This is a genomic window from Jeotgalicoccus saudimassiliensis, assembly GCF_000756715.1.
Classification (GTDB): domain Bacteria; phylum Bacillota; class Bacilli; order Staphylococcales; family Salinicoccaceae; genus Jeotgalicoccus; species Jeotgalicoccus saudimassiliensis.
Genome location: NZ_CCSE01000001.1, coordinates 1,270,001 through 1,384,381, shown reverse-complemented (window position 1 = coordinate 1,384,381; position 114,381 = coordinate 1,270,001). Strand labels below are relative to the sequence as shown.

General features: G+C 42.7%; 130 protein-coding genes (1 of these 130 running past the window's edge). 96 read left to right on the top strand and 34 right to left on the bottom strand.

Annotated elements, in window-relative coordinates; all coding sequences use genetic code 11:
• The 3 genes from RZ44_RS06835 to RZ44_RS06825 form a co-directional block, all read left to right on the top strand.
• Window positions 1–468: the 3' portion of a cation diffusion facilitator family transporter gene (locus RZ44_RS06835; RefSeq protein ID WP_035811627.1), read on the top strand. 450 nt of this gene lie to the left of the window's left edge; the window shows 468 of its 918 coding nt (coding positions 451–918); the start codon falls outside the window, past its left edge; it ends in the stop codon at window positions 466–468.
• 79 nt (window positions 469–547) lie between these two features.
• Complete coding sequence (locus tag RZ44_RS06830; RefSeq protein ID WP_035809802.1) at window positions 548–925, top strand: RidA family protein; 378 nt, start codon at window positions 548–550, stop codon at window positions 923–925.
• Between the two features lie 24 nt (window positions 926–949).
• Window positions 950–2,056: an alanine racemase gene (locus RZ44_RS06825; protein ID WP_035809801.1), complete on the top strand. Its 1,107-nt coding sequence runs from the start codon at window positions 950–952 to the stop codon at window positions 2,054–2,056.
• Between the two features lie 51 nt (window positions 2,057–2,107).
• Here the strand turns inward: RZ44_RS06825 and RZ44_RS06820 are convergent, their stop codons facing one another.
• From RZ44_RS06820 to RZ44_RS06810, 3 genes are all read right to left on the bottom strand, one after another.
• On the bottom strand, window positions 2,108–3,736 hold the full coding sequence (locus tag RZ44_RS06820; RefSeq protein ID WP_035809800.1) for a BCCT family transporter: 1,629 nt from the start codon (window positions 3,734–3,736) through the stop codon (window positions 2,108–2,110).
• A gap of 229 nt (window positions 3,737–3,965) precedes the next feature.
• Window positions 3,966–5,234: an amidohydrolase gene (locus RZ44_RS06815; protein ID WP_035809798.1), complete on the bottom strand. Its 1,269-nt coding sequence runs from the start codon at window positions 5,232–5,234 to the stop codon at window positions 3,966–3,968.
• 23 nt (window positions 5,235–5,257) lie between these two features.
• The gene (locus RZ44_RS06810) at window positions 5,258–6,793 is read right to left on the bottom strand and encodes an AbgT family transporter (RefSeq protein WP_035809797.1); all 1,536 of its coding nucleotides are present in this window, start codon (window positions 6,791–6,793) and stop codon (window positions 5,258–5,260) included.
• 209 nt (window positions 6,794–7,002) lie between these two features.
• Here RZ44_RS06810 and RZ44_RS06805 point away from each other — a divergent pair, with 209 nt between their 5' ends.
• From RZ44_RS06805 to RZ44_RS06765, 9 genes are all read left to right on the top strand, one after another.
• A complete protein-coding gene (locus tag RZ44_RS06805; protein ID WP_035809796.1) occupies window positions 7,003–7,872 on the top strand; it encodes a DegV family protein in 870 nt (289 codons plus the stop codon).
• A 69-nt stretch (window positions 7,873–7,941) separates the two neighbouring features.
• Window positions 7,942–8,715 (top strand): DNA alkylation repair protein, encoded by a 774-nt coding sequence (locus tag RZ44_RS06800; protein WP_035809795.1) that lies wholly within the window; start codon window positions 7,942–7,944, stop codon window positions 8,713–8,715.
• Window positions 8,716–8,844: 129 nt separating this feature from the next.
• The gene (locus tag RZ44_RS06795) at window positions 8,845–9,417 is read left to right on the top strand and encodes a PepSY domain-containing protein (RefSeq protein WP_035809794.1); all 573 of its coding nucleotides are present in this window, start codon (window positions 8,845–8,847) and stop codon (window positions 9,415–9,417) included.
• 104 nt (window positions 9,418–9,521) lie between these two features.
• The gene (locus RZ44_RS06790) at window positions 9,522–10,196 is read left to right on the top strand and encodes a response regulator transcription factor (RefSeq protein WP_035809793.1); all 675 of its coding nucleotides are present in this window, start codon (window positions 9,522–9,524) and stop codon (window positions 10,194–10,196) included.
• A gap of 3 nt (window positions 10,197–10,199) precedes the next feature.
• Window positions 10,200–11,573 (top strand): sensor histidine kinase, encoded by a 1,374-nt coding sequence (locus RZ44_RS06785; protein WP_035809791.1) that lies wholly within the window; start codon window positions 10,200–10,202, stop codon window positions 11,571–11,573.
• Window positions 11,557–12,285: a PepSY domain-containing protein gene (locus RZ44_RS06780; RefSeq protein ID WP_035809790.1), complete on the top strand. Its 729-nt coding sequence runs from the start codon at window positions 11,557–11,559 to the stop codon at window positions 12,283–12,285. Before RZ44_RS06785 ends, RZ44_RS06780 begins: the two co-directional genes overlap by 17 nt.
• A gap of 71 nt (window positions 12,286–12,356) precedes the next feature.
• Window positions 12,357–12,791, top strand: coding sequence for a MarR family winged helix-turn-helix transcriptional regulator (locus RZ44_RS06775; protein WP_035809789.1), 435 nt, complete (start codon window positions 12,357–12,359; stop codon window positions 12,789–12,791).
• A gap of 106 nt (window positions 12,792–12,897) precedes the next feature.
• The gene (locus RZ44_RS06770; protein ID WP_035811625.1) at window positions 12,898–13,413 is read left to right on the top strand and encodes a GNAT family N-acetyltransferase; all 516 of its coding nucleotides are present in this window, start codon (window positions 12,898–12,900) and stop codon (window positions 13,411–13,413) included.
• Window positions 13,414–13,434: 21 nt separating this feature from the next.
• A complete protein-coding gene (locus tag RZ44_RS06765) occupies window positions 13,435–14,634 on the top strand; it encodes an MFS transporter (RefSeq protein ID WP_035809788.1) in 1,200 nt (399 codons plus the stop codon).
• Window positions 14,635–14,660: 26 nt separating this feature from the next.
• Here RZ44_RS06765 and RZ44_RS06760 read toward each other — a convergent pair whose 3' ends face one another.
• On the bottom strand, window positions 14,661–16,088 hold the full coding sequence (locus RZ44_RS06760; RefSeq protein WP_035809787.1) for an aldehyde dehydrogenase family protein: 1,428 nt from the start codon (window positions 16,086–16,088) through the stop codon (window positions 14,661–14,663).
• Between the two features lie 102 nt (window positions 16,089–16,190).
• Entirely contained in the window at window positions 16,191–16,538 is a 348-nt protein-coding gene (locus RZ44_RS06755) for a hypothetical protein (RefSeq protein ID WP_081962368.1), read from the bottom strand.
• A gap of 194 nt (window positions 16,539–16,732) precedes the next feature.
• Between RZ44_RS06755 and RZ44_RS06750 the strand changes: the two genes are divergently transcribed.
• Window positions 16,733–17,746: a PTS sugar transporter subunit IIC gene (locus tag RZ44_RS06750; RefSeq protein WP_035811623.1), complete on the top strand. Its 1,014-nt coding sequence runs from the start codon at window positions 16,733–16,735 to the stop codon at window positions 17,744–17,746.
• 199 nt (window positions 17,747–17,945) lie between these two features.
• Window positions 17,946–19,454, top strand: a complete 1,509-nt coding sequence (locus RZ44_RS06745) for an SLC13 family permease (RefSeq protein WP_035809784.1) — start codon at window positions 17,946–17,948, stop codon at window positions 19,452–19,454.
• A gap of 55 nt (window positions 19,455–19,509) precedes the next feature.
• Here the strand turns inward: RZ44_RS06745 and RZ44_RS06740 are convergent, their stop codons facing one another.
• A complete protein-coding gene (locus RZ44_RS06740; RefSeq protein WP_035809783.1) occupies window positions 19,510–20,499 on the bottom strand; it encodes a YeiH family protein in 990 nt (329 codons plus the stop codon).
• A 169-nt stretch (window positions 20,500–20,668) separates the two neighbouring features.
• Between RZ44_RS06740 and RZ44_RS06735 the strand changes: the two genes are divergently transcribed.
• The 3 genes from RZ44_RS06735 to RZ44_RS06725 are packed head-to-tail and all read left to right on the top strand — an operon-like array spanning window position 20,669 to window position 24,410.
• On the top strand, window positions 20,669–21,667 hold the full coding sequence (locus RZ44_RS06735; protein ID WP_035809781.1) for a TAXI family TRAP transporter solute-binding subunit: 999 nt from the start codon (window positions 20,669–20,671) through the stop codon (window positions 21,665–21,667).
• Between the two features lie 4 nt (window positions 21,668–21,671).
• Complete coding sequence (locus tag RZ44_RS06730) at window positions 21,672–22,187, top strand: DUF1850 domain-containing protein (protein WP_035809779.1); 516 nt, start codon at window positions 21,672–21,674, stop codon at window positions 22,185–22,187.
• 3 nt (window positions 22,188–22,190) lie between these two features.
• Window positions 22,191–24,410: a TRAP transporter permease gene (locus tag RZ44_RS06725; protein ID WP_035809778.1), complete on the top strand. Its 2,220-nt coding sequence runs from the start codon at window positions 22,191–22,193 to the stop codon at window positions 24,408–24,410.
• A 57-nt stretch (window positions 24,411–24,467) separates the two neighbouring features.
• Here RZ44_RS06725 and putP read toward each other — a convergent pair whose 3' ends face one another.
• On the bottom strand, window positions 24,468–26,036 hold the full coding sequence (gene putP / locus RZ44_RS06720; protein WP_035809776.1) for a sodium/proline symporter PutP: 1,569 nt from the start codon (window positions 26,034–26,036) through the stop codon (window positions 24,468–24,470).
• A gap of 223 nt (window positions 26,037–26,259) precedes the next feature.
• Window positions 26,260–26,700 (bottom strand): YtoQ family protein, encoded by a 441-nt coding sequence (locus tag RZ44_RS06715; protein ID WP_035809775.1) that lies wholly within the window; start codon window positions 26,698–26,700, stop codon window positions 26,260–26,262.
• Between the two features lie 103 nt (window positions 26,701–26,803).
• On the opposite strand from RZ44_RS06715, the gene RZ44_RS06710 reads away from it, so the two are divergent.
• The 3 genes from RZ44_RS06710 to RZ44_RS06700 all read left to right on the top strand — a co-directional run bounded on the left by RZ44_RS06710 (window position 26,804) and on the right by RZ44_RS06700 (window position 29,493).
• Entirely contained in the window at window positions 26,804–27,472 is a 669-nt protein-coding gene (locus tag RZ44_RS06710) for an HAD family hydrolase (RefSeq protein ID WP_035809774.1), read from the top strand.
• An 11-nt stretch (window positions 27,473–27,483) separates the two neighbouring features.
• A complete protein-coding gene (locus tag RZ44_RS06705; protein WP_035809773.1) occupies window positions 27,484–27,816 on the top strand; it encodes a hypothetical protein in 333 nt (110 codons plus the stop codon).
• A gap of 171 nt (window positions 27,817–27,987) precedes the next feature.
• Window positions 27,988–29,493, top strand: coding sequence for a malate:quinone oxidoreductase (locus RZ44_RS06700; protein WP_035809771.1), 1,506 nt, complete (start codon window positions 27,988–27,990; stop codon window positions 29,491–29,493).
• 50 nt (window positions 29,494–29,543) lie between these two features.
• Here RZ44_RS06700 and RZ44_RS06695 read toward each other — a convergent pair whose 3' ends face one another.
• Window positions 29,544–30,635 (bottom strand): PLP-dependent transferase, encoded by a 1,092-nt coding sequence (locus RZ44_RS06695; protein WP_035809769.1) that lies wholly within the window; start codon window positions 30,633–30,635, stop codon window positions 29,544–29,546.
• Between the two features lie 194 nt (window positions 30,636–30,829).
• Between RZ44_RS06695 and RZ44_RS06690 the strand changes: the two genes are divergently transcribed.
• Together RZ44_RS06690 and guaC are read left to right on the top strand one after the other, a co-directional pair.
• Entirely contained in the window at window positions 30,830–31,693 is an 864-nt protein-coding gene (locus tag RZ44_RS06690; RefSeq protein ID WP_035809768.1) for a hypothetical protein, read from the top strand.
• 135 nt (window positions 31,694–31,828) lie between these two features.
• Window positions 31,829–32,812 carry a GMP reductase gene (gene guaC, locus RZ44_RS06685; RefSeq protein WP_035809766.1) on the top strand — a complete coding sequence of 328 codons (984 nt, stop codon included), beginning with the start codon at window positions 31,829–31,831 and terminating at the stop codon, window positions 32,810–32,812.
• 226 nt (window positions 32,813–33,038) lie between these two features.
• On the opposite strand, the gene RZ44_RS06680 is transcribed toward guaC, so the two are convergent.
• Window positions 33,039–33,890, bottom strand: a complete 852-nt coding sequence (locus tag RZ44_RS06680) for a prephenate dehydrogenase (protein WP_035809765.1) — start codon at window positions 33,888–33,890, stop codon at window positions 33,039–33,041.
• A gap of 420 nt (window positions 33,891–34,310) precedes the next feature.
• On the opposite strand from RZ44_RS06680, the gene aroF reads away from it, so the two are divergent.
• Both aroF and RZ44_RS06670 read left to right on the top strand, forming a co-directional pair.
• On the top strand, window positions 34,311–35,345 hold the full coding sequence (aroF, locus tag RZ44_RS06675) for a 3-deoxy-7-phosphoheptulonate synthase (RefSeq protein ID WP_035809763.1): 1,035 nt from the start codon (window positions 34,311–34,313) through the stop codon (window positions 35,343–35,345).
• A 19-nt stretch (window positions 35,346–35,364) separates the two neighbouring features.
• Window positions 35,365–35,655: a chorismate mutase gene (locus RZ44_RS06670; RefSeq protein WP_035809762.1), complete on the top strand. Its 291-nt coding sequence runs from the start codon at window positions 35,365–35,367 to the stop codon at window positions 35,653–35,655.
• Window positions 35,656–35,678: 23 nt separating this feature from the next.
• On the opposite strand, the gene RZ44_RS06665 is transcribed toward RZ44_RS06670, so the two are convergent.
• The gene (locus tag RZ44_RS06665) at window positions 35,679–36,602 is read right to left on the bottom strand and encodes a homoserine O-succinyltransferase (RefSeq protein WP_035809761.1); all 924 of its coding nucleotides are present in this window, start codon (window positions 36,600–36,602) and stop codon (window positions 35,679–35,681) included.
• Window positions 36,603–36,725: 123 nt separating this feature from the next.
• Here RZ44_RS06665 and RZ44_RS06660 point away from each other — a divergent pair, with 123 nt between their 5' ends.
• From RZ44_RS06660 to RZ44_RS06655, 3 genes are all read left to right on the top strand, one after another.
• On the top strand, window positions 36,726–38,042 hold the full coding sequence (locus RZ44_RS06660; RefSeq protein ID WP_035811621.1) for a Na+/H+ antiporter family protein: 1,317 nt from the start codon (window positions 36,726–36,728) through the stop codon (window positions 38,040–38,042).
• Window positions 38,043–38,261: 219 nt separating this feature from the next.
• Window positions 38,262–38,438 carry a hypothetical protein gene (locus RZ44_RS11305; protein WP_171816117.1) on the top strand — a complete coding sequence of 59 codons (177 nt, stop codon included), beginning with the start codon at window positions 38,262–38,264 and terminating at the stop codon, window positions 38,436–38,438.
• Between the two features lie 79 nt (window positions 38,439–38,517).
• The gene (locus RZ44_RS06655) at window positions 38,518–39,306 is read left to right on the top strand and encodes an N-acetylglucosaminidase (protein WP_052108865.1); all 789 of its coding nucleotides are present in this window, start codon (window positions 38,518–38,520) and stop codon (window positions 39,304–39,306) included.
• Window positions 39,307–39,374: 68 nt separating this feature from the next.
• Here the strand turns inward: RZ44_RS06655 and fdhD are convergent, their stop codons facing one another.
• Window positions 39,375–40,178, bottom strand: a complete 804-nt coding sequence (gene fdhD, locus RZ44_RS06650; RefSeq protein WP_035809760.1) for a formate dehydrogenase accessory sulfurtransferase FdhD — start codon at window positions 40,176–40,178, stop codon at window positions 39,375–39,377.
• Between the two features lie 116 nt (window positions 40,179–40,294).
• On the opposite strand from fdhD, the gene RZ44_RS06645 reads away from it, so the two are divergent.
• The 4 genes from RZ44_RS06645 (at window position 40,295) to RZ44_RS06630 (ending at window position 46,704) form a co-directional block, all read left to right on the top strand.
• Entirely contained in the window at window positions 40,295–41,311 is a 1,017-nt protein-coding gene (locus RZ44_RS06645; protein ID WP_081962367.1) for an L-lactate MFS transporter, read from the top strand.
• 91 nt (window positions 41,312–41,402) lie between these two features.
• Entirely contained in the window at window positions 41,403–43,760 is a 2,358-nt protein-coding gene (locus tag RZ44_RS06640; protein ID WP_035809759.1) for an FdhF/YdeP family oxidoreductase, read from the top strand.
• Between the two features lie 117 nt (window positions 43,761–43,877).
• Window positions 43,878–45,224 (top strand): sodium-dependent transporter, encoded by a 1,347-nt coding sequence (locus RZ44_RS06635; protein ID WP_035809758.1) that lies wholly within the window; start codon window positions 43,878–43,880, stop codon window positions 45,222–45,224.
• Between the two features lie 142 nt (window positions 45,225–45,366).
• Window positions 45,367–46,704, top strand: a complete 1,338-nt coding sequence (locus RZ44_RS06630; protein WP_035809757.1) for a glutamine synthetase family protein — start codon at window positions 45,367–45,369, stop codon at window positions 46,702–46,704.
• A 38-nt stretch (window positions 46,705–46,742) separates the two neighbouring features.
• Here RZ44_RS06630 and RZ44_RS06625 read toward each other — a convergent pair whose 3' ends face one another.
• Window positions 46,743–48,407: a Na/Pi cotransporter family protein gene (locus RZ44_RS06625; protein WP_035809754.1), complete on the bottom strand. Its 1,665-nt coding sequence runs from the start codon at window positions 48,405–48,407 to the stop codon at window positions 46,743–46,745.
• A 228-nt stretch (window positions 48,408–48,635) separates the two neighbouring features.
• Between RZ44_RS06625 and RZ44_RS06620 the strand changes: the two genes are divergently transcribed.
• Complete coding sequence (locus tag RZ44_RS06620) at window positions 48,636–49,748, top strand: HAD family hydrolase (RefSeq protein ID WP_035809752.1); 1,113 nt, start codon at window positions 48,636–48,638, stop codon at window positions 49,746–49,748.
• Window positions 49,749–49,810: 62 nt separating this feature from the next.
• Here the strand turns inward: RZ44_RS06620 and serA are convergent, their stop codons facing one another.
• The 4 genes from serA to RZ44_RS06600 all read right to left on the bottom strand — a co-directional run bounded on the left by serA (window position 49,811) and on the right by RZ44_RS06600 (window position 53,972).
• Window positions 49,811–51,406, bottom strand: coding sequence for a phosphoglycerate dehydrogenase (gene serA, locus RZ44_RS06615; RefSeq protein WP_035809750.1), 1,596 nt, complete (start codon window positions 51,404–51,406; stop codon window positions 49,811–49,813).
• A complete protein-coding gene (locus RZ44_RS06610; protein WP_035809747.1) occupies window positions 51,393–52,541 on the bottom strand; it encodes a pyridoxal-phosphate-dependent aminotransferase family protein in 1,149 nt (382 codons plus the stop codon). Before RZ44_RS06610 ends, serA begins: the two co-directional genes overlap by 14 nt.
• Before the next feature lie 59 nt (window positions 52,542–52,600).
• Window positions 52,601–53,653 (bottom strand): AAA family ATPase, encoded by a 1,053-nt coding sequence (locus RZ44_RS06605; protein ID WP_035809743.1) that lies wholly within the window; start codon window positions 53,651–53,653, stop codon window positions 52,601–52,603.
• 70 nt (window positions 53,654–53,723) lie between these two features.
• On the bottom strand, window positions 53,724–53,972 hold the full coding sequence (locus tag RZ44_RS06600) for a hypothetical protein (protein WP_035809740.1): 249 nt from the start codon (window positions 53,970–53,972) through the stop codon (window positions 53,724–53,726).
• 65 nt (window positions 53,973–54,037) lie between these two features.
• On the opposite strand from RZ44_RS06600, the gene RZ44_RS06595 reads away from it, so the two are divergent.
• Entirely contained in the window at window positions 54,038–55,291 is a 1,254-nt protein-coding gene (locus RZ44_RS06595; RefSeq protein WP_035809738.1) for a lipid II:glycine glycyltransferase FemX, read from the top strand.
• Window positions 55,292–55,335: 44 nt separating this feature from the next.
• Here the strand turns inward: RZ44_RS06595 and RZ44_RS06590 are convergent, their stop codons facing one another.
• The 4 genes from RZ44_RS06590 to RZ44_RS11300 are packed head-to-tail and all read right to left on the bottom strand — an operon-like array spanning window position 55,336 to window position 57,279.
• Entirely contained in the window at window positions 55,336–55,611 is a 276-nt protein-coding gene (locus tag RZ44_RS06590; RefSeq protein ID WP_035809734.1) for a hypothetical protein, read from the bottom strand.
• A 12-nt stretch (window positions 55,612–55,623) separates the two neighbouring features.
• Entirely contained in the window at window positions 55,624–55,941 is a 318-nt protein-coding gene (mspA, locus tag RZ44_RS06585; protein WP_035809731.1) for a membrane stabilizing protein MspA, read from the bottom strand.
• A complete protein-coding gene (locus tag RZ44_RS06580; protein WP_035809729.1) occupies window positions 55,938–57,092 on the bottom strand; it encodes an MFS transporter in 1,155 nt (384 codons plus the stop codon). Before RZ44_RS06580 ends, mspA begins: the two co-directional genes overlap by 4 nt.
• Window positions 57,093–57,111: 19 nt before the next feature.
• Entirely contained in the window at window positions 57,112–57,279 is a 168-nt protein-coding gene (locus RZ44_RS11300) for an SE1832 family protein (RefSeq protein WP_171816116.1), read from the bottom strand.
• 217 nt (window positions 57,280–57,496) lie between these two features.
• On the opposite strand from RZ44_RS11300, the gene RZ44_RS06575 reads away from it, so the two are divergent.
• The 39 genes from RZ44_RS06575 (at window position 57,497) to RZ44_RS06385 (ending at window position 79,382) form a co-directional block, all read left to right on the top strand.
• Window positions 57,497–58,135 (top strand): YczE/YyaS/YitT family protein, encoded by a 639-nt coding sequence (locus RZ44_RS06575; RefSeq protein ID WP_035809727.1) that lies wholly within the window; start codon window positions 57,497–57,499, stop codon window positions 58,133–58,135.
• Between the two features lie 23 nt (window positions 58,136–58,158).
• Window positions 58,159–59,490 carry an NCS2 family permease gene (locus tag RZ44_RS06570; protein ID WP_035809725.1) on the top strand — a complete coding sequence of 444 codons (1,332 nt, stop codon included), beginning with the start codon at window positions 58,159–58,161 and terminating at the stop codon, window positions 59,488–59,490.
• A 295-nt stretch (window positions 59,491–59,785) separates the two neighbouring features.
• Window positions 59,786–60,094: a 30S ribosomal protein S10 gene (gene rpsJ, locus RZ44_RS06565; RefSeq protein ID WP_026859110.1), complete on the top strand. Its 309-nt coding sequence runs from the start codon at window positions 59,786–59,788 to the stop codon at window positions 60,092–60,094.
• Window positions 60,095–60,116: 22 nt separating this feature from the next.
• Window positions 60,117–60,779, top strand: coding sequence for a 50S ribosomal protein L3 (gene rplC, locus RZ44_RS06560; protein WP_035809723.1), 663 nt, complete (start codon window positions 60,117–60,119; stop codon window positions 60,777–60,779).
• A 21-nt stretch (window positions 60,780–60,800) separates the two neighbouring features.
• Window positions 60,801–61,421 (top strand): 50S ribosomal protein L4, encoded by a 621-nt coding sequence (gene rplD, locus RZ44_RS06555; protein ID WP_035809720.1) that lies wholly within the window; start codon window positions 60,801–60,803, stop codon window positions 61,419–61,421.
• Window positions 61,421–61,693, top strand: a complete 273-nt coding sequence (gene rplW, locus RZ44_RS06550) for a 50S ribosomal protein L23 (protein WP_035809717.1) — start codon at window positions 61,421–61,423, stop codon at window positions 61,691–61,693. The genes rplD and rplW overlap by 1 nt, the downstream gene beginning before the upstream one ends.
• Window positions 61,694–61,730: 37 nt before the next feature.
• Window positions 61,731–62,561, top strand: coding sequence for a 50S ribosomal protein L2 (gene rplB, locus RZ44_RS06545; protein WP_035809713.1), 831 nt, complete (start codon window positions 61,731–61,733; stop codon window positions 62,559–62,561).
• A gap of 54 nt (window positions 62,562–62,615) precedes the next feature.
• Window positions 62,616–62,891, top strand: coding sequence for a 30S ribosomal protein S19 (gene rpsS, locus RZ44_RS06540; protein ID WP_035809711.1), 276 nt, complete (start codon window positions 62,616–62,618; stop codon window positions 62,889–62,891).
• 35 nt (window positions 62,892–62,926) lie between these two features.
• Window positions 62,927–63,304, top strand: a complete 378-nt coding sequence (gene rplV, locus RZ44_RS06535; protein ID WP_035809708.1) for a 50S ribosomal protein L22 — start codon at window positions 62,927–62,929, stop codon at window positions 63,302–63,304.
• A gap of 21 nt (window positions 63,305–63,325) precedes the next feature.
• On the top strand, window positions 63,326–63,967 hold the full coding sequence (gene rpsC, locus RZ44_RS06530) for a 30S ribosomal protein S3 (protein ID WP_035809706.1): 642 nt from the start codon (window positions 63,326–63,328) through the stop codon (window positions 63,965–63,967).
• A gap of 17 nt (window positions 63,968–63,984) precedes the next feature.
• Window positions 63,985–64,419 carry a 50S ribosomal protein L16 gene (gene rplP, locus RZ44_RS06525; RefSeq protein ID WP_035809703.1) on the top strand — a complete coding sequence of 145 codons (435 nt, stop codon included), beginning with the start codon at window positions 63,985–63,987 and terminating at the stop codon, window positions 64,417–64,419.
• Window positions 64,409–64,618: a 50S ribosomal protein L29 gene (gene rpmC, locus RZ44_RS06520; RefSeq protein WP_035809699.1), complete on the top strand. Its 210-nt coding sequence runs from the start codon at window positions 64,409–64,411 to the stop codon at window positions 64,616–64,618. Before rplP ends, rpmC begins: the two co-directional genes overlap by 11 nt.
• Window positions 64,619–64,636: 18 nt before the next feature.
• Window positions 64,637–64,900: a 30S ribosomal protein S17 gene (gene rpsQ, locus RZ44_RS06515; protein WP_141638993.1), complete on the top strand. Its 264-nt coding sequence runs from the start codon at window positions 64,637–64,639 to the stop codon at window positions 64,898–64,900.
• A gap of 30 nt (window positions 64,901–64,930) precedes the next feature.
• Entirely contained in the window at window positions 64,931–65,299 is a 369-nt protein-coding gene (rplN, locus tag RZ44_RS06510; RefSeq protein WP_035809694.1) for a 50S ribosomal protein L14, read from the top strand.
• 27 nt (window positions 65,300–65,326) lie between these two features.
• Window positions 65,327–65,635, top strand: coding sequence for a 50S ribosomal protein L24 (rplX, locus tag RZ44_RS06505; protein WP_035809691.1), 309 nt, complete (start codon window positions 65,327–65,329; stop codon window positions 65,633–65,635).
• Window positions 65,636–65,661: 26 nt separating this feature from the next.
• Window positions 65,662–66,201, top strand: coding sequence for a 50S ribosomal protein L5 (gene rplE / locus RZ44_RS06500; protein ID WP_035809689.1), 540 nt, complete (start codon window positions 65,662–65,664; stop codon window positions 66,199–66,201).
• A gap of 19 nt (window positions 66,202–66,220) precedes the next feature.
• Window positions 66,221–66,406 (top strand): type Z 30S ribosomal protein S14, encoded by a 186-nt coding sequence (locus RZ44_RS06495; RefSeq protein ID WP_026859096.1) that lies wholly within the window; start codon window positions 66,221–66,223, stop codon window positions 66,404–66,406.
• 29 nt (window positions 66,407–66,435) lie between these two features.
• The gene (rpsH, locus tag RZ44_RS06490; protein ID WP_035809686.1) at window positions 66,436–66,834 is read left to right on the top strand and encodes a 30S ribosomal protein S8; all 399 of its coding nucleotides are present in this window, start codon (window positions 66,436–66,438) and stop codon (window positions 66,832–66,834) included.
• Between the two features lie 26 nt (window positions 66,835–66,860).
• Complete coding sequence (rplF, locus tag RZ44_RS06485) at window positions 66,861–67,397, top strand: 50S ribosomal protein L6 (protein ID WP_035809683.1); 537 nt, start codon at window positions 66,861–66,863, stop codon at window positions 67,395–67,397.
• Window positions 67,398–67,421: 24 nt separating this feature from the next.
• Entirely contained in the window at window positions 67,422–67,784 is a 363-nt protein-coding gene (rplR, locus tag RZ44_RS06480; RefSeq protein WP_035809680.1) for a 50S ribosomal protein L18, read from the top strand.
• A gap of 21 nt (window positions 67,785–67,805) precedes the next feature.
• Window positions 67,806–68,309: a 30S ribosomal protein S5 gene (gene rpsE, locus RZ44_RS06475; RefSeq protein WP_035809677.1), complete on the top strand. Its 504-nt coding sequence runs from the start codon at window positions 67,806–67,808 to the stop codon at window positions 68,307–68,309.
• 14 nt (window positions 68,310–68,323) lie between these two features.
• Window positions 68,324–68,503, top strand: coding sequence for a 50S ribosomal protein L30 (gene rpmD, locus RZ44_RS06470; RefSeq protein ID WP_035809676.1), 180 nt, complete (start codon window positions 68,324–68,326; stop codon window positions 68,501–68,503).
• A 27-nt stretch (window positions 68,504–68,530) separates the two neighbouring features.
• Entirely contained in the window at window positions 68,531–68,971 is a 441-nt protein-coding gene (gene rplO / locus RZ44_RS06465) for a 50S ribosomal protein L15 (RefSeq protein WP_035809674.1), read from the top strand.
• Window positions 68,971–70,272, top strand: coding sequence for a preprotein translocase subunit SecY (gene secY, locus RZ44_RS06460; protein WP_035809672.1), 1,302 nt, complete (start codon window positions 68,971–68,973; stop codon window positions 70,270–70,272). Before rplO ends, secY begins: the two co-directional genes overlap by 1 nt.
• 18 nt (window positions 70,273–70,290) lie before the next feature.
• On the top strand, window positions 70,291–70,938 hold the full coding sequence (locus RZ44_RS06455; RefSeq protein ID WP_035809669.1) for an adenylate kinase: 648 nt from the start codon (window positions 70,291–70,293) through the stop codon (window positions 70,936–70,938).
• 139 nt (window positions 70,939–71,077) lie between these two features.
• The gene (gene infA, locus RZ44_RS06450) at window positions 71,078–71,296 is read left to right on the top strand and encodes a translation initiation factor IF-1 (protein WP_017547668.1); all 219 of its coding nucleotides are present in this window, start codon (window positions 71,078–71,080) and stop codon (window positions 71,294–71,296) included.
• A 30-nt stretch (window positions 71,297–71,326) separates the two neighbouring features.
• The gene (rpmJ, locus tag RZ44_RS06445) at window positions 71,327–71,440 is read left to right on the top strand and encodes a 50S ribosomal protein L36 (RefSeq protein ID WP_003156543.1); all 114 of its coding nucleotides are present in this window, start codon (window positions 71,327–71,329) and stop codon (window positions 71,438–71,440) included.
• 24 nt (window positions 71,441–71,464) lie between these two features.
• The gene (gene rpsM / locus RZ44_RS06440; RefSeq protein WP_035809666.1) at window positions 71,465–71,830 is read left to right on the top strand and encodes a 30S ribosomal protein S13; all 366 of its coding nucleotides are present in this window, start codon (window positions 71,465–71,467) and stop codon (window positions 71,828–71,830) included.
• A 29-nt stretch (window positions 71,831–71,859) separates the two neighbouring features.
• Complete coding sequence (gene rpsK, locus RZ44_RS06435) at window positions 71,860–72,249, top strand: 30S ribosomal protein S11 (RefSeq protein ID WP_035809663.1); 390 nt, start codon at window positions 71,860–71,862, stop codon at window positions 72,247–72,249.
• An 80-nt stretch (window positions 72,250–72,329) separates the two neighbouring features.
• Window positions 72,330–73,274: a DNA-directed RNA polymerase subunit alpha gene (locus RZ44_RS06430; protein ID WP_035809660.1), complete on the top strand. Its 945-nt coding sequence runs from the start codon at window positions 72,330–72,332 to the stop codon at window positions 73,272–73,274.
• Window positions 73,275–73,292: 18 nt separating this feature from the next.
• Window positions 73,293–73,691, top strand: coding sequence for a 50S ribosomal protein L17 (gene rplQ / locus RZ44_RS06425; protein WP_035809658.1), 399 nt, complete (start codon window positions 73,293–73,295; stop codon window positions 73,689–73,691).
• A 147-nt stretch (window positions 73,692–73,838) separates the two neighbouring features.
• Window positions 73,839–74,627 carry an energy-coupling factor transporter ATPase gene (locus RZ44_RS06420; RefSeq protein ID WP_035809654.1) on the top strand — a complete coding sequence of 263 codons (789 nt, stop codon included), beginning with the start codon at window positions 73,839–73,841 and terminating at the stop codon, window positions 74,625–74,627.
• Window positions 74,624–75,484, top strand: a complete 861-nt coding sequence (locus tag RZ44_RS06415) for an energy-coupling factor transporter ATPase (protein ID WP_035809652.1) — start codon at window positions 74,624–74,626, stop codon at window positions 75,482–75,484. Before RZ44_RS06420 ends, RZ44_RS06415 begins: the two co-directional genes overlap by 4 nt.
• Complete coding sequence (locus tag RZ44_RS06410; protein WP_035809650.1) at window positions 75,477–76,274, top strand: energy-coupling factor transporter transmembrane component T family protein; 798 nt, start codon at window positions 75,477–75,479, stop codon at window positions 76,272–76,274. The genes RZ44_RS06415 and RZ44_RS06410 overlap by 8 nt, the downstream gene beginning before the upstream one ends.
• Window positions 76,275–76,279: 5 nt before the next feature.
• Window positions 76,280–77,014 (top strand): tRNA pseudouridine(38-40) synthase TruA, encoded by a 735-nt coding sequence (truA, locus tag RZ44_RS06405; protein WP_052108862.1) that lies wholly within the window; start codon window positions 76,280–76,282, stop codon window positions 77,012–77,014.
• A gap of 178 nt (window positions 77,015–77,192) precedes the next feature.
• The gene (gene rplM, locus RZ44_RS06400) at window positions 77,193–77,630 is read left to right on the top strand and encodes a 50S ribosomal protein L13 (RefSeq protein WP_035809649.1); all 438 of its coding nucleotides are present in this window, start codon (window positions 77,193–77,195) and stop codon (window positions 77,628–77,630) included.
• 19 nt (window positions 77,631–77,649) lie between these two features.
• Window positions 77,650–78,042, top strand: a complete 393-nt coding sequence (gene rpsI / locus RZ44_RS06395) for a 30S ribosomal protein S9 (protein ID WP_035809646.1) — start codon at window positions 77,650–77,652, stop codon at window positions 78,040–78,042.
• A 115-nt stretch (window positions 78,043–78,157) separates the two neighbouring features.
• Window positions 78,158–78,709: an NADPH-dependent FMN reductase gene (locus RZ44_RS06390; protein WP_035809643.1), complete on the top strand. Its 552-nt coding sequence runs from the start codon at window positions 78,158–78,160 to the stop codon at window positions 78,707–78,709.
• A 124-nt stretch (window positions 78,710–78,833) separates the two neighbouring features.
• A complete protein-coding gene (locus RZ44_RS06385) occupies window positions 78,834–79,382 on the top strand; it encodes a DUF4352 domain-containing protein (protein ID WP_171816115.1) in 549 nt (182 codons plus the stop codon).
• A 34-nt stretch (window positions 79,383–79,416) separates the two neighbouring features.
• Here the strand turns inward: RZ44_RS06385 and RZ44_RS06380 are convergent, their stop codons facing one another.
• Window positions 79,417–79,800, bottom strand: a complete 384-nt coding sequence (locus RZ44_RS06380; RefSeq protein ID WP_035809640.1) for a VOC family protein — start codon at window positions 79,798–79,800, stop codon at window positions 79,417–79,419.
• A 136-nt stretch (window positions 79,801–79,936) separates the two neighbouring features.
• Here RZ44_RS06380 and RZ44_RS06375 point away from each other — a divergent pair, with 136 nt between their 5' ends.
• The 3 genes from RZ44_RS06375 to RZ44_RS06365 all read left to right on the top strand — a co-directional run bounded on the left by RZ44_RS06375 (window position 79,937) and on the right by RZ44_RS06365 (window position 82,498).
• Window positions 79,937–80,617 carry a YjjG family noncanonical pyrimidine nucleotidase gene (locus RZ44_RS06375; protein WP_035809637.1) on the top strand — a complete coding sequence of 227 codons (681 nt, stop codon included), beginning with the start codon at window positions 79,937–79,939 and terminating at the stop codon, window positions 80,615–80,617.
• 66 nt (window positions 80,618–80,683) lie between these two features.
• Complete coding sequence (locus RZ44_RS06370) at window positions 80,684–81,400, top strand: 3-ketoacyl-ACP reductase (protein WP_035809635.1); 717 nt, start codon at window positions 80,684–80,686, stop codon at window positions 81,398–81,400.
• A gap of 126 nt (window positions 81,401–81,526) precedes the next feature.
• The gene (locus tag RZ44_RS06365; RefSeq protein WP_035809634.1) at window positions 81,527–82,498 is read left to right on the top strand and encodes a hypothetical protein; all 972 of its coding nucleotides are present in this window, start codon (window positions 81,527–81,529) and stop codon (window positions 82,496–82,498) included.
• 44 nt (window positions 82,499–82,542) lie between these two features.
• Here RZ44_RS06365 and RZ44_RS06360 read toward each other — a convergent pair whose 3' ends face one another.
• Window positions 82,543–83,052 carry a YfiT family bacillithiol transferase gene (locus RZ44_RS06360; protein ID WP_035809632.1) on the bottom strand — a complete coding sequence of 170 codons (510 nt, stop codon included), beginning with the start codon at window positions 83,050–83,052 and terminating at the stop codon, window positions 82,543–82,545.
• 170 nt (window positions 83,053–83,222) lie between these two features.
• Window positions 83,223–84,593, bottom strand: coding sequence for a uracil/xanthine transporter (locus RZ44_RS06355; RefSeq protein WP_035809630.1), 1,371 nt, complete (start codon window positions 84,591–84,593; stop codon window positions 83,223–83,225).
• 224 nt (window positions 84,594–84,817) lie between these two features.
• Between RZ44_RS06355 and RZ44_RS06350 the strand changes: the two genes are divergently transcribed.
• Both RZ44_RS06350 and RZ44_RS06345 read left to right on the top strand, forming a co-directional pair.
• Window positions 84,818–85,261, top strand: coding sequence for a YaiI/YqxD family protein (locus RZ44_RS06350; protein WP_035809629.1), 444 nt, complete (start codon window positions 84,818–84,820; stop codon window positions 85,259–85,261).
• A 15-nt stretch (window positions 85,262–85,276) separates the two neighbouring features.
• Complete coding sequence (locus RZ44_RS06345) at window positions 85,277–86,200, top strand: AEC family transporter (RefSeq protein ID WP_035809627.1); 924 nt, start codon at window positions 85,277–85,279, stop codon at window positions 86,198–86,200.
• A 131-nt stretch (window positions 86,201–86,331) separates the two neighbouring features.
• On the opposite strand, the gene RZ44_RS06340 is transcribed toward RZ44_RS06345, so the two are convergent.
• Together RZ44_RS06340 and RZ44_RS06335 are read right to left on the bottom strand one after the other, a co-directional pair.
• Complete coding sequence (locus RZ44_RS06340; RefSeq protein WP_035809626.1) at window positions 86,332–86,709, bottom strand: thiol-disulfide oxidoreductase DCC family protein; 378 nt, start codon at window positions 86,707–86,709, stop codon at window positions 86,332–86,334.
• A gap of 622 nt (window positions 86,710–87,331) precedes the next feature.
• Window positions 87,332–87,712, bottom strand: a complete 381-nt coding sequence (locus RZ44_RS06335; protein WP_035809625.1) for a RidA family protein — start codon at window positions 87,710–87,712, stop codon at window positions 87,332–87,334.
• A 232-nt stretch (window positions 87,713–87,944) separates the two neighbouring features.
• Between RZ44_RS06335 and RZ44_RS06330 the strand changes: the two genes are divergently transcribed.
• The 5 genes from RZ44_RS06330 (at window position 87,945) to RZ44_RS06310 (ending at window position 93,081) form a co-directional block, all read left to right on the top strand.
• Window positions 87,945–89,594 carry a PucR family transcriptional regulator gene (locus tag RZ44_RS06330; RefSeq protein ID WP_035809624.1) on the top strand — a complete coding sequence of 550 codons (1,650 nt, stop codon included), beginning with the start codon at window positions 87,945–87,947 and terminating at the stop codon, window positions 89,592–89,594.
• Between the two features lie 151 nt (window positions 89,595–89,745).
• Window positions 89,746–91,143 (top strand): NCS1 family transporter, encoded by a 1,398-nt coding sequence (locus RZ44_RS06325; RefSeq protein ID WP_035809622.1) that lies wholly within the window; start codon window positions 89,746–89,748, stop codon window positions 91,141–91,143.
• Between the two features lie 91 nt (window positions 91,144–91,234).
• Window positions 91,235–92,170 carry a CorA family divalent cation transporter gene (locus tag RZ44_RS06320; protein WP_052108859.1) on the top strand — a complete coding sequence of 312 codons (936 nt, stop codon included), beginning with the start codon at window positions 91,235–91,237 and terminating at the stop codon, window positions 92,168–92,170.
• Entirely contained in the window at window positions 92,171–92,545 is a 375-nt protein-coding gene (locus RZ44_RS06315) for an iron chaperone (RefSeq protein WP_035809620.1), read from the top strand.
• Window positions 92,546–92,571: 26 nt separating this feature from the next.
• Complete coding sequence (locus RZ44_RS06310) at window positions 92,572–93,081, top strand: hypothetical protein (RefSeq protein ID WP_035809618.1); 510 nt, start codon at window positions 92,572–92,574, stop codon at window positions 93,079–93,081.
• A gap of 700 nt (window positions 93,082–93,781) precedes the next feature.
• On the opposite strand, the gene RZ44_RS06305 is transcribed toward RZ44_RS06310, so the two are convergent.
• A complete protein-coding gene (locus tag RZ44_RS06305; protein ID WP_052108858.1) occupies window positions 93,782–95,230 on the bottom strand; it encodes a YhgE/Pip domain-containing protein in 1,449 nt (482 codons plus the stop codon).
• 221 nt (window positions 95,231–95,451) lie between these two features.
• Between RZ44_RS06305 and RZ44_RS06300 the strand changes: the two genes are divergently transcribed.
• On the top strand, window positions 95,452–95,733 hold the full coding sequence (locus tag RZ44_RS06300) for a DUF3219 family protein (protein ID WP_081962364.1): 282 nt from the start codon (window positions 95,452–95,454) through the stop codon (window positions 95,731–95,733).
• 3 nt (window positions 95,734–95,736) lie between these two features.
• A complete protein-coding gene (locus RZ44_RS06295; RefSeq protein ID WP_035809617.1) occupies window positions 95,737–96,705 on the top strand; it encodes an MsnO8 family LLM class oxidoreductase in 969 nt (322 codons plus the stop codon).
• A 48-nt stretch (window positions 96,706–96,753) separates the two neighbouring features.
• Here RZ44_RS06295 and RZ44_RS06290 read toward each other — a convergent pair whose 3' ends face one another.
• Entirely contained in the window at window positions 96,754–97,932 is a 1,179-nt protein-coding gene (locus tag RZ44_RS06290; protein WP_035809616.1) for an MFS transporter, read from the bottom strand.
• A gap of 205 nt (window positions 97,933–98,137) precedes the next feature.
• On the opposite strand from RZ44_RS06290, the gene RZ44_RS06285 reads away from it, so the two are divergent.
• The 4 genes from RZ44_RS06285 to RZ44_RS06270 all read left to right on the top strand — a co-directional run bounded on the left by RZ44_RS06285 (window position 98,138) and on the right by RZ44_RS06270 (window position 100,624).
• Window positions 98,138–98,731: a ribonuclease H1 domain-containing protein gene (locus tag RZ44_RS06285; protein ID WP_035809613.1), complete on the top strand. Its 594-nt coding sequence runs from the start codon at window positions 98,138–98,140 to the stop codon at window positions 98,729–98,731.
• Window positions 98,732–98,748: 17 nt separating this feature from the next.
• Window positions 98,749–99,156 (top strand): hypothetical protein, encoded by a 408-nt coding sequence (locus RZ44_RS06280; protein ID WP_035809611.1) that lies wholly within the window; start codon window positions 98,749–98,751, stop codon window positions 99,154–99,156.
• Window positions 99,157–99,178: 22 nt separating this feature from the next.
• Window positions 99,179–99,958 (top strand): Cof-type HAD-IIB family hydrolase, encoded by a 780-nt coding sequence (locus RZ44_RS06275; RefSeq protein WP_035809607.1) that lies wholly within the window; start codon window positions 99,179–99,181, stop codon window positions 99,956–99,958.
• 201 nt (window positions 99,959–100,159) lie between these two features.
• Complete coding sequence (locus RZ44_RS06270) at window positions 100,160–100,624, top strand: Dps family protein (RefSeq protein WP_035809601.1); 465 nt, start codon at window positions 100,160–100,162, stop codon at window positions 100,622–100,624.
• Between the two features lie 350 nt (window positions 100,625–100,974).
• On the opposite strand, the gene RZ44_RS06265 is transcribed toward RZ44_RS06270, so the two are convergent.
• The 6 genes from RZ44_RS06265 to RZ44_RS06240 form a co-directional block, all read right to left on the bottom strand.
• Window positions 100,975–101,634 carry a metal-dependent transcriptional regulator gene (locus RZ44_RS06265; protein ID WP_035809599.1) on the bottom strand — a complete coding sequence of 220 codons (660 nt, stop codon included), beginning with the start codon at window positions 101,632–101,634 and terminating at the stop codon, window positions 100,975–100,977.
• Between the two features lie 61 nt (window positions 101,635–101,695).
• The gene (locus RZ44_RS06260; protein WP_035809597.1) at window positions 101,696–102,565 is read right to left on the bottom strand and encodes a metal ABC transporter permease; all 870 of its coding nucleotides are present in this window, start codon (window positions 102,563–102,565) and stop codon (window positions 101,696–101,698) included.
• Window positions 102,562–103,437, bottom strand: a complete 876-nt coding sequence (locus tag RZ44_RS06255; RefSeq protein WP_035809595.1) for a metal ABC transporter permease — start codon at window positions 103,435–103,437, stop codon at window positions 102,562–102,564. Before RZ44_RS06255 ends, RZ44_RS06260 begins: the two co-directional genes overlap by 4 nt.
• Window positions 103,425–104,159, bottom strand: a complete 735-nt coding sequence (locus RZ44_RS06250; protein WP_035809592.1) for a metal ABC transporter ATP-binding protein — start codon at window positions 104,157–104,159, stop codon at window positions 103,425–103,427. Before RZ44_RS06250 ends, RZ44_RS06255 begins: the two co-directional genes overlap by 13 nt.
• Before the next feature lie 12 nt (window positions 104,160–104,171).
• A complete protein-coding gene (locus tag RZ44_RS06245) occupies window positions 104,172–105,086 on the bottom strand; it encodes a metal ABC transporter solute-binding protein, Zn/Mn family (RefSeq protein ID WP_035809590.1) in 915 nt (304 codons plus the stop codon).
• A gap of 134 nt (window positions 105,087–105,220) precedes the next feature.
• Entirely contained in the window at window positions 105,221–105,940 is a 720-nt protein-coding gene (locus RZ44_RS06240) for an SDR family NAD(P)-dependent oxidoreductase (RefSeq protein WP_035809588.1), read from the bottom strand.
• Between the two features lie 113 nt (window positions 105,941–106,053).
• Here RZ44_RS06240 and RZ44_RS06235 point away from each other — a divergent pair, with 113 nt between their 5' ends.
• The 8 genes from RZ44_RS06235 to RZ44_RS06200 all read left to right on the top strand — a co-directional run bounded on the left by RZ44_RS06235 (window position 106,054) and on the right by RZ44_RS06200 (window position 113,972).
• The gene (locus RZ44_RS06235) at window positions 106,054–106,374 is read left to right on the top strand and encodes a hypothetical protein (RefSeq protein WP_035809587.1); all 321 of its coding nucleotides are present in this window, start codon (window positions 106,054–106,056) and stop codon (window positions 106,372–106,374) included.
• Window positions 106,375–106,390: 16 nt separating this feature from the next.
• Window positions 106,391–107,692 (top strand): pyrimidine-nucleoside phosphorylase, encoded by a 1,302-nt coding sequence (locus tag RZ44_RS06230; protein WP_035809584.1) that lies wholly within the window; start codon window positions 106,391–106,393, stop codon window positions 107,690–107,692.
• A gap of 16 nt (window positions 107,693–107,708) precedes the next feature.
• Window positions 107,709–108,857: a UTP--glucose-1-phosphate uridylyltransferase gene (locus RZ44_RS06225; protein WP_035809582.1), complete on the top strand. Its 1,149-nt coding sequence runs from the start codon at window positions 107,709–107,711 to the stop codon at window positions 108,855–108,857.
• Window positions 108,857–109,567, top strand: coding sequence for a PAQR family membrane homeostasis protein TrhA (gene trhA / locus RZ44_RS06220; protein ID WP_035809580.1), 711 nt, complete (start codon window positions 108,857–108,859; stop codon window positions 109,565–109,567). Before RZ44_RS06225 ends, trhA begins: the two co-directional genes overlap by 1 nt.
• 68 nt (window positions 109,568–109,635) lie before the next feature.
• Entirely contained in the window at window positions 109,636–110,436 is an 801-nt protein-coding gene (proC, locus tag RZ44_RS06215) for a pyrroline-5-carboxylate reductase (RefSeq protein WP_035809578.1), read from the top strand.
• Window positions 110,437–110,508: 72 nt separating this feature from the next.
• Complete coding sequence (locus RZ44_RS06210) at window positions 110,509–112,059, top strand: amidohydrolase (RefSeq protein ID WP_035809575.1); 1,551 nt, start codon at window positions 110,509–110,511, stop codon at window positions 112,057–112,059.
• Between the two features lie 90 nt (window positions 112,060–112,149).
• Entirely contained in the window at window positions 112,150–113,199 is a 1,050-nt protein-coding gene (locus RZ44_RS06205) for an Mrp/NBP35 family ATP-binding protein (protein ID WP_035809572.1), read from the top strand.
• On the top strand, window positions 113,196–113,972 hold the full coding sequence (locus RZ44_RS06200; RefSeq protein WP_035809570.1) for a KinB-signaling pathway activation protein: 777 nt from the start codon (window positions 113,196–113,198) through the stop codon (window positions 113,970–113,972). Before RZ44_RS06205 ends, RZ44_RS06200 begins: the two co-directional genes overlap by 4 nt.
• The last annotated feature ends 409 nt before the right edge of the window (window positions 113,973–114,381 follow it).

Here is a 114,381-nt window from a genome sequence, read left to right as displayed (position 1 = left end):
TTAAATATGAAAGGTGCGCTGCTGCATGTTCTCGGTGATCTGCTGGGTTCAGTCGCCGCAATTATCGCTGCGTTATCCATTATGATTGTCGGCTGGGGATTTATGGACCCGCTCGCGAGCGTCATCGTTGCTGTACTGATTGCAATCAGCGGTTTCAGAATAACCCGGCAGTCATTGAATATACTGATGGAAGGTGTTCCGGAAAATATTGATGTGGATACTGTGCTCAGCAAAATTAACGGACTGGATGGTATTGAAGACGCTCACCATCTTCATGTCTGGAGTATTTCAAGCGGGATGAATGCACTGAGTGTTCATGTAGTCGTAAATGGTACTTTAAATGTCCATGAAACACAGAGAATTATTCAGAGTATAGAAGCAGAGATGAAAGAGGAACATATTGATCATGTTACTGTTCAGGTGGAATGCAAACATCATAACCACGATGATGATATTCTCTGCAGCTGACTGTTGAATGCCCCGGACAGCAATGTCCGGGGCATTTTTGGTATTATGAATTTAAGACAAAAATAAAGGAGATGGTGTTGTGGAAGAAGTGCATACTAAATATTCACGTAACAGCAAAGGACATTATGTACCCGGGATGATACATAACGATACTCTCTATATTTCCGGACAGTTATCTTTGGATTTTGAGACCGGTAAAATAGTTAAAGGCGGTATCGCTGAAGAAACAAAACGAGCACTATCCAATATGGAACTGGTATTAAACGAAGCAGGTCTGACTAAAGAAGATGTGATAATGGTCAGATTATACACGTCTGACGTCGATAACTGGGATGTTATTAACGATGAATACAGCAAATATTTCGGAACTCACAAACCTGCACGAGCAGTCGTGCCGACAAAAGAACTGCACTACGGCTGTCTGGTTGAAATCGAAGCTGTTGCAGCTGTAAAATAATCATAGTTATAAGGGGACAGAATAATGAACTACAAAGAAATAGATACACCAGCATTACTAATTGATGAAACTGTACTGAATAAAAACATTAAATATATGAGTAATTACGCAAAAGAACAAAATGTTAAGCTGCGTCCGCACACGAAAACACATAAAATGCCTCATCTGGCGATGGAACAGGTACGAAATGGTGCTGAAGGTATTACTGTCGCTAAAGTCGGAGAAGCGGAAATCATGGCAATTTACGGACTGGACGATATTTTCATCGCCAATCAGATTGTCGGAAAACAAAAACTTGAAAGAATTAAAAAACTTGCTGAACAGATTAATATTTCATTTGGTGTAGACAGCGTTCATCACATAGAAGAAATTGATGAAGTATTTCAAGGCGCTGATAAAAAAGCTCAGGTACTTATTGAAATCGAAGTAGGAGAAGAACGCTCGGGTATTATCGAAGAGGTCGACTATAAGCTATTGTTAAACAGCATCCGCGCTTCTAAAAACGTTGAACTGAAAGGAATTTTCTCACACGACGGGCATACGTACAAAGCGGTCGACAAAGATGACTGCCTTGATTTATTTATGACGGCAACGACACGCACACTGCATTTCGCAAATGTTGCGAGAGACATGGACTTCGAAGTTGAAACAATCAGTATCGGTTCCACACCGCCGTTTATGTTCGGTTTCGATATTCCTGAAGGCATCACAGAAATCCGTCCGGGAACATATATTCTAATGGACGGCTCACAGTCGAACGCAATTGATTCATATGCGCACTCAGCAGCGAGCGTCCTGACGACGGTGATCAGCAAGCCTACAGCAGAACGTGTAATTACGGATGTCGGTGCCAAAGGGCTGACAGCGCAGTCAAGAAGCAAAGGTTTGACAACGACAGAAGGCTTTGGGAAAATAAAAGAATTTGAGGGTGTTCATATTCACGGTGTATTTGATGAACACGCAATTATTTACAATCGGGAATTCAGCAATAATGTAAATATTGGTGATAAAATAAGTATTATTCCAAATCATATTTGTCCCGTATCTAATCTTTACCATAAAGCGTATATTGTTAACGACGGGGAAGTCGTTAAAGAAATTGAAATTGCCGCTCAGGGCAAACTTCAATAAATACAAAAATGTCCCGGTGATTTAATCACCGGGACATTTTTGTTTAGAGAATTAAATCCCTTTCGGTTTATCCTCATCAGCATATGCTTCAAGGTCTTCCTGATACTCTTCAAGAGTGCTTTCTTTGTAGTTCTTCATACGCTCCCGGTCAGGAGTGATTGAAAGACCTAAATATTTACGTTCATTGTTTGCATCTTTATAAAATGCAATCATCATTGCTATAATGATGAAACTGAATGGCAGCGCAGCGATAATCGCAGCGGACTGTAAGGCGTTTAACCCTGTTTCCCCGCCTGCTGCAAGAAGTGTGAATGCAATTGCAGACAGTGAAATTCCCCATGTAATTTTCGTTTTACCTGACGGTGTTAAATTACCGTGAGACGACTGCATACCGAGTACAAAAGTTGCCGAGTCGGCAGATGTAATAAAGAATATACTGACTATTAATATAGCGAGAATTGACATAATTGCACCCATCGGCAGCTGATCAAAGACTGCAAACAGCTGTACTTCTGTCGCCATATTAAATATTTCCGGCTTGTCCATTGCAGTGGAAATACCTGTAATACCGAACACACTGAACCAGATAATTCCGATTACAGTCGGTACAAGTAATACTGCAATTATAAATTCACGGATTGTACGGCCTTTAGAAACACGGGCAATAAATATTCCGACGAACGGGCTCCAGCTCATCCACCAGCCCCAGTAATAAATCGTCCATGAACTCAGCCATTCTTCTTTTTGCGGATTCAGCGGTGCAACATCAAAGCTGTTAAAGACGATAGAGCTTAAGTAGCCGCCTGTACCTGTAGTCATCAAATTTAAGATGAGCATAGTCGGGCCGACTATAATAATGACAGCAAACAGAATTGCAGCCAAGACCATGTTTATGTTACTTAAATACTGGATACCTTTGCTCAGACCGCTCCATGCACTGTACAGGAACAGAACTGTTACAACGGCAATGATAATTCCCTGAGTTACCAGACTCACAGGAATATCAAATAAGTAGTTCAATCCGCCGTTAATCTGCATTGCACCGATACCAAGAGATACTGCAACCCCGATAACCGTTGCGAATACTGCAAGTACGTCAACAAGAATTCCAAGCCAGCCGTCGACAAGATTTCCAAATAACGGACGAAGTGACTTGGATAAAAGACCAACTTCACCTTTTCTGAAACTTGAGTATGCAAGGGATAAACCTACGATACCGTATATTGCCCATGCATGAATACCATAGTGCAGAAATGTTGATTCCATAGCTTCAGTCAGAGCCGCTGTAGTACCCGCGTCAGCTGTCGGCGGTGACATAAAGTGAGCCATAGGCTCCCCAGCACCGTAGAACACAAGACCGATACCCATCCCGGCACTGAACAGCATTGTGATCCATGATACAGTGTTAAATTCCGGAACATCGTCCGGCTGTCCGAGTTTCAGTTTACCAATGGGACTGAATACCAGGAAGATACAGAAGAGTACGATAGCGGTGACCAGTATCATATAGTACCATCCGAAATATTCTGTTACCCATCCGGATATACTGCTGGAGATATCACCAAATTGATCTGGAAATATAGCTCCTATAATAACGAGTATTCCTATAGCTAATGCAGCGAATATGAAAACATAAGAAATTTTATTTGACTTCTCAGACGATGTCGAATGATTTGTCATTACATCACTCCTTTTAAATTTTTGACACAACGGATAAATGATAACAATCTATGTGCAGGACTTCAACCTGGGAAATTGCACAACGAACTGCTGTGCAGACAGATAATACTTTATACATAGCCGTATAAAGAAGATTTAAACAAAAAAAGTTCCCCCTAAAACAGTTTGCTTTTTTTAAGTTTCTGCTTTAGGGAGAGCTTATCAAATGATTTTACCTTTTTGTATTCGATTATTTATTAGTGAGAAGCACAGCAGAATTGAATAAAGTCTGTACTGCCGGCATCATGCTGTCTTCATTAACATCAAATGCCTCATTGTGATGTCCTGCAGCAAGATCTGTCCCGAAAACACAATATGTTGCCTGACCGCCCTGCTCCTGTACGCGATTAATGAAAAATGTAGCATCTTCACTGCCGCTCGGCTTGTTTTCTTCCAGCTGTGTAACGAGCTGTTCACTTTCGGCTGATTCGACAAGTACAGTTGCAAGTTCAGTTGAACCTTCAGCGCTCTTTCCTTCACCGACTGTTTCAATATGATAATCGACTTGAAACATACCGGCAGCGCCTTTAATAATCGATTCGGCATACTGTTTCATATAATCATTCAGCTCGCTGGTCGTGCCTCTTGTTTCAATTTTTAAAGATGCGCGGTCTGCGATAACGTTGCGTCCGCTTCCTGCGTGAAGTTCACCGACGTTAATACGTGTGGCCCCGCCGGAATGGCGCGGAATTGCATTTAAATTAATCACCGCGTTTGCTGCCGCGAGCATCGCGTTTTTACCCTCTTCAGGCTGACCGCCGGCATGCGACGATATGCCTTTAAATGTGACATCGAGCTTAGTCGTCGCAAGGAAACCGTTGTTGGAACCGAGAAAATGATTGAACGGTACGCCTGTGCCGATATGCGACGCAATAAAGTAATCAGCATCGTCGACCGCACCTGCTTCAACCATTGAACGTGCTCCGCGGGTACCTTCTTCTGCTGGCTGGAAAAGAATTTTAACAGTCCCTTTTAACTTTTCTTTATTTTCCATCAGAAGTGAGGCAAGACCAAGACCAATAGATGTGTGAACATCATGGCCGCATGCATGCATCTCGTTATTCACTGAACGGAAGCCCTGCTGCAGCGGAAAATGATCCGGAGACTCTGATTCATAGATAGGCAGTGCATCCATATCAACGCGGTAAACGACGGTCGGACCGTCAATACCGGTTCTTAACGTAGCGGCAATACCTGTATAGCCTTCTGAGACTTTATCCAAATATTTCAGTACCGCACCGTTGTTCTTTGCCCATTCGTAATGTGCTGCTGTTTCTTCCGGTGACGGTTTGCCCATAGTGAAATCAGGATGCATCACTTCCAGGCCGATTTTAATATCGTAGCCGAGTTTTTCGAGAGTATCTGCAACTATCGTTGATGTGCGCATTTCAAGAAAACCAAGTTCGGGATGCTGATGAAAGTCTCTGCGCCAGTTTATCAGCTGTGAATGTAATGACACTTTAAATCATCTCCATGGTGAATTTACTGAACTCTGTCTTCCAGGAATACTGAAGCTCCAGGTCCAAGCGGTAATCCTGTGAAGTAGAATATTCCGAGAAGAATAATCCATGCCAGCAGGAATACTAATGAGTACGGCAGCATGATTGACATGTACGTACCAATACTTGCATTTTTATCGTAACGTTTCATGAATGCAAGAATAATAACCATATACGGGAACAACGGTGTAACAATATTAATTGATGAGTCGGCGATACGGTAAGCAGCCTGTGTAAAGGCCGGATCATATCCGAGCTGCATAAACATCGGTACGAAAATCGGTGCTTCAATTGCCCATTTTGCCGAACCGGATGTAATCAGGAAGTTAAGGGCTGCTGTGAACAATACGTAGCCGATAATAAGGCCGAGACCTGTAAATTCAACTGATTCAAGGAATTCGGCACCATTTACCGCGAGCCATGTTCCAAGGTTAGTCCAGTTAAAGTACGCGATAAACTGTGCAATTGCGAATACGAGTACGATATAACCGGCCATATCTTTAATAGATTCAGTCATATAATGAGTCGCATCTTTTGTCGTCTTGATTTTCCCTGTTGTAATACCGAATGCGAGACCAATTAATACAAAGAAAATAAGTATAATCGGTACGATACCGTCGATAAACGGTGACGGTATAATACCGCCGTCTTCATTTGCAAGCGGGCTGTCCGGCATAAGAATAACTCCGACGATAACAACCCAGTACAATGCACCGGTAATAATTGCAGCGATAAGCCCTTTTTTCGCATTTGGCAGTTCTTCTGCATCATCTTCTTCAAGACTCTCGCCTTTATATTTACCAAGGCGGGGTTCGATAAAGCGTGAAGTAATCAGTCCACCGATAATTGTCAGCATAAATGTCGATACAATGTTGAAGTACCAGTTATCTACCGGCGTAATAACAATCGTATCGTCAATTAAACGTGCTGCTTCTGTAGAGATACCAGATAAGAGTACATCAGTTCCGGCAATAAACAGGTTGGCAGTAAACCCTGCACCTGCACCGGCGAAACCTGCAGCAAGACCGGCAAGCGGATGTCTGCCGAGCTTGTAGAATACGAGAGCACCAAGCGGCGGGATAATTACCGCAGCAGCGTCCGATGCAAGGTTACCCAAAATACCGACGAACACTACTGTATATGTAACGAGAAATGGCGGCGATTTTAAAATGGTCTTACGGATGGCATAGTCGAGAAGTCCGACTTTTTCGGCCAGTCCAATACCGAGCATCATCGACAGAACGAGTCCGAGCGGAGCAAATCCTGTGAAGTTATCGAGCATGGATGTCAGTATAAACTGCAGACCTGCACCTGAAAGTAAACTGTTAATCGGTAATGTTTCCCCGTTACCCGGGTGTATAACCGAAGCGTCAAACAGGCTGGCAATCCATGAAATTACAATGATTAAAAATGCAAGCCCGAGAAATAATGCGAATGGATCCGGAAGCTTGTTTCCGACACGTTCTACAGCGTCCAGAAACCTTTGAAAAAAACTTTTCTTCCCTGTTTTATCTGTCAATGAAAACCCTCCCAAAAATAATTTCTTTATTTACCCTGTTATCCGTATATATGTAATAACAGATACAAAGAGTTTACATAAATTTCAGTTAATTGTCTATAATCGATTTCTTCATATAAATGACCAAATGATTTTAATATACTTATAGAAGCATTTTTATTATACTTAACTGTATATAAAGAAAAACGGCAAACAGTAGGAGGCAGGACATGAAGATTGCATATATCGTTGACAGTACTGCGAGCTTGTCAGATGAACTGGCAGGACGTTCAGATGTATTTCAGGTGCATTTATCTGTAACGTTCAAAGACGGATCGGTATTTAAAGATACAACGGATGACGCACAGCTTAAATCATTTTATCAGCGTCTCGCAACGGAAAAAGACATTCCGAAATCATCGCAGCCGCAGGTTGGCGAATATTATGAAGTGGTCGAAGACATCATTTCCAGAGGGTTCGATACGATTATTGCCCTGCATATCGGAAAAGGTATCAGTGGAACATATCAGAGTGCCGATATGGTGCTTAATGAATATAAAGAAGACGGCAAAATAGACTATTCACTTATAGATACGAACGGTACTTCGTTCATAATAGAACACCTTCTTGAACAGACAATTGAGCAGATTGAAAAAGGTGTGCCGGTTCCGGATACTGTCAGCAGGATTGAAAAGCTTGTTGAAGATACTCAGATCTATCTGGTGGTGGACGATTTAAATTACCTTGTTAAAGGCGGCAGACTGGGAGCGGGCAGTGCGTTTATCGGCAGCCTGTTCAAAATTAAACCGGTCGTTTACTTCGCTGATGACGGCAATGTGAAACCTTTTGACAAAGTGCGTACGAACAGCCGTGTCATTAAGTTATGGGAAAAGCTGATTGAAGAAGCGATGGACAAATTCAACGGGAAAATTAAAATTGCTATTGCCCACGGTGATATTGCCGAAGAAGCATATCAGATTAAAAAAAGATTTGAAAATATGTACCCCGGCATCAGCTGCCGCGTCGGTTATTTAACGCCTGCACTTGGCGTACACGGTGGTCCCGGAAGCAAGGGCCTCGGCATTTTGCCATATATATAAGCATTAACTTAAGCGGAGCTCCTATACAGATAGGAGCTCTTTTTTATACTAAAAAAATGAGGTGGAAATATGAACAGGAAGAAGTTGAGAAAGGACTACTTCGATAAAGAGCTGGCAAAGCGTTATGCTTCGGACATCAGTGAAGTATATCCAGATTTTGACAGTGAAAGCTTTATCGATGATGCAGCAATTGAAATCGAAGGCAGGCGTATGTCTGAACGTATCGCCGTATTTGCAGGGAAGCTTAAACAATATTTACCGGATGACTATGTTGAGGCGACTGCGATTCTGACTGCCGTGCTTGGTCAGGAAAATGAACAATTTTATTTTCCTTTTGAAAAAACACATTACTACAGAGCGATTGCAAAGTTTATAGAAGTATATGGACGTGAGGATTTTGAACAGTCGATGAAAGCGATAGAAGAAGTAACGAAACGGGATACTGCGGAGTTCGCCATCCGTCCGTTTATAGAAAATGATTACGATAAAGTGGAAAAGGTTTTTAAAAGATGGGGACAGAGTGATAATGCACATTTAAGAAGACTTGTAACAGAAGGAACGAGACCGCGGCTGCCGTGGGCAAAAAAGCTGGATTTTTTAAGAAACGATGTCTGTGAGAACTTCAGACTGCTGCAGCCTTTTCTTAATGATCCGTCGAGATATGTGGAAAAGTCAGTCGCAAACCATCTGAATGATATATCGAAGTACTATCCAGAAGAAGTCGTTTCATTTTTAAATGAGAATATTAATGAAACATCTTTGTTTATCGTAAAAAGAGCGCTCAGAACACTTAAGAAACAAGAACACAGCGATGCGCTTGAACTGCTTGAAACGTTAAAATAATATATTTCATTTTTTAATCATCCTTTAACTATTGATTAACTGTCCATTAGTCCGGTGTGGATATACTTTAAGTAACAAATAAAACAAACCGCACAAATCGGGCGGCAATATAAATGGAGGATGACTGAAATGAAATTAAGCAAAAACATTTTATTCGGCGGTGTACTGGCATCAGCGTTAGTATTGGGTGCATGTGGAGCGAACGCAAGTGCAGATGATATGGAATGGGAAACTGAAGCAGCAGCCGGGAGCGGAGACACTGACCCGGTAGACAATATTGCACTCAAAGATGCATTTAAAGATAATAAGTCTGCTGAAGCAATCGAAATTGCTCATGAGAACTTCGATGGTATTTTAGAAGGTATCAGCTACGAAGAAGACGACGGTGTATATTACTACGAAGTTAAGTTCGAAAACAGTACAAATGAATACGAAGTGAAGCTGAACGCAGATGATCTGACTGTTATTGACGAAGAAAATGATAACGAAAACGATGAACGCGGATTCAAGCGTCTTGAAGCAGCGCAGAATGACAAAATCATTTCTCTGACCGCAGCGAAAGAAGCGGCAGAGGCAGCTGCTGAAGGCGAAGCAGATGAATGGGATTATGATGTAGATGATTTTAAATACGAATTTGAAATCGGCGAATTCGAAGTAACAATCAATGCGAAAACAGGTGATGTAACTGAGATTGATGACTAGTGACAGACGCCCCCGAGGGGCGTTGTTTTTATCATGCTTAAAAACAGTTTAAAGTGTACTGCATGATATAATTACAATAACAACTTATATTGTGAGGCGATATCATGGAGAAAATACTGATCGTCGAAGACGATGAAAAAATTGCACGTGTGATTCAGCTTGAACTGGAATTTGAAGAATATGAAACAGATATTGCGTATACAGGCAAAGAGGCACTTGAGAAATATGAGACCGGCGGCTATTCACTGATTCTGCTGGATGTGATGATTCCTGAACTGAACGGACTGGAAGTGCTCAGGAGAATCAGACAGAAAGACGCCGGCATTAAAATAATTATGCTGACAGCAAGAGATGCTGTGATGGACAAAGTCAGCGGACTCGACTCAGGTGCCAATGATTACATGACGAAGCCGTTTGAAGTTGAAGAGCTGCTCGCAAGAATCCGCGTGCACCTGAAATCTGCTGAAAAAAGCGAAGTGAAATCGGAAGTGATAGAACACCGCCACCTCGAAATCAGACCGCTTGCAAGGGAAGTTTACAGTAACGGTGAAGCGGTGTACTTAACACAAAAAGAATACGATGTGCTTCTTTATCTTATCAATAACAAAAATCAGGCGCTGTCCCGCGATCAGATTATTGATGCAGTGTGGGGATATGACTATTTCGGCGATACGAATACGGTGGATGTCTACGTGCGCTATATACGTAAGAAACTGGATACAGACAAACCATCACTAATCTCCAGTGTTCGCGGCATTGGTTATATTATTAAGGATTAAATTATGAAACTTGGAACAAAAATACAGCTGTACACGACAGTAATGATTGCCATTGCTGTTATGCTGACCAATTGTTTAATTTACTTTGCCTATAAACATTATTCGCTGGAAGCGGAAGCGGGACAGCTTGAAAACCGCGGCAACAATATAATTACAGAAATTCAAAAAGCAACAGAGAGCGGTATCAGCGGTGAAACCGTGCTCCAGTATTTTTCGCTGTCGGACGGTTATATAACGATGATAGGTGAAGATGAAAACCATATCGTCAGAATCGCGACTGATGAAAGCTATCTCGAATTATCGAAGCCTTACCGGACATCGAAGTTTACGGATAATGTCACACTGAACGATGAACATTTTGTTATGGTGTCCCTGCCTGTTATTTGGCAGGACGGCAATGTCCACAGTCTTCAGATTTACGAGAATGTGAACTTCCTGTACGAGACATACAATTTATTAAAATGGATATTAATCATTTCAACTCTCGTGCTTCTGACTCTTGTGTTTGTGCTGAATCAGATCATTACAAATCTGATTACCAGCCCGATTAAGAGTCTTGTGGAGAGAATGAATGATAAAGAAAACATACGGCGCTACAAAACACTGCCTGACAATAAATCAGATGCGTATGAGCTGAAAATGCTCACGGGTGCATACAACGATATGATGCTGACGTTAAAAGTGCACGATGATAACCAGCAGGCATTTATTATGAATGCCTCCCATGAATTAAAAACGCCTCTGACGGTAATCAGTTCATATGCACGGATGCTGGAGCGCTTCGGTAAAACGCGTGAAGATCTGCTGGATGAAGGAATAACGGCGATATCAGAAGAAACGACACGGATGAAATATCTGACAGAACAGTTTCTCAGTTTTACGAAAGTAACGCATAGCGATACAGGCGGGGAAATGGAGTACATTCCTGTCGTGAAGCTGATTGAGAGTGTTGTATATCGTCTTGAAAAAGTATTTAAGCGGAATATTAATATCGATGCATCCGGTCGGAATCCGCACATTTATGTGCATCCTCCGGCATTTGAGCAGCTGCTGCGTATTTTTCTCGACAACGCCCACAAGTACAGCAGCGATGATATAGATGTGGCAGTGGATGAAACGGCTCACGCGGTCCTGATTAAAATTACGGATTACGGTATTGGAATACCGGAAGAGGATTTAGGAGATATATTCACCCGCTTTTATCGTGTGGATAAAGCCCGTACGAGAAAAACGGGCGGTTCCGGTCTCGGTTTATCAATAGCAAAACAGCTGGCGGACAATAACGATATTAAAATATCTGTCAGCAGTAAAGTGGATGAAGGAACGACATTCACATTAATAATTAAAAAGGAGGCTGACAATGGCGAAGCGGAGTAAGTTTCTGATCGCGCTCGCAGGACTCATCGCCGGAATAGTTGTCGGTGTATCATGGGTCACGTTCAATCAGCAGGATTATATATCAGAAGATGAAGCACGTGCTGTCGTAACAGAACGTTACGGCGGTTCTGTGGAATCAGTATCACTCTCGGATGATGATCGTTATTTCATTATCAATTTAAAAGGGAAATCAGCGACGCACAGCATTACTGTAGATCGTGAAGATTCCAGTGTCGACGGTATAAAAACTGTCGCAGAGCATAAAGAAACCAAAAAACCTGCTGATGATACAAAAGAAGATGAGCAGGCTGAAAAAGAGAAAAAAGCAGCAGCCGAACAGGAGAAAAAGAAGCAGGAAGAACAGCAGGCTGAACAAGATAAAGAACCCGAAAAACCGGAGGGAAATACGAAGCTGACAGTTGAAGATGCTGTAGAAATCGCTGCATCTGAAGTCGGGGGAGTGAATGTTTACTCGACATGGAGCGGCAACGGCGAGACGCGTGAATATTATATACTGCAGCTTGTGAACGGTGAAGATGAAGGAGCACTGATTGATATTAACGGTATAACCGGACAGGTCAACAAAGTCATCTGGCTGGAAATCGATGACGACTATTCAAACATTGAGCAGCTGGTCTACGAAGCGACAACATATGCAAGTATGTATGACGGGAGATACATCGAATACGACGATGATTACTTCGAAGACTAGGCGGATACATTGACACTGTACGATATACGTTATATAATTTTATGGATTTCAAGCCCCTGAGGAGTAATATCATGACGAGAATGGAAGAAAGTCTGAAAGCATTTGTCGGTATTAAAAGAACAAATGATATTTTGGAAAAAGTAGTAAAGAACGATGCACAGCAGTATGGACTGAATATTAGCGAGTTTGCAGTTATGGAGCTTTTGTTTAACAAAGGCCCCCAGCCGATTAACCGCATTCAGGAACGGATATTGATTGCAAATTCAAGTACGACTTATATACTGGATAAATTACAGCAGAAAGGCTATATTATCCGGAAACGTGATGAGAATGACAGACGCAGTATGAAAGCAGCATTGACCGAAGAAGGAGAAAGTCTGATTGCAAAGATTTTCCCGCCTCACAGCGAACTTCTTGCCGGGTTGTTTACCGCATTAAGTGACGAAGAGCTGAGTGCTTTCAGGGAAATGCTTAAAAAAATTAGCGCGAGTGCGCACAACAGCTAACAAAAAATATGGGGTTTATTAAGCAGTGCACAGATGTGTACTGCTTTTTTTATATTTCAAACTGTTCTATAGTAAGAATAATATTAAAAAGAAAGAAAGTGTAATTATGCTGGAGCGATTGGAAAAGAGCGATTTTGAACAGCTGTATGCGTTGATAGACGAATCATTTCCACCGGCGGAAATAAGAAATTTTAAAGGTCAGCAGAAGCTGCTTGATGAGCCGGGGTATAATGTATATGTACTGCAGAAAAATGGTGAAATACTGGCATTCATAGCAGAGTGGGAAAATGAGAAATACCGCTTTGTCGAGCATCTTGCAGTTAATGATAAATACCGTTCCCGGGGTCTCGGTTCAAAAATACTGAAAGAATACAATGCAAGGAGCAGTAAACCTGTAGTACTGGAAGTGGAACCGCCGGAAGATGACATACAGGTACGCCGTGTAAAATTTTATGAAAGAAATGGATATCATCTGTCCGGCTTCAGCTATCCGCAGCCGGTTATTAACGAAGGACATGAACAGGTGCAGCTCGTATTAATGACTTATCCAAAACTATTGGATAACAGCATTCTCAAAGAGGTAAAAGCATGGCTGGATCAGACTGTATATAAATCTGATTAAGATTTTAACTGGGGGATGGAAATGGATTTTATAGAACGGGGAACTAAAAGTTACAGACAGACAGCACTTGCTTTTTTCGCCGCAGGATTTAATACATTTGCGATTCTTTATGTAGTGCAGCCGATCTTACCTGACTTAACTGCCTTTTACGGAGTGACACCGACTGCTGCGAGTTTATCGCTGTCGGTGACGACCTTCACGCTCGCAGTCAGCATGCTGGTGTTCGGTTCAATTTCAGAAGCGGTCGGAAGGAAAAATATAATGCTCGTATCGATGCTGTCGGCGTCGATACTTTGTATACTTACTGCATTCAGTCCGACTTACGGTACACTGATTGCAATGCGGGCACTGCAGGGTGTAGCACTTGCCGGTTTGCCGTCCATTGCGATGGCGTATCTCGGTGAAGAGATTCATCCGAGGAGCCTTCCCGGAGCGATGGGACTGTATATAAGTGGAAATGCACTCGGAGCAGTATTCGGACGTGTGTTTTCAGGGGTGGCTGCCGGATTGTGGGGATGGCAGAACGGACTCATCGGGGTCGGTATTGTCAGTCTGATTGCAACGCTTATTTTCTGGTACGCATTATCGCCGTCGAGGCATTTCGTAAAACAGGATTTTAATGTTAAAGAACTGCTGAAGTCACTGACGGAACATTTGAAAAATCCACTCTTAATTATATTGTTTGTCATGGGCTTCCTGCTGCTCGGGACGAACGTCTCTTTATACAACTATGTGTCATTCGTACTGATAGAAGATTATAATATCAGCCAGACGATTGTCAGCTGGGTATATCTTATATTTCTCGTCGGTGTATTGAGTTCGATGTTTTCAGGCAGTCTCGTGTACAGATATGGTAAGGTAACAATGCTTTATGCAGGTATTATTACAGGGATATCAGGACTTATTATCGTACTGCTGCCGTCGGTATGGATGATTGTCGCAGGGCTTGTTCTGTTTACATTCGGTTTCTTTATCGCGCATTCACTGACGAGCGGGTGGGTGGGCAATATTGCACACAGCAATAAAGCACAGGCCTCATCACTGTACCTGTTTTTCTATTACACGGGTTCAAGTGTCGGCGGTACGCTGGCAGGAGTGTTCTGGATGCAGGGCGGATGGATTGGTGTGTCCATGTTAAATATCGGATTCCTCGTATTATGTTTAACATTGTTTATGATGTTCTTATATTTACTGAAGAGAAGAATATGGCATTTCAAATAAAAAAACGCCCCGAAGGGCGTTTTATTTTATGCGAAATATCCTTTAATTGATTTTACTTCGAGAAATTCTTCGAGTCCGTAGTCTCCCCATTCGCGGCCGATACCTGATTGTTTATAACCGCCGAACGGCAGCGTGTTTGGACCACCGCAGTCGTTAATAATAATCGTACCTGCTTCGATTGAACGTGCCACGTGCTGAAGTTTTTCCTTATCTTTACCGACTACGTAACCTGCAAGGCCGTAAACAGTATCATTGGCAATGCGGATGGCATCTTCAAGATCTTCATAAGTGATAACGCTCATCACAGGACCAAAAATTTCTTCCCGGGCAATTGTCATGCTGTTGTCCACATCGGTAAAGATGGTCGGTTTGACGAAGTAGCCTGTGTCAAGACCGTCCGGTTTTCCGGTGCCCCCGTGATACAGTGTTGCGCCTTCTGCCTGCCCTTGTTCTATATAGCTCTGTACTCTGTCGAATTGTGTTTTGCTGATCAGCGGACCGACTTCGATACCGTCTTCCCTCGGGTTGCCGACTTTCACTTTGCTGATTGCTTCTTTCAGTTTTTGAATGAATTCATCTTTTAGTTCCGCGGGAATCAGCGTGCGTGTACCGGCAGTACACACCTGACCTGTATTTCTGACAACTCTGTTTACAGCAGAGGCAGCAGCCTCATCGAGGTCTGCATCATCGAGTACGATAAATGGCGATTTACCGCCAAGTTCAAGTGCAACTTTTTTAAAGTCTGCTGCTGATTTTTCCATAATGCTTTGACCGGCACGGCCAGACCCTGTAAATGACATCATGCGGACATCCGGGTGTTCGCTTAACGGTACACCGACATTTTCACCGTCGCCGTTAACGAGGTTGAAGTATCCTTTCGGCACACCTGCTGCTTCGAAAATCTCTGCCAGAATACATGCCGTTACCGGTGTTTCTTCGCTTGGTTTTAATACGACCGGAGACCCCGCAGCGAATGCAGCTGAAATTTTCAGTGCTGTCTGGTTTGTCGGGAAGTTCCACGGTGTAATTAACCCTGCAACACCGATACTCTCTTTGACAATCAGCGCATCATCGCGCTGTTCTTCAAATTCAAATGAATCCAAAGTTTCTGCGGCAGTTCGGAAGTGGTTTAATCCCGCTGTATAATGTGCATTTTCCGATACGGACAGCGGAGAACCCAGTTCATTTGTAATAGTATCAATCAAATCATCTTTACGTTTCTCATATTCATCTGCAATGCGTTCGAGCATTTCTTTCCGCTCCTTAACAGGAGTCCGTCGGAAGTCCAGATAGACATTATGAGCCGCTTTGACCGCTTTATCGACATCTTCTGCATTACCGTCGGCAACAGTGGCGAATACTTCCTCTGTCGTCGGATTAATTACATCTATAGTTTCACTGCTCGTGCTGTTTACCCATTCACCGTTTATAAATTGTTTATTATAGTTAACCAAATTGAGTCCCTCCAGAGTATACGTATATTTATTCTTACAGCCGTTTTCTGATACAAAAGGACGTAAGAAAAAACCTGAAGACTGCTTCTTCAGGTTCACTGATTATTTACGGAATGTTTCAAGGAAGCTCAGCGTGTTCAGGCCGAACAGCTGGAGCGCATTTTTACTGCCTTCATAACCGTGTCCTGCTTTCAGGTGTTTTAAAATTGCCACACCGAGTACTGCATTAATCATAAATGTCCCTATTCGGGTAAACGTTTTGCCTAAGAATGACAGAAACAGGAAGATTGAACCGACTGCTTCAAAGTAACCTGCAACTTTCATCTGATCATCGTTCACATTAAATTCCGACTCGAATTCCTCACCCATGTTTCCGTCGGCTTTAATTTTATCGAGACCGCCTTCAATCACTTTCGATCCCACGTATAAATTCACAAGATATTTTAACATTATGCCGCCTCCTGAAAAATATTTAAAAACTGCGTAATTATTAATGTTTTCCCCATTTTATCACAGTGTTAAACATAAAATACCGGAATTTAAAATTGACTAAAAAAATCTGGTGTGGTAACTTAATTGCATTGTATCTTCATGAAAGGCTTTTCATATTATCCATTATAGATAAAAATTTGGGGGTTTTGACAATTGACGAGCTGATAGGAATTGGTCTGCTGTTACTTATTTTAGTATTCTTTACATTATTTACACACTTTGCACCGTACGGTTCAAAAGTGATGGGCGCCTTCGCAGGTGCTGCAATTGCTACATATTTAGTAGAAGCACTGAACACATTTGTCATAGGAGACCTTTTCAACATAGAATTTTTCCAGACGGCGGGATCAGTTGCAGGGGCGCTGGATGGAACGATCGTAGTAATGCTTGTATGTCTTGCTATGAAAGTTAATCCTGTTAACTCTGCAATATTAGCGGCAGGTTTCGGGGACATGGGTCTTATCCCGGGGTTATTTGCAGCATACATTGTTTCATTTGGTGTGCTGTGGCTGCAGCGTGTCATTCCGAAAGGACTGGACTTTATCGTCGTTATCCTGATTGCGCTGCCTGTCATCAGACTGATGGGTCTCATGATTACACCCATGATTGATAATTCGCTGCTTGAAATTGGAACAATTATTCAAACTGCTACGGATACCAGTCCGCTGCTGATGGGCTTAATGCTCGGCGGAATCGTGACAGTAGTAGGTATTTCACCGTTAAGTTCAATGGCATTAACGGCACTTCTCGGTTTAACAGGTATACCGATGGCAGTTGCGGCATTATCTGCATTTGCATCTTCACCGGCAAGTGCATGGCTATTTTATAAACTTAAAATCGGTGACTTAAAATCGATTATATCTGTAGCAATTGAACCATTATCGAAAGCGGATCTCATTACCGCAAACCCTCTGCCGATGTATGTTACAAACTTTGTCGGGGGCGGATTGTCCGGGATGGTTATCGCAATGTCCGGTATGGTCAATGATGCACCGGGTACGGCAGCACCGGTACCGGGCCTTCTGGTAATGTTCGGTTATAACCCGGCAGGACAGGTAGTTATGTATGCCGCGATTTGTGCCGCAATTTCACTTGGTGCAGCAATACTTGGTTCATATGTATTCAGAAACACTAAAATTTATAACAGTGATGTACTTAAGGACTAGCTGTAAAAAAACAAGCACAGGGCAGGCGCCCTGTGCTTTTTCGTGTTTGAAAAATTCGCAATATTATATTCACTCAATGCAAATTTTTATACAGAATTTGAAAGTATTGTGACAGATTTATCGAACTAAAGTATTAAAGGGTAAATGGTGTTATATTGAGAATGTATATACAGATATTATAAAAGGAGTGACTGTCACAATGACAGACAAAAAAGAACCAGAGGCAAAAGGTTATAAACCGCTCTGGATTATTACAGCTTTTATCGTTTTAATTATTATTAACTTTTTACCGGCGCCTGATGCACTCAGTGTTGTCGGCTTAAGAGCATTGTCAGTATTGGCATTTGCAGTAATTATGTGGGTCACGGAGGCAGTTAAGTATCCGGTGTCTGCAGTAATGATTGTCGGTCTGCTTATTGTCCTGCTCGGACTTTCTCCGGTACCGGGGAATGAAATTGGAACAGCACTCGGTGTACCGGAAGGTACAGATCAATTCGGAACGAAGAATGCATTATCACTGGCATTCGCAGGGTTCTCAAGTTCTGCACTGGCATTAGTTGCAGCGGCATTATTCCTTGCAAGTGCGATGCAGATTACCAATCTGCACAAACGTCTTGCACTTTATGTTCTCCGTATCGTCGGTAATAAAACAAACATGATTGTACTTGGAACAATCCTCGTGTCAATTTTACTGGCGTTTTTTGTACCTTCGGCAACAGCAAGAGCAGGAGCTGTCATTCCAATCCTGATCGGTATGGTGGCGGCATTCGGTATGTCGAGAGACAGCCGTCTTGCAACACTGTTAATTATTACTGCGGTTCAGGCAGTATCTATTTGGAACGTCGGTATTAAAACTGCAGCAGCACAAAATCTCGTCGCTGTAGGATTTATTAATGAGGCAATGGGAGAAGACGTATCGTGGATTCAATGGTTTATCTACGCAGCGCCGTTCTCAATTATTATGAGTATCCTGCTGTACTTTGTGATGACACGTTTCTTTAAATCGGAAACTGATGAAATCAGCGGCGGACGCGAATTGATTGATAACGAACTCGCGGAACTCGGGCCAATTAAAGCTGTGGAATGGCGTTTAATTTCAATTGCAACACTATTGCTTTTATTCTGGGCGACGGAAGGCATTCTGCATCCGTTTGATTCATCATCAATCACATTAATTGCACTGGCAGTAATGTTAGCGCCTAAAGTTGGTGTGTTCACATGGAAAGAAGTTGAAGGCACGATTAACTGGGGAACGATCATCGTGTTCGCAATCGGTATTTCACTCGGAACAGTACTCCTGAGAACAGGTGCAGCACAATGGCTGTCGGATGTGACATTTGGTGCTATGGGGCTCGATGCATTCCCGCTCGTTGGAGTTATTGCACTCGTGTCGGTCTTTAACATTCTGATTCACCTCGGGTTTGCGAGTGCGACATCGCTCGCATCAGCATTAATTCCGGTATTTATCGCGCTGACAACGACACTGAATATGGGTGATTCATCACTTGGATTCGTACTCGTGCAGCAATTTGTAATCTGTTTTGGATTCCTGCTGCCTGTAAGTGCACCGCAGAATATGCTTGCTTACGGTACAGGAACATTTACTGTAAACGATCTTCTGAAATCGGGTATTTTCCTGACAGTCGGCGGTTATATACTGATTATTATTATGTCGGCAACGTACTGGCAGTGGCTCGGCTTACTGTAAATTTTATAGATTGGGAAGAAAAAAGGACAGCTGTTTTCAGCTGTCCTTTTTGTATTTAAATAACTGCGGCAATATAAAATGTAATAATCGATAATAATACAGATGTGATTACAAGAGCATAAAGAGGTTTCAATGCTTTTTCCCTGATGGATTGAAGCGGGACGCTCAAGCCCAGTCCGACCATCGCCATCACCATTAAGAGTGTGGTGAGCTGATCGATGGCGCTGCTCAAGCCGGCAGGAATCGTTATGAATGTATTGATTACCGCAACAAGTACGAAGAAAAACAGGAAGTATGGAACATCGACTTTACCTTCTGCTTTTCTGTCCTGTTTACGGGAAACGAAGTACATAATCATGAAACTGACCGGAATTAATAAGAATACCCTGCTCAGTTTTGCAAGAAGTGCCATCGCCATGCCGTCATCACCGGCACTGCCCCCGGCCAGCACCACCTGTGCGATTTCATGAAGACTTAAACCGCTCCATATACCGTATGTAACATCATTCATGCCAAACAGCGGGCCGATAAAAGTATAGCTCAGCGCGAACACTGTGCCGACAACGGAAATTAGCCCGATGCTGATCGCAGTATCTTCTTCTTTGGCTTTAGTAATTGAACTGACTGCAGAAATTGCCGCAGCACCGCAAATTCCGGTACCTGCCGCCATTAAAAACATAATAGATGAATTTGTTTTAAAGTACTTGTTTAATAAATGCATCATCGCGAAACTGAAAAGAATCACGCCGGTACCCAGTAAAATCATTACCCATCCGTCGTTTAAAATAAGCTGCAGGTTAAGCTTGAAACCGTAAAGTACAATGGCGAAACGCAGCAGTTTTTTTGCAGAAAAGGTAATGCCTGTCCGCAGTGGTTCAGGATAGCCGAGAGTCTGTCTGTAGATGACGCCGATAAGGAGTGCGACCGCCAGAGCACCGACACTCGATAAGACTGGGAGCATGGTAAGCAGTATACTGAGCAGCGCAATAATTAATGTGAAAAGAATACCTGAAATAAATGGTCTGTTTAAATATTTATTTGTCATAATGTGCACCTCGTTTAATTAATCTTAGCATTTAATGAGGTTATGGGGAATTGTGAAAAACTTATAACACTAAATACTCAATGTAAAATGAATTTTCACATTATTGTAAGCGATATTATGGTAAGATAACTGGTAAGAAAGTAAAAATTTTGAAAGGGGAATAATTTTTATGAAGAAGAATTATTGGTTTTTGCTGTTGCTTTCTGCAGTAATGCTGGTTTTAGCAGCATGTGGCGGAGATTCTGCGGATGACGAAGGAAGCGAAGAAAGTTCGGGAGATTCAGCAGGCGGAGATGACTGGATTGAAAATGTTACTTTGCTGACAGGCGGTGAAGCGGGAGTATACTTCCCTCTCGGGGTAGCAATGGCTGACATTATCGATTCTTCATTTGATAATGTAAGCGCAACTGGTGTGTCTTCAGGTGCATCGGTATCAAACGCCGAACAGTTAAACAATGGTGAAGCACAGCTTGCACTTGTTCAGAACGATATTGCATTTTACGGTGCTGAAGGCAGCAATATGTTCAGTGAACCGCTTGAAAATTACAGCGGTGTATTCACAATTTATCCTGAAACAATTCAACTGGTAACTTTAGCTGATTCTGGTATAGATTCAGTGGCTGACCTTGAAGGTAAGCGTGTTGCCATCGGTGACATGGGATCGGGTACAGAAGCAAACGCAACTCAGATTATCGAAGCACACGGTATGACGGTTGACGATGTGGATGCACAATACTTAGACTTCTCGGATGCATCAACGAACCTGCAGGACGGCAACGTTGATGCCGCATTCGTAACTGCCGGAACTCCAACTGGTGCAATTCAGGAGTTAAGCGCAAGTGCAGATGTTAAAATTGTAAGCTTTGATGAAGATGCAATGAATCAGCTGATGGAAGAGTACACTTACTATACTCAGGTGGATATTCCTGCAGATGCTTACGATAACTTTGACAGTTCAGCTTCTACAGTTGCCGTACAGGCAATGCTGATTGCTTCAAATGATATCCCTGAAGATCAGATGTATGAAATGACAAAAGCAATTTTTGAAAACCTGGATTCAATGGCTAACGCTCATGTGCGCGGTGAAGAGCTGACACTTGATACTGCAGAAGACGGTATGTCGATTGACCTGCACCCTGGTGTACAGCGTTACTACGACGAGCAGTGATTAAATGAGTGAAAATAATTATAAAAAGGCATTGCATATACGCAATGCCTTTTTATCCCTTACAGGTCTGTTTATTGTGCTGGAAGCAGTGCTGATACTTCAAATTAACAAGCCGGCAAAGCTTGTTATTGAAAATATGAGTACTGATGAACAGTTGTTTATCCAGGAAGTTGAATACGGTGAACGATTTGAAGTGAATTATATTCATTCAGTTGAGCGTTCCCCGGTGAGTGAAGTGTTTGAAGTGCGGAGTGACGGTATATACACGATGGAAAGTCACACGGAATCCTTTGGAGCGGGTATGCCTTATGAAGGTGATGATGTTGAAATAAGGAATGGAACATTCATTATTAAAAACATTAATCGCAAAGTTCACGGCGGCACACTGAGAATCAGACCATCGTCGGTTTTCCCGCATCATATTGTTATAGGGGATAACGATATTGTGATTTCTGACGCACCATACAAAGGAAACAATCTGGAAGTAAAATTAATTAAAAGTTATTTTAGAGGTGATTAACCAATGGATGCTAGGGAACAACAGAAAATGATTCAGGAATTAGAAGGCAGTGACAGGGATCCGGGTAAAAAACTGGCCATTTTTGTCAGTTCGATATCAATTCTTCTTGCTATATTTCACCTTTACGTTGCGGGCTTCGGTTTGCCGGGTATCGGTTCAAGAACATTCTTGATTATTCACCTGACACTTGCAATAGTACTGGTGTTCTTAATTTTCCCGATTAGAAAAGGGAAGGGACAAAAAACAATTCCAATATATGATTTTATATTATCAGGAGTATCACTGGGGCTCGGAATTTATTTAATAAACAGACAGGATGCGCCTGAAATAATGTCAGCGCGGCCGACAGAAGTGGACTTAATTCTTGGGGCACTGTTTATAGTGATTGTAATTGAAGCGACGAGACGTGTTGTCGGTCTGCCGCTTGTAATTATTGCATTAATTGGTATTGCCTATTTCTTCGCGGGAGAGTTTTTACCGGGACAGTTTTATCACAACAGAGGCGATTTCTCGAGATTCGTCTATGAGATTACATACAGAAGTAACGGTATATTCGGAACACCAATCTATGCTTCGGCACAATTTGTATTTATTTTTATATTGTTTGGGGCAATACTTGAATCAACCGGGGCCGGGAAAATGTTTATCGATCTTGCTATACGCGGTTTCGGTAAATATAAAGGCGGACCAGCCAAAGCGAGTGTTGTAGCAAGTGGTATGATGGGAAGTATTTCGGGAAGTTCAACTGCGAATGCGGTAACGACAGGAACATTTACTATTCCATTAATGAAACGGGTAGGATTTCCTCCGCATGTAGCGGGGGGTGTAGAAGTTGCAGCATCATCCAGCGGACAGTTCCTGCCCCCTGTTATGGGTGCAGCAGCTTTCATCATGGTAGAATTTACGGGTATTCCTTATTTTGAAATTATTAAAAGTGCACTGATACCTGCACTGCTTGCTTATGTTGGTATTCTGTTTATGGTTCATTTTGAAGCAAACAAGCACAATATATCCGGTATCGACAGATCGGAAATGTCATCGGCAAGAAAACTGCTGCTCAGTCAGGGGTATCTGATCGTGCCGATTTTAATATTGCTGTATTTCCTCGTGGTGGAGCGAGCTTCGGTTAACGCGTCTGCATTCTACTCAATTATTGCAATGATTATCATTGCTTTCTTTGCATATCGATTCAAAACGAGTATGGGCCGGACGCTAATCTTTGCGGCCATACTTCTGGGAATTACATTCTCGATGCAGTATCTGATTGTGTTTGTAAACCAGGGACTCGTGATATTTAACGATGCTCTCGGTTTAAATCTGTTTAATGCAGAGACTGTCCGCTGGCGCAGTCCGATATTTACGATGGTGCTTGGCGGAACAATTGTCGCGCTGCTTTTTGCAATCTTTATGAAGATGACAAAGCGGGATGTAGAACCTCAGAAATACGGAATCCGCCAGCTGGTGGATGGATTTGATAAAGCATCAAGAAATGCACTGAGTATTATCGTTGCCTGTGCGACGGCAGGAATTTTGATCGGCGTCATTACGACGAGCGGCTTATCGACAAAATTCACAAGAATCGTCATTGGGTTTTCAGATACGATTGAAGGCTGGCTGCCGAACTTCATGGTTACCGACAACACTCAGCTGTATATTGCTCTTGTACTGACTGTTTTTGCGTGTCTGTTTCTCGGGATGGGTCTTCCGACGACGGCAACATACGTCGTTCTTGCAGCAGTAATTGCCCCGGTACTGACGAATATGGGTCTGCCGGTTATTGTCGCACATCTGTTTGTATTGTATTACGGCGTACTCGCGGATGACACACCGCCGATTAATCTGCCGGCCTATGCAACTGCCGGGATAGCCAAGGCAGGGCCGATAAGAACCGGGGTACAGGGCTTTAAGTATGACTCAGCTGCATTACTGCTTCCGTTTATGTTTGCGATAAATCCTACAATACTGCTGATTACGGATGCCGGAATACTGGAAATGATCTGGGCAATTCTGACCGCGGCGGTCGGTATGGCAACATTCGCATCATTTATTCAAAACTATATGTTTGTGAAATATAATATTGCAGAACGTATTATCGCAGTAATCGCAGCACTGCTGTTCATTCAAAGTGATTTAATTACAGATGGAATCGGCCTTGGCCTCATTGCACTGCTGGTAGGTTATCAGCTTTATAAGAAGAAAAAGCAGGAACCTGTAACAGCATAATATAAAGACAGAAAAAAACGCGAACCGGATAATTCCGATTCGCGTTTTTTGATTTGTTTACTTATCTTCTCTTAAAATTCTTTCAGTTTCGTCGAACTCTGTAACCATGTCCGGTACAAGCTGGTTCTTAGTCATCTTACTTACGACGATACCCGCAAGTGTTGCAACGATAACACCAGGAACAATTTCATAAAGTCCTGTACCGAAACCGCCTGCAGCGATCCAGATAATAACTGTTGCAGCACCACCGATAATTGAAGCAATCGCACCTGAACGTGTCATGCCTTTCCAGTGTAATGCCATAACCATTAATGGACCGAATGCAGCACCGAAGCCTGCCCAGGCGTTTGCAACGATATCAAGAATTACAGATTCGTCGTCCCATGCAATAAGAATAGCGACAATTGCTACTATTACTACAGAAATACGGCCGGCAAGCACAAACAGTTTATCCTGTTCTTCTTCAGTCTTCGTTTCTTTACCGCCGATCATTTTCAGACGGACCATTTTATAGAAGTCCTGTACAAGTGAACTTGAAGTAACAAGAAGCTGTGAAGAAATTGTACTCATGATTGCTGCTAAAATTGCTGCCAGGAAGAATCCGCCGACTAACGGGTGGAAAAGAACCTGACTCATAAGAATGAGAATTGTCTCAGCATCTGCAACTTCGTGACGTGTTGCATCTGTGAAAGCAATACCGAGTAAACCTGTTAAACAAGCACCGATAAGCGAGATTGTCATCCAGATAATACCAATACGGCGAGCCTTAGGTACGATTTTATGTGATCTGATAGACATAAAGCGTACGATGATATGAGGCTGTCCAAAGTAACCGAATCCCCATGCAAGGTTACTGATAATGGTAATAATCGATACACCGCTGATCAGTGAAAGATAGTTGATATCAGCAATCGCACCCAGCTCTTCGATTCTGACAAACGGCTCAACACCGTCTCCAGTCAGAGTCATCCATGTTGCGATTGGAATCATAACGATAGCGATAAACATTATCGTTCCCTGGAAGAAGTCGGTAAGACTTACGGCCAGGTAACCGCCGAAGAATGTGTAGATTACAACTACGCCGGCTGTAACGAATAAGCCCCAGTGATACGGTAAGTTAAATGCACTTTCAAATAATTTACCGCCCGATACCATTCCGCTGGCTGTATAGACAGCGAAGAATATGACAATTACGAGACCTGCGATAATGCGCAGCATGTGCTTACTGTCTTTAAAGCGGTTTTCAAAAAAGTCCGGGAGCGTAATTGAGTCGTTTGAGACTTCCGAGTAAACGCGGAGTCTTGGAGCGACAACTATGTAGTTCACGTAAGCCCCGACAGTTAAACCTACAGCAATCCAAATACTTGAGAGTCCGACACTGTACATGCTTCCTGGAAGTCCCATCAGCATCCAGCCAGACATGTCAGAAGCTCCGGCAGACAATGCCGTTACCCAAGGACCGATATTACGGCCGCCGAGCATATACTCATTAAGATTTGATGTGGATTTATTGTATGCATAAACCCCAATCGCGACTAAGACGAGGAAATACACCGCCATCATCACGTACTGTTCCCACCCTGCTGTGAAGGTGAAAGTCGATCCTGCTGTTGTGTTAAGAATCATTCAAAAACCTCTCCCCTTTATAAAATTGTAAAACTGTTTATGCAGGATTAATACATAAACCATGAAGTAATCCAATCTTTCGAAACAGAAGAATAGAATTACACATAAGCCGATTATAACCATGATAGAGCACTATTACAACGTGGTCGGGTTACTTATCTGCTGATTCAGATGGAAAACCGCCCGGTAATCCTGTTACTGAGCGGTTCTTAAAGAATTTATTTTATTTGTAAATATATGCTAGCACTTCAACGGCCTGTTCTACTGAGCTTGTTACGACGTTCGCTTTCTCGGAAATTTCTTTTAATGGATGGATTAATTTTTCCGGACGGACTAAAATTAACGGTTTGCCGTTATTAATGGCTGTAGTCGCATCCATTGCAGTATTCCACTGTTTATATTCTTCGCCGAAAAGAGCGATTACTACGTCAGCTTTGTTCATTAGAACCTGCGTGCGCAGATTGTTAATGCCCGATGCTGCATCATCGCGGTAGTACTTGTTTGGCTGTTCACCGAGAATATTTTCACCGATATCGTCAGATAAATCATGATTCGTCTGAGGTGAAACAAAAGTTAACGGTAAATCTTTTTCTGCTGCCAGCGATTGAATTTTGTCTCTCCAGTCACTGTGAATCTCGCCTGCCAAATAAACTGTTAAATCCATGAAACAACCTCCTAATAGTCATTGCATATTAGTATATACCCTAATCTGTTTATGGTAAAATGTTTAGAGTAGATTAATAATCCATGGAGAGGAATAGACCGACATGAAAGTTGCATTATTTGATTTTGACGGGACTTTATATCCGCATGAAACATTTGAAACACTGCGTGCGCATTTGAAAAGCCACCCGAAATATAAAAAGAACTATAAACACTTTGTCCGTCATTTTGCACCTGCATATTTTGGTTATAAAATGAAGATGGTGCCGAAAATCAAAATGCAGAACAGAGCATTGGAATCGTACATACTTTCTTTCAAAGGTTATTCCAAACAGGAAATTGACGGGTTTTTTGCAGATGTTGCAAATGAGATGAGCGAAGAGCTCAGAACTTCGCTGCTTGAAAAAATTCAGCAGCTGAAGCAGGAAAATTATTATATCGTGCTGATTTCCGGTGCTTTTATACCTTTACTCGAAGCGTTATTTAAAGGTGTCGGATTCGATTATATCGTCGGCTCAAAAATACATTACAACGGCAACAAGCTGGATTACAAAACGCGGTTTGAACGCATGTTTGCGGATCGTAAAATCGATATTATAAAAGAACATTTCAAAAACAAAGAAGTGGACTGGACGAACAGTCAGGCGTACAGTGACAGTATAACGGATCTTAAAATGCTGGAACTTGTCGGCAAACCGGTGGCAGTAGCACCGGACAGTGATCTCCTGTCCGTCGCACAGGATAAGAACTGGAAAATATTAAACGATTTTTAGGAGGATAAACTGTGAGCTTAATTAATTTAACAGAAGCGGATCTTTATCCGACAGAGAAGTTTGGACCATCAGTGGAAGGTACAGTACTTTATAAAGTAAGGGACCAGGCGCACTTCCCGGGTGCATATATGACGACAAATGAACGTATGTTCATGAATGTAGATATGAACGGTGAGGCCTACACCAGAGTGTTTGCCTATCCGGATATTGTGCAGTCATATGTTGAAGATAATGTACTGTTTATAGAATTCCCGGAAGGTATGGGGAAAATAGCAATGGTTGACATTACTTCGGGAGACGCTGAATCCTTCGCTCAGTTTGTGAATGAAAAAAGCGGAAAATAATAAAGTTTAAGGTGCGCTGTTACAGCGCATTTTTTTGTTTCAATTAGTATAACACTTTTAATTATTGGTATAACACATTTCATAATATGACTTTCAGAAGATGGAAAAAAGGAGTATACTGTTACTGACTGTTAATATACTAAAATAATGATAAGGGGCATCAATTTAAGTATGACTACTTCTATTAGCAAAACGGACGTGGTTCTGATTGGCGGCGGGATTATGAGCGCTACACTCGGAACACTGTTAAAAGAATTAAAACCCGACTGGAACATTAAAGTTTTTGAAAAGCTTGATGATGTTGCAATCGAAAGTTCAAACGCATGGAATAACGCCGGTACAGGACATTCTGCGTTATGTGAGCTGAACTATACACCGGAGCTGGCAGACGGCTCAATAGATACTGCAAAAGCTGTTAAAATTAATGAGCAGTTCCAGATTTCAAAACAACTGTGGGCGTATTTAATTGAAAAGGGCTATATGGGTAATCCGGAAGACTTTATCCGCACAGTTCCCCACATGAGTTTTGTAGAAGGCGAAAAGAATGTGGAGTTCCTTAAGAAGCGTGTTGAAAAACTGACTGAAAGTCCGCTGTTTGAAGGGATGGAATACAGTGACGACCACGAAGTACTGAAAGAATGGCTTCCCCTGATGATGGAAGGGCGCGACCCGAATGAAGAAATCGCTGTGACGCGTATTGATTCAGGGACGGACATTAACTTCGGCAGTCTGACTAAGAAATTATTCGCGAAATTGAAAGAGCAGGGTGTTGAAATGAATTTCAAGCATGCTGTTCAGGATATCCGACGCACACAAAAAGAAAAGTGGCAGGTTAAAGTTAAAAATATGAACAACAGCAAGATGGAATACCACACAGCAGACTTTGTATTTATCGGTGCGGGCGGCGGCAGTCTGCCGTTACTGCAGAAGACAAATATTCCGGAATCTAAAAATATCGGAGGCTTCCCGGTCAGCGGGCTGTTCCTCGTATGTGATGATGAAGAAGTGGTGAACCGGCACGAAGCTAAAGTGTACGGTAAAGCAAAAGTCGGCGCACCGCCGATGTCAGTACCGCATCTTGATACACGTTATATCGACGGCAAGAGATCGTTACTGTTCGGACCGTTTGCCGGCTTCTCTCCGAAATTCCTGAAGACAGGTTCTTACATGGACTTGATCGGCTCGGTTAAACCGTATAACGTTCTGACTATGCTGTCAGCCGGTGCGAAAGAAATGGGTCTGACTAAATATTTAATACAGCAGGTTCTTCTTAAAGACGAAGAACGTATGGACGAGCTCCGTGAATTTATTCCGGAAGCACAGTCTAAAGACTGGAAGACAATTACAGCAGGTCAGCGTGTACAGATGATTAAAGATACGGACAAAGGAAAAGGGACGTTGATGTTCGGTACGGAAACGATTGTTTCTGAAGACGGTTCAATTGCGGCACTGCTTGGTGCTTCACCAGGTGCTTCTGTATGTGTTGATGCAATGCTTGAACTGTTAAAACAGGCATTCCCTGAAGAGTTTGGAACGTGGCAGGATAAGATTAAGGAAATGATCCCGACTTACGGTACTTCATTATCTGACAATCCTGAGATGTTTAAAGAAATGAACGAACGCACAACTGATACTTTAAGACTGAAAAGTCATGAGACAGGTGCATTGTTAAGCTGATTTAAAATAGACAGGCATCAGATTCCAGAGCGGAACTGATGCCTGCTTTTTTATTTCACCGATTGACTGATGGCCTGTTCGATATCCTGAATAATATCATCCGCGTTTTCAATGCCGATGGACAGACGAATCAGTGAATCATCGATTCCGCGTTTGATGCGCTCTTCATCCGGCATCTCGGCATGAGTCTGAGTAAACGGGAAGGTGATAAATGTTTCGGTACCGCCGAGACTCTCGGCGAATGTACAGAGTTCAATCTTTTCCAGGAATGTGTTTACGCTGTGTGTCTTTTTGAAACGGAGACTGAGCATGCCTGTCGTTCCGGCATAGAGCACTTTATCGACTGCTTCATGGTTTTTAAAATGTGCAGCGACTTTTTTTGCGTTGTCGATTTGACGGTCCATTCTGACGTGCAGCGTTTTTAAACCGCGGAGCAGCAGGAAGCCGTCGAACGGTGATAATGTGGCACCGATCATATTGTGGTACAAACCGAGTTGTTCAGCGAGAGTTTCATCTTTAACCGTGACAACGCCGGCAAGAACGTCGTTATGACCGCCGATATATTTGGTTGCTGAATGAAGTACGATATCCGCACCTTCTGTCAGCGGCCTTGATAAGTATGGTGTTAAGAATGTGTTATCGATAATAGTCAGGATATTATTTTCCTGTGCAATTTTGTACAGAGGTGGTAAATCTGTTGTTTCCATGGAAGGATTGGTGATGGGCTCGATAAAGAATGCCCGGGTCTTACGGGTGATTAGAGAAGTCAGCTCTTCATGGTTATTAAAATCTGCATAGTGGAATCTGATGTTGTATTTCTTTTCATAGAAATCAAAGATTCTGTATGTACCGCCGTATAAGTCGAAACTGACGATTACTTCATCGCCGCTGTTAAGTAAGTTGCAGCAAAGCTGAACAGCTGCCATGCCGCTTGAAGTGGCGAAAGAATGAGTGCCGCCTTCCAGTTCTGCGAATGCTTCTTCGAAATGGGAACGCGTCGGATTTTTAGTCCGCGTGTAGTCGAATCCTGTAGACTGTCCGACACCGTCGTGTTTAAATGCAGTTGATAAATATATAGGGCTGGTCGTCGCACCTGTATGGTCAGGTTTTAATGAAATTTGAGATAATTTAGTGTCCAATATTTACCATCCTTTTCGTCTATGTATTTTATGAAAGATATGTTAAATATATAAACTAAGTCTATACAAGTCAATGACTTGCTGGAATATTGCGAAAACTTAAAATTAATAACGGCAATACACCGCATAAGAAAGTGGTAGATAATAATAACGATAAGCGTTATAATTAGGTTAATTCAATTACAGGAGTGATACGAGTGAGTCAGTCACAGAACGTTATATACTATACAACAGCTCAAGTAACGGACATGGTAGAACTGTCTGATCAGAACGTTAGAAAATACGTTAGATTACTTGAAGACAGAAATTATGAAGTTGCAAAAGATGAACACAACAGAAGATTGTTTTCTAAAAAAGATGTGAGTGTTTTACAGGAAATGATTAAAATTGCGAAGTCTCCGGGAAATACTCTGGACTCCGCAGCAGATGAAATCATTGAAAATATGGATGACTTTGAAGAGATGCCAAGTGAAAATCAGATTTCTAAAATGTCGGACAGCGACGTTTCGAGATTACTTGCGCTGGTACTTGAAAAGCTGGATGAAATCCAAAATGAAAACAAAGAGCTTAAATCAAATATAAGCACACTGGTGCACAGACTTGAGGAATATGATCTTAAAGCACTTGAATACAACCCGGTAGAAAAAGTTGAAACATCCATCGCGGAAGACACAACAGAAGATGCTTCGGAAGAAACGGGCATGGAAGAAACCGTGACGCCGGAAACAACAGAGGAAGAAATCGTTGTTGAAGCTCCTGCTGAAGAAGAGGAAGCAGTGGAAGAAGAGACTGTTGAAGAGGAGCCGGCTGAAGAAGCAGAGGAGGCTGTGGCAGAAGAAGATGCTGCCGAGGAAGAAACTGCCGTTGAGACCGAAGAAACTGCCGAAAAATCTGTGGAGACTGAAAAGCAGAACACTGGTACAATCGACCTGAGTGCACAGGAAGAGAAGGTAACATCGGAACCAGCAGAAGAAGTGAATACAGAAGATACTGCCAAACAGCAGATTGAAGAACCTAAAAAAGGATTCTTCGGTAAACTGGCAAGCATGTTCAAAGGATAGAATCGAAATTTATTTCGATTCTTTTTTTATTTCTGCAAGTTCGTTGACATGCACTTTTAAATCTAATATAATCCCTATTGGCGAACGAGATTGAAACATCATTTAAATAATATGCGGATTAGAGGAGCTTTTATCATGGAAAACGTTTTTGATTATGAAGATATACAGTTAATTCCGAACAAATGTATTGTGGACAGTCGTTCAGAGTGTGATACGTCAATTAAATTCGGCAAGCACACATTCAAACTGCCTGTAGTGCCTGCGAATATGCAGACTATCATTGATGAAAATATTGCAGAATATCTGGCGGAAAATGGATACTTCTATATAATGCACCGTTTCAAACCTGAAACACGCATCGATTTTATTAATAAAATGAGAGATAAAAACCTGATTTCTTCTATAAGTGTCGGGATTAAACCTGAAGAGTACGATTTTGTACTCAGCTTAAAAGAACAAAGCTTAGTGCCTGACTATATTACAATTGACATTGCTCACGGTCATTCAGACAGAGTAATGGATATGATTAAGCACATTAAAAAGAATATTCCTGAGGCGTTTCTGATTGCAGGTAACGTCGGCACACCTGAAGCAGTAAGAGAACTTGAACATGCAGGTGCGGACGCTACCAAAGTTGGAATCGGTCCGGGTAAAGTATGTATTACGAAAATAAAAACTGGATTTGGTACAGGCGGATGGCAGCTTGCTGCACTGCGTTTATGTGCAAAAGCGGCATCAAAACCGATTATCGCCGACGGCGGAATCCGTACACACGGTGATATCGCTAAATCAGTAAGATTCGGTGCATCGATGGTAATGATCGGTTCACTGTTTGCAGGACACGAAGAATCACCGGGGACTGTATACGAGGAAAACGGTCAGAAATATAAGGAATATTTCGGTTCAGCATCTGAATTCCAAAAAGGTGAACACAAAAATGTTGAAGGCAAGAAAATGTATGTAGAATACAAAGGGCCATTGGCTGCAACGCTGAGAGAAATGCAGCAGGATCTTCAGTCTTCTATATCATATGCCGGCGGCAATACTCTCGATGCAATCCGCACAGTCGATTACGTAGTAGTTAAAAACTCAATCTTCAATGGCGATAAAGTATATTAAATAGATAAATGCAGCAGAACCGTTACGGCGGTTCTGTTTTTTTGTTGGAGAAGGGTTGAATATTCCCAGGGTGAGGTCGTTTATTCCGCAATGAGCGCGCGGCATTCCCGGGCAAGCGCGTTTCCTCCGCAATGAGCACTCCTCATTCCCGGCCAAATACACCTCGCAACCCCCAAAACCGCTAAAAAACGCCAAATCCACAACGGATTTGGCGTCAACGCATCATTTAATCTTCTATATCATGTAAATCTTTATATCGCTTCGTACTTTCCAGCATCATTTCTTCCATCGTACCGACATCGTCGCTTTGAATGGCAGCGTTCAGTTTATCGAGCTGGGTCTGGAAGTTTTCAATGTGTTTAACCAGATGTTCTTTGTTCATCATAAACAGTTCCGGCCACAGTTTCTCGTTAATGTTCGTGATGCGTGTTAAGTCACGGTAGCTGTCTCCGGTATATTTCTTCGTATTACGTTCTGTATCGTCACTGTTGATTAAAGAAATCGCAATAACGTGTGTGAGCTGACTCGTAAATCCGATCATTTCATCGTGGAAATCAGGTGTGACAACAGAAATATTGCCGAATTCCAGTTTCTTCACGAAGTTTTTCAGAAACTCGATGTTTTCTTCTCTGTTTCTCGGTGTGGGTGTGATTAAATAGTTGGCACCGATAAAAACCTCACGGCTGCTGAATTCCAGTCCCCGGTTTTCGCGTCCGGCCATCGGGTGTCCAAATACAAAGTCTGCGTGTTCAGGGAGCAGGGGTTCAACTTCTCCGATAATCGAAGTTTTTACACCGGTCACATCTGTAATAATACATCCTTCTTTTAAGTAAGGTGCATAATCTTTCACCAGCTGTACAAGCAGTTTTGGATAAACCGCAAAAATAATCAGGTCGGCATTTGGGATAATATCTTTAAAATCCTGTGAGCCGTCTTTAATAATGTGTTGTGCTTTTGCCTGTTCAAGCACGTCGTTGTCGATATCTATTGCATATGTATCAGCATCGGGAATGTTCTCTTTAATGGCAAGGGCAAACGATCCGCCGATATTTCCTAAACCGATTATTGCTATATTCATATATTAAAAGCCTCCGTATTTTTACGATTATACTATAAGAATGAATATACATTAATTAACTAAATTATGTAAACATTTAATTAATTCTAATAATATCATTGACAAAGCAAAATACCCGGCATATAATAACAAACAAATACATTACAAAGGAGCGGTTACTATGTTAACCCATTCAACTTCACAACTTAATAACCGTTTATACTTTAGCTATTTTTGATACCGTTTGTACTCATCATTCGTACAAACGTAAAACAAACTGTTTGTATCAATGATGGCTGAAGATTTTGTAATGTCTAGCCATTTACTTTTAATAAGTGGCTGGGAGTCGGGACTTCTACATATTTTTCTATACTCACTGCCACTTACTATATAAAGTTAAGTGGCAGTTTTATTTTTAAAAAAATTAGGAGGCTATTCAATATGATTATTCATGTAAAACGCGACGCAACGGAAGGTAACATTCAGACACTGGTTTCAAATATAGAGGAAGCAGGTTTCAAGGTACACCGTTCGGATGGTGAAAGACGAACAATAATCGGTCTGATTGGCGATACATCAAAAGTCTCCGAAAATGATTTCAAAAAATACAGTATCGTAGACGGGGTGTACAGAATTCAAAAGCCATACAAGAAAGCAAACAGAAGTTTCCAGGAAGATGACAGCGTAATCGATATAGGCAATGGTGTTAAAGTCGGCGCTGAAAACTTCATGGTATGTGCAGGTCCATGTTCTGTTGAGGATTTAGACAGCACAGTGGAACTGGCAATTAAATTAAAAGATGCGGGTGCAAACTCACTCCGCGGCGGAGCATTCAAACCGCGTACGTCACCATACAGCTTCCAGGGGCTTGGTGTTGAAGGGCTCAAAATTTTAAATGAAGCTAAAAAAGAAACAGGTCTGCCAATTGTTTCAGAGCTGATGGGAACGGATCATTTGGATACATTTGTCGACATGGTTGACGTGATTCAAATCGGTGCGCGCAACATGCAGAACTTTGACTTACTGAAAGCGCTTGGTCAGACGAACAAACCGGTTTACTTAAAACGCGGTATGTCAGCAACGATTCAGGAGTGGTTAATGTCTGCCGAGTACATCATGGCCGGCGGAAACAACAACGTCGTACTTGTGGAACGCGGTATCCGCACTTTCGAAACAGCGACGCGCAACACACTTGATATTCAGGCAGTACCGGTGGCACAAAAAGAATCGCACCTGCCGATTATTGTTGACCCGTCACACGCAGCAGGTGTCAGATACCTGATTCCTTCAATGGCGAAAGCAGCAGTAATGGCCGGAGCAAACGGTCTGCAGATTGAAGTTCACGAAGATCCGGAGAATGCATGGAGCGATGGTCAGCAGTGTCTGACACCTGCAGAGTTCAAAGAATTAATGGACACAATCAAAGTACTTCTTGAAATCGAGAAAAAACAAATTAACGATATCGTTATAGCATAAAAAAATGAGGAGGCTAACCATGGGGAGACATGAAGAGTTACGTAAAGAAATAGACAGTATAGACCGCCAGCTCGTTCAGCTTTTCGAAAAGAGGATGAAAGTGTCGACGGAAATTGCTGAGTATAAACTCGCCAATAACGTACCGGTACTGGACTCGCAGCGTGAGAAGATGGTTATTAACAGAAACATATCCCATTTAAATGATCACACGCTGGATACTTATATCTCGGAGTTTAGTAAACACCTCATGGAGCTCTCACGTAGAAGACAGCAGGAATGTCTTCACAGTCAGCATACGAAAACATGCTAAAAGGCGCCCGTCCGGGCGCCTTTTTATGTTAGTTTCTGCAGTTTTGTCAGATCGTACAGCGTATTTTGGTACGTTTCATTGAGCCAGTTGTTAAACAGCAGATGGCCGTGGCTCCGCCATTGGAATTTCGGGTTTTCTGCGGGATTATTTTCCGGGTAATAATTGTATGGTACAGCTGTATCAAGCCCGTTCCCGGCATCGCGGTCATATTCTTTTTTCAGCGTTTCACGGTCGTATTCAAGGTGACCGAATATAAACAGGTCCCGCTGATTTTTGGAAGTAATGATGTCCGGGCCGTATTCTTTACTTGAAGTCAGAATTTCCAGTTCTGGAATATCGTGAAGAACCTCGTAATTAATCTTCGTATGTCTCGACTGTGGTACCTGATAAATATCATCAAAGCCGCGTATATACGGATGTTCGGGTTTTATATTCTGATAATCAAACACGCCGAACAATTTTTCTGATAAAGTATACTTTTCGACATTATAATAGTGGTTCAAGGCAAATTGTGCACCCCAGCAAATATAAAATCTGGAGAAGACATGAGTCTGTGCCCAGTCGATAATCGTTTTAAGTTCATCGATGTAGCCCACCTGTTCGAAATTCAGTTTCTCAACCGGCGCACCGGTCACTATCATGCCGTCAAAATAATCATCTTTTACTTCATTATATGTTTTATAAAATTTCTGGAGATGACTCGTCGGTGTGTTTCTGCTTTTATGTGTCGACATATGCAGAAATTCAACATCGACCTGGAGTGGAGAGTTGCCGAGCAGCCTTAACAGCTGGAGTTCGGTTGTTTCTTTTAACGGCATGAGGTTTAAAATAAGAATTTTTAATGGACGAATGTCCTGAGATATCGCGCGGGAAGCTTCTATGGTATATACTTGTTCTTGTTGCAATTTCGTCCGTACAGGAAGTCCTTCGATGATTTTAATTGGCATGCATTCACGTCCTTAAATAACAAATAGTAAGTACTTCTTAATGTAACAGAAAACAAACGACAGTCAATGTCGAAATTGTCAAAAAACTTTTAAAGCTACATATAAACAAATTTTGGAGGAATGATAATGAACTCAGTTTTAATAGCGATACTTGTTATGGTCATTTTAAGTCTGTGCAGACTTAATGTCATACTCGCACTGTTTATCGGTGCACTTATCGGGGGCCTTGTGTCCGGCATGGGTGTTGAAGAAGTCATCGGTGTATTCACAGGCGGCATTGTCAACGGTGCAGAAATTGCACTCAGTTATGCCCTGCTTGGAGGGTTTGCCGCACTCATCGCATACAGCGGTATAACCGACGTTATGGTAGATAAGATTTTAAGTGTGCTGAACTCCAGTAAAACGACGAAAGCACGCGTAATTGCGAAGGTTTCATTAGTCGTAACGCTGCTCGTTATTTCTATGATAAGCCAGAATTTAATTCCGGTGCATATTGCATTTATTCCCATACTTATTCCGCCGCTGATCAGTCTGTTTAACGAGCTGCAGCTGGACCGCAGACTGCTGGCTATTGTTATGACTTTTGGTCTGACATTTACGTATGCGGTGCTGCCGTTTGGTTACGGTCAGATTTTCCAGAATACAATAGTGACGAGCTTTGCCAATGCAGGTTCGACAATTGAGTTTGGAGATGTTGCACCGAACATGCTGATTCCGGCGCTCGGTTTCGCTGCCGGTTTAATTCTGGCATTTTTCTACTATAGAAAACCGCGTAAATACTTAAACCAGGAAAGCGAACTGTCTTCAGAGAGGGTTAAGGTCAGCACGAAGACTTTAGTAACTGCAGCAATTGCAATTATCGTGACGTTCACAGTGCAGTTCTTTACGGATTCAATGATTTTTGGTGCTCTCGGCGGTATTATGGTTTTCTTCCTGTCAATGCAGTTTAAATGGGCTGACCTTGACCGTGAACTTGTCAACGGTATTAAAATCATGGCTTATATCGGTATGGTAATGCTTGCTGCAAACGGTTTTGCGGGTGTCATTACTGCAACTGACGATGTCCTGCCGCTGGTTAACAGTATTTCAGATTCACTTGGTAATAATAAGGCGTTTATCGTGATGGGCATGCTGCTGGTCGGTTTAGTCGTAACGATGGGAATCGGTTCATCATTTGCTACATTGCCGATTATCGCTGCGATATTTGTGCCGATGGGGACGGAACTCGGTCTGTCAATCGCTGCAATTATTGCGATTGTCGGTACTGCCGGTGTGCTTGGTGATGCCGGTTCTCCGGCTTCTGATTCCACGCTCGGACCGACTGCAGGACTGAATGTCGATGGTCAGCATGATCACATCTGGGACACATGTGTACCGACATTTATCTTCCTGAATATACCTGTTCTTATTACGGGCTTTATTGGCGGTATGATTTTGTAGGAAATTTAAGATAAATTTAATGTAATAAAATGATAAAAAGGTGACTGCCAACTTGAAAATTTCCGGATAATGTAGTTTAATTAATCTACTAAGTAAAAAAATTCACTAATTAGCAGCGAATTTGTCCTGAGCTTCATATTTAATCATTTAACGACTTTATCGCGTGAAAGGTAAAGCATGCAGCTCTTGATAATATATTACTTTTGAACAGGTGATTGTATGGAGACAGATTTAAACATTCTTAAAGGCAATTTAACTGCATATCAAATCAGTGAAGCAATCGGTATTTCAATCGACGATGCAACGGATTTGCTCGAACAGCGGATTACTGTGGAGTCTCTCGATGAGGAAAGCCAGGAAAAGTTGAAACAGTTAGAAGCAGTTCTATTTGACTAGCGGTAAAACAGCGTTAATATAGTAAACATAAATATGAGACTGACATTGTCAGTCTCATTTATTTTTATGGAGGGTGCCGATGGAAAGGATTAAAGAAAATATTCCGTTTATACTGCTGATAATTGTTATGGCATTATTTACGCTGGCATTCTTTGTTTCAGAAACTTCATTTTTTAAAACGGAGGAGATTTCCACGTATACTTTTGAAGAAGCTGTCAGTATGCAGGTCAATAATAATACGGGTGATGTGAAGCTTACAGGCAGCATGACAGAATATGCAGATGAAAATGATATAAAAGAAGCGATGAGTCTGGAAAACAGCAGTAACTTTCAATTTGTTCCACTGGATACAAAGACAGGCGCTGGTGAAGAAGAACTGAACACGCTGCTGGAGGGCAAAGGGATATTGGAAGGAACTGGCCGCGCGTTTATGGAGGCGGAACGTAGACATAACATCAATGCGCTTTATCTGATCAGCCATGCACTGCTGGAAACGGGTCACGGTCAATCGGAACTTGCGTCGGGTATTCCGGTTGAAGGGACAACGTATTACAATTTCTTTGGTATCGGTGCGTTCGACCACGATGCGATTGCCGAAGGTTCGAGCTACGCACGGGCTGCCGACTGGTCATCACCGGAAACGGCGATTATCGGCGGTGCGGAATTTATCCGGACAAACTACCTGGACGGCGGACAGAACACGCTGTACCGAATGCGCTGGAATCCGGCAAACCCGGGCACGCATCTCTATGCGACAGATATTGCATGGGCGGAAAAAATCGCGAGTATTATGCACGGTTACTATGATATGCTCGGTCTGGAATACAAAGAACTGGATACACAGAATTATAATAATCAGCCAGAATAGAAAAAAAGGGCGTACTTCCGTTTCAGAGAAGTACGTCCTTTTTTGTTTTGATAGTCACAGATCGATTGCTATTCACTCTCAACTTCATCTGCACCGATTATACGCCACGGATGGCTGTAGACGTTAAACGAACCGCCCCGTATGAATCCTGCAGCTGTAATGTTTAAGTCATGTGCAAGTTTAATGGCGAGATCCGTTGGTGCCGATTTACTGAGGACGATGCCGACGCCGATTTTAGATGCTTTAGTCAGTACTTCAGACGAGATGCGTCCGCTGAACACGATGACTTTATCTTTTACCGAGATATTGTTCTGCAGACAGTATCCGTATAACTTATCGAGTGCGTTGTGACGGCCGATATCTCCTTTATGGACGATTGTATCATCGGGTGATGCGATGCTCGCATTGTGAATACCGCCGGTATCTTTAAATATTGTGCTTTCTTCCTGCATTTCCTTCATCAGGCTGATGCATTGTTCGGGTGTCAGCTTCGTATCCGACAGTGAGAACTTCGACGTTTCAACGTCTGACTGGAAGTAAAACTGACGGCTTTTACCGCAGCATGAGCCAAGAACACGTTTTGAGAATGAACCGTAATCTTTCGGCAGTTCACGTGAAACTTTGACGTGACAGAAGCCGCCGCGTTCATCGATATTCATCGATTCAATTTCCTTGAACGAGCGCAGTGCACCTTCAGAAGCAAGGAAACCGATAACGAGTTCTTCGAGATCATCGGGTGAACAGACAAGTGTTGCAAATTCAACGTCATTTAAATATATTGTCAGTGGAAATTCCTCAGCAATTATATCCTCGGTTTCGATAAATTTCCCGTCCGTATAACGGCGGATTTTATTTTTAGTAACGATTTCCATAATGTAAACTCTCCCGCTCCGAATCTTATTGTAAAGCCTTCTTTTTCTTTATATAATCACATTTAAGACGAAATTACAATTTTAGGAATTCCGTCAAACTTAATAGGGGGATTTACATGCAAACTAAGAAAAATCGCTGGCTGATTGCGCTTGCAGGGGTTGGGATCCACATTTCAATCGGTTCAGTCTATGCATGGAGTGTATTTACTACGCCGCTTCAGGAATCTGTCGGATGGACGCTGAGTCAGGTTTCAATTACGTTCAGTATTGCTATTTTATTTTTAGGACTGTCTGCAGCGTTTATGGGACATTTCGTAGAAGCGAAAGGACCGAGAAAGTCCGGACTGGTTTCAACGGTGTTTTTTGCAGCGGGTATGATTACAGCAGGATTTGGCATACAGCTTGAAATGCTTTGGCTGCTTTATGCGGGTTACGGAGTGCTCGGGGGAATCGGGCTCGGAATAGGTTATATAACTCCGGTTTCGACACTGGTCAAATGGTTCCCGGACAGACGCGGTATGGCGACCGGTCTTGCAATTATGGGGTTCGGTTTTGCGGCGATGATCGCAAGTCCGGTTATGCGTATGCTGATAGAGTCTGTAGGAATTCCTAATACATTCTTTATTCTCGGTGCCATTTACTTTACGGTAATGCTCGTGTCCAGTTTATACCTGGAAAGACCGCCGGAAGGCTATCATCCAAAAGGTGTTGCCATCGATGAAAATACGGCAACAGTATCGAAGGATCTTGCACAGCTGACTGCAAATCAGGCAGTTAAAACGAAACGTTTTTATTTCCTGTGGTTCATGCTCTTTATCAACGTGACATGCGGTATTGCAATTCTTGCAGTGGCAAGTCCGATGGGTGTTGAAATCGCCGGTCTGTCTGCAGGTGCAGCAGCGTTCATGGTAGGAGTTATGGGTGTATTTAACGGTGCCGGCCGTCTCGTCTGGGCGTCGATTTCCGATTACATCGGCAGAACGAATCTGTACACGCTGTTTTTCGTACTGCAGATCGGGATTTTTGCCGTGCTGCCGTTCACGACTAACGCTTTAATTTTCCAGCTGTTACTGTTCATTATGATTTCATGTTACGGCGCTTATAATCTCGGTATTTATCAGACTGGATATTAGAAAACTAAAACAAAAAAATGAGCTGGAATCTGTGAGCGCTTCCGTGAAATAGTGTACAATGGAGTTATTATATTAAAGAGGGAGTGTCTACATGGGTAAAACTCTGCATCCGGGTCCAATTAATAAGACTAAAAAATGGGATCCGAAATTATGGGTAAGTCCTGTGCCATTCGGTTTAACTAAAGTAAAACCTCATCACATGAGAGATACTGCTAAAATCGTCTGGAAGAACAGAGACAATTTAAATTACGCAAAAAACATTATATTAAAAGGTGTTTGTGACGGTTGTGCGCTGGGTGTATCAGGTCTGCAGGACCAGACTTTAAATGGTCCGCACATGTGTACTACGCGCTTTAACGTACTTAGATTAAACACAGCACCTCCGATTAAACCGGAAATTTTACATCAGGATATTGATGAGTTACGCAAGATGGACAGCACTGAGCTGCGAGAACTCGGCCGTATTCCGTATCCGATGATCCGCCGGAAGGGCGATCGCAAATTCATCAGAGTATCGTGGGACGAAGCGATGAATACGATTGCGGATAAGATGAAAGAACTCAATCCGAAACAGTATGCATTCTACTTAACGAGCCGCGGTATTACGAACGAATCTTATTACGTTGCAGCTAAAGTTGCACGTTACCTTGAAACAAACCATATCGATAACGCATCACGTATCTGTCACTCACCGAGTAAATCAGCGATGAAACGTTCAGTGGGTGTCGGCGCTTCAACTTGTAACTATCAGGACTGGTTAGGTACAGATGTACTTGTATTCTGGGGAAGTGTTGCGTCAAACGCATCACCGGTTTCTACGAAGTACATGATGGAAGCTAAAAAACGCGGAACGAAAATTATCGTTATCAATCCTTACAGAGAGCCTGCAATGGAAAACTACTGGGTGCCTTCAGTAGTTGAATCGGCACTCTTCGGTACTGAAATTGCAGACGATTTCTACGAAGTAAACATCGGCGGAGACATTGCGTTAATGCACGGTGTAATGAAGCACTGGTTTGATCTTGAAGAAGAGAACGAAGGTGCTGCAGTTAACCACGAGTTTGTTAACGAACACGTTAACAACTACGAAGATCTTAAAGCGAACGTTCAGGACCAGAGCTGGGACGAAATCGTTGAATCTTCAGGTATTTCGAAAGAACGCATTATCGAATTATCGAACAGTCTTGCCAAAGCGAAGACAGGCGTTATGGTCTGGGCGCTCGGACTAACAATGCACAAGCACGCAACAGACAACATTTCACAAGTAGCCAACCTCGCGTTATTACGCGGCTGGTTAGGCGGTAAAAATAAAGGTCTTATGCCGCTGCGCGGACATTCTTCTGTACAGGGGTCGGGCGAAATGGGTGCAGATCCGTTTTCTCTGCCTGGCGGTGACTACAACGACGAAAACCGTCCGCGTATTGAAGAGCTGTGGGACTTTAAACTTCCGCAGTGGCCGGGAGATACTGTCGGCGTAACGATTGAGAACGCAATGCTTCCGGAAGACAATGAGAGAAAGCTTAAGCTTTACTATATGTCAGGGGGTAACTTCCTTGAGACGATGCCGGATCCGGATTTCGTGAGAGATGCACTGCAGAATCTCGATATCCGTGTTCATCAGGATATTATATTAAATACATCAACACTGCTTGATGCTAAGGAGACTGTAGTGGTCCTTCCTGCGAAAACCCGTTACGAACAGGACGGCGGCGGGCTGTCAACTTCTACTGAGCGTATGATTTACTTCTCACCTGAAATTGAAGGAAACCGAAACCGTATTGCAGAAGCGCGCAGTGAATGGCAGATTTATGTCGACCTTGCCAAACGCGTGAAACCTGAAGAGTCACACTTGATCGACTTCCAGTCAGGCCAGCAGATCCGCGACGAGATTGCGAAAGCAAACCCTCAGTATGATGGTGTGCAGCACCTGAAGAAAGCTGGGGACGTTTATCAATATGGCGGCGCATGGTTATGCGAAGGCGGCGTATGTCCGACACCGGACGGCCGCGGTAATCTGATTACGATGGATATTCCGGACAATAATAAGAAAGCCGGAGAATTCAAACTTCTGATGAGACGCGGTAAGCAGTTTAACGCGATGATTTACGGCGACGAAGACGCGTTCAACCGTATGGGACGCTATGACGTTCTTGTCAGCGAAACTGACGCACGACGTGAAGGGCTTGAAGACGGTGAAGCGGTTGTTCTTTATAACAAGAACGGCGTATTCCAGGGCTTTGTTAAATATGCAGCAATTAAAGAAGGTAACATCGGTGTGCAGTTCCCTGAAGGTAACTTCCTGGTCGAAAAAGGTATTTACGAAAGTTTCGTTGAAATGCCGGACTACGTAACTGCAGTTAAGATGGAGAAAGCTGACCACTTTAATGCCAACAAAGACCGTCAGTATTTAGAAAAATCGATACCTGAGCTGGAGGATAACCCCAACTAAATTTCAGAATATTATAAAGAAAAACCGGAAGAGCCTGCTCTTCCGGTTTTTTAGTGTATAAATATTCTCTTTAGTGTGGTAAACTACCAACATTGATAAATGAAAAGAGGTAATAAATTGTCCGAAAATAACTGGAACTCAAAATTAGGTTTTATTCTGGCTGCAGCAGGTTCTGCTATAGGCCTCGGAGCAGTATGGCGTTTCCCTTATATGACTGCTGAGCACGGCGGCGGTGCGTTTTTATTCGTTTTCCTATTATTTACCGTTCTTATCGGTTTGCCGCTTCTAATCAGTGAGTTTGTTATCGGACGTGCGTCCGGTCGAAATCCAATCGACGGATTCGAATTTCTGAGCGGTAAGAAGAGCTTGAGGTTATTCGGGTGGATCGGCCATTTCGGTACGATGCTGCTCCTGTCGTTTTACAGTGTTATCGGGGGCTGGATATTAATTTATCTGGTGATTGCCCTTATGGATCTGCTGAATCTTTATAAAGTGGATGATTATACTGTAATGCTCGGAGAGATTATTACGAACCCGGTATACGTTATTGCTGCGCAGGGTGTGTTCATTTTTGTTACAGCATTTGTCGTGGCACAGGGCATACAAAAAGGACTGGAACGTGCATCTAAGATTATGATGCCGATGCTGTTCATTCTGTTTTTATTCATTATTATCCGTTCACTGTCACTGCCGAATTCATTTGAAGGAGTTAAATACTTCCTGACACCTGACTTCAGCAACCTCAGCGCCAACGGTATAATGTTCGCACTCGGACAGTCGTTCTTCGCACTCAGTGTCGGGATTACACAGATGATGACTTATGCATCGTACTTAAAACCGGATCAGAATCTGCCAAGATCTGCATCGTATATCGTGCTGATGAATATTGCGGTATCTGTAATGGTCGGGCTGGCAATCTTCCCGGCAATTGCTTCATTCGGTATGCAGAGCGTCGAAGGTCCCAGGCTTGTATTTATCGTCCTGCCTGAGATATTCAACTCAATTCCGTTCGGTATTGTATTCTATCTTATGTTCCTGCTCGCATTTTTATTTGCGACGCTGACATCTGCGTTCTCGATGATAGAAATTAACGTTGCGAATACAGTTAAAGGTAATCAGTCGAAACGTAAAAAGACAACTTACATTTTTGCAATTATTATTTTTGCAATCGGTATTCCTTCAGCGTTATCGGAAGGTGTGCTGAATGACGTTCAGTTCTTTGCAGGAACGATATTTGATAACGTGGACTTCCTCGTATCGAATATACTGCTGCCTGCAGGTGCATTGTTCTCATCTGTTTTTGTCGGATTTATTTTAGACAAGCGTATTTCGATGGAACAGCTGAATGTTAAAAAAGGAGAAACATCATTTGTTATTTTTAAAGCATGGATATTCATGCTCAGATTTATTCTGCCGGCGATTATTATCTTTGTCTTTATTATGAACATACTGAGTGTATTTTAAGCATAGGGAAGGTGCGGATCCGGTAGCAGGGTCCGCACTTTTTTATATTTTGAAAATTCCCGATTGCGTGTGAAATATGCTTGTGGTAATATTCTTACATGAGTTTTTCAGCATCATCAAAATATGAATAAGGGCGTGGGTCATGGAAAGTTTAACCAGAGAGAAAATTATCAGTATTGCAGAAGAGCAGAACGTAAGATTTATCCGTCTCCAGTTTTCGGATATTCTAGGCACGATTAAAAATGTGGAAGTCCCTTTCAGCCAGCTTGATAAAGCGCTCGACGGACAAATGATGTTTGACGGTTCTTCAATCGAAGGATTTACACGCATAGAGGAATCGGATATGTACCTCGTTCCGGATTTAAATACGTGGACAGTTTTCCCGTGGACGACATCCCGCGGAGATAAAGTGGCACGTCTTATCTGTGACGTATATAAAATTGACGGTACACCGTTTGAAGGCGACCCCCGTACGAACCTGAAAAATGTTCTGAAGGAAATGGAAGAGCTGGGCTACACTTCTTTCAATCTTGGACCGGAGCCGGAATTCTTTTTATTCAAACTGGATGAACGCGGAAAACCGACGACGACTCTAAACGACCAGGGCGGGTATTTTGATCTGGCACCGACGGATACAGGCGAAAACTGCCGTCGTGAAATTGTGATTGAACTCGAGGATATGGGCTTTGACATCGAAGCATCGCACCACGAAGTGGCTGAAGGACAGCACGAGATTGATTTTAAATATGCAGATGCAATCACGGCTTGTGATAATATCCAGACATTTAAACTGATTGTTAAAACAGTTGCGAGAAAACACAATCTGCACGCAACATTTATGCCGAAACCGCTGTTTGGCATTAACGGCAACGGCATGCACTTTAACGTATCGCTCTTTAAAGGAAAAGAAAATGCATTCTTTGATGAGTCTGCAGAAGATGGTCTGAGCGAAGACATGAAATATTTCATGGCAGGTGTACTGAAGCACGTACGCGGCTTTACAGCGGTAACAAATCCGCTTGTAAACTCGTATAAACGACTGGTGCCGGGTTACGAGGCGCCGAGTTACATCGCATGGAGCAAAAAGAACCGCTCACCATTGATGAGAATCCCTTCTTCACGCGGATTATCAACACGTGTGGAAGTCCGTTCTGTCGATCCATCAGCGAATCCGTATCTTGCACTGGCTGTAATTCTAAAAGCCGGTCTTGATGGCATTAAGAATAAGCTTGAACTGCAGGAATCAATCGATTTAAACCTGTACGAACTGACTAGAGAAGAGCGTCTTGCCAACGGCGTGGAAGACCTGCCGTCGACATTATACAACGCTTTAAAAGTACTGCGTGACAGCGAGCTTGCAAAAGAAGCGCTGGGAAGCCACATTTTCAAAGCATTTTACGAACATAAAATGCTGGAATGGGAAGATTACCGGTCAGCTGTTTCAGAGTGGGAACTTAAATCCTATATGGATAAATATTAAGACGAAAAAACCCGGGAAATTTCCCGGGTTTTTTGTTATCAGTCGTAAACTGTAAATTCATCGTTAAACTCATCCGGAGAATTTTCCAGGTTGGTCTCTGTAATGTTTCGTGCGTTGTAGCCGATACGTTCCAGATTACTGATTAATTCCACATAGAGTGAACCGCCGTCCGTTGAACATTCGCCTCTTGAAAGACGTTTAATGTGTTCTTTGCGGAGTCTGTTTTCAATTCTGTGAGATTTTTGGCTGAGACGGATCACCTGATCAAGTGCCTGAGGGTTGTATACGTCAAGCGTCTCAAGCGCCATCGTGAATGATTCATACACATGTCTGTACAGGTCTTCAAGACCCTCTTTAGCTTCTTCTGACAGTGTAATATTGTTTTCGTACTTATTGTGATACTGATCAGCGAGGCTTCTGGCCTGTGAGCTGACTTTCAGAAGTATGCGGGATACTTCAAGCAGTGTGCTGACACGTTCTGTGTCTTCCTGTGATATTTCATGTTTTGATGCATCGAGCAGGTATGCGCGGATTGCGTCCTGCAGAGTCGCGGCAACGTTAACTTTGTCGTGGATCTGCTTGTACAACTTGGCATCCTGTTTGTCACTGTACTTACGTGCATCCTGCAGCGTGCTTAAAACCAGCTCGCCGAGGTTTTTAACCTCACTTTGAGCCCCCTGTATAGCGATGCTTGGAGACTGTTTAACTAACAGAGGATCCAGATACTTCGGCTGGAAGTCTTCTGAGAAGTCACGGCCCGGTACAATTTTCACTACCAGCCACGCCAGTGCGCCGACAAACGGCAGATGAATCAGCGTGTTCATGAAGTTGTATGAACCGTGTGCGAATGCGATAGTCATCGGTTTGTTCAGACTGAGAATATCTTCAAGATATCCGACGTAGATGACAAACAGCGGCATTAATATCATAAATATTGTTGCCCCGATAACGTTAAATGTAACGTGAACCAATGCTGCACGTTTAGCGGCAATTGAACCCGCAAGTGCTGCAAGTATTGCTGTGATAGTTGTCCCGATGTTATCACCGAGAAGGATCGGCAATGCGGCCTGCAGATCAACCATATCATTGGAATAGAAGTTCTGAAGTATGGCAATCGTTGCACTTGAACTTTGAACGATAACTGTCAGAATAACACCGACTGCAAGACCGAGGAATGAGTTATCACTCATGGCGAGCATCAGTTCCTGGAAATATGCAAGATCAGCCAGCGGACCGACACCATCGCCCATTAACTCGAGTCCGTAGAATAACGCACCGAATCCGAAAAAGACTCTACCAATGTTAATTACCTGATTGGACTTGAAGAAGAACAGCATAAATGAACCTGCAGCAAGAATCGGCAGTGAATATGCACCGATATCAAGTCCGATAATAAATGCTGTAACCGTCGTTCCGATGTTGGCGCCTAAAATAACTCCGATTGCCTGTCTAAGTGTCAGGAATCCTGCACTTACTAAACCGATAGTAATCGCTGTGGCGCCCGAGCTGCTTTGAATTAAAACGGTAACGATAATACCTGCAACAACGCCCCTGAGCGGGCTGGATGTCATACGGTTTAAAATATCCCGCAGGCGGTCGCCGGCAGCTGCCTGAAGACCGTCACCCATCTGTTTAATACCGTAAAGGAAGATACCGAGTCCTCCGATGAACATAAAGATAACTTCCATTGGACTAAGAGACATAGAGAGTCCTCCATATAATATTTAATTTACAATCTTTACTTGTGCTCAATGAACTATGCAATAAATTTACAATATACTGTTTATCATATTACAAAATCGTCAAATTTAAAACACATTATTCATTTATGGCGAAAAAGTTCAAGTTGCCAGAAAATTTGTATAAATAGTCGACAAGACGAAAGCGGTGTGAGAAACTGACAATACATAAAAAATTACTGGAGTGTTCTCATGACAACGATTCTGTTTGATGTTGACGGTGTTTTCTTAAGCGAAGAAAGATGTTTTGATGTATCTGCGCTGACAGTGGAGGAGCTGCTGTACAGTCCGCGTTATTTAAATCTGGATGGGCGAAAGTTTGGAACGGATTATACTAATGAAGAAATCAGTAAAATCCGCAGTTCGATTTTTGCAGATGATCGAGTACTTAAACGTTTTAAAGAAGCAGGTCTGAATTCAAACTGGGATATGCTGTTTATTACGTTTGCGATATTGTACATAGACATACTGAAGCAGGAAAATTTAAATCTTGCTGATGTGGATGTGACTAATTTAAATGAAGTCGGAGATATGCTGGGCGAAGTATCAGTGAACCCGGAAGCGGTACTTGATTTTATTTCCCGGGAAAGTTTCACTAAAGATGGAATTTATATTGCGTTAATAGAATATGCAGGAACACTTCAAAATATGAAAGAACCGGAAGTCTTCAGAATGTACGGCCCGATCTGGGAGCAGGGTCACTATAAATATCAGGAGTGGTATTTAGGCAGTGAACTTGTGGAAGCAGATACCGGAAGAGCGGCTGAGGAACTTGATAAGACAGGCTTTATTTACGATGAGGAATGGATTGTTGAAACATCGGCGATTAAAGATATGCTGACCGGTCTTAAAGACAAAGGTTATACAATCGGTGTAGCAACAGGCAGACCAAGACAGGAAACGCTGCTGCCGTTTGAGGAAGCCGGACTTCTTGAAGTATTTGATGAACGCCGTATTTCAACAGCGAGCGAAGTGATGGATGCAGAAAACCGCAGCAATGCAATGCATGCGTTGACGAAGCCGCATCCGTTCAGTTATTTATGGAGTCTGTATGTACAAAACGACTCTCTCTTTGATGCAGCGGTGAATGCTCGGAATGAAACTGACGAGCAGATTTTTATCGTCGGTGACTCTGTTGCAGATTTTTACTGTGCAGATAAAATCGGCGCGACATTTATTGCGACGCTGACCGGACTGACCGGTGATGATATTATCAGTACATTTGAAGAGCTGGATGTACCGAATGAGCAGATGCTTAAAAATGTGCTCGGGGTGCCGGAACTGGTTGAACAGCTGATTAAATAAAATACGCCCTCTGAATCATTTGATTCAGAGGGCGTATTTATATGCCGGAATATATGATTTAATTATCCGAGTTTAATCGTATGGACTTTATGAATATTCATGACTTTTTTAATTTTTTCATGTGTCGCCTCCTGCACCTGGTTATCCAGTGTGAAGAGTACCATTGCGTCGCCTTCTTTTGACAGGCGGGCAAGCTGCATTGACGCGATGTTAACCGAATCTTCACCGAGCAGTGCACCGAGTTCCCCGATAATGCCCGGACGGTCTGTATGCTCGATAATGAGTATATTTTCTTCGGGTCTGAAGTCGATCGGATATTCATTAATTTTAACGAGACGTTCGCCGTAGCCCGGAATTGTCGATGCACCGAGTGTGACGTGTTCGTTGTCGTTAATCAGCTCGACTTCAAGATAGTTCGTGTAGCCGTCGGCTTTTGCTTTCTTTTCAACTTTGTAAGTGACGTCGCGTTCATTTAAGTAGTATAAAGCATTAATAATATTTACTTCGTCACCGAAGTGAGGCTTCAGCATATTTGTTACGAATGTACGTGTCAGAATACTCGTATCGTCAATCGCAATATCACCGTGGTATTTAATCTTAACTTCCTGCGGCGGGTTATCGAGCAGCTGAATACCGAACTGGCCGAGATGTTCTACGATAGACATATACGGCTTTAGCTCTTCGGTAACAGTTTCGCTGATTCGCGGCGCATTGACTGCATGTGTAATCTTGTTGTCCTCAAAGTATTCGATAATTTCCTTCGCGACACTGACTGCCACTTTTTCCTGTGCTTCAGCAGTTGAGGCACCGAGGTGAGGTGTCACGACAGTACGTCTGTGTGTTAACAGAGCTGTGTTTTCCGGCGGTTCTGTAACGAACACATCGAGTGCTGCACCTTTGACGATGCCGGCATCGAGTGCTTCCAGCAGATCATCTTCGTCGATAATGCCCCCACGGGCAACGTTTATCAGGTAGACACCTTCTTTTTTACATTTTTTAAAGAAGTCCGCCCCGATGATTCCTTTCGTCTGCGGTGTCAGCGGTGTATGAACAGTAATGAAATCAGCCGCTGCTGCAACTTCATCAACTTCCATTTTCTCGATATGGTTGTCGCGAGCACGTTCATCTGATAAGTAAGGATCAAATGCAACGATTTTCATGCCGAAACTCTTCGCGCGCCGTGCAACACCGAAACCGATTTTACCTGCTCCGATAATACCTAAAGTTTTACCGTACAGCTCCACACCTTTATGTGCGCCGCGGTTCCACTCACCGGCCGTCAGTTCCTTATATGCTTCCGGAATGTCGCGTGCCATTGTGAGCATCATTGCCATAGTATGCTCCGTCGCTGAAATCGTGTTTCCTTCCGGTGCGTTGACGACGATAACACCGTGTTTAGTTGCAGCATCAATATCGATATTATCGACACCGACACCTGCACGGGCGATCATTTTAAGTTTTTTCGCGTGCTGGATAATACGCTCTGTAATAGTAGTCTGGCTGCGGACAATCACTGCGTCAAAATCATGGATGATATCGATAATCTGCGATTCCGATAAACCTTCCTGGCGTGTAACGCTGAAGTTGTCATTATCAATTATTGCCTGTATGCCCTCCTGGCTTACAGGGTCGAGTACGATTACTTTATGCTTTGTCATATAAATTCTCCTGAGCGGCTGTTAATGCTTTGCCGTAGTAATTTTTACCGCGAAGTCTGCTTAAAATATCTTCCAGTGCACTTAAGATTGCGAGCATATCTTTCGGGAACATGAAGCCCATGTGACCGATGCGGATAATTTTTCCTGCCAGATCTTTCTGACCGCCAGCAATGGTAATGTGGTAGTCTTTCTCAAGTGTGTTTTTAATATGTGCAATTTCTTCAGGTGTCGATGTGACTGCCGTTACTGTCGGCGACGCAGCTTCTTCTTTGACAAAGAGCTCAAGTTCCAGCGCTTCGAGACCGCGGCGGAGCATTTTCTGCATGTTCTTATGACGTGCAAATACTTTTTCAATTGTTTCTTCGTGTATCATGTCTAAAACATCATCGAGACCCTGATACAGCGTAACAGCAGGTGTCTGCGGCGTATAATCGACTTCCAGCGATTTAAAGTACATTCTTAAATCGAGGTAGTAGCGTCTGTTGCCGAGACTGTTTACTTTGTTCAGAGCTCTGTCATTTACAGCGACGAACGCCAGTCCCGGAGGCAGCATCAGAGCTTTCTGACTGCCTGAAACGATACAGTCTATTTTATCGCGCTTCATGTTCATATCCGCACCGCCGAGTGCACTGACGGCATCGACAACGAATAAAGTATCTTCATTATAGTTATGAACAACATCGGCAAGTTCAGACAGCGGGTGCAGAACTGATGTAGAGGTTTCACATGCCTGTGTAAATACTGCAGTAACGTTGTCCAGGCCATTCAGGTATTCTTTGAATGCTTTCGGGTCGGCAGCTTCTCCCCATGTCACATCATAAACGTGAACATTCAGATCGTAGCGCCCGGCGATATCAGCGAATTTGCCGCCGAAAACGCCGCTGACAATTAATACAACAGAATCGCCGTCATCAACGAGGTTAACCATTGCAGCTTCGAGAGCGCTGGTACCTGATGAAGTCAGTACAGCAACAGGATTATCCGTGCCGAACAGCGGCTGGAGCTTTTCCTGTATGCCGGCTGACATTTCCTTGAAGCGGCTCGTTCTGTGACCGAAAATACCTTGGGACATAGCTTGATACGTGCGTCGGGCGACCGGAGTCGGCCCTGGTGTAAGCAGTAACTCTTCTTGCATAGCGATTCCTCCTGTATAAACGAATAGTAAATTTTATTATAACAGAAATATCATTAAATTCAGTTATCTTTTCCATCTTCTAAAATTTCGTCGATCAGCTGGTGGGCACGGTTATAATTATGCAGATATGTATCGTCTAAAATGACTGCGTTTTCCATCAGGCCGTAGTGCTCAAGCTGTGACAAAAGCAGACGGTAAAATTCTTTATCGTAATCGGAAGCATCCGGCACAGGGGGCATGATTAAAATCAGGCTCCATGACTGCAGGTGTATATAATGTTCAAAAATCTGATTTACATATTCTTTGCCGTCGTGTCCGGAAAGCATATTGTGAACTTTGGAGTAAAGCACATCGGTGTCTGCAAAAAACACTTTGCGCGTTGCATTGGAATGAATATGACGGCGGTTCAGTTCAAACTGTCCGATACCGATCGCATGAAAATCCTTCGCATCGAGGTCGGGAGATTTCAGCTGATGTTCGTCGAAATAATCTTCGGCATATTCAACGGAAAAACTCGTCGAGTATCTCCGGGCAAGGTCTTCAATAATCATCGACTTACCGCTGTTCGGTGAACCGGTCACGAGAACGTTCTGGACGAAAAAGCGGCGGAACGGCCGCGTCACATAATCCCAGTTTAATATCGGCGTTTCCCTGATTTCTGTACCGCTTATCCCGAGAATCTTTCTGTCGACCATCGTCATGTGAATGTCGACAGCAGGCCACTTGTCTGTGAAATAGCTTTCGAGCGGTTCAAGGTATTCGTTTTCACCCATGTAGAACGCAGTGCTTTTTACATCGAAATCGAGGGACTCTATCGCCTGGATAATCAGGCTTTCAAGCATTTCAAGCCACGGCTTCCAGCCCGTCGGATAACGGGGGATATCCGTCTCATTTAATTCGAGAATAGAAACATTACTGTCGTTTCTTAACAGCTGGCGCATTGCACGGGTGCGGTGCTCAAGATTCATGCCGATGGAGTCACCGCGGTCACCGTCATAGCCGCTTATAATAACGACTGCATGCCTGTTTTCCCGTTTCGCTCTGACAATCTGTTCGAAATGACCGACGTGGCACGGAGCGAACGTGCCGAAATATATTCCGAGATCTCTCATTTATATCGACTCCCCATCCAGATAGTTTAAAAAGAACTGTCAAAAGAAATATGCTACAATATTGTAGAAATTAAATGTAAATTAACAGTATGGCGATAAAGTGCGCCAGTCCTGTGATGATTGTAACGGCGGCTAAAATCTTAACGCTTTTCCCGGCACCGGCAATCAGAAATAATACAGATAGAATGATGGACACTGCCAGGAAGATAACTCTCGTACTGAGCAGGGCGATGAGATCATCATGCTGGTATGATGCTGAAATATTTATAACGTTGAAAATGTTAAATGCTGCAAATAAAATTAAAATAATCTGTTTCATTTTTGCACGCTCCCTTTGGGGATTTATTATATCAGAAATAATAAAGAAATGATTGGTGAGAAATTATGGTTGAAGTACTGAATATTACAGATAAAATGCACGATGAATTTGTTGCATCACACACTGCCGGCGACCTGCTGCAGCTGACATCGTGGGCAGGCTCAAAAGAACTGACGGGATGGTACTCAAGACGTATTGCTGTAGGACGTAACGGCAAAGTCGAAGGAGCTGCAATGCTGCTGTTTAAAAAAGTGCCGAAAACCTTCTTTACGATGTGCTACGCATCGCGCGGATTTGTCTGCGATTATAATGACAGGGAAGTCGTTAATGCACTGCTTGAAGAAGCGAAAAAAATAGCGGCGGATGAAAAGTCGTATACGATTAAAATAGATCCGGATATACCCGCTTCAGGTAACGAAGAGACGATTGAGTACCTGAAGTCAATCGGCTTTAAGCACCACGGGCTGACAGACGGGATGAGCAAAGATGTTATCCAGCCCCGTACGACGATGGTCACAGATGTCAGCGTAGATGATAAGGCGCTTCTCCAAAGTTTTGAAAGGAATAACCGTACGAAAGTCCGTAACTCACTCCGGGCGGGGACAGTTGTTTATAAAGCGGGGCGGGAAGAGCTGCCTGAGTTTGTTAAGCTGATGAAAGAAACGGGAGAGCGAGACGGATTCCTGACCAGAGATATTACTTATTTTGAATCGCTGTACGATAATCTGAACCCGGCAGGACATATGGAGCTCTTTATGGTGAAACTGATGCCGAAAGAAGCGGTGGAGTCTTTAGAGCAAGATACAGAAAAAGTAAACAGGGATATCCGTAAAGCTGAAAAGATTAAAGACGACAGGAAGAAACAGAACCAGCTGGATAATTTAAATAACCGCATGTCGAAACTAGAAGCCCAGCTCGGGACGATGAAAGAAATTAAACGCTCTCACCCGGACGGCGTACTGCTGTCAGGAGCGTTATATGCACAGTCAGGACATAAGTCTTACTATCTGTACGGCGCATCATCAAATGATTACAGGGAATTTCTGCCGAACCATCACATGCAGTGGCATATGATGCAGTATGCACGTGAACATGGTGCAGAGTCATATGATTTCGGCGGCGTATCGGTGGAGCCGGACAAAGAGGACGAACACTTCGGTCTGTGGCAGTTTAAAAAAGTGTGGGGTACAGAAGTGTCGGATAAGATCGGTGAGTTTGACTACGTCACGAACCGTCCGCTGTATACGATGGCAGAAGTCATGTTCCCGCTGTTCCAGAAGAGCAAGATGAAACTGAACAAAATTGTTAAAAGAAAATAGACAATTGAAAACCCATCCGGATATCCGGATGGGTTTTCATCTTATTATAAATAATACGGCTGCATAATAGCGATATACAGTATGAACAATACGGACGCACAGGAGACGATAATCAGTGCGAGTGAGAAATATGAGTGCATATGACGGCTTTCATTTAAATGAGGCTCCGAACGGAATGCCCGGATGCCTGTAATGATTGCCAGCGCTGCGAGAGTGAACCATATATAGATATTGTAGAATATAATGCCGTCGTTAATCGTATAGTTTATAAAGAACAGTATTTGAATTAACATCAGCAATATTAAAATAACCCGTCTCATGTTCACATCTCCTTACAGCGTAATCAGAAATATAATAAGTACAAGTGCCATCGTCAGCGTAAATGCGTGCACTAAAAACAAGTTTGCACGGTCGCCTTTAGATTCTTTAAAAGCTGTAATTTCCACCGACAGCACGATACACAATGCAAGTGCCAGCACGATAAACAAATCCGGACTCGTCAGCGACAGACTGAACGTCACAGTCATCAGTAAAAAGGCGGCGCCGGAAATGTAACGTGCAATATCAAGAGTACGCGAACGCATACTTAATATAGTAGCCGCACTGATAACTATATAGATTAAAAGCATGAGGAGTGTTAGTAATGTCATGCGACTCTCCCTCGTTTTCTGTAATATTGGAAAATAAAGTGCGTCGACAGCACAGTCATCAGGGCACCGAAGTAAAACGGCAGACCGGCTGATATTAGGAACAGCGCGTTAAACACGAGCGGTCCGCAAATTCTGCCGAGACTGTCCAGGGAATACGTCGTTGCAGTAACGCGTCCCATATCGTGTGCTGATGCTTCTTTTGTGATCTGTGATGTCATTAAAGTTTTTGCGAGTGCGTTCCCCGTCATCAGGAGAACAATACATACTCCTGCGTATATAAGGCCGGTCATAAACGGCAGCATTATAAAAGCGGTGACAGCCATAATCTGTCCGGCAACCATTGCTTTTTTCTCCTGTCCGTCTTTAAGCTTCCTTATATATACACCCTGAGTCAGTGCATTAAAGATTCCACCGATGAAAAACAGTATGCCCATTTCAGTCGGTGTAATATCAATCCGGTCCTGCCCGAGCAGCTGGAACGTACTTTCCATTCCGCTCATAAAGAACATAACGAAAAATGTTCCGACGAGGAGAATACCGATCGGCTGCGTAAAGTAATCGGAAGCCAGCGTAATTTTTTTCGGTGTCTGCTGAGTCGACTGACGATATGTTTCAGCAACTTTAAAGAAACTGAAAATCAGTGCGAATGTAATGACGACGGTAGTCATATAGTAGGCGAAGCTCAGCGAGATGCCTGCAAGCAGTCCGCCGACACCCGGTCCAAAAATAAATCCGAGTCCGACACACATGCCGACCAGTCCCATGTACTTCGTCCGCTCTTCGCGCGTTGTAATGTCTGCGACCATACTCGTCGTCGCGGTATACAGCGCGCCTGAAGCGGCACCTCCGATAATTCTGCTTATATAGAGGACAATCAGATTATCGATAAACAGCCCGAAGATTAAAAAGCTGAATGCAAACGCCGCAAGTCCGCCGAGGAGAAGCGGGCGTCTGCCGATTTTATCTGACAGTCTGCCAAAGAACGGAGCTGACAGAAAGCTTGCAAGCGAGTAAATCGCAAGCAGCAGTCCCATATGTATCGTGTTGACACCCAGCTGATTCACTAATTCGGGGATGACCGGAATAATCATACTGAACCCGAAGTATATTAAAAACTGAATGATCATTATCAGGGTAATCATTCTCTTCATTTATATACACGTCCTGAACTTACTTATTTTTTAGTTGCTGGCGTACTTCTTTAATTTGCCTTTCAAGCTCGTGGAGTCTGTCGGTCATTTTTTCAGTCGGCTGACCTGTGGACTCGATTTTTTCCAAATCACCCTGGAGGTGTACATATTCGTATTTTAATTCCTGTAATTTGCTTTCCAAATCCATTTTTACCACCACCTAAACTTAACTAATATCATATCATAAATGAACGTTTTTAATTGTGAAGAGAAAACAATATTTTTTAGACAAACAATAGGGTCTAAAAAATTGAAAATGTCCGGATTTAGCATAGATTTATGTGAGAATAGGTGTATAATATACTTGTATTTGAGATTAAAACCAACTGGTAAAGCTTTATACTTATTATAATAGGAGTGATAGAGTGTCGCGTAGCTTTGTCAAACGCTGTCTGTTTTACTTTGTAGGTTTAATCATCATGTCAATCGGCGTTGCAATGCAGGTTAAAGGTTTCGTTATGGGACTTGCTCCGTGGGATGTACTGCACTTTGGGCTGTGGCAGTCAGTCGGACTGACATTCGGAAGCTGGGCGGTGATTATCGGAATCGGTATAGTTATCGCTACTTCGCTTATGGTCAAGGCACTGCCTAAGGGCGGGGTGTACGTAAATCTGTTAACCATCGGTGCATTTATCGATTTCTTTGTCTGGCTGCTGCCTGACGTTGAAAGCTGGCCGGCACAGGCTGTTTACTTTACCCTTGGTGTATTCGTTGCAGCATTCGGTTCTGCTTTTTATATGACGCCTAACCTCGGTGCAGGACCGAGAGATTCCTTAATGCTTGTACTCGTAGTGAAATTCAACTTAAGAATGGCAAGAGCACGGTTTTTAATGGAGCTGATTGTAACGGTATTCGGTGTAATACTCGGCGGTCCGGTATTTATAGGTACGATATTAATCGTGCTGTTTTACGGCAGGATTATAGAAATGTTTTTTCCGTATACGAGAGAACTGCTCATCCGCTTTATCGGCTACAATGATCCGAAGATCATACAATTTAAATAATCCTAATCTGATTGGAGCTAGTTATGAAAAAGTTTTTTGGATTCGATGAACTTGACACTAATTTTAAGAGAGAAGTTATCGGCGGACTGACGACGTTCCTGTCGATGGCTTACATTCTCGCAGTAAACCCTTCAATTTTATCGCTGCAGGGAATAGAGGGTGTTCCCGATGATATGAAGATGGACATCAATGCGGTCTTTGTTGCAACGTGTCTCGCTGCTTTTGTCGGCTGTCTGTTTATGGGAATTATCGCCAAATATCCAATCGCACTCGCACCGGGTATGGGGCTGAATGCATTTTTCGCATTTACAGTAGTGCTGACGATGGGAATTCCGTGGCAGACTGCACTGACGGGAGTATTATTCTCAGGTGTGGTATTCGTTATTCTGACACTGACGGGACTGCGTGAGTACATAATCAACGCAATCCCGATGGAAATGAAAATGGCGGTCAGCGCGGGGATCGGTTTCTTCATTACATTTGTCGGTCTTCAATCATCGGGAATTATTGCAGGAGATGAAGCGACACTGATCAGTCTCGGTAATGTTCAGAGTGGCGGTGTGCTGCTTACTTTTGCAGGACTTGTAATTACAGTAATATTAATGACTAAAAAAGTACCGGCTGCAATCTTCGTCGGTATGATTGCGACAGCGGTACTTGGTATTGTTACAGGTATTGTGCCGATGCCGTCGGCAGTCGTCGGTTCGGTACCAAGCGTTGCACCGACATTTGGTGCCGCTCTGGAAGGGCTTATGGACTTCGAAGCTATATTTAATGTACAGTTTATGATTGTTGTCCTGACGTTTCTGTTCGTCGATTTCTTTGATACTGCAGGAACGCTGGTAGGGGTAGCGTCACAGGCTAACCTTATTAAAGACAACAAACTGCCGCGCGCAAGTAAAGCGCTCCTTGCTGATGCTTTTGCGACGATTACAGGGGCAATCTTCGGTACATCCACGACGACATCATATGTGGAATCGACAGCAGGTGTTGCTGCGGGAGCACGAAGCGGATTTGCCTCCGTAGTGACCGGTGTGTTATTCTTAGCAGCGATATTCTTCTCGCCGCTGATTGTTACGTTTACTTCCGAAGTCACTGCACCCGCATTAATAATAGTAGGAATTTTAATGGCTTCGAATTTATCAAAAATCACATGGGGCAGATTTGAAGTTGCGGTACCTGCATTTCTGACGGTATTTATGATGCCGCTCACATACAGCATAGCAACAGGGATTGCGATAGGATTTATATTCTATCCGATTACGATGCTTATGGCCGGCAAGAGAAAAGAAGTTCATCCTATAATGTATGGACTGTTCATAGTGTTCATATTATACTTCCTTTTCATTAATTAATATTCAGCAGTATGTATATATAAAAGAAAAGATAAAAAAATTAAGAAAGAGTGAAGAAATCTTTAGTTTTCTATTGATTTCTTCACTCTTTTACTGTATCATATCTAACGTTGGACTTAAGCGGGCACAGTTGTGTCCTGTATACGTGAAGTGCTGTTCCTATGCACATCACACATCGATGACGCGAGAGGTTACTGACACACCCGGCCGCATTGCCATGGCAGATGTGACAAGAAAATTTTCGCTGAGATAGTCTACCATTTAATAGGATGACGACCATAAGGAGGTATAAATAATGGCAAAGCAAAAAATCCGTATTCGCTTAAAAGCATACGACCACAGAGTGCTGGATCAGTCAGCAGAAAAAATCGTTGAGACGGCAAAACGTTCAGGTGCAGATGTATCGGGACCAATTCCGTTACCGACTGAGAAAACTATTTACACAGTTATTCGTGCGGTGCACAAATACAAAGATTCACGTGAACAGTTTGAACAGCGTACACACAAACGTCTTATCGACATTTTAAACCCTACACCTAAAACAGTTGATGCTCTTATGGGCTTAAACTTACCATCAGGCGTAGACATCGAAATCAAGTTATAAATTATAGGAGGTGCGACTTTCGATGACCAAAGGAATCTTAGGTAGAAAAATTGGGATGACTCAAGTTTTCGGTGAAAACGGAGAATTAATCCCTGTAACAGTAGTTGAAGCTGCAGGGAACGTAGTAGTTCAAAAGAAAACAGAAGAAACAGACGGATATAACGCGATTCAAATCGGATTCGATGACAAACGCGATTATAACGCAAAAGGCAGAAGCAACAAATATGCCAACAAAGCAGAAGCAGGCCACGCTAAAGCATCTGGTGCTGCTCCTAAGCGCTTCATACGCGAATTCAGAAACGTTAACACAGAGGAATTTGACGTAGGTCAAGAAGTCACTGTAGATACATTTGCTGCAGGAGATTTTGTAGACGTAACGGGAACTTCTAAAGGTAAAGGTTTCCAGGGTTCAATTAAGCGTCACAACTTCAGCCGCGGACCAATGTCACACGGTTCACGTTACCACAGAGGTTCAGGTGCCATGGCTATGGCAGCGAGCCCGTCACGCGTTTTCAAAGGTAAAAAATTACCTGGACAAATGGGTGGTAAAACAATCACTATGCAGAACTTAGAGATTGTACGTGTAGACGCAGAGAAAAACGTTGTTCTTATTAAAGGGAACGTTCCAGGACCGAAAAAAGGTTTTGTAAAAATTTCATCATCAATTAAAAAAGGTAACAAGTAATAAGGAAGGGAGGATAAACACATGGCAATCGATGTTTTATCAAAAGAAGGAACTAAAGTAAGTTCTATCGAATTAAACCAGGACATTTTCGGAATCGAACCGAACCAGCATGTACTATTTGAAGCAGTTCAATTACAGCGCGCGTCTCTACGTCAGGGGAACCACGCAGTTAAGAACCGTTCAGCTGTACGCGGCGGAGGAAGAAAACCGTTCAAACAAAAAGGTACAGGTAATGCGCGTCAGGGTACAATCCGTGCACCACAGTTCCGTGGAGGCGGCGTAGTATTCGGACCGACTAAGAGATCTTACGGTTTCAGCATGCCTAAGAAAATGAGAAAGCTAGCACTTCGTTCTGCACTTTCAGCGAAAGTTAATGAAGAAGTACTACAAGTGATTGACCACCTTGAAATGGAAGCGCCGAAAACAAAAGAATTCCTAGCAGTTCTTGGAAACCTTGGTGCAGCTAAGAAAGTACTTCTTGTACTTGAAAATAAAGACGAAGTTGTTGAGAAATCAGCACGTAACATCCCAGGTGTTACAGTGTTAACTCCAGCTGGTCTTAACGTACTAGATATCCTTTCTGCTAACCATGTGATCTTCACTGAGGGAGCAATCAAAAAAGCAGAGGAGGTACTTGTATAATGGAAGCACGCGACATTATCAAGCGCCCAGTAATCACTGAGCGTTCTGCTGACTTAATGTCAGAAGACAAATACACATTTGATGTAGACGTGAGAGCGAACAAAACTCAAGTCAAACACGCTGTTGAAGAAATCTTCGACGTTAAAGTAGACAAAGTAAACATTATGAACGTTAAGCCTAAGAAAAAACGCATGGGTCGTTACGAAGGCTATACAAACAGAAGAAGAAAAGCGATTGTAAAACTTAAAGAAGGTTCAATCGAAATCTTCTAATATTATAAACAGATACCAATAAGGAGGTATAACGAGGATGGCAATTAAGAAATATAAGCCTACCACGAATGGTCGCCGTAATATGACTGGTTCGGACTTTGCTGAAATCACTTCAACAACTCCGGAACGTTCATTACTGGCGCCGCTGCCGAAAAAAGCGGGACGTAACAACCAGGGTAAAATCACTGTACGTCACCAAGCAGGTGGACACAAACGTCAATACAGAATCATTGACTTCAAACGTAATAAAGATGGGATTCCTGCAAAAGTTAAAACTATTGAGTATGATCCAAACCGTTCAGCTAACATCGCGTTAGTAGCATATGCAGATGGTGAGAAGAAATACATCTTAGCACCTAAAGGTATGACAGTTGGAACAGAAATCATGAGTGGACCTGAAGCAGATATCAAAGTGGGTAACGCTTTAGCATTAAACGATATCCCGGTTGGTACTACAATCCACAACATCGAATTAAAACCAGGTGCCGGCGGACAGCTTTCACGTTCAGCAGGTACAAGCGCACAGCTATTAGGTAAAGAAGGTAAATACGCACTGGTAAGATTAGCTTCCGGTGAAGTACGTATGGTTCTTCTTACATGTAGAGCGACTATCGGTCAGGTTGGTAACGAGCAGCACGAACTTATCAACGTTGGTAAAGCCGGACGTTCTAGATGGAAAGGTAAACGCCCTACTGTCCGCGGTTCAGTAATGAACCCTAACGACCACCCACACGGTGGTGGTGAAGGTAAAGCTCCTATCGGACGTCCATCACCAGTTTCACCTTGGGGTAAACCGACTCTTGGTAAGAAAACTCGTAAAGGTAAAAATCGTTCAACTAAGTTCATAGTAAGAGGACGTAAGAAATAAGTAATGTGAGTGTGCGGATAAAATCCGCACGCATTATTGGAAGGAGGCGCCTACATGGCACGCAGTCTTAAAAAAGGACCTTTCGTCGATGACCACCTAATGAAAAAAGTAGAGGCTCAGAACGAAGGTAACAAAAAAAGTGTAATTAAAACATGGTCACGCCGTTCAACGGTTTTCCCGAATTTCATCGGACATACAATCGCTGTATACGACGGACGCAAACATGTACCTGTGTACATCACAGAAGATATGGTTGGCCACAAACTTGGTGAATTTGCACCTACAAGAACGTTCAAAGGTCACGGAAACGATCAAAAAACTAAAAGATAAATAACTAACCATATGCGATAAAGGAGGAAAGACTCATGCAATCGAAAGCTGTTGCTAAAACTGTGAGAATCGCTCCGCGTAAAGTACGCCTTATTCTTGACCTAGTTAGAGGTAAAGAAGTTGGAGAAGCGATTTCAATTCTAAAACTTACAAACAAGAGATCTTCACCGGTAGTGGAGAAATTAGTTAAATCTGCAGTTGCTAACGCAGAACACAACTACGACATGGATATCGATAACCTGTATATTTCAGAAATCTATGCAGACGAAGGTCCAACGCTGAAAAGATTCCGTCCACGTGCTCAAGGCCGTGCTACGAAAATCAACAAGCGCACAAGCCACATCACTGTAGTTGTTGAAGAATACGCAAAAGAAGCAGAAACTGAAGAAAACCAAGAAACAGAGAACGCTTAATTATATAAGGAGGGAATTAACTTGGGCCAAAAGATAAATCCAATTGGGTTTCGTGTAGGTGTCATTCGTGACTGGGAAGCAAAGTGGTATGCAGACAAGAACTTTGCGAGCCTATTACATGAAGACTTAAAAGTTCGTGAATATATCGAGACTAATCTTAAAGACGCTTCAATTTCAAAAGTGGAAATTGAACGTGCAGCAAACCGTGTGAACATTGCACTGCACACAGGTAAACCAGGTATGGTAATTGGTAAAGGCGGTAGCGAAATCAACAAACTTCGTACAGCACTTACTAACTTAACTGGTAAGAAAGTTCATATCAACGTGATTGAAATTAAGAAAGTAGATATGGATGCTAAACTTGTAGCAGAAAATATTGCACGTCAGCTGGAAAACCGTGTATCTTTCCGAAGAGCACAAAAACAAGCGCTTCAAAGAGCTATGAAATCAGGCGCTAAAGGTATTAAAACACAAGTATCAGGACGTTTAGGCGGTGCGGATATCGCTCGTGCTGAAGGTTACAGTGAAGGAACAGTTCCACTTCATACACTTCGTGCAGACATCGATTATGCTCATGAAGAAGCAGACACTACTTACGGTAAGTTAGGTGTCAAGGTATGGATCTACCGTGGAGAAGTTCTTCCTACAAAGAATAATAAATAGTAAGGAGGAAAATTGGAATGTTATTACCAAAAAGAGTAAAATACCGTCGTCAACACCGTCCGGATACTAAAGGACGTTCAAAAGGCGGAAATCAAGTAAGCTTTGGTGAATACGGACTGCAGGCTACGACAACATCTTGGATTACTGCAAGACAAATCGAGGCAGCACGTATTGCAATGACACGTTACATGAAACGTGGCGGTAAAGTATGGATCAACATCTTCCCGCACACGCCATATACAAAGAAACCATTAGAAGTACGTATGGGATCTGGTAAAGGTGCAATCGAAGGTTGGATTGCAGTAGTTAAACCAGGCCGAGTTATGTTTGAAGTTGCGGGTGTAGATGAGGAAGTAGCTAAAGAAGCACTTCGTCTTGCAAGTCATAAACTTCCATTAAAAACGAAAATAGTAAAACGTGAAGAATTAGGTGGTGATACGAATGAAAGCTAAAGAAATCCGTGATTTAACGAATTCCGAAATTGAATCTAATGTTAAAGAATTGAAAGAAGAACTTTTCAATCTGCGCTTTCAGCTAGCTACAGGTCAGCTAGAAAACACTGCTCGTATCAAAGAAGTTAGAAAGACTATCGCTAGAATGAAAACGACGGTTCGCGCAAGAGAGATCGAAGAAGCACAAGCGAATCAATAATTAGAGGAGGTTCAAATCGTGGAAAGTAAAAACGAACGCAAAGTTTACCAGGGCCGCGTCGTATCTGACAAGATGGATAAGACTGTAACGGTACTTGTTGAAACTTACACAAAGCACCCGATCATCGGAAAACGTGTTAAATATTCTAAGAAATATAAAGCACATGATGAAAACAACACTGCGAAAATGGGCGATATCGTAAGAATCCAGGAGACACGTCCATTATCTGCTACTAAACGATTCCGTCTAATTGAAATCGTTAAAGAATCAGTAATTATATAAAATACTTGAAACAGAAGGAGGGAATCGCGCATGATTCAGTCAGAAAGTCGCTTGAAGGTAGCTGACAACTCAGGTGCACGTGAAGTGCTCACTATTAAAGTTTTAGGCGGAACAGGCCGTAAAACTGCTAACATCGGTGATGTTATTGTTGCAAGTGTTAAGAATGCAACGCCAGGTGGAGTTGTCAAAAAAGGTGAGGTTGTTAAAGCCGTCATCGTTAGAACTAAAACAGGTGTCCGTCGTGAAGATGGTTCATATATTAAATTCGATGAGAACGCATGCGTAATCATCCGTGATGATAAAGGTCCTAGAGGTACTCGTATTTTCGGACCAGTTGCTCGTGAACTTCGCGAAGGTAACTTCATGAAGATTATCTCATTAGCACCAGAAGTACTATAATCCAAATCCGAAGGAGGTGCGACAACTATGCACGTAAAAACAGGTGACCAGGTCGTTGTAATTAGCGGTAAGGACAAAGGTAAAAAAGGAACTGTACTAAAAGCAATTCCTTCAGATAACCGTGTCGTTATTGAAAACGTCAACGTTATTAAGAAACATCAGAAGCCATCTCAAATGAACCCGGAAGGCGGGATTCTAGAGGTAGAAGCTCCGATTCATGTTTCAAACGTTATGCATGTAGACCCTGAATCAGGTGAACGCACTCGTGTCCGTCATGAAATTAAAGATGGTAAAAAAGTGAAGATCGCTGTTAAATCAGGTAAAGAGATCAAATAAGATTCAAACGGAAGGAGGTCACATTAATGGCTCGCTTAAAAGACAAATACAATGAAACTATTAAACAAGAACTAGTAAATAAATTTAATTATTCTTCAGTAATGCAGGCGCCGAAGATTGATAAAATCGTAGTAAACATGGGTATTGGTGATGCTGTACAAAACGCTAAAGTACTTGACACAGCTGTTGAGGAACTAAGTGCAATTACAGGTCAAAAACCAATTATCACTAAAGCTAAGAAATCAATCGCTACATTCCGTTTACGTGAAGGTATGCCTATCGGTGCGAAAGTTACACTTCGCGGAGAAAGAATGTATGAATTCCTGGATAAACTGATTGCAGTTACATTACCACGTGTAAGAGACTTCAGAGGTATTTCTAAGAAAGCATTCGATGGCCGCGGTAACTACACACTTGGTGTTAAAGAACAAATCATCTTCCCGGAAATCGATTACGATAAAGTATCAAAAGTGCGCGGTATGGATATCGTTATTGTAACGACAGCAAACACGGACGAAGAAGCTCGTGAACTGCTTACACAATTCGGTATGCCGTTCCAAAAGTAAGTAATAAGGAGGCAATATAGTGGCTAAAAAATCAATGATTGCTAAACAGCAAAAAGAACAAAAATTCAAAGTTAGAGAATATACACGCTGCGAAAGATGTGGAAGACCACATTCAGTACTACGTAAATTCAAGCTTTGCCGTATCTGTTTCCGTGAACTTGCTTACAAAGGGCAAATTCCTGGTGTAAGAAAAGCAAGCTGGTAAGATTCATTAATCGAAAGGAGGCAACTTAAATGACAGTGTCAGATCCAATTGCAGATATGCTAACACGCATTAGAAATGCGAACATTGTTAGACATGAAACTTTAGAGATTCCTGCTTCAAACATGAAAAAGGAAATCGCTGGAATTTTGAAAACAGAAGGTTTTATAAAAAACGTAGAATACATCGAGGACGATAAGCAAGGAATCATCCGTGTATTCATGAAATACAGCAACGAAAACGAACGCGTTATCACTGGTTTGAAACGTATTTCTAAACCTGGACTTCGTGTTTATGCTAAAAGAGAAGAGTTACCAAGAGTACTCAACGGTCTTGGAATCGCTCTAATTTCAACTTCAGAAGGCGTGCTTACAGATAAAGAAGCGCGTAAAAGAAATCTTGGCGGGGAAGTTCTCGCATACGTTTGGTAATTTAATAATACAGGAGGTGCAAAGTAATGAGTCGTGTAGGTAAACGTCTTATTGACATTCCAAGTGATGTTACAGTAGACATCAAGGACAATACTATTACAGTTAAAGGTCCTAAAGGTGAACTTGTAAATACATTTAATGAAGAAATGACTTACAATCTTGAAGATACTACTCTTGAAGTAGTACGTCCAAGTGAATCTAAAGAACACCGTACAGTTCACGGAACAACTCGTGCACTTATCAACAACATGGTTGAAGGTGTATCTAAAGGTTTCGTAAAAGAACTAGAACTTATCGGGGTAGGTTACCGTGCTCAAATGCAAGGTAAGAAATTAACGCTCAGCGTTGGTTTATCACACCCTGTAGAATTCGAACCGGCTGAAGATCTTACGATCACAGTTGACGGGAATACTAACATTAAAATTGAAGGTATCAGCAAAGAGGAAGTTGGAGCTTTAGCTTCAGACATCCGCAAAGTACGTCCACCAGAACCATACAAAGGTAAAGGTATTCGCTATAAAGGTGAAAACGTTCGCCGTAAAGAAGGTAAAACTGGTAAATAATAAATAAGTGAGGAGTGAACATCAATGATCGCGAAAATTGACAAGAACAAAGTACGTCAAAAGAGACATGGTCGCGTGCGTAACTTACTTTCAGGAACGCCTGAAAGACCACGTTTAAATGTTTACCGTTCAAACAAGCATATCTATGCTCAATTAATTGATGACACTGCGCAAATTACACTTGCAAGCGCATCTACTAAAGACGCTGAATTCAAAGGTGAATCTGGATCTAACGTAGAAGCTGCTAAAGAAGTTGGAACTCTTATTGCTAACCGTGCAAAAGACAAAGGCTTTGAAAAAGTAGTATTTGACCGTGGTGGATATTTATATCATGGACGTGTTAAAGCATTAGCAGATGCAGCACGTGAAAACGGACTTGATTTCTAATATAAAGGAGGGACATATTTCATGGCTCAAAGAAGAGAAAGAGAAGTACAAGAATTTGAAGAGCGCGTTGTAACGATCAACCGTATCGCTAAAGTAGTTAAAGGTGGTCGTCGTTTCCGTTTCTCAGCTTTAGTAGTAGTTGGGGACAGAAAAGGACGTGTAGGTTTCGGTACAGGTAAAGCTCAGGAAGTTCCTGAAGCAATCAAAAAAGCTATCGAATCTGCTAAGAAAAATCTGGTTGAAGTACCTATCGTAAACGGTACAGTACCTCATGAAGTAGTCGGACGATTCTCATCAGGTAACGTATTCATGAAACCTGCTGCTCCTGGTACAGGGGTTATCGCCGGTGGACCGGTTCGTGCCGTACTTGAGTTAGCTGGTATTACAGATATCTTAAGTAAGTCACTTGGTGCCAACACACCAATCAACGTAGTTCGCGCTACAGTGACTGGTTTAACTGAACTTAAAGATGTTAAAGAAGTTGCAAGACTTAGAGATAAAACTGTAGAAGAGATTCTAAACTAAGGAGGGAATAGTCAATGGCAAAAGTGAAAGTTACCCTCACTAAAAGTGTTATCGGTAAGCCGCAGACACAAAGAGACACAGTTAAGGCTTTAGGTCTTAACAAAATGCACAAGACTGTAGAGCACGAAGACACTCCTCAATTCAGAGGTCAAGTTGCTAAGGTTGCGCATTTAGTTACAGTAGAAGAAAATTAATGATAAAATAATGTAGGAGGTGCGAAGATGAAATTACACGAACTTAAACCAGTTGAAGGCGCGCGTAACAAACGCAACAGAGTTGGACGCGGTATGTCATCAGGTAACGGTAAAACATCCGGTCGCGGTCATGACGGACAGAAGTCACGTTCTGGCGGTAAAGTTGGTCTTACTTTCGAAGGTGGACAATTACCACTTTTCCGTAGAATTCCAAAACGCGGATTCACAAACATCAACCGTAAAGATTACGCAGTTGTAAATGTTAGTGCGTTAAACCGTTTTGATAATGGTACAGAAGTAACTCCTGAACTTTTAATCGAATCAGGAATTGTTAAAAACCAAAAATCTGGAATTAAGATTTTAGGCAACGGTAACTTAGAGAAGAAGTTGACGATTAAAGCGCACAAATTTTCTAGTTCAGCTGTAGAAGCGATTGAGCAACAGGGCGGAACTCATGAGGTGATCTAATGATCGGGACGATTTCGAATTTCTTTAAAATTAAAGAAATACGTAGCAAGATACTGTTCACTTTGGCAATGCTGGTTATTTTTAAAATCGGTACTTATATTCCTGTTCCCGGTGTAGATCCTGGTGTTTTTGACACAGGTGCTTCCGGGAGCGGAGTTCTGGATTTAATGAATACGTTTGGCGGTGGAGCGCTCATGAACTTCTCTATCCTTGCGATGGGGATTATGCCGTACATTACGGCGTCAATCGTGACGCAGCTGCTTCAAATGGATGTAATTCCAAAGTTTGCTGAATGGGCAAGACAAGGCGAAGTAGGCCGACGTAAACTTGCTCAGTTCACAAGGTATTTCACGATCGTTTTAGCATTTATCCAAGCAATCGGTATGTCATTTGCATTTAACCAGATGTTTGGCGGTAACCTGATTGATGACAACAATGTCGGATCTTATCTGCTTATTGCTTTAATTTTAACTACAGGTACTGCATTCCTCATGTGGCTCGGTGAGCAGATCACTGAACACGGAGTTGGTAATGGTATTTCAATCATTATCTTCGCGGGTATCCTGGGTGCACTACCAAGTGCATTAATTCAGCTTTATCAGTCGAGATTCACAGGTAATGCGGATACGACAATGGCAGTGCTTCAAATCGCTGGTATTGTAATATTCCTTATTCTTCTTACTGCGTTTGCAGTGTTTATCTTACAGGCGATTCGTAAGATTCCAGTGCAATATGCAAAAGGACAGAGAACACCTGGCTCACAGCTGTCACCACAATCAACATTCTTACCGTTAAAAGTTAACCCTTCTGGGGTTATCCCGGTAATCTTTGCAATGGCATTTCTGATGATGCCTCAGACATTGACGTTATTTTTCCCGGATGCCGACTGGGCACAAACGGTAGCCCGTTTTGCTGATCCGTCGGACTGGATTGGAATGATTGTCTATGTTGTCCTGATTATCGCATTTGCTTACTTCTATTCATTTGTACAGGTGAATCCTGAGAAGATGGCTGACAACCTGAAAAAACAGGGCAGCTACATTCCGGGTATCCGCCCAGGTAAAAACACGCAGGACTACATTACTTCTGTGTTATACAGATTAGTATTTGTCGGTTCAATATTCCTTGCCGGAATTGCGATTTTACCACTCTTAATTACGAAGTTTATGGACTTGCCGCAGGCGATTCAAATTGGTGGAACGAGCTTGCTGATCGTTATCGGTGTTGCACTGGAAACGATGAAACAGCTGGAAGCTCAGGCTAACCAGAGAGAATACCGCGGATTTAGAAAGCGTAGATAAGTAGGAGGAAACAAAATAATGAATATTATTATTATGGGCTTGCCTGGTGCAGGAAAAGGTACTCAAGCTGCGAAAATAATCAAAAAATACTCGATTCCTCATATCTCTACAGGAGATATGTTCCGTCTTGCCATTAAAAACGAGACGGATTTAGGAAGACAGGCCAAGGCATTTATGGACCAGGGCGAACTCGTACCTGACGAAGTAACGGTCGGTATCGTAAAAGAGCGTCTTTCTCAAAGTGATGCCAAAGGTGGTTTCCTGTTAGATGGTTTCCCTAGAACTGTTGAACAGGCTGAAGCACTGAATAACATCATGTCAGAGCTCGGCACTCAGATCGATCAGACTATTTATGTCGAAGTGCCTGAAGAGGAACTGATGAACAGACTGACTGGACGCCGCATTTGTGAAACTTGCGGTGCGACGTATCATCTGGTGTTTAATCCGCCTAAGACAGAGGGTATCTGTGACTTAGACGGTGGTAAACTTTACCAGCGTGAAGATGATAATCCGGAAACAGTTCAGAACCGTCTGGAAGTCAATATCAAACAAACAGCGCCACTTTTAGATTTCTATAAAGGTCTTGGAGTTCTAGCTACAGTAGATGGCTCAAAAGATATAGAAGAAGTTTTCGAAGAAGTCGATGAAATTCTTAATGGCTTATAGAAATATTCACCTTACAGCAATTTAGGTGAATGTTGCTATGTCTATATGTATACGAGAGAGTCGTTATTAGACGAAGTGAGTCGTCACCTAGAGCAAATTTCTGTAATGGAATTGAAATGCTGTATAAGGAGGAAAAAAAGTGAGTAAACAAGATGTAATTGAACTGGAAGGTACAGTGCTTGATACTTTACCAAATGCAATGTTCAAAGTAGAATTAGAAAATGGTCATGAGATTCTTGCTCATGTATCAGGTAAAATTCGTATGAACTATATACGCATACTTCCTGGTGATAAAGTAACAGTTGAGATGTCACCCTATGACTTAACGCGTGGCAGAATCACTTATCGTTTCAAATAAGAGACTCCATATTCTAAGGAGGTAAAAAACATGAAAGTAAGACCATCAGTAAAACCTATCTGTGAGAAATGTAAAGTTATCCGCAGAAAAGGAAAAGTAATGGTAATTTGTGAAAACCCTAAACACAAACAAAAACAAGGTTAATATTTAATTTGGAGGTGCAAAGATATGGCTCGTATTGCAGGAGTTGACGTACCACGTGACAAACGTGTTGTAATTTCTTTAACATATGTTTTCGGTATTGGACCAACACGCGCTAGCGAAATTTTAGCTAAAGCATCAGTTGATGAGAATACAAGAGTTAAAGATCTTACTGAAGATGAGTTAAACAAAATCCGTGAAGTAGTTGACGTATACAAAGTCGAAGGTGACTTACGTCGTGAAACTAACTTAAACGTTAAACGTCTTATGGAAATCGGTTCTTACAAGGGAATGCGTCACCGTCGCGGTTTACCAGTTAATGGTCAAAAAACTAAGAACAACGCAAGAACTCGTAAAGGTCCAATCAAAACAGTAGCGAACAAGAAGAAATAAATAGTTACTAAAGTAAAGGAGGATAAATAATGGCTCGCAAACAACAATCACGTAAACGTAGAGTGAAAAAGAATGTCGAAGCAGGTGTAGCACACATCCGCTCAACTTTTAACAACACTATCGTAACAATTACTGACGAGTTCGGTAATGCTCTTTCATGGTCATCTGCCGGTGCATTAGGGTTCAAAGGTTCTAAGAAATCTACTCCTTTCGCAGCACAAATGGCTTCTGAAACTGCTTCTAAAGCAGCGATGGAACACGGTCTGAAAACTGTAGAAGTTACAGTTAAAGGTCCTGGTGCCGGACGTGAAGCAGCTATCCGTGCGCTTCAGTCAGCTGGACTTGAAATTACAGCTATCAAAGATGTAACTCCGGTTCCACACAATGGCTGTCGTCCACCTAAACGCCGTCGTGTATAAAGAATAATAAATCGCTTAAGTAGTTGGGAACAATATTATTTTCTAATATTTTCGGCGTTTAAAGGGAGGATATGTTACACATGATCGAAATCGAGAAACCTAGAATTGAGACAGTAGAGGTATCGGAAGATTCTAAGTTTGGTAAGTTTGTTGTAGAACCTTTAGAAAGAGGTTATGGGACAACACTTGGGAACTCCTTGCGTCGCATTCTTTTATCATCACTACCAGGTGCGGCAGTTAAGACGATTGAAATAGAAAATGTACTTCATGAGTTTTCAACAATCGACAACGTTGTTGAAGACGTGACTACAATTATTACCAACATGAAGAGCCTTGCTTTAAAGATCTATTCTGAAGAAGAAAAAACTTTGGAAATTGATTTTAGCGGTGAAGGTGTGGTAACTGCAGCTGATATTACTCACGACAGCGATGTGGAAATTTTAAACAGAGACCTTAAGATTGCAACAGTATCTAAAGGCGGAAGCTTAAAACTACGCATGACAGCTGATCGCGGACGCGGATATACGCTTGCAGACGGTAATAATAAAGCTGATATGCCAATTGGTGTAATTCCAATCGATTCTATCTATACACCGATAGAACGTGCGAATTATACTGTTGAAAATACACGTGTAGGACAAAGTACAAACTTCGATAAGCTTACTCTGGATGTATGGACTGACGGTTCAATCACTCCTCAGGAAGCAGTATCATTGGGTGCTAAAATTCTCACTGAACACTTAAACATCTTTGTAGGTCTTACAGATGAAGCTCAAAATGCTGAAATCATGATCGAAAAAGAAGAAGATCAGAAAGAGAAAGTACTTGAAATGTCTATTGAAGAACTTGACTTATCAGTACGTTCTTATAACTGTCTGAAACGCGCTGGTATCAACTCTGTTCAGGAACTTACCGACAAAACAGAAGCTGATATGATGAAAGTGCGAAATCTGGGACGTAAGTCTCTGGAAGAAGTTAAATTTAAACTCGAAGACCTTGACTTGGGTCTACGTAAAGAAGACTAGCATAAAGGAGGAGAAATAATGGGTTACAGAAAACTTGGACGTACATCTGATCAAAGAAAAGCAATGTTACGCGACTTAGCTACTTCACTAATCGTAAGTGAGCGCATCACTACTACTGAAGACCGTGCCAAAGAACTGCGTAAATTAGCTGACCGTCTTGTTACACTGGGTAAACGCGGCGACTTAGCAGCGAAAAGACGTGCCGGTCAAACTGTACGTAACGTAGAAATCATCAATGAAGATGGTTCAACTAGTTATGCACTTCAAAAATTATTTGAAGACATCGCTCCACGTTTCGCAGATCGTCAAGGCGGTTACACAAGCATCAAGAAGCTTGGAACACGTCGTGGTGACGGAGCTGAGCTTGTAATTATCGAATTCGTAGAAGGCGCTCCAGTAACAACTGAAGAAGCGTAATCTCTTAAAAGCAGAGTGAGTGTTATGATGGTGAGCCCGGAAGGGCTCATTCGTCTAGCTCGACGTATCCTGCAATATATCATCAGTGCGCGACTCTTATTGCAGGGTACGCGCTTTTTTTACATAAAATTTTAAAGGGGTGGAAATATGATTTCGTTAAAAGATATTGCATTTAAATACCGGAGAGAAGAATCGTACGCTCTGGATCATATCTCCATCCCTTTTAATGCCGGTGAGTGGACTTCGATAATCGGGCATAACGGTTCCGGCAAAAGCACGCTCGTAAAAATCATTATGGGCATCATTGATGACCATGAAGGGGAGATTTACGTCGGGGGAGAACTGCTGACTGAAAAAAATAAGCAGTCACTCCGCCGTAAGTTTGCCATCGTTTTTCAAAACCCGGATAACCAGTTTGTCGGTGCAACGGTGGAAGATGATGTGGCATTCGGTCTTGAGAATCTCGGGCTTGAACGTTCTGAAATGATTGAGCGTACCGAGCATGCGCTCGGCCTTGTTAATATGCTCGAGTTCCGTTCGCATGAACCGCATCGTCTGTCGGGCGGACAGAAACAGCGTGTGGCAATCGCAGGGGCTCTCGCGATGCAGCCGGAAGTGCTGATTTTGGACGAAGCAACATCGATGCTCGACCCGTCAGGGCGGAGTGAAGTGCTGTCTATATTATGCAGACTGCATGAACAGCTCGATACGACAATTCTTTATATTACCCATGATCTGACTGAGATTGAACGAAGCGACAGAGTAATCGTTATGAACGGCGGTGCTGTCGTCGGTGACGGTTCTGTTCTGGAAATATATAAAGATAAGGAACTTCTTAGGAACAGCAGCTTGAAAGTACCGTATACAGTAGAGATTGCAGACGCACTTCTTGGCAGTTCCTATATGACACATGATGAGCTGGTGATGCGGTTATGACGATACAGTTTAATAATGTAAGTGTAATTTATAACCGCAAGTCCCCGTTTGAGTATCAGGCGTTAAAAGATATAGACACGACGTTTGAACCGGGGAAGTTCTACGGGCTGATCGGTCATACAGGGAGCGGTAAATCAACACTGATTCAGACGATGAACGGTTTGATACTGCCGAGCTCGGGTACGGTGGAAACCGACGGAATTGTTTTGTCGAAAAAAGTAAAACAGAAAACTGTTCATCAGGCGAAATCGCGTGTCGGCATGGTATTTCAATTTCCCGAACACCAGCTGTTTGAGAGCACTGTCTTAAAAGATGTGATGTTTGGTCCGATGAATATGGGTATCGGCGAAGAAGAGGCGAAGGAAAAAGCATGCTATTATCTTAAGCTTTTAAACGTCGATGATTCGCTGCTCGGTAAAAGTCCGTTTGAACTCTCCGGAGGGCAGATGAGAAAAGTGGCTATAGCGGGCATACTTGCGATGGAACCGAGTATTCTTATACTTGATGAGCCGACGGCGGGGCTCGATCCTCTAAGTCATGATGAGACTATGCAGCTGTTTTACGATGTGTATAAGAAGATGGGAATTACAGTGATTCTCATTACACATGATATGAATGATGTACTAGAATATGCCGATGAGGTTAAAGTCATGTCGCAGGGCATGCTGGCAGGAGAAGGTCCAACGTGCGATGTACTGACGGACAAAGACTTTATGGAACGTTATAATCTCGAAGTGCCGCATGTCATTCAGCTCGTTCAGGATCTAACAAAAAAAGGTATTGTCTTAAACGGTACTCCGAAAAATACGGCGGAATTTATTCAGCTGTATGAGGACTGGAGGCGGGATAATGCTTAGTTCGATGCTGCTCGGAAGGTATATCCCGGGAAATAGTATCATTCACATGCTCGATCCGCGTGCGAAGATTATTTCGGTAATTATGTTTATGGTTATCGTCTTCTTTGCAAATCACTGGGTCGGCTACAGTCTGTTAATACTGTTCGTGCTGCTGGTGACAAAGCTTGCGGGACTGTCGGTCAGATTTCTGTTTAACGGGTTAAAGCTTATATTTATTCTTCTGATATTTACGTTTCTGATGCATATTTTCTTAACAAAAGGCGGAACGGTTTTAATCGACGGCGGATTCTTCACGATCGAATCAAAAGGGCTGATTACCGGTATTTATATTACGGTACGGCTGATTATGCTCGTCGTCATTACGACGCTGATGACGCTGACAACGAGTCCGATTGAACTGACGGATGCGATTGAAAAACTGTGCAGACCGCTTAAAACGGTTAAAGTGCCGGTGCATGAAATCGCAATGATGATGTCAATTTCGTTAAGGTTTATACCGACACTGATGGATGAGACGGAAAAAATAATTAAAGCGCAGAGTGCGAGAGGCTCAACGTTTCTGACGGGGAGCCTGAAGCAGCGTATTAATGCACTCGTGCCGATATTCATTCCGCTTTTTATGTCGGCGTTTAAGCGTGCAGAGGAAATGGCGATCGCGATGGAAGTCAGAGGATATCAGGGTGAAGCAGGACGGACGCATTACCGCCTGCTGACGTGGCAGACGAGAGATACCGTCACATTGATTGTGCTGGTGCTGTTTGGCGCATTATTATTATTTGTAAGGCAGTGAAACTAATGAGAGTGGCAGTGAATATTTCATATAACGGCCGTAACTTCAGCGGATTCCAGTATCAGCATGACTATCGTACGGTGCAGGGAACGCTCGAGAAACAGCTGAAACGCATGCACAAGGACTTTGTGCGGATTCATGCATCATCGAGAACGGATGCGGGTGTACACGCACTCGAGCAGTATTTTCACTTTGATACGCCGATCGACCTCGAGCCGGACAAGTGGAAATTCATCTTGAACAGGGCGATGCCTGAGGACATTCTGATAAACGATGTCACAATCGCTGCTGACGACTTCCATTCACGCTTTGATGCAACGGGGAAGACATACCGCTACAAGGTCTACACGAGCGTTAAAAACCCGTTTTACGACGGTTTAAAGACGCACTATCCTTATGAGCTTGATATATCTCTGATGAAAGAAGCGATGGCGCCGTTTATCGGCACGCATGACTTCACGACATTTTCGAGTGCGAAGACTGAAATTAAAAATAAGGTCCGGACAATTAAAACATTCGAAGTGATTGAAACAGACGACGGCTTTGACTTTGTCATTACCGGAACCGGTTTTCTGTACAACATGGTGCGGATACTTGCAGCATATGTACTGGAATGCGGCAGAGGTATCAGAACGCCGGATACGCTGAACATGATTGCGGCGAAGGACAGAACAATCATACCTAAAACCGCTCCGGCAGAAGGTCTTTATCTGGAAAAAGTATGGTATGAAAAGTTGTAAAAGTTATCTTGAAAACATTGACTTTATGACACTTCGATTATATAATAATTAACGGTACATTTTTATATCCATCCATGATTAATAGGCCCCGGAAACTTATTAGGATTAATGAATATAAAAAGACAAAAACGACTAATTTAAAACGACAATATAGAACGAGATTTAGGAGGAAATTACTATGCGTCAAACGTTTATGGCTAACGAAGCAAACATCGAACGTAAATGGTTTGTTGTAGATGCAGCAGGTAAGACTTTAGGTCGCCTGTCTACTGAAGTAGCAACACTATTACGCGGGAAACACAAACCAACTTTCACACCTCACGTTGATTCAGGTGACTACGTTATCGTAATCAATGCAAGTGAGATTGAATTAACTGGTAAAAAAGATTCACAAAAGGTTTACTACAGACATTCAGGTCATGTTGGTGGAATCAAATCAGTTACAGCTGGTGAATTAAGAGACAAAAACCCTATGAGATTATTAGAAACTTCTATCAAAGGAATGTTACCTAAGAATCCATTAGGACGTAAACAAGGCAAAAAATTATTCGTATACGGTGGAGCGGAACACCCACACGCAGCACAACAACCTGAAAACTACGAGTTACGTGGTTAAGGACTAGGAGGGAAAACATTTGGCTAAAGTAGAATATCAAGGAACTGGACGTCGTAAGCACTCAGTTGCACGTGTACGTCTTGTACCAGGTGAAGGTAAAGTAACAGTTAACGGACGCGACATGAGAGACTATCTCCCATTTGAAAGCTTAATCTTAGATTTAAGCCAGCCATTCGCAGTTACAGAAACAGAAGGTAACTACGATGTACTGGTAAATGTTCACGGTGGTGGCTTCACAGGTCAGGCACAGGCAATCCGTCACGGTATTGCAAGAGCTTTACTTGAAGCAGATCCGGAACACCGCGGCGCGCTGAAAAGAGCTGGACTCTTAACACGTGACCCACGTATGAAAGAACGTTACAAGTACGGCTTCAAGAAAGCCCGTCGTTCTCCACAGTTCTCAAAACGTTAATATATATTTATATATTGGAAAGCACTCCCTGTTACGGGAGTGCTTTTTTTGTATAGATCTGTGTTCTCATCTATACTTAATGTGTACAGTATATTAAAGGAAGGATGATTTTTACATGACAAAAGTTGGTATTATAGTCGGCAGTTTAAGAAAAGAATCTGTCACGAGAAAGCTTGCTGAGAATGTCGCTGAATTATTCCCGTCCGAATACGAAACAGAGTTTATCGATATCGGTAATTTACCGATGTATAACGAAGATATTGATACAGAAGCAGGTGCACCGCCGGAGTATGATGAATTCCGCAGTAAACTGGATGAGGTTGAAGCGGTGTTATTTGCTACACCTGAGTATAACCGTTCGATGTCAGGTGCGATGAAGAATGCACTGGATGTCGGTTCACGCCCGTACGGTGAAAGTAAATGGGACGGCAAACCGGCAATGATCATGAGCCAGTCCCCGTCGAATTTAAGCGGTTTTGGTGCGAACCACCATTTGCGCCAGTCACTGGTATTTTTAAATATGCACCCGCTTCAGCAGCCTGAAGTGTATATCGCCAATTCATTTGATTTAATTGGTGATGACGGTAAAATTAATAACGAAGGCACGGTTGAATTCCTGCAGTCTGCAGTGGATGCTTTTGTTGAACTGGTAAAGAAGTTTAAATAATAACAAGATGATAAATTAAAACACTCCCGACGGGAGTGTTTTTTTATTTCAGCTGAAAATAGGGAAGAAGTAATGTTACAATAAACAGGACACTTTATAACTTAAGCTAAGGGGAGAAATTATGATGAAGAAATACTTATATTTAGCCGGTATTGCTCTGCTTCTGATGATGGCGGCATGCGGCAATGCTGAAGAGAGTGACACAGCTGAGGAAGAATCCTCAGAGAATGGTGAATATCATCATATAGGTGATACAGTTGAACTGGAAGAATCAGTGATGATTAATCAGCCGTATACATTAACAGTTAATGACTTTACACTGACAAGAGAGTTTAAAGGAAAACCGATGGAAGAGTACCTTATCGGTTTTGAAGAAGATTCAGGATTTTATCTGGCTCTTGTAGACGTTACTGTAACTAATAATGGTGAAGAAGCATTTAAATTTGAAGAGAATTCAAATTTGTCTCTGATGGAAAAAGATAAAGAAGGATTTAACTATATGCAAGAATATGCGATTGAAGAAGAGCTGACAGCAGATATTAATCCGGGTGAGTCAGTCACTATGGAGCTGCCGTTTATTGTGAATGTAAAGAATTCAGAAGGAAATTATTACTTCTATATAGATCCGCCAAGTTCGAAGTTCCATGAAATATATGAATTGACGGAACAGTAATAAAAAAGATAAACACTCCCGACGGGAGTGTTTTTTACTGTTCAATCAGCTGGATTAAATTTCCGCATGTATCGTTAAATACTGCGAGCTTCATATCTCCTGCAGCTTTCGGCTCCATCGTAAACTCGACGCCGTGGGCTTTTAAACGTTCGTATTCTTTATCTATGTCATCTGTTCCGAACATCGTTGCAGGAATGCCCTGCTGCATCAGGCTGTTCTGATAGTCCTGTGCTGCGATGTTGTCATTCGGTTCAAGGACGAGTTCCGTGCCGTTCTGATCGTCTTTTGAGACGACTGTAATCCATCTGAAATTACCTGCGGGTACGTCATGCTTTTTAACAAAGCCGAGAATATGAGTATAGAAATTTAATGCTTTCTCCTGATCATCAACGAACAGGCTCGTAACAATTATATTCATCATTGCACCTCATTTAATTGGAATCTTCTTTAAGAATATAGTATTCCGGCAAAAAAATGAAAGTATTGAGTATGTTAATCATTATTGATATTGTGGACTGTGAATTTAAAACTAAACACTTTACGGGAGAACTGATATGTATAAAGCAGTTTTTATGGATATCGATGATACGGTATTTAACTTTAAAAAGTGCAGTGAAAGTGCACTGAAGGAAACTTTTACAACGCTCAATCTCGAATATAACAAAAGCATTTTTGAATCGTTTACAGAAATTGATGAGCGTTTATGGAAAAAACAGAAAGAAGAGCTGCTGTCTGTCGCGGATGTACTGAATATAAGATTTAAAGAACTGTCAGAAACTCTGGGAATGAATTATGACAGTGATCTGGCCAAGGAGCATTTCGGCAATTTACTCGGTGAACAGTACATTATGGAACCGGGGATTGAGGAAGTGCTTCGGAGGATATCGGCGGATTATAAAATATATGCAGCATCGAACGGTGTATTAACGATGCAGGAGAACAGGCTGAATTTATCGGGGCTGAAGCGGTACTTTACCGATTTATATGTGTCGGATGATATCGGCAGTGCAAAGCCGAATTTTGGTTTTTTTGCAGAAAGCATGAAAAGAGCAGAACTTGAATCTTCGGATATTCTGATGGTCGGTGACAGTCTCGTTTCCGATATAGCCGGGGCGAATAATGCCGGTATAGCTTCGGTCTGGTATAATCCTTACGGGCTCGAAAATGAGACTGATATTAAAGCGGATTACGAGATTAAAAGTCTGGATGAATTAACGGTTGTTTTGAATTCATAAGTTATCTTAAATGCGTGTAACATGCTAAAATTATTAATGAATACAAGAACCAAAGGAGATTTCAATATGCAGAATATAAGCAGTAAAACAGCATTAATTACAGGAGCGGGACGCGGTATCGGCCGTGCGACAGCACTTGCTCTTGCAGCGGAAGGTGTAAATATCGGTCTTGTCGGCCGTACAGTTGAAAACCTGGAAAAAGTTCAGGAAGAACTTAAAAGCTACGATGTTAAAACAGCAGTCGCTGCAGCGGATGTGTCGGATATCGATGCAATTACTTCAGCAGTGGAATCGATTCGCGGTGAATTAGGCCCGGTCGATATTCTGTTAAATAACGCAGGGATTTCTAAGTTCGGCAGCTTCATGGAGCTGACACCTGAAGAATGGACTAACATTTTAAATGTTAACGTTAACGGTGTTTACTACACAACACGTGCGGTACTGCCTGAAATGATTGAACGCAACACAGGTGACATTATCAATATTTCATCAACTGCGGGTCAAAAAGGCGGACCGGTCACAAGTGCATACTCTGCATCAAAAGCTGCAGTAATCGGTTTAAGTGAATCACTGATGATGGAGGTGCGTAAGCATAACATCCGTGTAACAACTCTGACACCAAGTACAGTAGCGACAGACATGGCTGTTGAGCTTAACTTAACGGACGGCAATCCAGAGAAAGTTATGCAGGCTGAAGACCTTGCTGAACTGATCGTTGCCCAGCTGAAATTAAACAAACGTGTTGTTCTAAAACACGCGGGACTCTGGTCAAATAATCCGTAAATCAATATATAGAAAGAGCGCTGTCTGATTTAAAATCGGGCAGCGTTTATTATTTTTTGGAAATATGGGTATAGGTTATTAATGTTACATATGATTAAGAGCAATGGACAAACAGGAGGAGAGGCCATGAGGCTGTGTATACTTATGCTCACAGGAGCTTTGCTGATACTCGCAGGCTGCAGCGCTACAGATGAAGTACCGGTGGATGAGCCTGAAACTGAAGAAGCTGATCAGGAAGAAGAAACAGACAAATCTGAAGCACAGGAGTCAGAGGAAGCGGCGGATGAAAAAGAAGAGTCATCTTCAGACGAAGCTTCCAATGAAGAGAATAACCAAAGTAATGAGAATGCAGATGAACCGGCAGAAGAAGAAACAGATGAAGCTGCAAAAGAGACTGAAGCACCGGTCAATGTGATGGCCGATATTGAACGGGTTGATGGATACTGGATTAATTACAGTGGTGAAGATGATGCAAGAAGCCATATGATTCGGACAAATCCGATAGAATATAACGGTGAACAGGATTACACTGTAACGACAGCGTCTTATATATCGTATTTCTACGGTGATGAATTTATTAAAACGAACAACTATGGACATAACGGCCCGCACATTATAGAAAAAGTGCCTGAAGCGGATCGTATCATTGTGAGTTTCCATCCTCCGGAAGAAGATACAGTTAAGTTGATAAATGAAGCATCTGATGACGCTTCGGCAGGTAATGAACTGAATACAACGCCGGATGAACTGATTGGCCGAGGTAAGCCTGTTGAGGACAATATGAAAGGCACGATTATGTTCGGTCAGGAGTTTCTGACCGGTGAAGATGTATTCACGGGCGAACGGATTGATGACAATGGAGAATTCATCGAGGATGAAAGCTACTATGTGACAGGAGCGCTCGAATATGACGATAATGAAGATTACGTTATTACAGCACCTTCATATATCAGTTACTATAAAGGCCGTAAATTTATGGAAACAGTGGAGATTACATCAGTACCTGCATATCTGCCCGAAGTTAACGGTGCAAACTACATTAACATCAGTTTCCATGATGATCATATTCTCGATTTAAATATAATCGAACTCGAATAAGAAGAGCTCCCTTGAATAACATTCAAAGGGAGCTCTTCTGTCATTTATTTTGAAAGTGCAATTTTAATATGTGCCAGATGGTGTTCTTCATGCCATGCCAGCTTGGCCATTTTCGTACCGACCGAAATTTCGCCGTTCACTTCATGTGTAAACACACGTGTAAGCTGATCTTCAGTCAGACGGCTGCCGAGCGCAACCACATGTTCGTTAATGCCTTCCAGCATCTTAATCGAACTCTCCACAGGCAATTTGCTGTCCGGAAGCACTGCCCAGTCATCCTGAATGAACTCGGGTACTTTAGGATTGTCGTCTGTTAAAGCAAGCTTTAAACGCTGATACATATTCAGCTGTGAATCAGCAATATGATGAACAAGCAGACGGACATTCCAGCTGCCTTCGCGGTAAGTCTTATTTAACTCAACCTCAGTCAGTGAGTTAACCACATCGCGGAGACGTTCAGTGTATGTGCTGATGTCATCGATATATGTTTGAATGTCGTTAAGCGTAACGGTCTCTGGAACCTGCAATTTACCAATAGGATATCTTACGTCCATAATTAAACCCCTCACTTTATTCGTTTTATCTGACTCTGTCTCTACTTTATCATATTGTACTTTATAATTAAGAACGGGAAGTTTAAGCATGACAGTCTGATGTACACCAGGATTAAAAATAGCAACTAAAAAGCGCTCTGTCCATTTGGACAGAGCGCTTTAAAATTAAATTATAATTTATTAACCGGTTCTTCTTTTTCGATATTCTTACCGATATTGTTTGAGATTGTCGCTCCGACTTTATCCCAGTTCATAAAGTTTTCCACTGCAATAGAGATAATCGTACCCATTAACAGTCCGCTTGAAAGTAATGGCTGTACATATCCCGGAAGACTTGCGAATGCTGAACCTGGAATTGCCATCAGTACAAGTCCGAGGAATAGAGGAATTGCTGCACGGTAAATGTTCAGGCTGTTGAACTCCACAAGCTTGAACCAGTCCCACGCAGAGCCGAACAGCTGAACGTATGACACGAACAGTACCGCACACCCTACGCTTAACGGAATCAGTGTAAAGAATGAACCGATTTGCGGGATGGCACCCATTACGAAGAACATTACAGAACCGAAGATAAACGGCATGCGTTCGTAAATTTTAGTCTGCTGAATAAATCCGATTGATGATACGAATGGTGAGTATGGAACCAGTCCGAGGAAGCCTGGAATGATTGTCATAATACCAGTAATCGTAAATGAGTTTCTGTAATCTTTGCTCGTCGAAGGTGAATCCGGATAAAGTGGATCTGTACCTTTAATTGCACCATACTGCTTGGATAAGTTAAGCATACCTGTAATCACTACAGTAAGTATGATACCGATGTTCCATGCCGGTGAACCGAGCGGGAACCAGAAAATTTCAAGTGAGCTTGTAGTGCCGCTTGTAAGCTGTGCATCTGTACCGAAGAACAGTAAGTATGCAGGCCAGCCGACTACAATACCGACAAGCATTGCGTACTGTGACAGTTTATTCGAACCGCGGATCGTTAAGATCAGGACAAGTGCCACAATGACGAATGACAGAATTGCAGGACCGACCTGAATTTCTGTCGGGCCGTCTCCGCCGCCAAACGGCAGGCCGACCATACCTTTGAAGAAACTGATACAAAGTGAAACACCGAATAAAAGCATAAACACACCCATAACACTCGGGTTAAATAATTTCTCAAGGTAATAACCGAAACCGGTTAAACCGATAATTACAGTAAGGATACCTGTAATTACTAATCCTGTTGCGATACTTCCGCCGACTTCAGCAATAGGCATACCCTGTGCTGCCGCCAGTGAAGACAGTGCTAAAAGAACGCCCCACCACAGACCCGAAGGACCGTCCATAATTGGTCTTCTGTGACCGATAAATACCTGTAACAGACAGGCAACTCCACCGATAATGAATGAGAACTGCATTGTACTGACGATTTCTGCCTGTGACAGGTCGAACGCTGCCCCCATCGTAATCGGTACAACAACAGTGTTTATAAATATATACATTAACCATTGCAGGCCGCCAAGCCAGTTATCGACATCTTTAAGATATTTCTTCATGTCATATATCACACCGTTTCTTATTTAATATAGTTTTATTTACCTTATTCATACTAAAGAAAAACACGATAAAAATCATTGTACAAACTGGCTAAATTCAAAACATTTTTTATCACAAATTATCAAATTATGAACGCTCAAAACAGCGTGGAGTTAAAATGGGACGGAATTACTGAAGATGTTTGATATAATTGAGGTTCTATATAAAAAGGCGGTGCTGTTTTATGAAAGTAATTATCGATGCGGACGCCTGTCCGGTAAAAGACATTGTAACGAAGGAAACGCGGGATAAAAATATTGAAGTCATACTCGTTTCGAGTCTGTCCCACTTCAGTTCAAAAGAGCTGGAATCCCATGTCAGAACCGTATATGTCGATGCCGGTCCCGACGCCGCAGATTATAAAATTGTCGAGCTCGCCGAAGCGGGGGATGTTATTGTAACGCAGGATTACGGACTTGCATCACTGCTTCTGCCAAAAGGCTGTACGGTACTGCACCATACAGGGTTTGAGTATAACCGGACGAATATGGATCACCTGCTTGAAACGCGTCATATGAGCAGCGTTATCAGAAGAGGCGGCGGTAGAACAAAAGGACCGAAAGCACTGTCTCAGAATGATAAAAACTCATTTTTAACGTTATTTAAACAATCTATCAGAGAGAAATAAGGAGAGAATGCATCGATGACTGAGTTTCTGTTTATACTAACGAATGTGATGCTGCCGATAGCGATTATTGTCTTGATCGGCTATACAGCACAGCTGAAATTAAATCTCGACCGGCCGACGCTCGGGAAGCTGATGATCAATTATATTATCCCGGGCTTTATATTTATGAACCTGTACAAATCAAATATTGATTTTACTCTCCTGTTATACATAATGGTGTTCCTGTTTATCTTTGCGCTGATTTCATACGCGGCATCGGTAATTATTGCAAAAATATCGGGAGTGAAAGGTCAGCATACAGTGCTGTTTACGAACTCCAGCCTGTTTTATAACGCGGGCAACTACGGAGTGCCGGTGAACGACCTCGTATTTAAGAGTGATCCGTTTGCGATGAGTGTTCAGGTGATGATGGTTGTCTTCCAGAATATCATCGCCTATTCATACGGCATATTCGTACTGAGCGCCGAAAACACGGGGAAATTCAAAGCACTGCTCGGTTACTTTAAAATGCCGATATTTTACGGCCTGTTTTTAGGTCTGTTATTTAACTACTTTAATGTCGGTTTACCTGCACCGGTCATTTCCTCGCTTGATTACATCAGGGAAGCGATGATCGGGATGGTACTCTTTATTCTCGGAACGCAGATTGCCGGAATAAGATTCCGTCATTTGAGGGTTACAGCATTTATTGCAACAGTTGTAAAACTGCTGATTATACCGGCACTGGCACTGCCGCTCCTGCTGTTATTTAACGTCGATGGTGTCGTTGCACAGGCGATACTTATTACGACAGCAATGCCTGCAAGTGTAAACAGCTCGGTGATAGCCCAGCAGTACAGCAGCGATCCCGAATACGCTGCTGAAATTGTCATGATGAGCACACTGCTCAGTGCAGTAACACTGCCGTTTGTAATATATACCGCACTGGCTGTATTTTAAGAGAAAAAATGGTCTGAGAAAATAATTTAAGCAATATAAATTAAATCCGTGTGTCAGACTCCCCGGGGAACAGCATCAGTGTAAGACTATAGGCTTACGCGATGCTCCGGGAAAGCTGACATACGGATTATTTATGCTAAATACATATCGAGAAATTTTTGATTCGGCCGCTCACAGATATTCTTCACCGGAATATTCTTACGGTACTTCGCAATCGTTTTATAAATTGTATCCCGTATAAATTTAGGAATCAGTTTAAATAATATAACGGGCTTAAATAATCTGTTCGCGTCCGCAAGCATATGCAGTACGGCATCAGAGTAGATATAAGTGTTCCTGCCGTTAATATAAATAACGCTGTCTGTATCGCTGTTCGGCGTATAATTTTCGTTCGTCCATCCTGTATTAAAGTCGGTAATGCGGAGTTCGGGATTCTGATTGATACGTACTGTAAAGCGTACAAAGAAATTACAGAAACTGCAGTCTCCGTCAAATATCAGTACTTTCATCATGACGCCTCCTTAACTGCATTTTAACATACGGTGATTCCCCGTTATAATTTCCGGACTGCACAAAAAAGGGGCTGAGACATAAGTCCTGACTCTAAACGAAAACCGGTTCAGGAGCAATCATGCTCCTGAACCGGTTTTTTTATTTTTAAAAATGAGGAATGACCGTTATCAGGTCATTCTTTTTTGTATGGGGTGGTTTTTGAAATTTGTGTGGCTTGATGGTTCGGTCCTCATCCCTGATGACAACGGCAGATGCCCGTTGTAAACCGACACAACCTGGATGACAACGGCGGATGCCCGTTGTGAACCGACACACCCCTGATGACAACGGCGGATGCCCGTTGTAAACCGACACAACCTGGATGACAACGGCGGATGCCCGTTGTGAACCGACACGCCCCGGATGACAACGGCAGATGCCCGTTGTGAACCGACACGCCCCGGATGACAACGGCGGATGCCCGTTGTGAACCGACACGCCCCGGATGACAACGGCGGATGCCCGTTGTGAACCGACACGCCCCGGATGACAACGGCGGATGCCCGTTGTGAATCAACACGCCCCGGATGACAACGGCGGATGCCCGTTGTGAACCGACACACCCCGTTTATTTAACCATTATTTTTTAACGATCATTTCAATTTCAACGTCTGCACCGAGAGGCAGTTCGAGTACTGCGACACATGTGCGTGACGGATACGGTGCGCTGAATTTTTCCTTGTACACTTCGTTCATCGCCTCGAAGTTTTTCATCGTCGTTAAGTAGACATTTACTTTAACGACCTGTTCTTCAGTAACACCCATATCTGCCATTACATCAAACAGATTATTGAAAGCCACTTCCGTCTGCTTTGCTATGTCTCCTGTTAAATCTTCAGTAACATCCAGTCTGTTTTTCGCCGTCTGACCCGAGAAATACAGGTAGTCGCCTGCATCTGTAACGTGCGAGTACGGTCCCGAACTGCTGACTGTTTTTGTGTTGAATGCTTTTCTGCTCATAAAACACCCTCCTAGTATTAATAATTTAATCATAGCATCTTTAATCAGATTGGACAGTCCGAACTGAAATCTATTAGTGTAAAAAGTCCTATCCAACATCGATAATAATAAGTCGTTTTTCCGTGAGCAAAATATAAGGTGTAAAGGGGGTAACACCTGTTATAGTATATGGTGTAAGATATTAAAGTCTTTATCGACTTAGGACAAATTGATTTAAAAATGAGGTTTGCCAATGCACTATACAGTTAAGGAATTACTGACACTGGATGAACTCCGGAATGCAGAGTATATCGGGACGAAACAGAGTCTCGCAAAAAACATAAAAGGTATCACCGTCATTGATTCGCCGGACATCTCGCTCTGGCTGGACGGCGGGGAAACGATTCTGACAAGTTTCTTCCCCGTTAAAGATTTAAACGATGAAGAGATGAAGACGTGGATGCACGAGCTTGCCGATAAGAAAATCAGCGCTCTGATCGTAAAACTGAGGACGGAGTTTACAAGTATCCCAAAACCCGTGCTCGAAGTGTGCGGGGAACGCAATATCCCAATTATTTTGCTGCCGACAGCTGTACCATTTATCGACATTATTTACAAAGTAACGCGCAAAATCTTTAACCAGGACGTTGAGAAACTGGAATACTTCAGGGAAATTCACCACCGTTTTACAGCACTGTCGATTCAAAACGTTACGGATGAAGTGATTATCGAAACGCTCGAATCGCTGATCGGCAACCCGGTCACGATTTATAACGAGCTGTTCAAAGTCATCGCGACGACAGATAACGAAGTGGAGCTGTTTTACGAATCCGACAAGTTCCAGATTGAGGAGAATATTAAGCACACGATATTCCCGATTTACCGCCGTTTCGTAATTTACCCGAAACTTCAGGACCGTGAATGCGAGCAGATTATGATTCCGATTACGACAGTCAATCAGACGAAAGTAATGCTCGTCATCAGTGCCGTTCATTCCGGCTTCAGCGACTTTGATTTTATCGCTATAGAAAACGCAGCGACAGCGCTGTCGTTAAACCTTGCGAAGAAAATTGCGATTTCAGAAGTGGAGAAAAAATACAAAAACGAGATTATCGATGATCTGCTGTCGGGTAAAATTAAACATGAAGACGACATCGCTGAACGTGCGGAAAACATTAAGTTCGACCTGAACAGCCGCTCGGCCGTCGTCGTATTTACACTCAAATTTAAAGACAAAAAAGTAAGCAGTGATACACGGGAACGTTATTACAACATTTTAATCAACAACATCGATTATTACTTAAAAAATGCGATTATACGTGAACGTTTTAATCAGGTTATCGTGATATGGCCGGTGCACTCGGGACAGAGTAACAAAAAGAAGGAAATGAATACCATTAAACGGTCGCTCGGATACGTTATTAACAAATTCGAAGGCGCTGTGAGTGATGCTAAAGTATACACAGGTATCGGGTCCATTGCGGATACGGTGCACGACCTGCCGAAAAGCCACAAAGAAGCGCAGGAAGTGCTCGATGTTAATGAAATGTCCTACGAGCACAACCCGGTTTTAAGCTTCGAGGAACTCGGCATCTACAGACTGCTTTATCAGTTTAAGCACGACAACAACAAGCTTAAGGAATTTATCCCGCAAAGCCTTCAGAGATTGCTGGATTATAATAAGACAAACAGGGAACAGTTGATTGAGACGCTGGAAATGTACCTGCAGTGCCAGCAAAATGTATCGCGCTCGGCGGACAGGTTATTCGTCCATTACAAGACCGTCTCATACCGCCTCGATAAGATCAGGGAAATTACCCAGATGGATTACGAAGATGCGAACGAAATGCTGTCAGTACAAGTCGGATTGAAGATACTCGAAATTATGAGAAAAGAGCAGTAAGTGAAGTATATAGATAATTAAAGGTATAAAAGATATAAAAATTATCTACATTGGATAAAGACACCGGACGTTCAGGCATATATAATTAATTATGGTGCAGGGCACAGGAAAAAAGTAATTTAAAGTCTAAATATAAAATAGAGGTGTAAACATGTCAGAAGAACAGAACAATCTTGCCGAAGAGGGTTTGGATGCAGCAGCTCAGACGGATTCTCTTAAACCGGCAGGTCCCGAGGACAGAACTCTCGGAGCAGCAGGTTATATGTCACTGTGGGTTGGTGACGGTGTAAACATGGGTAACATGACACTCGGTGCGAGTGTTGTTGTTGCAGGGATGGCTATCCTGAACATTTGGCAGACGATTGCAGCAGCCTTAATCGCAATTGCTATCGTATCTATCCTGTTCGCGTTAAACGACAGAGCGGGGTATAAATACGGTATTCCTTACGTAGCACACTTAAAAGCATCATTCGGTGAGAAAGGTACACTGATTTCTTCACTGCTCCGTGCAGTACCGGCAGTGATCTGGTACGGTATTCAGAGCTGGATCGGCGGTACCGCGCTAAACGAAGTATTCAAAATCGTTTCAGGCGGCGCACTTGATAATGTAGTACTCGGTTTCATCATACTCCTAGTTATTCAAATCCTTCTTTCGATGAAAGGATTCAAGAGTATTAAAGCGGTTGAATCAGTGGCATCAGTTGTCCTGATGGGTATCGTAATTACAGTATTTGTTATCTTATTGAAAGATCACAGCGCAGCGGTTGCTGATACATGGATTAACACTGAAGGTACGTGGGGCGTTCCATTCTTCGCCTACATCATGGTATTCCTTGGTAACTACGCAGCAATCTTCCTGAGTGCAGCAGACTATTCACGTGAACTTAAAACAGGATACAGCGATGCGAAACGCGGACTGCTTTACTTCCTGCCGATCATCGTTGCATACGGTTCGGTTATTGTTGTAGGTGCAATGCTTGCGAGTGCAACAGGTTATACAAACCCGGCACTTGGATTACCGGCATTGTTCGATAATGTGTACATGCAGTTATTCATCTCTGTGTTCATCGTATTCGGTGCAATCGCAGTAAACATGGTGGCAAACATTGTTACGCCGACTTACGTTATTCAGCTGTTCACTAAACTGAACTACAAAATTGCAGTAACGATTACAGGACTTCTTGCGATGGGTTCATTCCCGTGGTTATTAGTTCAGGACAACAATGCCAAAGGGCTTGATACTTTCGTACAGGTTTACTCGGCATTCCTTGGACCGTTAATTGCAATTCTTATCGTTGAGTATTACGTAATGAGAAAACAGCATATCGATATTAAAGAGTTATACAAAAAAGGCGGCGACTTTGACGGCGTAAACTACGCGGCGTTGCTGACGCTTGGAATTGGTGCGGCAGCGGCATTCATGTTCGTTGACCTTGCATGGATCATCGGTTTTGTCGTAGCGGGTATTGTTTATCCGATTATCAGTAAGACGATGTTCAAAGGTTCCAAATTCAAAAAAGGCACAATTTTTGAGAGCGAAGCTAAATAATTTGATAAAGGGCAGTGAAATCAGAAGATTTCGCTGCTCTTTTGCTTTATTCGCGCCGAAAAGGGTATTGTACACCGGGAGGGATGTTCCGGTGAGTCTTGAAATTCAGTACATAACAAAAGACAATCAGATACAAGCCGCAGACGGACGGGATACGGTGCCGTACGATGTCACTTTTACCTGGTACGACTACAACAGTTTCGATGATAAGGAAGCACTGTTGTCCGACTTTGAACTCGATAGAGGCAGACTGGAGGACGAGGCGACAAAACGGTACCGTCCGCAATATTATAATTTTGACGACTACCAGCTTTTAATATGCCATGTCATAAACAGCGAGACGTTCGAAGCTCATGCGGTTAATATATTCGTTATGCAGGATATTATTATTACGTATCACGACGGTGTGCTCGATGATTTTATCGATATTGCTGAAATTATTAAACATAAACATGAAGACCTGGAAATAGATATTGCACTTCACATACTGCACCAGACGGTGGAACAGTATTTTGATATTGTTCACAACATTGAAGATGATGTGATTCTGTTTGAGGAAAAACACGGCAGCGAGAAAAAGGGCGATGATATCACGTCGAAAATGTTCGATGTGAGAAAAGAAATCTTCCGCGTGAAGCGTGTAATTATTCCGATGGAGGAACTCGTTGAGAAATTTAAAGAACAGGATGATCTGTTTAACAGCAAACGGAGCGAATCGATACTAAGTAAAATTGACTCGAAGATTGACCGTCAGAAACTGATTATCAAATTCTCAGAAGAAATGATTGATGAAATGAAAGATAATTATATTTCATACAACACTTATCGCATGAATAAAATCATTAACGTGCTGACAATTATTTCCGCAATATTTCTTCCGCTGACACTGATTAGCGGTATTTACGGTATGAACTTTAAAAACATGCCGGAGCTGGACTGGGCAGCAGGATACTATATAACGCTCGGTGTTATGCTGCTGATCAGTGTGGGCATGATTAGTTACTTTAAATATAAGAGGTGGATGTAAATGACAGAAGATGTCTTTAAACCTTATGTTGAGAAAATTGAATACGAAGCAGGCAGGGAGAAAGTCCGTGAAGTATACCGGTGGATAGAGTCGGAGTTTCCCGAACTGAAACGCGAAGTTAAATGGAGTACACCGCTGTACTCGCATCATGGAACATTTATTGTCGGAGTGAAACCTGCAAAGAAACACTTTTCAATTAATCACGAGCCAAAAGGAATTGAAGTGTTCAGCAGTAAAATTAAACATGCCGGCTACTCACATGAAAAGATGACATATAAAATTAAATACAGCGATGAAGTGGACTACGGGCTGTTAAAAGAAATCATTGAGTATAATATAGAAGACAAGAAAGACGCCGGTAAATTCTGGCGGTAAGCTGAAGAGAAAAAAGAGGTGCAGCGATGGCAGACGACCGCGTAATATATTTGGAGAGAAAAGATGTGCCGAAAAACTATGACCCGAAAGGCTTTAATTTTAAGCTGTTCGGGCTGGTTGTAATGGGCGCCTACTTATTATTTATCATTTTTGATTTGTCCTATATGACATTTAACAATATTGAAGAAAGTGCATTTAACCGGGCGTATATGGTTGCGGGCTTTGTACTGCTCGGTATTGTTGCAGGCTTTCTGTTTAAAGCCGATAAAGGAGATAAATATTACGAACTTCACATTGCCCCGTCGGGAATGATTATTAAATTCCGCCGCGGTGAAACAGTGATGGCGAGAAAAGATATTACGAACATTACGATAGAACGCGATATCCAGACTGTTATCCGTTTTTACAGCGGAGAGGAAATACTGAAAGAACTGAATCACATATATCTGAATCATGACCGGTTTGTGACAAGATTGAGAGAATTGGACTATCCTGTTCAGGATCTGACAAACCCGGACGAAGAAGATTTGATATAAAAAAGCACTGTACCCGTGACGGACGGGAACAGTGCTTTTTGTGTTGTGGATGGTGTTGTCGCGACGTGGGGTGCGGGTCGTGCGTCGGATGACAACGTCGCTTCCCCGTTGTGAACCGGGCGGTGCCGGATGACAACGGCGTTTTCCCGTTGTGAACCGGGCTGTGCCGAATGACAACGTCGTTTTCCCGTTGTGAATCGGGCGGTGCCGAATGACAACGGCGTTTTCCCGTTGTGAACCGGGCTGTGCCGAATGACAACGTCGTTTTCCCGTTGTGAACCGGGCGGTGCCGAATGACAACGTCGCTTCCCCGTTGTAAACCGGGCTGTGTCGAATGACAACGTCGTTTTCCCGTTGTGAACCGGGCGGTGCCGAATGACAACGTCGCTTCCCCGTTGTAAACCGGGCTGTGTCGAATGACAACGTCGTTTTCCCGTTGTGAACCGGGGTGTGTCGAATGACAACGGCGTTTCCCCGTTGTGAACCGGGGTGTGTCGAATGACAACGTCGCTCCCCCGTTGTAAACCGGGATGTGTCGAATGACAACGGCGATCCCCCGTTGTAAACCGGGATGTGTCGGATGACAACGTCGCTCCCCCGTTGTAAACCGGGTTGTGCCGGATGACAACGGCGTTCCCCCGTTGTAAACCGGACGACCCGGTTCCGGATAAATCCGTCACCATCACCAACCATCACGTCATCAATACTGAATTCTGCTGAGTTTCCGGATTAATCCTTCAAATGAACTGAACTGGAATTTCAGGAAGTTTATCAGCTGCAGAAGAATGACGCTTCCGACTGTAATTGCGATCGTATATATCATTGCATCGCCGTACGATAAAGTGCCTTCGAAACTGAATATCGCTTCGCGCATCGCTGCGATGACATAACTCATCGGCAGAATCGGATGAACGAATTGATAAAGTGTGCCGGCTGTTTCTATCGGGAATGTCCCGGCGCTTGCCGACAACTGGATAATCAACAGTATAATCGTGATGAATTTACCGATGTTTCCAAACAGTGATACGAGCAGTGTGACAAACAGCAGTGCCGAGAATGCCCACAGTATCATGATGCCGTAAAATTTAACGGGCTCGCTGATTGGGAAGTCGAATATAAATTGGACGACCGATGCGACGATGGCAGTTGATATGACGGCCTGCAGCGAAATAATAATCAGTTTACTGACCGACATAGCGAGTGAATTTTTATAGTTTTCGGAACTTCGGTTAATTGGGAAGATTACGCTGAATGCAACTGCGCCGACGAACAGGCTGACCGCGATAATGAACGGTGCGAAGCTCTGGCCGTAGTTGTTCATATCCGTAATCTCACTTTCATTTACTTCCACCGGACTGACAATCGATTCAGCGTTGTGTTCCGTAAATGAATACTCATCCATCGGTGCGGAACCTTCAGCGACTTTCTGTTCAAGTGCTGCGAGGTTTTCTTCGAGTGACTGGATACCGGCAGTGATTTCTGTATTGCCTTCTGTCAGCTCGGCACCTGCCGGCCCAAGTGCGGGTGCTGCCTGATCGATTCCTGTCTGCAGTGCTTCGTTGCTTTCACGGAGTTCACCGGCACCCTGGTGCATTTCAAAAAGCGCACTTTCGATATCGTCTGTCGATGATGCCACTTCGGATAAAGTATCCATCAATGTCGCCGTGTATGTCTCACCGACAGTTGTTGAAATCGCATCGGCGACACCGGCACCGCCCTGGGTACCCATCATACTGCCGACAAAGTTAAAGCCGGGATTGGTTGTGACGTCGATTGAAATCAGCTCGGGTTCGTCATCGAGCAGTGTTGTCGCCTGTTCGGACACATTATCTGCAATATGTATAATTGCGTAGGATGACCCGGTTTCCAAATTGTGCTGTGCAGTTTCTGAGTCTGTAAACTGCCAGTCGAACTCTTCGTTTTCCGCAAGTTCATTTTCTATACGTTCTCCGACATTCAGCGGTTCGCCGTTGAGTTCGGCGCCTTCGTCTTCATTAACGACGCTGATCTGTATTTCATCGAGCTGATTGTAGGGATCCCACATCGAGCCGAGAAAGATTGCCGTGTACAATGCCGGAATTGTTGAAATTGCCAGCAGGGAAATAATCAGGAACGGGTTTTTCAAGAGCTGTTTAATATCACTGAACATTTTATATATCTCCAATCCAATTTGTATTTCTTTAATGTACGGAATAAATCAGCTCATGTCTAATCATTTGTGAAAACCGGCACAATTTTAATTTCGATAAAATCGCAGGAAACTTTGTCCCCCTAAGGTTAGGAAAGTTAAAAACGGGTATTCATTTTATTAGCAATAGAATATTACCAGTGTTAGTATTCTCATTAGCGACTTGAAAGGAATGAAAGATAATGGCAATGGACATTATAGTTTTAGACGATTTAACTCTTGAAGTGAAAGAGTTAAGAAGAGATGAAGAAGAAGGTACGGTGTATATTGAATTCGATGTGACAAGTGAAGATTACCACAATTTATCGGAACACCTGTACAAAGAGGAGTTTCTTGTAAGACTTCCGGGAAATAATAACGAGGAATTCAATGCAAAAATTATAAACTACTCAACTTCGATTGATAACCTGTACGAAGAGGACAACGTAGGGGAATATCACATCACTCTGAAAGAAGAAAAATAACAGATGAAACTCAGTATTCTTGATCAGGCACCTGTTTCTGTAAACATGTCTGCCGGTGAAGCGCTGAAAAACAGTGTGAAGCTGGCTGAGCTTGGTGATGAATTGGGATATACAAGATTCTGGCTCGCAGAACATCACGGCATGACCGGTTTATCATCCAGTGCACCCGAGGTCACACTGGGAGCCGCCGGTATGGTGACAGACAGAATCCGTCTCGGCAGCGGGGCGACGTTACTGCCGTATTATAAACCTTATAAAGTGGCGGAAGTGTTTAATACGCTGGCAGCCCTTTACGGTGACCGTGTTGATATCGGTATCGGCCGTGCACCGGGCGGGGACAACAAAGCATCGGAAGCACTCAGTGACAACTATCTCCAGCACGTATTCAAAATGCCGGAGCTGGTGACAGAACTGCAGGCTTATATTAACGATGAAGATAAAATGCCGAAGCCCATGCCGCTGCCGGATATAAAACCGAAACTGTGGATGCTCGGAACGAGTGAGAAGAGTGCAGTATTTGCACGGGATAACAATATGAACTACTGCTTCGGCAAATTTATGAGCAGCAGCAATCCGGTGGATGTGCTGGATACATACAGAGAGAACCGCTCACCCGGAGAAATAATCGTCACTGTGAACGTGTTTTGTCATGAAGATGAAAAGTATGCCCGTGAACTGGCATACAGTTATGCAGTAAATCAGGCGCTGAAATCAACAGGCCGCGGTTATAACGGTGTGGCGGGTATTGAAGACACGTCAGCTGTCGAACTGACAGAAGATGAGCGCAGTGAAACCGAAAAGATTATGTCCAATCTGATTACGGGTACACCTGAATCAGTCGGGAAAACTCTGACCGGGATCAGTGAAGCGTACCAGGTGGATGAATTGATGATTGTGACGATAACACACGATATTGAAGACAAGCTGAACAGCTACCGTCTCCTTGCAGAACATCTGCTGAAAGATCAGTAATATAAAAAGCACTTTGGAACTTTATAAAGTTCCAAAGTGCTTTTTAAGTTATTCTGATGTGAAGCGGTTTTTATCTTCTATAAAATGTGTTGCAACCATGCAGAGAGCACCGAATATGAGCATGCCGCCGGCAACGAAAGTGATTGCAGTATAGCTGAAGTCTGCGGACAGGAGGGCGGATCCGAGTGATGCACCGATTGCATTCGCCAGATTAAATACCGAAGCGGCGAGCGTACCGGCAAGTGCCGGAGCGGTCACAGCGGCAAAGATAATTTTCGCGTTCAGCATCGGTGAAATACCGAATGTGCCGAGTCCGAACAGGCCGGCTGCTATATATGCAAGGTACGGCACCTGCAGCATAAATGTCAGGCCGAACAGTACAACGGCGAGAAACATAATGACAAGTGTCACGGCGCCTGTCAGTTTACCGGGCTGGACGCTGCCGGAGGAGAAGTTGCCGATAACGGCAAATGTCCCGAACATCAGCATGCTGAATGTCACGCCGAGGTCTCCCATATTTGCAATATCGCGAAGCATCGGCTCAAGGAATGTATAGGCTGTAAACACCCCGGAAAATCCGAAGACGATCGTCACGATAAGCATAATGACGTTTTTATCTTTTAATGCGGACAGTTCGGCGGAAATTTTAGGAACATCCGTAATTCTGAAGTTCGGTGTCACGAGAATCATGCCGATAAGCGTAAGAATACCGAGTGTTACGATCATCCAGAAGACGACGCGCCAATCGAGCACAGAACCGATGTATGAGCCGAACGGCACACCGAGCATGACCGCGATAACGAGTCCGCCGTTAACTAGTGCAATTGCGCTCGTTTTTTTATGAGGCGGTGAAATTGCCATTGCGACACTCATCATGACACCGAAGAACGGTGCGTGCATCGATGCGGATAACAGCCGCGATAAGAGCAGCACTTCGAAATTAGGAGCAGTTGCGGCAATGATATTACTGATAATAAATATTGAAACCAAAATGAGTAACAGCAGTTTCGGTGTGAATTTCAAGGTTAACAGCCGGATGACCGGTCCAAACAGCGCGACACTCAGCGCGTACACGCTCAGCAGGAGTCCCGTCGTCGATACAGCAACATCGAGGTCCGTAGCAAACTGAGTGAGTAATCCGGTAACGACGTATTCCGTCATACCGACTGCGAAAGCACCGATCATAAACACTGTAATAATTATTTTTCGTGAAGGATTGTTAAACATACGCGCCTCCTTTTTTTATCGTTTTCTTTTAAAGCATACAGGCGATATTAATACACATTAAATTCAATGTCCAGAAGGTGCGCTCGGGAAAGTGTTTTCAAGCAAAATGTCAGTTTATTGAAAATGTTCCCGCTGTAAAACGGGTTAAAGCTCATGGTATAATCAGGACTGGTTTTTAATAGATAAAATATACAGGAGGATACATATGGCGAAATTCTACGCGGTAAGAAAAGGCCATCGTCCCGGCATATACAATACGTGGGCAGCATGTGAAAAAGCAGTGAAGGGATTCAGCGGTGCTGAGTTCAAATCTTTTAAAACGAAAGCCGAAGCGGATAACTTTATGAACAACCTTAAAGACGGGAATAAGAAAATCCCTGAAGGGGAACTTGTCAGCTATGTCGACGGAAGCTATGACAAGCGAGTAAACAAAGCGGGCTTCGGTGCTGTGTTTATCGTTGATGATAAAGTGATTCACACCGCTGCGAAAAGCACACCGGTCGATCCGGAAAACAATCTTTGGAACGTGTCGGCGGAAATCGGCGGCATTTTATACGCGGTAAACTGGGCGATCGAAGAAGGGTATAAAGATATCCATGTGCACTACGACTATGCGGGTCTTGAAAAATGGTACACTGGAGAATGGCAGGCGAAGAACGCTGTCACACAGCAGTACGCCAGAGAAATGAATGACTATAAGAAGCACATTAATATACACTTTTATAAAGTCGCTGCACATACCGGCGTTAAGTATAACGAAATGGCGGATGAGCTGGCAAAACAGGGAATCAATAACTAGCAGGAAGGACATCCTATATGTACATATTATTATTTATCCTGGTGACAGGATTGTTAATTAAATTTGCCATGACAACATTTTTCAACGATAACAGACTGCATTTCTCATTTGATGAGCGCAGATACTTCAGCGATGAAAAGGCAATTGCTAAAATCATGAGACTGAAACTCGTTAATATAGAACGCGTTTTTTTTATCGTCATGACAGTGATATTTGTTATTGGAGCGGTAATGTTTTTCTCAGGCGGCATCACACTTGGAATCTGGCTTTTAATCGGCGTTATTATACTGCAGCTCGTGCTGAATATAGTAACTGATTTCAGACTGTATACAGCTTTTCACGATAAATCGAATCTTGTGATGATGGTCATCTGGGTGGGTCTGATTATCGGTTTAATAATTTTAACGAATATTTATATACTGTAAAAAAATATAGAAGAGGTGTATTATGCCGAATAGGAAGTTAATATTTTTTGATATCGATGGCACGCTGTACAACTCTGATAAACAGGTGCCGGAAAGTGCGAAGAACGCAGTCCGTCAGTTGAAAGAAGATGGCCATATTGTGGCTATCGCAACGGGCCGGGGACCGTTTATGTATGACACGCTGCGTGAAGAGCTGGGGATTGAAACGTACATCAGCTACAACGGACAGTACATTGTCTTTGAAGGTGAAGTGATTTACGAAAATCCGATCGCTAACAGTACGCTTGAAAAGTTAAGTGCACAGGCACACAGCAATGACCATCCGGTGGCGTTCTGTGATGAGAAAGACCTCCGGGTCAGCACGAAAGAACACGAACACGTTAAAGCCGGCATCGGTTCATTGAAACTGGACTTTGAAGTCTCGGAAGACAAAACATATTTTGAAGGTAATGATATTTACCAGTCGCTGCTGTTTTGTTCTCGAGAGGAGGAAGCGGAATATATTTCATCATACGAAGACGTGTACTTCTTAAGGTGGCATGAATTCTGTATAGACGTAATTCCGCGCGGCGGATCAAAAGCAGAAGGCATTAAGACGCTGCTTGATAAAATGAATATTGATATTAAAGATGTGTATGCATTCGGCGACGGTCCGAATGACGTGGAGATGCTCGAGCTAATTGAGAATAGTGTTGCAATGGGCAACGGTGTTCCCGAAGCGAAAGCGGTCAGCAGGTATGTCACTGGCCACGTTGATGAAAATGGCCTGTACGACGGGCTGAAGCAGGCCGGATTATTATAATCCGGTCTTTTTTATGTTTATAAAAAGTATGCAGGGGTATAGCTAAACGTAGCCGGAATTAGTATACCCCTTATTTATAATTATTATAAATAAGTGTTGATATATTATTCAGGGATGGTATAATAAATATATAGATAAGAATTATTCTAAATAAGCGCTTAAACGAAAATCCAATTCATATAAAAGAAAGGTGATTTTTAAATGGCACAAGTAAAAGAAAAAACACAAGTAATCGAGGCACTTAATAAGCAGCTTGCTAACAACACAGTATTATGGACTAAACTTCATAACTATCACTGGTACGTTAAAGGACCTAACTTCTTCTCATTACACGCTAAATTTGAAGAATTATACGATGCAACAGGCATCTACGTAGATGACATTGCAGAAAGAATTTTAACAATCGGCGGCGAACCGGTTGCGAAGCTTACTGAAGTACTTGAGGAATCAAGTATCGAAGAAGGCGAATACGGCATTGATGCAAAACAAATGGTTAAACAGTTAACTGAAGACTTTGAAGTCCTCTCAGCAGAACTGAACCAGGGCGTTAAAACAGCAGAAGACGCTGGCGACGACCGTACAGCAGATATGTTCATCGCAATGGCACAGGATATTGAGAAAAATAACTGGATGCTTAAAGCATATTTAGGTGACGACGTTAAATAATATAATATGGTAAATTGAAAAACCGATTCCCTGGTGTGGGAATCGGTTTTTTGTTTGTGCTGCAGGTGGTGTTGTGTTCTGGTGTGTTGTGTGCGGTCCGATGGGGATGATTCATAGGAATTCCAGCGGCTTCGGCACTCTATGAAGAGCGCTCATAGAACTCCCAGCAGCTTCGGCGTTCTATGAACTGATCTCATAGGAATTCCAGCGGCTTCGGCGTTCTATGAACTGATCTCATAGGAGTTCCAGCGGTTTTGGCACTCTATGAAGAGCGCTCATAGAACTTCCAGCAGCTTCGGCACTCTATGAAGCCGCTTCATAGAACTTCCCGCCGCAAACCCGCCAGAAAATCACTCACTCTGATTAACTACAAAAAGGTATTGCGCAATCGTCCGGCTTAATTCAATGTTCTCACCGGTCGTGTGGTTTGTAATGTACAGTAAATCAAGGGTTTTATCGCGCTCGGTAATTTGAATGTTGTCATTGATGTTCAGATTGGCACGTTTAAAGTGCTGCACGAGTTTCTCTTCATTTAACATTCTCACCACGCTAACGATATCGTCGTTTTTAATATCCGATAAACGAATCGATATTTTTTCCTGTGTATCCATCAGCTCCAGAGGTATCGCACCGCCATGAGGGCAGTGTTCCGGATAGCCTAAATATTTTTCCAGCTGATCGGCAAGAATATCACTCGTCGAGTGTTCCAGAACCTCAGCTTCGTTGTGGACCTCATCGATATTGAAATCGAGATTTTTAACGAGAAACACTTCCCATAAGCGGTGTTTTCGAATCAGCCTTTTCGCATATTCGGCACCTGCTTCTGACAGCATGCTCCCTTTATACGGTGTGTATTCCACCCAGCCTGCTTTAACAAGACTGTTCATCATTTCGGTTACCGTCGGCGGAGAGATACTCAGCCGTTCGGCTATTTCTTTATTCGGCACCTGGATTTTCCAAGCTCCAAGTTCAAACAGCACCTTTAAATAATCTTCTTTTGTTGGGCTCATTATAACCCTCCATTCACAAAATTCAACTTTAATTATGAAGAACTTTTACGGAACAGGCAAATTAAATTTCCCGGAGCATACGGCGTGATTTTAAAGTTTTCCTAATCCAGCCGTTTTTATTAAAAAAGAACACTGCTAAAAACGTCATAAGTGAAACGGACGCTACACTGCCGGATATTGAAATATCGGTAAAGTATCCAAACGTGCAGCCGGTGAGACTGTTGAATGCTGCAGTAATCAGTGTCAGCCAAATCATGTGGGATAAACGTTTGGTGACAAGGTAAGCAGTAATTGCCGGTGCGACAAAAAAGCTTATAACGAGAATGGAGCCCACTGCATCAAATGCTGTTACCGCTGTAACGGATACGAGTGTCATCAGCAGATAATAAATCAGCGTTGTACTGATTCCGGCAGCTGCAGCATAAACCGGGTCAAAGCTCGTGACTTTGAGTTCTTTATAAAATATCAGCACGAACAGTACATTAATAATCAATACAACAGTCAGCTGTACGAGCGCGTAAGGCAGACTCACACCAAGAATATCTATTCTGTTTAAAGGTGCGAATAATACCTGGCCCATCAGCACGACATCGATATCAAGATGAACATCATCTGCATAGCGCGAAACTAAAATAACTGCGCCTGCAAACAAAGCAGTAAAAACAATGCCAATTGCAGCGTCCTGTTTCATCATACCGGATGACGTAACGAGTTCTATCAGATAAACAGTAATCAGCCCGATAACTGCCGCTCCGACAATTAACAGCGGTGAGCGTAAATCATTAGTAATGAAAAATGCGATAACGATGCCGAGCAGTATCGTATGACTGATGGCATCGGTTGTCATGGCCTGTCCTTTTAACACAAGAAACACGCCGAGCAGACTGGAGGCGAAAGCGGTCACTAAAAGCACTAAAAATACTTCGATCATGCGGCTTCACCCAGCTTTCTTAAACGGCTCTGTTTAGCAAAAATGCCTTTAGGCGCAAACAGCATGGAGAAAATCACACATATGCTGAGCGCAAGTATAATTGCAGGTCCTGTTGCGATGCCGGTTAAAGCTGTCGAAATATATGTGCCGATAAATGCCGACATCCCGCCGGAAACTGCCGCGATAATCAATACGGTCATAAACTTATTCGACCACAGCGTGCCGGTAACCGCGGGTGCAATTAATATATTAACGATCAGCACAGCGCCGACCGCTTTCAAACCGACCGCAATCAGCATAATTGTCACAGCGAGCACAAGCACATTCATAAATCTGATGCTGATGCCGACAGTGCGGGCGTATATCGGATCAAACGTATAAATTCTGAGCTGCTGATAATAAAAGAAAAAGAGCACGAGACTGATAACAGACGCTGCGATAATTAAATACACGTCGCTTTTTAACATATATGCAGCCTGGCCGAAAATAAAATCATCGATTCCCTGTGTACCGCTGAAATTCGGATTGCCCTGTACGTAACTTTTCAATGCCATGCCGAGTCCGAAAAATCCGGATAGTACTAATGCAAGTGCACTGTCTAATGTAATTTTGGAAAAATCGGTAATGACATGAATCAGCTGAAAAGCGATAATCCCAAACAGCACAGCGCCGATAACAAGCACGGAAGTTTCCATGACGTTAAACAGCATAAATGCGAGCACGACACCGGGAAATGTTGCATGGCCAATCGCATCACCGATTAAGCTCTGTCCTTTAATAACACTGATTGAACCGACGATACCTGCCGCTGCAGATAAAATAACGGTGCCGATTGCGACAATCAGAAAAGAATAACTTGTCAGGATGTCCATGGCTCATCACTCTTTTCATAATATGCCGCATTAATATTATCTTCTGTCCAGACGTCTTCCACCGGACCGGCTGCGATAATTTCCTTATTTAATATAATGACCCGGTTAAAATAGTCGGGTACTGTATTCAGGTTATGGTGCACGACTAAAAACGTCTTGCCATCAGCCTGCAGTTTCTTCATCGTGTCGATAATCAGTTTTTCTGTCGTAATATCAATCCCCTGAAGCGGTTCGTCCATAATATAAATGTTCGCATCATGCGCAATGGCACGTGCTAAAAAGACACGCTGGCGCTGTCCGCCGGAGAGCTCTGAAATCTGCCGTTCTTTAAACTGTGTCATCTTCATCGTCTTAAGTGCCTGAAGCGCAATCTCTTTATCCTGTTTATTCGGACGTTTGAATAATCCTTTATGAACATATCGGCCCATAAGCACGACATCAAAAACGGTGGCAGGGAAATCCCAGTTCACTTCACCTTTTTGCGGTACGTAAGCCACTTCCTTAAGCGCAGATTTATGCGTGCTGCCTGAAACCGCAGATTCACCTGAGACAGGTTTGACTAATTTCATAATCGCTTTAATCAATGTGGATTTTCCGGCGCCGTTCGGACCGACAATTGCTGTTCGGCTGCCTTTTTCAACATCGATATCCAGTTTCCAGATCACCGGTTTATCGCTGTAAGCCACGCTCAGATTTTTTGTACTGATTGCATGTTCAATCATTGCTGAACCTCCTTATTTTAAATGGTCGGCAATAATATTAATGTTGTGGCGGTACATCGTTAAGTACGTATCGCCGGGACTGCCTTCCGGTGCGAGTGAATCAGACAGCAGTTCTTTGTCTTTACCGCTGATGACTTCAACGTCGCCGCCCTGTGAGCTGACGATTTCTTGCAGGCGGATCATGCGGTCGGAATTCGTCGTCGTTTCAACAAAAATTGATTTAATATTATTGTCCGTAATCAGCTCTGCAGTTGCCTGAATCTGATTATTCGACACTTCGCTGTCCGTAGAGAACCCCTGCGGTGCATGCACCTCGATATCATAGCTGCTCTCAAGGTAGCCGAAAGCATCGTGAGGCGTAATCAGCATTCGCGAGTCTTCGGGAATTTCATTAATCCGGTCAGTAACGAACTGGTTTAATTTATCCAGTTCTGTAATATAAGCCTCATAATTTTTCTCATACAGCTCAGCATCATCGGGGTTATGTTCGGCTAACGTTTCTTTAACAGCAGTGAATGCCTGTTTATATAATTCGATATCGAACCAGAAATGCGGATCTGCAACTGTGCCGTCTTCTTCCTCCATCTCCCCGAGGTTTTCATAGCGGAAACCTTCAGTAATAGAAACGCCTTCAGTTAAAACATCTGTCATTCTTCCTTCAAAGTTTAAGCCGTGATAAAGCGTTACATCTGCATTACCAAGTACACGGAGATTACTCGCTTTCGGCTCATAAACGTGTGGATCTTCGCCGGCAGGAATAATCATTTCTGTATTAAAGCCGTCCACATCATCTTCCAAAACAGCAACCATGTCATTGATAAACGTCGTCGTTACCGCGAGCTTCGGTTTATCGTTATCAGCTGCTGTTTCATTGCTGCATCCAGTAAGGAAAAACATTGTTAATGTCAGTAAAAGTATCTTCTTCATAAAGAAACTCCTTTATATAATTTAATATTATTAGGTTACCCTAAATTTTTAATTTAGTCAAACCAAATAATGTAAAGACATAAAAAAACCATTTGGAAAGCGAGCTCTCCAAACGGTGATTTTAAAATTATAATTTACTCCGCACTCTGCGGGTTAGTCGCCCACATTTCGCTGTTCTTAACGAACGTACGCGGATGAATTTTCAGCTGATTGACGATAATATCAGCAATATCTTCAGGGTGAGTCATCGTTTCAGGATCGAGTGACGGCGTACCGATTAAATCTGTCAGCACTGCCGATGGTGTTAAATACTGTACACGGATATTGTTCTTGCGCACTTCACGCATCACACCTTCAGTTAATCCGATGACGGCATGTTTAGTTGCTGAATACAATGCGCTGCCTGCTGATGAACGGAGTCCCGATACTGATGCGATATTAACAACATCGCCTGAATTCTGTTCTTTCATATGAGGAAGAACTTCTTTCATCATATAGTACATACCGAACACGTTGACATCGAGCATCTGGCGGAACATCTCTTCATTATCATCGAAGAAACTGCCGTTTCCCATAATCCCCGCATTATTAATCAGTATATCGATTTGCCCGAAATCTGCTATTACTTCGGCAACGATATTCTGTACATCTTCTTTAACAGAAACATCGCCGCTTATGGCAATCGCTTTCACATCTTTTTTCTCCAATGTTAAAAGCGCGTCCTTTAAAGAGTCGTTATTACGCCCGGCGATTGCAACGTTAACGCCGTTATCTGCCAGTGCCTGAGCGGTTTTTAAACCGATTCCTCTTGAGCCGCCGGTAACCAAAGCATTTTTCCCATGTAAATCCTGCATATTTGTACCTCCTGATTTAAGTTCATGTTATGAATTGTGACATATTTTAAGTATAATGAAGATATTAAAAAGATGAAATGGATATGCCTGTTAAAGAGAAGGGGGGACTTACGATGGCTGAACGCGGACAGACTAATATTTTTGATGATGTGATTAAGAATGATGAGTCGTTTGTTATCGTCGTGCAGGAAGTACTCGATAATAACGGCGAACTGCAGAAGAGGATTTTACGTGAATATCCGAGTCTTGACCAGACAGCAATGAAAAATTTGTTTGTTCATTTGAAAGATACTTACACTGAAGAACGTCACAGTGAAAATGGGACATATTTCGATATAACAGTGTATACTAATGAGGATTATGCAGCAGAGAATATTTATGCGCATACAAAACGTTACAAGAATAAGAAGGAATGGACGGCAACGTCTAAATAAAAGGAGTACTTTAACAATGAGAATGGTAGACATTATCGCTAACAAGCGTGACAACAAAGAACTGACAAAAGAAGAAATTGAATTCTTCATTAATGGATATACAAAAGGAGATATTCCTGACTATCAGGCATCTGCTTTATTAATGGCAATTTACTTTAACGATATGACGCCTGAGGAATCTGCCAACCTGACGATGGCGATGGTTAATTCGGGAGATCAGATTGATTTATCAGCAATCGACGGTATTAAAGTGGATAAACATTCTACAGGCGGTGTCGGCGATACGACGACATTAGTACTTGCACCGCTCGTTGCTGCACTTGACGTTCCGGTTGCAAAAATGAGCGGACGCGGACTTGGACATACAGGCGGAACTATCGATAAGCTTGAGGCATTAAAAGGATTCCACGTCGAACTGACTCAGGACGACTTTGCAAACCTTGTTAACAAAGACAAAGTTGCGGTTATCGGTCAGTCGGGGAACCTGACGCCTGCGGATAAATTAATCTACGCGTTGCGTGACGTTACGGCAACGGTAAACTCAATTCCGCTTATCGCAAGTTCAATCATGAGTAAGAAAATTGCTGCGGGTGCAGATGCAATCGTACTTGACGTTAAAGTCGGAGACGGTGCATTTATGAAAACTGAAGAAGATGCAGTTGCCCTTGCTGAAGCAATGGTACAGATCGGTAACAATGTCGGCCGCCGTACGATGGCTATTATTTCGAGCATGGAAGAGCCGCTGGGTTATGCTGTCGGGAATGCTAATGAAGTCAAAGAAGCTATCGATACGCTGAAAGGCGAGGGGCCAAAAGATTTAACAGAATTATCATTAGCGCTTGGTGCACAGATGGCTGTTGTCGGCGGTAAGGCGAAAGATCTTGAGGAAGCACGCACGATGCTGGAAGCGGTAATTAAAGACGGCAGTGCTTTGGAAAAATTCAAAGTGTTCGTTAACAATCAGGGGGGCGACGGTTCATTAGTTGATAATCCTGAAAACCTGCCGCAGGCAGAATATCATTACGATGTGACTTCTGATGAAGAAGGATATGTTGAAGTTATCGATGCGGAAAATATCGGTGTTGCAGCATCGATTCTCGGTGCCGGACGTCAGACGAAAGAAGATGAAATCGATCTTGCTGTCGGAATTGTACTTGAGAAAAAAGTCGGCGACTATGTTAACAAAGGCGATGTGATTGCTAAAATTGCATCGAACACAGAAGACGTGGACAGCGTTGTTCAAAAGATTACCGACAGCTACCACCTGGGTAAAGAGCAGAAGAAGACAGAACTCATTAAACGCATTATTACTGCATAAGTTAGGAGAAAAAAAGATGATTGAAAAATGGATTCCGCAATACTCAAAACTTGAAAAAGACAAACAGAATGAAGTAAAAGAGCAGTTTGACGCACTTGATATTAAGGCAATCGAACGTGTTTACGACGAAACATATGTCAATAAAACAGAAGTGGATTTATCTTCTGTGGAAGAGGTCCCGTATGTACTTAAGTCAGATCTTGATATCGACGCGTTAAGTGAATCGGCAGAATCGGCAGTTCATAACGGCGAAGTTGCGGTTGTACTGATGGCCGGCGGTCAGGGTACAAGACTCGAGCACCCGGGCCCGAAAGGCACATTCTCGTTTGACGGGGTGTCACTGTTTGAGCTGCAGGCAAGACAGATTCTTAAATATCAGACAGACTCCGGCGAACTGAAAGTTCACTGGTACATTATGACGAGTGATATTAACCATGAAGAAACGCTTCAATTCTTTAAAGAGCACAGCTACTTTAATGTCCCTGAAGCAAACATTCACTTCTTCAAACAGGAACACTTTCCGCCTTTAACTAAAGACGGCAGCCTGATGCTGACTGCAGAGCAGAATATTATGCTGACGCCTAACGGCAACGGCGGAATTTTCAGTTCGTTAAAAAACAGCGGCATGCTTGCTGAAATGGAAGCGAACGGCGTGAAGCACGTATTTATGAATAATGTCGACAACGTTGTCGTTAAAGTACTGGACCCGGCACTTGTCGGTCTTCACGTGACGGAAAACAACGATATTACTTCGAAATCAATTACACCGAAATCAGGTGAATCAGTAGGGCGCCTAGCTGTACTGAACGGAGATAAGGGTGTAGTTGAATATACGGAACTTCCTGACGGCAGTGAAGATAAGTTTACGAATGCCAACATCGGAATCCATATGTACTCGACAGACTTTTTAAATAAAGCAGCTGACGGGGAAATGCCTTATCATCTCGCTCTGAAAAAACTTGAGCATCTTGATCTCAATTTATCAGCAGTTAAAGAAGAAGTACTGAAGTTTGAGAAATTTTATTTCGATGCATTTAAATATGCGGATAAACACAATACACTTCAGGTGGACAGAAAAGGTGAATTCTCACCGCTTAAAAATAAAGTGGGGAACGACAGCATTGAAACTGCCGCGAAAGATTTAGCAGAAGAAGGATTGATTTAATGGCAGAGGACTCAAATTCAGGGCGCAGCAAATACGGTAAAGAAGAAGTAACAACGAGAATAGAACGTACATTGAGAAATGTAGTGCCGCTCACTTTTGGTGAAGAGGTGGGCAATGCGGTGAGTCACGGTGTCGCAGCGATAATATTTATATTCCTGCTGCCGTTCACTGCTGTTTATATGTACGAAGCGGACGGAGTAGCACACGCAGTCGGCGGTTCGATATTCGTCATCAGTATGCTGTTAATGTTTTTGACATCGACGCTTTATCATTCGATGGAACACAACACGAATCATAAGTATGTCATGCGTCTTTTGGATCACAGCTTTATTTTTGTGGCTATCGCAGGAACGTATACGCCGATAGCTGTATCTGTCGTCGGCGGCACGTTCGGCATCGTTATACTGGTTCTCCAGTGGGCTGCGACAATTTTCGGCATTTTGTATAAAGTGCTGGCTCCTGTCGTGAATGAAAAAGTCAGTCTCGCATTTTATTTAATTATGGGCTGGTCTGCTGTTGCATTCATACCTTCTATTATAAGTGAAACTTCCTGGGTCTTTATCGGACTTATAATACTCGGCGGACTGGCATACACTGCAGGTGCATGGTTTTATGCTCAGAAAACCCGTAAATATTTCCATATGATCTGGCACTTCTTTATTATTATTGCGGCAATATGTCACTATACAGCGATTGTTTTTTACATCTGATGCAGCATACGCGAATAGTATGATAGTATATACAACTTACGTATAATTAACTGATCGGGGTGGACATAATGAAAATAGTATTTTTTGGCGCAGGTAATATGGCCAGTGCAATATTTACAGGAATGATTGAAAAAGGTGTCGTCAAACCAGACGATATTTATATTACGAGCAAATCGAACCGCGTCGCAGCGATGGAGTTTAAAGAAGAACTTGGCGTAAAGGTTTCATATGACGATGCAGAATTGTGCAGGGATGCAGATTACATCATCCTTGCAAGCAAACCGCAAAACTTCAGTGATGTAGCAAAACGTCTTCGTCCGTATCTTGAGAAAAAGACGAAACTGGTTTCTGTAATGGCCGGTATTCATATTGCAGCAATCCAGGAAGAAACAGGCATGGAAAATCCGGTGGCAAGAATTATGCCGAATACCAATGCGATGGTTCAGTATTCTGTTAACGGTATCGCGTTTTCCGATGATTTCAGTGACAGAGATGAACTGATTGAACTGATGGCGAGTTTCGGTAAAAATGTTGTTGTCGGCGAAGAAGGCATGGATAACATTACGGCGGCTACGGGATCGGGACCTGCATTTCTCTACTATATATATGAAATGTATGCGAAAAGCCTTGAAGAGCTTGGTTTTTCAAAAGAAGATGCGGATAAGCTGACAAGAAATCTTGTTATCGGTACAGGGAAAACATTGGCGGAACGTCCCGAGTCATTTGAAAAACTGCGTACGGATATTACATCCAAAGCCGGAACGACTGAAGCGGGTCTTAATACGCTGAGCGATTCGACGATACAGGAAATTATTTTTGCGACACTCGGCAGTGCGAGAGACCGCAGTAAAAAATTAAGTGAACGATAAATGAATCTGAAAATACTTTCATATATAATAATATATGAAAGTATTTTTTTATGGATGAAAGGTATGGGGTAAATGGCGACATTATTTTATAACGGTACTATTTATACGATGACTGAAGAAATGAATACGGTGAACGCTGTATTAATACATAACGGAAAAGTTGAAAAGACAGGGAAGTACGAAGAACTGGAAACAGAGGCGAATGCATTTGTCGACCTGGATGGCAAAACGATGATGCCGGCATTAACTGACGTGCATCAGCACCTCGTAATGATCGGTAAAAAACTGGAGCTTCTTGCTCTCGATGATGTGACGGATATCGATGAGATGAAACAGCAGGTTAAAGCATTTAAAACAAACCGTACATGGAATAATATTCTCGGATACGATGAAAATAACTTTGAAGACCAGTACAAAATCACCATGCAGGAACTCGATGAACTGACAGATAAACCGACGCTGATTACGCGTATTTGTGCCCATGCAGGGGTGGTGAACAAAAAAGCGTTTGATGCGCTGAACATTACGAAGGATACTCCGGACCCGGAAGGCGGATATTTTGAACGTGATGAGAACGGTGAACTGACAGGGTGGGTGTACGATAAAGCATTCGAAGAGATGCGTGCGGCAACGGTGGAAGATACTGTCGAGTCACTTGGTGAAGACATTGCACGCGGTGTGAAATATTTACAGTCGCTCGGCATCGCGAATTCACACACAGAAGATCTTGCGTATTACGGGGACTTCAATGTGCCGCTTGATGCATATTTAAATACGCTTGGTGAAGATGCGCTGAAATTCAGGGTTAACCTGCTGACGCATGAACAGGTATATGAAGATGTCGTTGCAGCGGATAAAACATATAAAGAAAACTTCGTAGAACGCGACGCGATGAAAATTTTCGCAGACGGTGCGTTTGGAGCGAAGACAGCACTGGTCAGCGAACCATATGTGGATTCAACTGATAAAGGACTGCAGATTCATACGGTGGAGAAACTGGAGCGGATGGTTCAGACTGCACGTTCAAATAATGATGCAGTCGCAGTTCATATGATTGGTGACCGTGCGATTGAAATGGTGCTGGATGCGATTGAGAAATATCCGGTGCCGGAAGGAAAGCATGACCGCCTGATTCATATCAGTCTGCTTCGTCCCGACTTAATCGAACGTATTGCAAAACTTCCGGTTGTCTGTGATATTCAGCCGACATTCCTGACTTCAGATATGCCGTGGGTAGCAGACTATGTGGGGGAAGAGCGGGCGAAATATCTCTATCCGTTTAAAACGCTTCTCGACAAAGGAGTAATTATGGGCGGTTCATCCGATGCACCGATTGAAAAGGTGAATCCGTTCCTCGGCATTCATGCACTCATTACCCGCGAAGATAATGGTGCGGTATATAATGCGGATGAAATTATCCCGAGATATGATGCATTTAAAATGTATACCGTTGAAGCGGCTAAAATTGTCTACAGGGAAAATGTCCAGGGGAAAATCGCTGAAGGATATTTTGCGGACTTTATCGTGCTGGACAGAGACGTCATGACAGTGACACCTGAAGAGCTGAAAGAAACGAAAGTATTAAAAACAATTATCGACGGTGACACAGTTTTTGAATTGTAACCGGAAATTCACTTCCCGAATATATTAGTGGCACTGATGTTGTGTTATTATAAACATTAATGGAATCAACTCGAATGAAGGAGCGTATACATGATTACTGAAAGTCAGGTAAGAGAACTCGTAGGAAATTTGGATGACCCGATTTTAAACGTACCGATCAGTGAAACTGACGGTATTTTGGAAGTAAGTATTAAAGAAGAGAAAAAACACGTCAGTGTTAAAATAGCAATTGGCCGCCAGGGCGGCCAGGAGCAGCTTGAACTGCAGATGAAAATTGTCAGCCTGCTGAAAGAAGAAGGCGCAGACAGTGTCGGACTGCGTTTTGAAGAACTGCCGGATGAGACAATTGAGAAATTCCGTTCCACACGCGGCAGCGCGATGGAGCGCGGCTTCACACTTGGTAAAACAGAATTTATTTCAGTGGCATCAGGTAAAGGCGGCGTCGGTAAATCAACAGTTGCCGTTAACCTCGCAGTAGCACTTGCGCGTGAAGGCAAAAAAGTCGGTTTAATTGATGCGGATATTTACGGCTTCAGTGTACCGGACATGATGGGTATTACTGAACGTCCGATGCTTGATGGTGAAACGATTATTCCTGTAAACCGTTTCGGCGTTGAAGTAATCTCAATGGCGTTTTTCGTTGAAGAAAACACGCCGGTTATTTGGAGAGGACCAATGCTCGGCCAGATGCTGACAAGCTTCTTTGAAGAAGTGAAGTGGGGAGATCTTGATTACCTGCTGCTTGATCTGCCGCCGGGGACAGGGGACGTGGCACTGGATATTCACCAGATGCTGCCGCACAGTAAAGAAATTATCGTTACAACACCACACCCGACCGCAGCATTCGTAGCAGCGAGAGCAGGAGCGATGGCGCTTCACACAGACCACGAAATTATCGGTGTCGTTGAAAACATGAGCTACTTTGAAAGTAAAGAAACTGGAAATAAAGAATATATCTTCGGTAAGGGCGGAGGACAGAAGCTTGCAGATGAGCTGAACACAGAATTATTAGGTCAGCTGCCGCTTGGTCAGCCTAAATGGAATGAAGAAGATTTTGCGCCGTCAGTATATGAAAATGATGAAATCAGTGCAGTGTATGCAGATATGGCGAAGAAAGTGATCGGAGGCACTGCTGAATGACGTCGAAGTATTTAGTTAAATTTTATTTTGTGACGCTGCTGATCGGTGCTGCAATAACTACAGCAATCAGTCTCGTTACAGAATACAATACTGTAACAAAGTATCTTTTTCAGGGAGAGTTCGGAGATTTCTTTGCCGGATTAATTTTCCTTATCGGATACGGACTGTTAATCGCAACAGTCAGCCAGGTTGTTTTCTACATATATTTATTTATCCATCCGTTAGGTATGGGGATATTCAGAAAAGCATGGCCTTACGTCCAGCTTCTTCTAATAATGTATGCAGTATTTGACCTCTTCTACCTGCGCTTCAGACAGGTGGGAATTGATCATGGTTCAACATGGTCGTTTATATGGATACCTATTATAGTAGTTATTGCCGGAATCGGTTTTGCGTACTATAAAAATATGATTACTGAAACGAACGTATTTATATCATCGTTGTTCTTTATGATCTTTATGACCTCACTGACGCTGCTGCCGTTTATCTCGGTCGAAGATACGAACTGGATTTACCGTTCTGTATTCACCGTAATTCTGACAAACGCATATCAGCTGATCAGACTGCCTAAGTATATAGAGGACTCTGAACAGGAAAAACGTGAGCGCGGACGTGTAACGAAAAGTGATATAAACGAACAAAAACGTGAAGAACTGAAAAAAGAAGCCGAGGCTAAACGTGTAAAAGAAGAAAGTCAGATCAAAGCACGTGAAAAAATGGGGTATAAGAACAAGACCCGCCAGGCTGCAAAACAGGATAATAATAAGAAATAATGAATGAAAGTACAATTTTAAAAATAAAATATTGAAGATAAAGCCCGTAGAATCAATGTTCTACGGGCTTTATCAATATTATGTATAAATAAATGATTAAAAAGCGTTGACGTTTCACCGCCATCTTGGTAAGATATAAAAGTCGTCAAAACACGACACAACAAAACTTAACAAGTTAAAAATAACTTTAAAAAAGTTGTTGCATCTGTAAAACAGACATGTTATGATATTTAAGTCGTCAAAACACGGCGAACAAAACTTAACAAAACAATATAAAAAGTTGTTGCATTCAAAACCTGGATGTGCTAAAATATAAAAGTCGCTCAAACGCGACGTAATCAAAACTTTATATTCTTAACAAGAACTTAATATTAGTTGTTGCATCTGTAAAACAGACGTGTTAAGATAA

Bases quoted from the DNA above. Each gene is read 5' to 3' on its own strand.
- RZ44_RS06620 (WP_035809752.1), top strand. From the start codon at position 48,636: ATGACAACGATTCTGTTTGATGTTGACGGTGTTTTCTTAAGCGAAGAA.
- rplE (WP_035809689.1), top strand. From the start codon at position 65,662: ATGGCTCGCTTAAAAGACAAATACAATGAAACTATTAAACAAGAACTA.
- RZ44_RS06710 (WP_035809774.1), top strand. From the start codon at position 26,804: ATGAAAGTTGCATTATTTGATTTTGACGGGACTTTATATCCGCATGAA.
- RZ44_RS06300 (WP_081962364.1), top strand. From the start codon at position 95,452: ATGGCAATGGACATTATAGTTTTAGACGATTTAACTCTTGAAGTGAAA.
- RZ44_RS06610 (WP_035809747.1), bottom strand. From the start codon at position 52,541: ATGCAAGAAGAGTTACTGCTTACACCAGGGCCGACTCCGGTCGCCCGA.
- RZ44_RS06290 (WP_035809616.1), bottom strand. From the start codon at position 97,932: ATGTTTAACAATCCTTCACGAAAAATAATTATTACAGTGTTTATGATC.
- RZ44_RS06595 (WP_035809738.1), top strand. From the start codon at position 54,038: ATGGTTGAAGTACTGAATATTACAGATAAAATGCACGATGAATTTGTT.
- RZ44_RS06335 (WP_035809625.1), bottom strand. From the start codon at position 87,712: ATGAGCAGAAAAGCATTCAACACAAAAACAGTCAGCAGTTCGGGACCG.
- RZ44_RS06255 (WP_035809595.1), bottom strand. From the start codon at position 103,437: ATGGACATCCTGACAAGTTATTCTTTTCTGATTGTCGCAATCGGCACC.
- RZ44_RS06380 (WP_035809640.1), bottom strand. From the start codon at position 79,800: ATGAATATAATTGTTACGAGCCTGTTCGTTGATGATCAGGAGAAAGCA.
- RZ44_RS06605 (WP_035809743.1), bottom strand. From the start codon at position 53,653: ATGAGAGATCTCGGAATATATTTCGGCACGTTCGCTCCGTGCCACGTC.
- RZ44_RS06430 (WP_035809660.1), top strand. From the start codon at position 72,330: ATGATCGAAATCGAGAAACCTAGAATTGAGACAGTAGAGGTATCGGAA.
- RZ44_RS06580 (WP_035809729.1), bottom strand. From the start codon at position 57,092: ATGAAGAGAATGATTACCCTGATAATGATCATTCAGTTTTTAATATAC.
- rpsJ (WP_026859110.1), top strand. From the start codon at position 59,786: ATGGCAAAGCAAAAAATCCGTATTCGCTTAAAAGCATACGACCACAGA.
- RZ44_RS06780 (WP_035809790.1), top strand. From the start codon at position 11,557: ATGGCGAAGCGGAGTAAGTTTCTGATCGCGCTCGCAGGACTCATCGCC.
- RZ44_RS06600 (WP_035809740.1), bottom strand. From the start codon at position 53,972: ATGAAACAGATTATTTTAATTTTATTTGCAGCATTTAACATTTTCAAC.
- trhA (WP_035809580.1), top strand. From the start codon at position 108,857: ATGGCAGAGGACTCAAATTCAGGGCGCAGCAAATACGGTAAAGAAGAA.
- RZ44_RS06280 (WP_035809611.1), top strand. From the start codon at position 98,749: ATGTACATATTATTATTTATCCTGGTGACAGGATTGTTAATTAAATTT.
- rplX (WP_035809691.1), top strand. From the start codon at position 65,327: ATGCACGTAAAAACAGGTGACCAGGTCGTTGTAATTAGCGGTAAGGAC.
- guaC (WP_035809766.1), top strand. From the start codon at position 31,829: ATGGAAAACGTTTTTGATTATGAAGATATACAGTTAATTCCGAACAAA.
- RZ44_RS06250 (WP_035809592.1), bottom strand. From the start codon at position 104,159: ATGATTGAACATGCAATCAGTACAAAAAATCTGAGCGTGGCTTACAGC.
- RZ44_RS06715 (WP_035809775.1), bottom strand. From the start codon at position 26,700: ATGGATTTAACAGTTTATTTGGCAGGCGAGATTCACAGTGACTGGAGA.
- RZ44_RS06365 (WP_035809634.1), top strand. From the start codon at position 81,527: ATGAGGCTGTGTATACTTATGCTCACAGGAGCTTTGCTGATACTCGCA.
- rpmD (WP_035809676.1), top strand. From the start codon at position 68,324: ATGGCAAAAGTGAAAGTTACCCTCACTAAAAGTGTTATCGGTAAGCCG.
- RZ44_RS06385 (WP_171816115.1), top strand. From the start codon at position 78,834: ATGAAGAAATACTTATATTTAGCCGGTATTGCTCTGCTTCTGATGATG.
- RZ44_RS06775 (WP_035809789.1), top strand. From the start codon at position 12,357: ATGACGAGAATGGAAGAAAGTCTGAAAGCATTTGTCGGTATTAAAAGA.
- RZ44_RS06200 (WP_035809570.1), top strand. From the start codon at position 113,196: ATGACGTCGAAGTATTTAGTTAAATTTTATTTTGTGACGCTGCTGATC.
- rpmJ (WP_003156543.1), top strand. From the start codon at position 71,327: ATGAAAGTAAGACCATCAGTAAAACCTATCTGTGAGAAATGTAAAGTT.
- RZ44_RS06345 (WP_035809627.1), top strand. From the start codon at position 85,277: ATGACTGAGTTTCTGTTTATACTAACGAATGTGATGCTGCCGATAGCG.
- RZ44_RS06785 (WP_035809791.1), top strand. From the start codon at position 10,200: ATGAAACTTGGAACAAAAATACAGCTGTACACGACAGTAATGATTGCC.
- RZ44_RS06330 (WP_035809624.1), top strand. From the start codon at position 87,945: ATGCACTATACAGTTAAGGAATTACTGACACTGGATGAACTCCGGAAT.
- RZ44_RS06340 (WP_035809626.1), bottom strand. From the start codon at position 86,709: ATGAAAGTACTGATATTTGACGGAGACTGCAGTTTCTGTAATTTCTTT.
- RZ44_RS06740 (WP_035809783.1), bottom strand. From the start codon at position 20,499: ATGACAAATAAATATTTAAACAGACCATTTATTTCAGGTATTCTTTTC.
- rplC (WP_035809723.1), top strand. From the start codon at position 60,117: ATGACCAAAGGAATCTTAGGTAGAAAAATTGGGATGACTCAAGTTTTC.
- RZ44_RS06375 (WP_035809637.1), top strand. From the start codon at position 79,937: ATGTATAAAGCAGTTTTTATGGATATCGATGATACGGTATTTAACTTT.
- RZ44_RS06725 (WP_035809778.1), top strand. From the start codon at position 22,191: ATGGATGCTAGGGAACAACAGAAAATGATTCAGGAATTAGAAGGCAGT.
- RZ44_RS06235 (WP_035809587.1), top strand. From the start codon at position 106,054: ATGGCTGAACGCGGACAGACTAATATTTTTGATGATGTGATTAAGAAT.
- RZ44_RS06305 (WP_052108858.1), bottom strand. From the start codon at position 95,230: ATGTTCAGTGATATTAAACAGCTCTTGAAAAACCCGTTCCTGATTATT.
- RZ44_RS06245 (WP_035809590.1), bottom strand. From the start codon at position 105,086: ATGAAGAAGATACTTTTACTGACATTAACAATGTTTTTCCTTACTGGA.
- RZ44_RS06745 (WP_035809784.1), top strand. From the start codon at position 17,946: ATGACAGACAAAAAAGAACCAGAGGCAAAAGGTTATAAACCGCTCTGG.
- RZ44_RS06315 (WP_035809620.1), top strand. From the start codon at position 92,171: ATGACAGAAGATGTCTTTAAACCTTATGTTGAGAAAATTGAATACGAA.
- RZ44_RS06350 (WP_035809629.1), top strand. From the start codon at position 84,818: ATGAAAGTAATTATCGATGCGGACGCCTGTCCGGTAAAAGACATTGTA.
- rplV (WP_035809708.1), top strand. From the start codon at position 62,927: ATGCAATCGAAAGCTGTTGCTAAAACTGTGAGAATCGCTCCGCGTAAA.
- rpmC (WP_035809699.1), top strand. From the start codon at position 64,409: ATGAAAGCTAAAGAAATCCGTGATTTAACGAATTCCGAAATTGAATCT.
- RZ44_RS06420 (WP_035809654.1), top strand. From the start codon at position 73,839: ATGATTTCGTTAAAAGATATTGCATTTAAATACCGGAGAGAAGAATCG.
- rpsS (WP_035809711.1), top strand. From the start codon at position 62,616: ATGGCACGCAGTCTTAAAAAAGGACCTTTCGTCGATGACCACCTAATG.
- RZ44_RS11300 (WP_171816116.1), bottom strand. From the start codon at position 57,279: ATGGATTTGGAAAGCAAATTACAGGAATTAAAATACGAATATGTACAC.
- RZ44_RS06265 (WP_035809599.1), bottom strand. From the start codon at position 101,634: ATGAGCCCAACAAAAGAAGATTATTTAAAGGTGCTGTTTGAACTTGGA.
- RZ44_RS06790 (WP_035809793.1), top strand. From the start codon at position 9,522: ATGGAGAAAATACTGATCGTCGAAGACGATGAAAAAATTGCACGTGTG.
- RZ44_RS06415 (WP_035809652.1), top strand. From the start codon at position 74,624: ATGACGATACAGTTTAATAATGTAAGTGTAATTTATAACCGCAAGTCC.
- rplQ (WP_035809658.1), top strand. From the start codon at position 73,293: ATGGGTTACAGAAAACTTGGACGTACATCTGATCAAAGAAAAGCAATG.
- rpsE (WP_035809677.1), top strand. From the start codon at position 67,806: ATGGCTCAAAGAAGAGAAAGAGAAGTACAAGAATTTGAAGAGCGCGTT.
- RZ44_RS06630 (WP_035809757.1), top strand. From the start codon at position 45,367: ATGGAAAGTTTAACCAGAGAGAAAATTATCAGTATTGCAGAAGAGCAG.
- rplN (WP_035809694.1), top strand. From the start codon at position 64,931: ATGATTCAGTCAGAAAGTCGCTTGAAGGTAGCTGACAACTCAGGTGCA.
- rplP (WP_035809703.1), top strand. From the start codon at position 63,985: ATGTTATTACCAAAAAGAGTAAAATACCGTCGTCAACACCGTCCGGAT.
- RZ44_RS06270 (WP_035809601.1), top strand. From the start codon at position 100,160: ATGGCACAAGTAAAAGAAAAAACACAAGTAATCGAGGCACTTAATAAG.
- RZ44_RS06755 (WP_081962368.1), bottom strand. From the start codon at position 16,538: ATGTTAAAATATCTTGTGAATTTATACGTGGGATCGAAAGTGATTGAA.
- RZ44_RS06355 (WP_035809630.1), bottom strand. From the start codon at position 84,593: ATGAAGAAATATCTTAAAGATGTCGATAACTGGCTTGGCGGCCTGCAA.
- RZ44_RS06205 (WP_035809572.1), top strand. From the start codon at position 112,150: ATGATTACTGAAAGTCAGGTAAGAGAACTCGTAGGAAATTTGGATGAC.
- RZ44_RS06455 (WP_035809669.1), top strand. From the start codon at position 70,291: ATGAATATTATTATTATGGGCTTGCCTGGTGCAGGAAAAGGTACTCAA.
- RZ44_RS06225 (WP_035809582.1), top strand. From the start codon at position 107,709: ATGATTGAAAAATGGATTCCGCAATACTCAAAACTTGAAAAAGACAAA.
- RZ44_RS06800 (WP_035809795.1), top strand. From the start codon at position 7,942: ATGAACAGGAAGAAGTTGAGAAAGGACTACTTCGATAAAGAGCTGGCA.
- RZ44_RS06230 (WP_035809584.1), top strand. From the start codon at position 106,391: ATGAGAATGGTAGACATTATCGCTAACAAGCGTGACAACAAAGAACTG.
- RZ44_RS06765 (WP_035809788.1), top strand. From the start codon at position 13,435: ATGGATTTTATAGAACGGGGAACTAAAAGTTACAGACAGACAGCACTT.
- rpsM (WP_035809666.1), top strand. From the start codon at position 71,465: ATGGCTCGTATTGCAGGAGTTGACGTACCACGTGACAAACGTGTTGTA.
- RZ44_RS06795 (WP_035809794.1), top strand. From the start codon at position 8,845: ATGAAATTAAGCAAAAACATTTTATTCGGCGGTGTACTGGCATCAGCG.
- RZ44_RS06665 (WP_035809761.1), bottom strand. From the start codon at position 36,602: ATGCCAATTAAAATCATCGAAGGACTTCCTGTACGGACGAAATTGCAA.
- RZ44_RS06820 (WP_035809800.1), bottom strand. From the start codon at position 3,736: ATGACAAATCATTCGACATCGTCTGAGAAGTCAAATAAAATTTCTTAT.
- RZ44_RS06240 (WP_035809588.1), bottom strand. From the start codon at position 105,940: ATGCAGGATTTACATGGGAAAAATGCTTTGGTTACCGGCGGCTCAAGA.
- rplW (WP_035809717.1), top strand. From the start codon at position 61,421: ATGGAAGCACGCGACATTATCAAGCGCCCAGTAATCACTGAGCGTTCT.
- RZ44_RS06210 (WP_035809575.1), top strand. From the start codon at position 110,509: ATGGCGACATTATTTTATAACGGTACTATTTATACGATGACTGAAGAA.
- RZ44_RS06670 (WP_035809762.1), top strand. From the start codon at position 35,365: ATGGGGAGACATGAAGAGTTACGTAAAGAAATAGACAGTATAGACCGC.
- RZ44_RS06325 (WP_035809622.1), top strand. From the start codon at position 89,746: ATGTCAGAAGAACAGAACAATCTTGCCGAAGAGGGTTTGGATGCAGCA.
- RZ44_RS06825 (WP_035809801.1), top strand. From the start codon at position 950: ATGAACTACAAAGAAATAGATACACCAGCATTACTAATTGATGAAACT.
- rplD (WP_035809720.1), top strand. From the start codon at position 60,801: ATGGCAATCGATGTTTTATCAAAAGAAGGAACTAAAGTAAGTTCTATC.
- proC (WP_035809578.1), top strand. From the start codon at position 109,636: ATGAAAATAGTATTTTTTGGCGCAGGTAATATGGCCAGTGCAATATTT.
- rpsH (WP_035809686.1), top strand. From the start codon at position 66,436: ATGACAGTGTCAGATCCAATTGCAGATATGCTAACACGCATTAGAAAT.
- RZ44_RS11305 (WP_171816117.1), top strand. From the start codon at position 38,262: ATGGAGACAGATTTAAACATTCTTAAAGGCAATTTAACTGCATATCAA.
- RZ44_RS06275 (WP_035809607.1), top strand. From the start codon at position 99,179: ATGCCGAATAGGAAGTTAATATTTTTTGATATCGATGGCACGCTGTAC.
- RZ44_RS06295 (WP_035809617.1), top strand. From the start codon at position 95,737: ATGAAACTCAGTATTCTTGATCAGGCACCTGTTTCTGTAAACATGTCT.
- rplF (WP_035809683.1), top strand. From the start codon at position 66,861: ATGAGTCGTGTAGGTAAACGTCTTATTGACATTCCAAGTGATGTTACA.
- aroF (WP_035809763.1), top strand. From the start codon at position 34,311: ATGATTATTCATGTAAAACGCGACGCAACGGAAGGTAACATTCAGACA.
- RZ44_RS06390 (WP_035809643.1), top strand. From the start codon at position 78,158: ATGACAAAAGTTGGTATTATAGTCGGCAGTTTAAGAAAAGAATCTGTC.
- RZ44_RS06625 (WP_035809754.1), bottom strand. From the start codon at position 48,407: ATGTCTCTTAGTCCAATGGAAGTTATCTTTATGTTCATCGGAGGACTC.
- rplM (WP_035809649.1), top strand. From the start codon at position 77,193: ATGCGTCAAACGTTTATGGCTAACGAAGCAAACATCGAACGTAAATGG.
- RZ44_RS06680 (WP_035809765.1), bottom strand. From the start codon at position 33,890: ATGAATATAGCAATAATCGGTTTAGGAAATATCGGCGGATCGTTTGCC.
- RZ44_RS06770 (WP_035811625.1), top strand. From the start codon at position 12,898: ATGCTGGAGCGATTGGAAAAGAGCGATTTTGAACAGCTGTATGCGTTG.
- RZ44_RS06570 (WP_035809725.1), top strand. From the start codon at position 58,159: ATGAAAAAGTTTTTTGGATTCGATGAACTTGACACTAATTTTAAGAGA.
- RZ44_RS06700 (WP_035809771.1), top strand. From the start codon at position 27,988: ATGACTACTTCTATTAGCAAAACGGACGTGGTTCTGATTGGCGGCGGG.
- RZ44_RS06645 (WP_081962367.1), top strand. From the start codon at position 40,295: ATGCAAACTAAGAAAAATCGCTGGCTGATTGCGCTTGCAGGGGTTGGG.
- RZ44_RS06360 (WP_035809632.1), bottom strand. From the start codon at position 83,052: ATGGACGTAAGATATCCTATTGGTAAATTGCAGGTTCCAGAGACCGTT.
- RZ44_RS06640 (WP_035809759.1), top strand. From the start codon at position 41,403: ATGGGTAAAACTCTGCATCCGGGTCCAATTAATAAGACTAAAAAATGG.
- RZ44_RS06590 (WP_035809734.1), bottom strand. From the start codon at position 55,611: ATGAGACGGGTTATTTTAATATTGCTGATGTTAATTCAAATACTGTTC.
- rplB (WP_035809713.1), top strand. From the start codon at position 61,731: ATGGCAATTAAGAAATATAAGCCTACCACGAATGGTCGCCGTAATATG.
- mspA (WP_035809731.1), bottom strand. From the start codon at position 55,941: ATGACATTACTAACACTCCTCATGCTTTTAATCTATATAGTTATCAGT.
- RZ44_RS06735 (WP_035809781.1), top strand. From the start codon at position 20,669: ATGAAGAAGAATTATTGGTTTTTGCTGTTGCTTTCTGCAGTAATGCTG.
- RZ44_RS06285 (WP_035809613.1), top strand. From the start codon at position 98,138: ATGGCGAAATTCTACGCGGTAAGAAAAGGCCATCGTCCCGGCATATAC.
- RZ44_RS06730 (WP_035809779.1), top strand. From the start codon at position 21,672: ATGAGTGAAAATAATTATAAAAAGGCATTGCATATACGCAATGCCTTT.
- fdhD (WP_035809760.1), bottom strand. From the start codon at position 40,178: ATGGAAATCGTTACTAAAAATAAAATCCGCCGTTATACGGACGGGAAA.
- rplO (WP_035809674.1), top strand. From the start codon at position 68,531: ATGAAATTACACGAACTTAAACCAGTTGAAGGCGCGCGTAACAAACGC.
- rplR (WP_035809680.1), top strand. From the start codon at position 67,422: ATGATCGCGAAAATTGACAAGAACAAAGTACGTCAAAAGAGACATGGT.
- RZ44_RS06260 (WP_035809597.1), bottom strand. From the start codon at position 102,565: ATGATCGAAGTATTTTTAGTGCTTTTAGTGACCGCTTTCGCCTCCAGT.
- RZ44_RS06805 (WP_035809796.1), top strand. From the start codon at position 7,003: ATGAAGATTGCATATATCGTTGACAGTACTGCGAGCTTGTCAGATGAA.
- serA (WP_035809750.1), bottom strand. From the start codon at position 51,406: ATGACAAAGCATAAAGTAATCGTACTCGACCCTGTAAGCCAGGAGGGC.
- RZ44_RS06310 (WP_035809618.1), top strand. From the start codon at position 92,572: ATGGCAGACGACCGCGTAATATATTTGGAGAGAAAAGATGTGCCGAAA.
- secY (WP_035809672.1), top strand. From the start codon at position 68,971: ATGATCGGGACGATTTCGAATTTCTTTAAAATTAAAGAAATACGTAGC.
- rpsK (WP_035809663.1), top strand. From the start codon at position 71,860: ATGGCTCGCAAACAACAATCACGTAAACGTAGAGTGAAAAAGAATGTC.
- RZ44_RS06410 (WP_035809650.1), top strand. From the start codon at position 75,477: ATGCTTAGTTCGATGCTGCTCGGAAGGTATATCCCGGGAAATAGTATC.
- RZ44_RS06655 (WP_052108865.1), top strand. From the start codon at position 38,518: ATGGAAAGGATTAAAGAAAATATTCCGTTTATACTGCTGATAATTGTT.
- truA (WP_052108862.1), top strand. From the start codon at position 76,280: ATGAGAGTGGCAGTGAATATTTCATATAACGGCCGTAACTTCAGCGGA.
- putP (WP_035809776.1), bottom strand. From the start codon at position 26,036: ATGATTCTTAACACAACAGCAGGATCGACTTTCACCTTCACAGCAGGG.
- RZ44_RS06370 (WP_035809635.1), top strand. From the start codon at position 80,684: ATGCAGAATATAAGCAGTAAAACAGCATTAATTACAGGAGCGGGACGC.